100 protein-coding genes (2 of these 100 running past the window's edge) are annotated in these 114,184 nt (G+C 65.7%); 54 read left to right on the top strand and 46 right to left on the bottom strand.

What is annotated here, in order from left to right:
- Nucleotides 1-1,728, bottom strand: the start of a protein-coding gene (locus H3H37_RS15165; protein ID WP_182163913.1) for a DUF4214 domain-containing protein. 2,616 nt of this gene lie to the left of the window's left edge; 1,728 of the gene's 4,344 nt are visible here — the first part of the coding sequence; it begins with the start codon at nt 1,726-1,728; the stop codon falls past the left edge of the window.
- Nucleotides 1,729-1,964: 236 nt separating this feature from the next.
- Here H3H37_RS15165 and moaA point away from each other — a divergent pair, with 236 nt between their 5' ends.
- The 3 genes from moaA (at nt 1,965) to H3H37_RS15150 (ending at nt 5,851) form a co-directional block, all read left to right on the top strand.
- The gene (gene moaA, locus H3H37_RS15160; RefSeq protein ID WP_182163911.1) at nt 1,965-2,939 is read left to right on the top strand and encodes a GTP 3',8-cyclase MoaA; all 975 of its coding nucleotides are present in this window, start codon (nt 1,965-1,967) and stop codon (nt 2,937-2,939) included.
- A gap of 229 nt (nt 2,940-3,168) precedes the next feature.
- The gene (locus tag H3H37_RS15155; RefSeq protein ID WP_229218856.1) at nt 3,169-5,112 is read left to right on the top strand and encodes a type IV pili methyl-accepting chemotaxis transducer N-terminal domain-containing protein; all 1,944 of its coding nucleotides are present in this window, start codon (nt 3,169-3,171) and stop codon (nt 5,110-5,112) included.
- Nucleotides 5,113-5,176: 64 nt separating this feature from the next.
- On the top strand, nt 5,177-5,851 hold the full coding sequence (locus H3H37_RS15150; protein ID WP_182163909.1) for a response regulator: 675 nt from the start codon (nt 5,177-5,179) through the stop codon (nt 5,849-5,851).
- 184 nt (nt 5,852-6,035) lie between these two features.
- Here H3H37_RS15150 and H3H37_RS15145 read toward each other — a convergent pair whose 3' ends face one another.
- Nucleotides 6,036-6,296 (bottom strand): heavy-metal-associated domain-containing protein, encoded by a 261-nt coding sequence (locus H3H37_RS15145; protein ID WP_182163907.1) that lies wholly within the window; start codon nt 6,294-6,296, stop codon nt 6,036-6,038.
- Between the two features lie 290 nt (nt 6,297-6,586).
- Here H3H37_RS15145 and H3H37_RS15140 point away from each other — a divergent pair, with 290 nt between their 5' ends.
- The gene (locus H3H37_RS15140) at nt 6,587-7,786 is read left to right on the top strand and encodes an NnrS family protein (RefSeq protein WP_182163905.1); all 1,200 of its coding nucleotides are present in this window, start codon (nt 6,587-6,589) and stop codon (nt 7,784-7,786) included.
- 47 nt (nt 7,787-7,833) lie between these two features.
- Here the strand turns inward: H3H37_RS15140 and H3H37_RS15135 are convergent, their stop codons facing one another.
- The 6 genes from H3H37_RS15135 to H3H37_RS15110 all read right to left on the bottom strand — a co-directional run bounded on the left by H3H37_RS15135 (nt 7,834) and on the right by H3H37_RS15110 (nt 16,867).
- A complete protein-coding gene (locus tag H3H37_RS15135; protein ID WP_220456449.1) occupies nt 7,834-9,786 on the bottom strand; it encodes a sensor domain-containing diguanylate cyclase in 1,953 nt (650 codons plus the stop codon).
- Between the two features lie 574 nt (nt 9,787-10,360).
- Nucleotides 10,361-12,466, bottom strand: a complete 2,106-nt coding sequence (locus H3H37_RS15130; RefSeq protein WP_182163903.1) for a TonB-dependent receptor plug domain-containing protein — start codon at nt 12,464-12,466, stop codon at nt 10,361-10,363.
- A 74-nt stretch (nt 12,467-12,540) separates the two neighbouring features.
- Nucleotides 12,541-13,350 (bottom strand): citrate synthase family protein, encoded by an 810-nt coding sequence (locus tag H3H37_RS15125; RefSeq protein ID WP_182163901.1) that lies wholly within the window; start codon nt 13,348-13,350, stop codon nt 12,541-12,543.
- The gene (locus H3H37_RS15120) at nt 13,347-14,192 is read right to left on the bottom strand and encodes a citrate synthase family protein (protein WP_182163899.1); all 846 of its coding nucleotides are present in this window, start codon (nt 14,190-14,192) and stop codon (nt 13,347-13,349) included. The genes H3H37_RS15125 and H3H37_RS15120 overlap by 4 nt, the downstream gene beginning before the upstream one ends.
- Complete coding sequence (locus H3H37_RS15115; protein WP_182163897.1) at nt 14,189-14,998, bottom strand: SDR family oxidoreductase; 810 nt, start codon at nt 14,996-14,998, stop codon at nt 14,189-14,191. The genes H3H37_RS15120 and H3H37_RS15115 overlap by 4 nt, the downstream gene beginning before the upstream one ends.
- 3 nt (nt 14,999-15,001) lie before the next feature.
- The gene (locus H3H37_RS15110; protein WP_229218855.1) at nt 15,002-16,867 is read right to left on the bottom strand and encodes a thiamine pyrophosphate-binding protein; all 1,866 of its coding nucleotides are present in this window, start codon (nt 16,865-16,867) and stop codon (nt 15,002-15,004) included.
- Between the two features lie 412 nt (nt 16,868-17,279).
- Between H3H37_RS15110 and H3H37_RS15105 the strand changes: the two genes are divergently transcribed.
- Nucleotides 17,280-18,524, top strand: a complete 1,245-nt coding sequence (locus H3H37_RS15105; RefSeq protein ID WP_182163895.1) for an HD-GYP domain-containing protein — start codon at nt 17,280-17,282, stop codon at nt 18,522-18,524.
- A 13-nt stretch (nt 18,525-18,537) separates the two neighbouring features.
- Here H3H37_RS15105 and H3H37_RS15100 read toward each other — a convergent pair whose 3' ends face one another.
- The 4 genes from H3H37_RS15100 to H3H37_RS15085 all read right to left on the bottom strand — a co-directional run bounded on the left by H3H37_RS15100 (nt 18,538) and on the right by H3H37_RS15085 (nt 26,816).
- Complete coding sequence (locus H3H37_RS15100; protein WP_182163893.1) at nt 18,538-23,052, bottom strand: EAL domain-containing protein; 4,515 nt, start codon at nt 23,050-23,052, stop codon at nt 18,538-18,540.
- A 38-nt stretch (nt 23,053-23,090) separates the two neighbouring features.
- A complete protein-coding gene (locus H3H37_RS15095) occupies nt 23,091-24,218 on the bottom strand; it encodes an ABC transporter substrate-binding protein (RefSeq protein ID WP_229218854.1) in 1,128 nt (375 codons plus the stop codon).
- 126 nt (nt 24,219-24,344) lie between these two features.
- Nucleotides 24,345-25,367 (bottom strand): ABC transporter substrate-binding protein, encoded by a 1,023-nt coding sequence (locus H3H37_RS15090; protein ID WP_311197509.1) that lies wholly within the window; start codon nt 25,365-25,367, stop codon nt 24,345-24,347.
- A gap of 396 nt (nt 25,368-25,763) precedes the next feature.
- Entirely contained in the window at nt 25,764-26,816 is a 1,053-nt protein-coding gene (locus tag H3H37_RS15085) for a YeeE/YedE family protein (RefSeq protein WP_182163889.1), read from the bottom strand.
- A 146-nt stretch (nt 26,817-26,962) separates the two neighbouring features.
- Between H3H37_RS15085 and H3H37_RS15080 the strand changes: the two genes are divergently transcribed.
- The 12 genes from H3H37_RS15080 to H3H37_RS15025 all read left to right on the top strand — a co-directional run bounded on the left by H3H37_RS15080 (nt 26,963) and on the right by H3H37_RS15025 (nt 36,659).
- Nucleotides 26,963-27,946 carry an MBL fold metallo-hydrolase gene (locus H3H37_RS15080; protein ID WP_182163887.1) on the top strand — a complete coding sequence of 328 codons (984 nt, stop codon included), beginning with the start codon at nt 26,963-26,965 and terminating at the stop codon, nt 27,944-27,946.
- Between the two features lie 67 nt (nt 27,947-28,013).
- Entirely contained in the window at nt 28,014-28,379 is a 366-nt protein-coding gene (locus H3H37_RS15075; RefSeq protein ID WP_229218853.1) for an ArsR/SmtB family transcription factor, read from the top strand.
- A 93-nt stretch (nt 28,380-28,472) separates the two neighbouring features.
- Nucleotides 28,473-29,819: a sulfite dehydrogenase gene (soxC, locus tag H3H37_RS15070; protein WP_182163885.1), complete on the top strand. Its 1,347-nt coding sequence runs from the start codon at nt 28,473-28,475 to the stop codon at nt 29,817-29,819.
- A complete protein-coding gene (locus tag H3H37_RS15065; RefSeq protein WP_182163884.1) occupies nt 29,803-30,897 on the top strand; it encodes a c-type cytochrome in 1,095 nt (364 codons plus the stop codon). Before soxC ends, H3H37_RS15065 begins: the two co-directional genes overlap by 17 nt.
- Before the next feature lie 118 nt (nt 30,898-31,015).
- Nucleotides 31,016-31,477, top strand: a complete 462-nt coding sequence (soxY, locus tag H3H37_RS15060) for a thiosulfate oxidation carrier protein SoxY (protein ID WP_182163882.1) — start codon at nt 31,016-31,018, stop codon at nt 31,475-31,477.
- 48 nt (nt 31,478-31,525) lie between these two features.
- The gene (gene soxZ / locus H3H37_RS15055; protein ID WP_182163880.1) at nt 31,526-31,837 is read left to right on the top strand and encodes a thiosulfate oxidation carrier complex protein SoxZ; all 312 of its coding nucleotides are present in this window, start codon (nt 31,526-31,528) and stop codon (nt 31,835-31,837) included.
- Nucleotides 31,838-31,875: 38 nt separating this feature from the next.
- Entirely contained in the window at nt 31,876-32,673 is a 798-nt protein-coding gene (gene soxA / locus H3H37_RS15050; protein WP_182163878.1) for a sulfur oxidation c-type cytochrome SoxA, read from the top strand.
- 10 nt (nt 32,674-32,683) lie between these two features.
- Entirely contained in the window at nt 32,684-33,298 is a 615-nt protein-coding gene (gene soxX / locus H3H37_RS15045) for a sulfur oxidation c-type cytochrome SoxX (protein WP_182163876.1), read from the top strand.
- Between the two features lie 37 nt (nt 33,299-33,335).
- Entirely contained in the window at nt 33,336-35,054 is a 1,719-nt protein-coding gene (soxB, locus tag H3H37_RS15040; protein ID WP_182163874.1) for a thiosulfohydrolase SoxB, read from the top strand.
- Between the two features lie 23 nt (nt 35,055-35,077).
- Nucleotides 35,078-35,680: a rhodanese-like domain-containing protein gene (locus H3H37_RS15035; RefSeq protein ID WP_182163872.1), complete on the top strand. Its 603-nt coding sequence runs from the start codon at nt 35,078-35,080 to the stop codon at nt 35,678-35,680.
- Nucleotides 35,680-36,120, top strand: coding sequence for a thioredoxin family protein (locus H3H37_RS15030; RefSeq protein ID WP_182163870.1), 441 nt, complete (start codon nt 35,680-35,682; stop codon nt 36,118-36,120). The genes H3H37_RS15035 and H3H37_RS15030 overlap by 1 nt, the downstream gene beginning before the upstream one ends.
- A gap of 41 nt (nt 36,121-36,161) precedes the next feature.
- The gene (locus tag H3H37_RS15025) at nt 36,162-36,659 is read left to right on the top strand and encodes a GlcG/HbpS family heme-binding protein (protein ID WP_182163868.1); all 498 of its coding nucleotides are present in this window, start codon (nt 36,162-36,164) and stop codon (nt 36,657-36,659) included.
- Between the two features lies 1 nt (nt 36,660).
- Here H3H37_RS15025 and H3H37_RS15020 read toward each other — a convergent pair whose 3' ends face one another.
- The 4 genes from H3H37_RS15020 to H3H37_RS15005 form a co-directional block, all read right to left on the bottom strand.
- A complete protein-coding gene (locus H3H37_RS15020; protein WP_182163866.1) occupies nt 36,661-37,092 on the bottom strand; it encodes a hemerythrin domain-containing protein in 432 nt (143 codons plus the stop codon).
- 86 nt (nt 37,093-37,178) lie between these two features.
- Nucleotides 37,179-37,460, bottom strand: a complete 282-nt coding sequence (locus H3H37_RS15015; RefSeq protein WP_182163864.1) for a TehB family protein — start codon at nt 37,458-37,460, stop codon at nt 37,179-37,181.
- 123 nt (nt 37,461-37,583) lie between these two features.
- Nucleotides 37,584-37,961 carry a group III truncated hemoglobin gene (locus H3H37_RS15010; protein WP_182163862.1) on the bottom strand — a complete coding sequence of 126 codons (378 nt, stop codon included), beginning with the start codon at nt 37,959-37,961 and terminating at the stop codon, nt 37,584-37,586.
- A 76-nt stretch (nt 37,962-38,037) separates the two neighbouring features.
- Entirely contained in the window at nt 38,038-41,613 is a 3,576-nt protein-coding gene (locus tag H3H37_RS15005) for a CHASE domain-containing protein (RefSeq protein WP_182163860.1), read from the bottom strand.
- A gap of 233 nt (nt 41,614-41,846) precedes the next feature.
- Here H3H37_RS15005 and H3H37_RS25880 point away from each other — a divergent pair, with 233 nt between their 5' ends.
- The 3 genes from H3H37_RS25880 to H3H37_RS14990 are packed head-to-tail and all read left to right on the top strand — an operon-like array spanning nt 41,847 to nt 47,331.
- Nucleotides 41,847-45,305, top strand: coding sequence for a response regulator (locus H3H37_RS25880; RefSeq protein WP_229218852.1), 3,459 nt, complete (start codon nt 41,847-41,849; stop codon nt 45,303-45,305).
- Entirely contained in the window at nt 45,302-46,483 is a 1,182-nt protein-coding gene (locus H3H37_RS14995; RefSeq protein ID WP_182163858.1) for a sensor histidine kinase, read from the top strand. The genes H3H37_RS25880 and H3H37_RS14995 overlap by 4 nt, the downstream gene beginning before the upstream one ends.
- Before the next feature lie 20 nt (nt 46,484-46,503).
- Complete coding sequence (locus tag H3H37_RS14990) at nt 46,504-47,331, top strand: LytR/AlgR family response regulator transcription factor (protein WP_229218865.1); 828 nt, start codon at nt 46,504-46,506, stop codon at nt 47,329-47,331.
- Nucleotides 47,332-47,344: 13 nt separating this feature from the next.
- On the opposite strand, the gene H3H37_RS14985 is transcribed toward H3H37_RS14990, so the two are convergent.
- The 5 genes from H3H37_RS14985 to H3H37_RS14965 form a co-directional block, all read right to left on the bottom strand.
- Entirely contained in the window at nt 47,345-47,566 is a 222-nt protein-coding gene (locus H3H37_RS14985; protein ID WP_182163856.1) for a Tsi2 family anti-toxin, read from the bottom strand.
- 31 nt (nt 47,567-47,597) lie between these two features.
- Nucleotides 47,598-48,044, bottom strand: coding sequence for a Tse2 family ADP-ribosyltransferase toxin (locus tag H3H37_RS14980; RefSeq protein WP_182163855.1), 447 nt, complete (start codon nt 48,042-48,044; stop codon nt 47,598-47,600).
- Between the two features lie 155 nt (nt 48,045-48,199).
- A complete protein-coding gene (purT, locus tag H3H37_RS14975; RefSeq protein ID WP_182163854.1) occupies nt 48,200-49,411 on the bottom strand; it encodes a formate-dependent phosphoribosylglycinamide formyltransferase in 1,212 nt (403 codons plus the stop codon).
- A gap of 93 nt (nt 49,412-49,504) precedes the next feature.
- A complete protein-coding gene (locus H3H37_RS14970; protein WP_182163852.1) occupies nt 49,505-50,254 on the bottom strand; it encodes a DUF481 domain-containing protein in 750 nt (249 codons plus the stop codon).
- Between the two features lie 139 nt (nt 50,255-50,393).
- A complete protein-coding gene (locus H3H37_RS14965; protein ID WP_182163850.1) occupies nt 50,394-51,272 on the bottom strand; it encodes a LysR family transcriptional regulator in 879 nt (292 codons plus the stop codon).
- A gap of 124 nt (nt 51,273-51,396) precedes the next feature.
- Here H3H37_RS14965 and H3H37_RS14960 point away from each other — a divergent pair, with 124 nt between their 5' ends.
- A complete protein-coding gene (locus H3H37_RS14960; protein ID WP_182163848.1) occupies nt 51,397-52,368 on the top strand; it encodes a zinc-binding dehydrogenase in 972 nt (323 codons plus the stop codon).
- On the opposite strand, the gene H3H37_RS14955 is transcribed toward H3H37_RS14960, so the two are convergent.
- Together H3H37_RS14955 and H3H37_RS14950 are read right to left on the bottom strand one after the other, a co-directional pair.
- On the bottom strand, nt 52,369-52,824 hold the full coding sequence (locus H3H37_RS14955) for a DsrE family protein (protein ID WP_182163846.1): 456 nt from the start codon (nt 52,822-52,824) through the stop codon (nt 52,369-52,371).
- A 123-nt stretch (nt 52,825-52,947) separates the two neighbouring features.
- Nucleotides 52,948-53,853 carry a LysR family transcriptional regulator gene (locus H3H37_RS14950; protein ID WP_182163844.1) on the bottom strand — a complete coding sequence of 302 codons (906 nt, stop codon included), beginning with the start codon at nt 53,851-53,853 and terminating at the stop codon, nt 52,948-52,950.
- 132 nt (nt 53,854-53,985) lie between these two features.
- Between H3H37_RS14950 and gcl the strand changes: the two genes are divergently transcribed.
- The 8 genes from gcl (at nt 53,986) to H3H37_RS14910 (ending at nt 63,449) form a co-directional block, all read left to right on the top strand.
- Entirely contained in the window at nt 53,986-55,761 is a 1,776-nt protein-coding gene (gene gcl / locus H3H37_RS14945; protein ID WP_182163842.1) for a glyoxylate carboligase, read from the top strand.
- 32 nt (nt 55,762-55,793) lie between these two features.
- Complete coding sequence (gene hyi, locus H3H37_RS14940; RefSeq protein ID WP_182163840.1) at nt 55,794-56,573, top strand: hydroxypyruvate isomerase; 780 nt, start codon at nt 55,794-55,796, stop codon at nt 56,571-56,573.
- 47 nt (nt 56,574-56,620) lie between these two features.
- Complete coding sequence (locus H3H37_RS14935) at nt 56,621-57,508, top strand: 2-hydroxy-3-oxopropionate reductase (protein WP_182163838.1); 888 nt, start codon at nt 56,621-56,623, stop codon at nt 57,506-57,508.
- Nucleotides 57,509-57,595: 87 nt separating this feature from the next.
- On the top strand, nt 57,596-58,864 hold the full coding sequence (locus tag H3H37_RS14930) for a glycerate kinase type-2 family protein (protein ID WP_182163836.1): 1,269 nt from the start codon (nt 57,596-57,598) through the stop codon (nt 58,862-58,864).
- Between the two features lie 40 nt (nt 58,865-58,904).
- Nucleotides 58,905-60,350 (top strand): pyruvate kinase, encoded by a 1,446-nt coding sequence (pyk, locus tag H3H37_RS14925; RefSeq protein ID WP_182163834.1) that lies wholly within the window; start codon nt 58,905-58,907, stop codon nt 60,348-60,350.
- Nucleotides 60,350-61,177: an urea transporter gene (locus H3H37_RS14920; RefSeq protein ID WP_182163832.1), complete on the top strand. Its 828-nt coding sequence runs from the start codon at nt 60,350-60,352 to the stop codon at nt 61,175-61,177. The genes pyk and H3H37_RS14920 overlap by 1 nt, the downstream gene beginning before the upstream one ends.
- Before the next feature lie 76 nt (nt 61,178-61,253).
- Nucleotides 61,254-61,664: an SRPBCC family protein gene (locus H3H37_RS14915; RefSeq protein ID WP_182163830.1), complete on the top strand. Its 411-nt coding sequence runs from the start codon at nt 61,254-61,256 to the stop codon at nt 61,662-61,664.
- 114 nt (nt 61,665-61,778) lie between these two features.
- Complete coding sequence (locus H3H37_RS14910; RefSeq protein WP_182163828.1) at nt 61,779-63,449, top strand: AMP-binding protein; 1,671 nt, start codon at nt 61,779-61,781, stop codon at nt 63,447-63,449.
- Between the two features lie 24 nt (nt 63,450-63,473).
- Here the strand turns inward: H3H37_RS14910 and H3H37_RS14905 are convergent, their stop codons facing one another.
- From H3H37_RS14905 to H3H37_RS14865, 9 genes are all read right to left on the bottom strand, one after another.
- The gene (locus H3H37_RS14905; RefSeq protein WP_182163826.1) at nt 63,474-63,824 is read right to left on the bottom strand and encodes a DUF3147 family protein; all 351 of its coding nucleotides are present in this window, start codon (nt 63,822-63,824) and stop codon (nt 63,474-63,476) included.
- 64 nt (nt 63,825-63,888) lie between these two features.
- Entirely contained in the window at nt 63,889-64,242 is a 354-nt protein-coding gene (locus H3H37_RS26050) for a 4-oxalocrotonate tautomerase (protein ID WP_182163824.1), read from the bottom strand.
- Nucleotides 64,124-64,903 (bottom strand): class II aldolase/adducin family protein, encoded by a 780-nt coding sequence (locus H3H37_RS14895; protein WP_182163822.1) that lies wholly within the window; start codon nt 64,901-64,903, stop codon nt 64,124-64,126. Before H3H37_RS14895 ends, H3H37_RS26050 begins: the two co-directional genes overlap by 119 nt.
- 2 nt (nt 64,904-64,905) lie before the next feature.
- Nucleotides 64,906-66,225, bottom strand: coding sequence for a guanine deaminase (gene guaD, locus H3H37_RS14890; RefSeq protein WP_182163820.1), 1,320 nt, complete (start codon nt 66,223-66,225; stop codon nt 64,906-64,908).
- A gap of 246 nt (nt 66,226-66,471) precedes the next feature.
- Entirely contained in the window at nt 66,472-67,581 is a 1,110-nt protein-coding gene (gene xdhC, locus H3H37_RS14885) for a xanthine dehydrogenase accessory protein XdhC (protein WP_182163818.1), read from the bottom strand.
- 5 nt (nt 67,582-67,586) lie between these two features.
- Entirely contained in the window at nt 67,587-69,938 is a 2,352-nt protein-coding gene (xdhB, locus tag H3H37_RS14880; RefSeq protein WP_182163816.1) for a xanthine dehydrogenase molybdopterin binding subunit, read from the bottom strand.
- On the bottom strand, nt 69,935-71,428 hold the full coding sequence (gene xdhA, locus H3H37_RS14875; RefSeq protein WP_182163814.1) for a xanthine dehydrogenase small subunit: 1,494 nt from the start codon (nt 71,426-71,428) through the stop codon (nt 69,935-69,937). Before xdhA ends, xdhB begins: the two co-directional genes overlap by 4 nt.
- Before the next feature lie 142 nt (nt 71,429-71,570).
- Nucleotides 71,571-73,328, bottom strand: coding sequence for an allantoate amidohydrolase (locus H3H37_RS14870; RefSeq protein ID WP_182163812.1), 1,758 nt, complete (start codon nt 73,326-73,328; stop codon nt 71,571-71,573).
- A gap of 191 nt (nt 73,329-73,519) precedes the next feature.
- Nucleotides 73,520-74,485 (bottom strand): LysR family transcriptional regulator, encoded by a 966-nt coding sequence (locus tag H3H37_RS14865; protein ID WP_182163810.1) that lies wholly within the window; start codon nt 74,483-74,485, stop codon nt 73,520-73,522.
- A 225-nt stretch (nt 74,486-74,710) separates the two neighbouring features.
- On the opposite strand from H3H37_RS14865, the gene H3H37_RS14860 reads away from it, so the two are divergent.
- The 4 genes from H3H37_RS14860 to H3H37_RS14845 all read left to right on the top strand — a co-directional run bounded on the left by H3H37_RS14860 (nt 74,711) and on the right by H3H37_RS14845 (nt 80,223).
- Nucleotides 74,711-75,952, top strand: coding sequence for a urate hydroxylase PuuD (locus H3H37_RS14860; RefSeq protein ID WP_182163808.1), 1,242 nt, complete (start codon nt 74,711-74,713; stop codon nt 75,950-75,952).
- A 157-nt stretch (nt 75,953-76,109) separates the two neighbouring features.
- Nucleotides 76,110-77,735, top strand: coding sequence for an HAL/PAL/TAL family ammonia-lyase (locus H3H37_RS14855; RefSeq protein WP_182163806.1), 1,626 nt, complete (start codon nt 76,110-76,112; stop codon nt 77,733-77,735).
- 219 nt (nt 77,736-77,954) lie between these two features.
- On the top strand, nt 77,955-79,256 hold the full coding sequence (locus H3H37_RS14850) for an NCS2 family permease (RefSeq protein ID WP_182163804.1): 1,302 nt from the start codon (nt 77,955-77,957) through the stop codon (nt 79,254-79,256).
- A gap of 127 nt (nt 79,257-79,383) precedes the next feature.
- A complete protein-coding gene (locus H3H37_RS14845) occupies nt 79,384-80,223 on the top strand; it encodes an outer envelope protein (protein ID WP_229218850.1) in 840 nt (279 codons plus the stop codon).
- A 92-nt stretch (nt 80,224-80,315) separates the two neighbouring features.
- On the opposite strand, the gene H3H37_RS14840 is transcribed toward H3H37_RS14845, so the two are convergent.
- The 3 genes from H3H37_RS14840 to H3H37_RS14830 form a co-directional block, all read right to left on the bottom strand.
- Nucleotides 80,316-80,885 carry a YIP1 family protein gene (locus H3H37_RS14840; RefSeq protein WP_182163800.1) on the bottom strand — a complete coding sequence of 190 codons (570 nt, stop codon included), beginning with the start codon at nt 80,883-80,885 and terminating at the stop codon, nt 80,316-80,318.
- 200 nt (nt 80,886-81,085) lie between these two features.
- On the bottom strand, nt 81,086-81,610 hold the full coding sequence (locus H3H37_RS14835) for an NAD(P)H-dependent oxidoreductase (protein ID WP_182163798.1): 525 nt from the start codon (nt 81,608-81,610) through the stop codon (nt 81,086-81,088).
- Nucleotides 81,611-81,656: 46 nt separating this feature from the next.
- Nucleotides 81,657-81,962: a DUF1330 domain-containing protein gene (locus H3H37_RS14830; protein WP_182163796.1), complete on the bottom strand. Its 306-nt coding sequence runs from the start codon at nt 81,960-81,962 to the stop codon at nt 81,657-81,659.
- A 119-nt stretch (nt 81,963-82,081) separates the two neighbouring features.
- Between H3H37_RS14830 and H3H37_RS14825 the strand changes: the two genes are divergently transcribed.
- Nucleotides 82,082-83,083: a LysR family transcriptional regulator gene (locus H3H37_RS14825; RefSeq protein ID WP_182163794.1), complete on the top strand. Its 1,002-nt coding sequence runs from the start codon at nt 82,082-82,084 to the stop codon at nt 83,081-83,083.
- Here the strand turns inward: H3H37_RS14825 and H3H37_RS14820 are convergent.
- The 3 genes from H3H37_RS14820 to H3H37_RS14810 all read right to left on the bottom strand — a co-directional run bounded on the left by H3H37_RS14820 (nt 83,080) and on the right by H3H37_RS14810 (nt 86,421).
- Nucleotides 83,080-83,994 carry a LysR family transcriptional regulator gene (locus H3H37_RS14820; RefSeq protein ID WP_182163792.1) on the bottom strand — a complete coding sequence of 305 codons (915 nt, stop codon included), beginning with the start codon at nt 83,992-83,994 and terminating at the stop codon, nt 83,080-83,082. The two genes, H3H37_RS14825 and H3H37_RS14820, sit on opposite strands and share 4 nt — an antisense overlap.
- A gap of 101 nt (nt 83,995-84,095) precedes the next feature.
- On the bottom strand, nt 84,096-85,769 hold the full coding sequence (locus H3H37_RS26145) for a methyl-accepting chemotaxis protein (RefSeq protein ID WP_311197507.1): 1,674 nt from the start codon (nt 85,767-85,769) through the stop codon (nt 84,096-84,098).
- Between the two features lie 181 nt (nt 85,770-85,950).
- On the bottom strand, nt 85,951-86,421 hold the full coding sequence (locus tag H3H37_RS14810) for an Lrp/AsnC family transcriptional regulator (RefSeq protein ID WP_182163790.1): 471 nt from the start codon (nt 86,419-86,421) through the stop codon (nt 85,951-85,953).
- A gap of 127 nt (nt 86,422-86,548) precedes the next feature.
- On the opposite strand from H3H37_RS14810, the gene H3H37_RS14805 reads away from it, so the two are divergent.
- Nucleotides 86,549-86,851 (top strand): hypothetical protein, encoded by a 303-nt coding sequence (locus H3H37_RS14805; protein WP_229218849.1) that lies wholly within the window; start codon nt 86,549-86,551, stop codon nt 86,849-86,851.
- A gap of 30 nt (nt 86,852-86,881) precedes the next feature.
- Here H3H37_RS14805 and H3H37_RS14800 read toward each other — a convergent pair whose 3' ends face one another.
- On the bottom strand, nt 86,882-88,177 hold the full coding sequence (locus tag H3H37_RS14800) for an NCS2 family permease (RefSeq protein WP_182163788.1): 1,296 nt from the start codon (nt 88,175-88,177) through the stop codon (nt 86,882-86,884).
- A 300-nt stretch (nt 88,178-88,477) separates the two neighbouring features.
- Between H3H37_RS14800 and H3H37_RS14795 the strand changes: the two genes are divergently transcribed.
- Nucleotides 88,478-89,455: an MBL fold metallo-hydrolase gene (locus H3H37_RS14795; protein WP_182163786.1), complete on the top strand. Its 978-nt coding sequence runs from the start codon at nt 88,478-88,480 to the stop codon at nt 89,453-89,455.
- Nucleotides 89,456-89,466: 11 nt separating this feature from the next.
- On the opposite strand, the gene H3H37_RS14790 is transcribed toward H3H37_RS14795, so the two are convergent.
- Nucleotides 89,467-89,889 (bottom strand): DoxX family protein, encoded by a 423-nt coding sequence (locus tag H3H37_RS14790; RefSeq protein WP_182163784.1) that lies wholly within the window; start codon nt 89,887-89,889, stop codon nt 89,467-89,469.
- A gap of 125 nt (nt 89,890-90,014) precedes the next feature.
- Here H3H37_RS14790 and H3H37_RS14785 point away from each other — a divergent pair, with 125 nt between their 5' ends.
- Nucleotides 90,015-90,902: a LysR family transcriptional regulator gene (locus H3H37_RS14785; RefSeq protein WP_182163782.1), complete on the top strand. Its 888-nt coding sequence runs from the start codon at nt 90,015-90,017 to the stop codon at nt 90,900-90,902.
- Nucleotides 90,903-90,962: 60 nt separating this feature from the next.
- Complete coding sequence (locus tag H3H37_RS14780) at nt 90,963-91,592, top strand: FABP family protein (protein WP_182163780.1); 630 nt, start codon at nt 90,963-90,965, stop codon at nt 91,590-91,592.
- 33 nt (nt 91,593-91,625) lie between these two features.
- Here the strand turns inward: H3H37_RS14780 and H3H37_RS14775 are convergent, their stop codons facing one another.
- Together H3H37_RS14775 and H3H37_RS14770 are read right to left on the bottom strand one after the other, a co-directional pair.
- Nucleotides 91,626-94,364 (bottom strand): sensor domain-containing diguanylate cyclase, encoded by a 2,739-nt coding sequence (locus H3H37_RS14775; protein ID WP_182163778.1) that lies wholly within the window; start codon nt 94,362-94,364, stop codon nt 91,626-91,628.
- Between the two features lie 81 nt (nt 94,365-94,445).
- Nucleotides 94,446-95,942 (bottom strand): methyl-accepting chemotaxis protein, encoded by a 1,497-nt coding sequence (locus H3H37_RS14770; RefSeq protein WP_182163776.1) that lies wholly within the window; start codon nt 95,940-95,942, stop codon nt 94,446-94,448.
- A gap of 384 nt (nt 95,943-96,326) precedes the next feature.
- Here H3H37_RS14770 and H3H37_RS14765 point away from each other — a divergent pair, with 384 nt between their 5' ends.
- From H3H37_RS14765 to H3H37_RS14745, 5 genes are all read left to right on the top strand, one after another.
- Nucleotides 96,327-97,718: a class I SAM-dependent methyltransferase gene (locus tag H3H37_RS14765; protein WP_182163774.1), complete on the top strand. Its 1,392-nt coding sequence runs from the start codon at nt 96,327-96,329 to the stop codon at nt 97,716-97,718.
- On the top strand, nt 97,715-99,079 hold the full coding sequence (locus H3H37_RS14760; protein WP_182163772.1) for a sensor histidine kinase: 1,365 nt from the start codon (nt 97,715-97,717) through the stop codon (nt 99,077-99,079). The genes H3H37_RS14765 and H3H37_RS14760 overlap by 4 nt, the downstream gene beginning before the upstream one ends.
- Complete coding sequence (locus tag H3H37_RS14755; protein WP_229218848.1) at nt 99,076-100,197, top strand: hybrid sensor histidine kinase/response regulator; 1,122 nt, start codon at nt 99,076-99,078, stop codon at nt 100,195-100,197. Before H3H37_RS14760 ends, H3H37_RS14755 begins: the two co-directional genes overlap by 4 nt.
- Complete coding sequence (locus H3H37_RS14750; protein ID WP_182163770.1) at nt 100,194-101,180, top strand: response regulator; 987 nt, start codon at nt 100,194-100,196, stop codon at nt 101,178-101,180. The genes H3H37_RS14755 and H3H37_RS14750 overlap by 4 nt, the downstream gene beginning before the upstream one ends.
- Nucleotides 101,181-101,285: 105 nt before the next feature.
- A complete protein-coding gene (locus H3H37_RS14745) occupies nt 101,286-101,627 on the top strand; it encodes a hypothetical protein (protein ID WP_182163768.1) in 342 nt (113 codons plus the stop codon).
- 60 nt (nt 101,628-101,687) lie between these two features.
- Here the strand turns inward: H3H37_RS14745 and H3H37_RS14740 are convergent, their stop codons facing one another.
- Both H3H37_RS14740 and H3H37_RS14735 read right to left on the bottom strand, forming a co-directional pair.
- Entirely contained in the window at nt 101,688-103,118 is a 1,431-nt protein-coding gene (locus H3H37_RS14740) for an aldehyde dehydrogenase family protein (RefSeq protein WP_182163766.1), read from the bottom strand.
- Nucleotides 103,119-103,495: 377 nt separating this feature from the next.
- On the bottom strand, nt 103,496-104,131 hold the full coding sequence (locus H3H37_RS14735; protein WP_182163764.1) for a LysE family translocator: 636 nt from the start codon (nt 104,129-104,131) through the stop codon (nt 103,496-103,498).
- Nucleotides 104,132-104,228: 97 nt separating this feature from the next.
- Here H3H37_RS14735 and H3H37_RS14730 point away from each other — a divergent pair, with 97 nt between their 5' ends.
- The 4 genes from H3H37_RS14730 (at nt 104,229) to H3H37_RS14715 (ending at nt 107,022) form a co-directional block, all read left to right on the top strand.
- Entirely contained in the window at nt 104,229-105,176 is a 948-nt protein-coding gene (locus H3H37_RS14730) for a helix-turn-helix transcriptional regulator (protein ID WP_182163762.1), read from the top strand.
- A 43-nt stretch (nt 105,177-105,219) separates the two neighbouring features.
- Nucleotides 105,220-106,026 (top strand): DNA/RNA non-specific endonuclease, encoded by an 807-nt coding sequence (locus tag H3H37_RS14725; RefSeq protein WP_182163760.1) that lies wholly within the window; start codon nt 105,220-105,222, stop codon nt 106,024-106,026.
- Complete coding sequence (locus H3H37_RS14720) at nt 106,026-106,274, top strand: hypothetical protein (RefSeq protein ID WP_182163758.1); 249 nt, start codon at nt 106,026-106,028, stop codon at nt 106,272-106,274. The genes H3H37_RS14725 and H3H37_RS14720 overlap by 1 nt, the downstream gene beginning before the upstream one ends.
- A gap of 208 nt (nt 106,275-106,482) precedes the next feature.
- On the top strand, nt 106,483-107,022 hold the full coding sequence (locus H3H37_RS14715) for a DUF302 domain-containing protein (RefSeq protein WP_311197506.1): 540 nt from the start codon (nt 106,483-106,485) through the stop codon (nt 107,020-107,022).
- Between the two features lie 82 nt (nt 107,023-107,104).
- Here H3H37_RS14715 and H3H37_RS14710 read toward each other — a convergent pair whose 3' ends face one another.
- Together H3H37_RS14710 and H3H37_RS14705 are read right to left on the bottom strand one after the other, a co-directional pair.
- Complete coding sequence (locus H3H37_RS14710; RefSeq protein WP_375540003.1) at nt 107,105-108,088, bottom strand: sensor domain-containing diguanylate cyclase; 984 nt, start codon at nt 108,086-108,088, stop codon at nt 107,105-107,107.
- A gap of 95 nt (nt 108,089-108,183) precedes the next feature.
- Complete coding sequence (locus H3H37_RS14705) at nt 108,184-109,047, bottom strand: sensor histidine kinase (protein WP_182163754.1); 864 nt, start codon at nt 109,045-109,047, stop codon at nt 108,184-108,186.
- Between the two features lie 242 nt (nt 109,048-109,289).
- Here H3H37_RS14705 and queE point away from each other — a divergent pair, with 242 nt between their 5' ends.
- The 7 genes from queE to H3H37_RS14670 all read left to right on the top strand — a co-directional run.
- A complete protein-coding gene (gene queE / locus H3H37_RS14700) occupies nt 109,290-109,925 on the top strand; it encodes a 7-carboxy-7-deazaguanine synthase (protein WP_182163752.1) in 636 nt (211 codons plus the stop codon).
- Between the two features lie 2 nt (nt 109,926-109,927).
- Entirely contained in the window at nt 109,928-110,374 is a 447-nt protein-coding gene (gene queD, locus H3H37_RS14695) for a 6-carboxytetrahydropterin synthase QueD (protein ID WP_182163750.1), read from the top strand.
- Nucleotides 110,367-110,897, top strand: a complete 531-nt coding sequence (gene tadA / locus H3H37_RS14690) for a tRNA adenosine(34) deaminase TadA (RefSeq protein ID WP_182163748.1) — start codon at nt 110,367-110,369, stop codon at nt 110,895-110,897. The genes queD and tadA overlap by 8 nt, the downstream gene beginning before the upstream one ends.
- 94 nt (nt 110,898-110,991) lie before the next feature.
- Complete coding sequence (locus H3H37_RS14685) at nt 110,992-111,816, top strand: esterase/lipase family protein (protein ID WP_229218846.1); 825 nt, start codon at nt 110,992-110,994, stop codon at nt 111,814-111,816.
- Between the two features lie 11 nt (nt 111,817-111,827).
- Nucleotides 111,828-112,772 (top strand): alpha/beta fold hydrolase, encoded by a 945-nt coding sequence (locus H3H37_RS14680; RefSeq protein WP_182163746.1) that lies wholly within the window; start codon nt 111,828-111,830, stop codon nt 112,770-112,772.
- A 12-nt stretch (nt 112,773-112,784) separates the two neighbouring features.
- Complete coding sequence (gene ldcA, locus H3H37_RS14675) at nt 112,785-113,702, top strand: muramoyltetrapeptide carboxypeptidase (RefSeq protein WP_182163744.1); 918 nt, start codon at nt 112,785-112,787, stop codon at nt 113,700-113,702.
- Nucleotides 113,695-114,184: the 5' end (the start) of an NAD(P)/FAD-dependent oxidoreductase gene (locus tag H3H37_RS14670; protein WP_311197504.1), read on the top strand. 788 nt of this gene lie beyond the right edge of the window; only the first 490 of its 1,278 coding nucleotides appear in the window; the start codon lies at nt 113,695-113,697; the stop codon falls past the right edge of the window. The genes ldcA and H3H37_RS14670 overlap by 8 nt, the downstream gene beginning before the upstream one ends.

The following is a 114,184-nucleotide window of genomic DNA, read 5'->3' as shown; positions in this document are numbered from 1 at the left end:
GTCGGCCGCATTGAATTCGTACTCGCCCGGCTTGGCGTCCGGCCACAGGTTGCGGGCGCCGTGCACCTCCAGCGTGCCGCCATTGTCGGGTACCGACACTTCGTAGAACACTTTGGCGTCGTTGGCGCCATCGAGCTGGAACAGGCTGGATAAGGAAACGATGGCGCCCGTGTCCATGGCCGTGAGCACCTTTGGCAGCACCATGGTGTCGGCACTGGTGCCGGAGAAGGTCCAGTGGATGTCGTTCGCCGCGCTCCATTGCTGGCCCACCAGGGCCTGGATGGACAGGACGGCGGCGCCGTCCGCGCCAGGGGACAGGAATTGCAGGCGGGCCAGGTCGGCCGCGCCGATCACCACGTCGCCGGCCGCGTGCTGCTCGGCCGTGGCCAGGTCGGTGGCGCCGTGCAGGTCGAGCGCGCCGCTGCCTGCCGCGTGGAACAGGTAGCGGCTGACGGGGAGCGCATCGGGATTGAAGACGGCGAACAGGGGGGCGACGTCGACCGCGGCCGACAGGCCCAGCTTGTGGCTGACGCCGGCCAGCTGCACCACCGGGCTCGACAGCGACGCGGCCACCGCCACGCCGCCGCCTTCGGCCTGCATCTCGTCCATCGACACTTCGAACTGGGCAGTCCAGTTCTGGCTGGCGTAATTGTCGCCCCACGGGTTGCGCACGATGAACTTGTCGGTGCCGGCGTCGTAGCCGAGCACGGCGAACGCATGCCAGCCGACCAGCTCGATCATGCCGTCGCTGTCATAGGTATGCGGCGCATCCTTGGTGGTCTCGAACACCACGTCGCGGTGCGCGGCCAGCGCGGCCACCAGCATCGCTTTCTTGTCGGCCCAGTCGCTGGCCGTGGTGCTGTAATAGGTGACCCGGGCGTTGCTCATGGCCGGCAGCACGATGCTGGTGATGTTGCCGTCGATATTTTCATAGCTGTTGACGGCCGGATGGCCGACCATGCCCGTTTCGCTCAGCTGGGCATACGCTTTCTCCAGCAGCGGCATCCACAGGGCGACCTCCTGCTGCGCGCCGTTATGGCCATAGACCTGGTGGCCGTAGGCGTCGGTCGGCAGTTGTTGGTTCACGGTGACCCACACCTCGTTGCCATGCAGGTAGAAACGCACGCCATAGGTGCCGTTGCCATTGTCCACGATCATGGACTTGAGCAGGTCGGGATGGTTGTTGACCATCTCGATCATGCTGGCGCACACCACGCAGTCGCCCAGCGCACCCTGGGCCACGTCGACGATGGCTGCCGCCCCCGTGTGGCCGTACAGCGGGCCGCTGACGGTGCGGTATTGGGGCTGGGTCACGCTGCGCTGGTTGTCCGGCACCATGGTCAGGTCGGGCATGTCCGTGCCCAGGAACCATTTGGAGATCAGCTCGTTGAGCTGGGTGACGCTGCTGTCGGCGCGCAGGTTGCCCAGCGTCGCCGAATCCGTACTGCCGCCATGCCAGGCGATATTGGCCGGGTTGCCCAGCACCAGCTGGGTGAAGATGTCGGCCACGTAGCTGGTGGCCGTCACGCCGTTGTTGAGGTGGGCCGCCACCGTTTGCAGCGCCTGGAACTCGGCGGCCGTGAACGTCCCGTCGGCGGCGGTGTCGTTGAGCACCCGCAGGGCTTCGTTGTAGCTGAGCACACCATCGGCGGCGGCAGTGGCCAGGTCGTTGCGCACGCCGTTGTCGGCGAGGGCGGCAATCCAGTCGGTGGTGGCGGATGTGGTCAAACAATGCTCCTTGGATAAACGGCATGCGTGCGGATGTGCACGGTCGGTGGCATGATATTGCCGTCGGTAAATAATATATTATTATGCAACTTATTGCAATGTTGTAAAACAACTTGGCATACCAATTTGATAAAAGACTAGTGCTTATGGACTAGGGCGCCTAAGTCGTCATGGCCATCGGCAAACGGCAAGTGGGCCGCTACAATTTCTCCATTGACCATGAACAGGAGTTTGCGATGTTAAGCGACCGCTTTGGCCGGTCCATCGACTACCTGCGCGTCTCCGTGACGGACCGTTGTGACCTGCGCTGCACGTATTGCATGCCCAAGGATTTCAAGGATTTCGAGGACCCGCCCGACTGGCTGAGCTTTGATGAAATGGAACGGGTGGTGGGCGCCTTCGCCCGGCTCGGTACGCGCCGTGTGCGCCTGACGGGCGGCGAGCCGCTGATGCGGCGCCATCTGCCCCAACTGGCCAGCCGGTTGTCGGCGCTGCCCGGTTTGCAGGACTTGTCGCTGTCGACCAATGCCACCCAGCTGGCGCGCCATGCGGGCGCGCTCAAGGCGGCAGGCGTGAGCCGCATCAACGTCAGCCTCGATTCGCTGGACCGTGACTGCATGGCCCGCATCACGGGCCGCGACAGCCTGCCGCAGATCCTGGCCGGCTTGCAGGCCGCCAAGGAAGTCGGCTTCGCGCCCATCAAGATCAACATGGTGGCCATGCGCGGCGTGAACGACCAGGAAATCGATGCCATGGTGGAGTTCTGCATCGAACACGAATTCGTGTTGCGCCTGATCGAAGTGATGCCCATGGGCGCCACGGGCAAGGATGCGTCCTACCTGGGGCTGGACACGGTGCAGCGCCATTTGCGCGAAAAATTCGGCCTGGTGCCGCAGGCGCTGGAACTGGGCGGCGGCCCGGCCCGCTACCTGGCCACGCCGGACGGACGCAGCAGCATCGGCTTCATCACGCCCCTGTCGCAGCATTTCTGCGCCACCTGCAACCGGGTGCGGCTGGCGGTCGACGGCACGCTGTACCTATGCCTGGGCCAGGAGGAGAAATTCGAATTGCGTCCGCTGCTGCGCGGCGGCGCCAGCGATGCGGAGCTGGAACAGGCGATCCGCGAAGCCATCGAACTGAAACCGCAGCAGCATGATTTTGGCCGCCAGCCGGAAAAGATCATCCGCTTCATGTCGCAGACGGGCGGCTGAGGGGCAGGGAGAGAACGGACGGGGTAACGAGACAAGAGGGCGCGTGTATACTGGATCAACGAAGGCAGACCGGGCTTGATTGCGTTTGCGGGAACCGGGCCATGCCCGGTGCGCGCCGGGACGGCAGCGCCGCCAACAGAGGAGATGGAATGAAACAAACTGTGGACCAGGGCAGGGCCCGGGCGCATTGCGCACCGGGCGCTTGGCCGTGCGCGCGCGAAGGGCAACGATGATGGGTACACCGCACTTGTTCGGAACCTGGCAGAAACTGTCGACCAAGATCGTCGGCGTGCTGCTCAGCTTCCTGGCGGTGGCGCTGATGGTGATCGGCTCCACGCTGTTCCTGTCCTGGCAGCTCGAAGGCAGCGCGGCCGCCATCAACGTGACCGGCAGCTTGCGCATGAACAGCTACCGGCTCAGCTTTGTGGTCAGCGAGCTGACCGACTCCGCGGGCCGCGCCGCCGCCCGCGACGAGGCACATTACCAGCTGGCCGCCATCGAGCAGACCTTGCAGCAGTTGCGCCAGGGTGACCCGCAACGGCCGCTGTTCCTGCCGCCGTCGCCCACCATCCGCGACGCCTTCGCCACCGTCAACCAGCGCTGGCACGACACGGTGCAGCCGGCCGCGCAAGCGCTGCTGGCGCGCGACGATGTGAGCGCGGCCGACGCGCGCGGCTTCCACACCCAGGCCGAACGCTTCGTGGTGCAGGTCAACGGCCTGGTGCAACTGATCGAACAGGACAGCGAACAGCGCACGTTCTGGCTGCGCGCCTCGCAGTTGTTGCTGCTGGGACTGGCCATGGTGGGCACGGTCAGCATCATCTACCTGATGTTCAACCTGATCGTGAACCCCGTCACCAGCCTGCAGGAAGGCATGGACCGCATGCGCGAGCAGGATTTCGAGGTGCGTCTCGCGGTCGACACGCAGGATGAATTCGGCCAGCTGGCGCAAGGCTTCAACCTGATGGCCGACAAGCTGCAAGGCTTGTATGGCAACCTCGAACAACTGGTCAAGACCAAGACGGCGGCGCTGGAAGACCAGAACCGCGAGCTGGCCCTGTTGTACGACAGCGCCGCCTTCCTGCAGCAGCCGCAGCCGGCCGAATCGCTGTGCGACGGCTTCATGAAGCGCATCAGCGACTACTTCCATGCGGACGGCGGCTCGGTGCGCGTGCTCGACCCCATTCGCGGCAACCTGCACATGCTGGTCCACCACGGCATCTCGGACCAGCTGGTGCAGACCGAGCACTGCCTGAAAGTGGGCGACTGCCTGTGCGGCGAAGCCGTGGCCAAGAAGATCGCCGTGGTGCACGACCTGCGCCGCATCGACGATAGCCACACGCTGCAATGCCACCGCGAAGGCTTCGTCACCGTCTCGGTGTTCCACATCTATGCGCAGCGCCAGCACCTGGGCTTCTTTAACCTGCACTTCCGCAAGCCGGTGTCGTTCAACCAGCGCGAGACGGCCCTGCTGGAAACGCTGGGCCAGTTGCTGGGCACGGCCATCGAGAACCAGCGCCTGGCCGCGCGCGAGCGCGAGATGGCCATTTCCGAGGAACGCAACCTGGTGGCCCAGGGCCTGCACGACAGCATCGCCCAGGGCCTGAACTTCCTCAATCTGCAAGTGCAGATGCTGGACCAGTCGGTGCAGGCCAAGCAGTTCGAGGACGTGGCCGAGATCGTGCCGCTGCTGCGCACCGGCGTGGAGGAAAGCTACCAGGACGTGCGCGAACTGCTGCACAATTTCCGCACCCGGCTGGAACAGGGCAACCTGGTGGCGTCGCTGGAGACGACCATCGACAAGTTCCAGCGCCAGAGTGGCATCGAAGCCGTGCTGGTGGCCGACAGCGACGGTGCGCCGTTCCCCCGCGAGCAGCAGCTACAATTGCTGTTCATCGTGCAGGAAGCGTTGTCGAACGTGCGCAAGCACGCGATGGCCAGCCGGGTCGAGGTGCGCTTGCAGGACCAGTACGATTTCGTGCTCAGCATCAGCGACAACGGCGCCGGCTTCGACACGGAATCGCTGCCGGGCAAGGGTGAGAGCCACGTGGGCATCCACATCATGCGCGAGCGCGCGCAGCGCATCCACGCGCAACTCGCCGTCAGCTCCGTGGTCGGTGGCGGCACGACCGTCACGCTGCGGCTGCCGCGCCAGCAACGGCGCGCGGCCTGAGCGCGGGCCGACACCAAGCGACACCAATCAACACACAGCATCAACAAAGAGAGGCATAGCCACAATGGAAGCAAGCAGCAATCCGATCACCGTCCTGCTGGTCGATGACCATACCCTGTTCCGCAGCGGCATACGGCTGCTGTTACAGCGCAACCCGGAATTCGCCGTGGTGGGCGAGGCGGCGGACGGCGTGGAGGGCATCAAGCGGGCACAGCAGCTTAAGCCCCAGGTGATCCTGCTGGACCTGAACATGCCCGGCATGTCCGGCGTGGAAACGCTGCAGCTGCTGCTGCAGGATTGCCCCGACAGTGCGGTCGTGATGCTGACCGTGTCCGAGGATGCGCACGACCTGTCGGTGGCGCTCAAGGCCGGCGCTTCGGGCTACCTGCTGAAGAATATCGATGCCGAATACCTGACGCGGGCCATCCGCCGCGCGGCCGCCGGCGAGACGGTGGTGGCCGAGGCCATGACGGCCAAGCTGGTGGCCCAGCTACACGGCGGCAGCGAGGCGCCCGTGGCGTCCGAGATCGACAAGCTCACGCCGCGCGAAAAGGAAATCCTGGCTTGCCTGGCGCGCGGCGAGAGCAACAAACTGATCGCACGCTCGCTGGACCTGGCTGAAAGCACGGTCAAGATCCACGTGCAGAATGTGTTGAAGAAGCTGAAGTTGAGCAGCCGCGTGCAGGCGGCCGTGTTTGCGGTCGAGCACCGCTTGCTGGGTGCTGGCGGCGAGCGCTGATGCAGGATGGCGGGGACGGCGGAATCGTGTCAAGTTAAGTTGACTCGTCGTATCCGCGAAAGCGGAAACCCATAGAACGCCGGCGTTCTTGTTGGCGCCAGCGTTCTGTGGCGGGAATGCTGGCAACGCCTGGAGGGAATCCAGGCAATGCCTGGATTCCCGCCTGCGCGGGAACGACGTGGCCTTAACCGCCGCAGCAACCGCCGCAGCAGCCGCCGGCTTTTTCCGCCTGCGCACCGGTGCGGGCCGTGTAGCCGGCACGGGCCAGGCTGTTGATCAGGTAAGGCTCCGAGGTGTGGCGCTCGTCGTACTTGAGGCTGGCCTGGCTGTTGAGCAGCGATACGCGCACGTCGCTGACGCCGGTGATGTTGTTGAGCACGAGCGTGACGAGGTCGGCGCAAGCTTCACCGTTCATGCCGTCGATTTTCAAAGTAGCGTTTTGCATGGCGAACTTCCTTCTAAAGAAATCAGGGGACGTCGCGGACGGTGTGGTTGGCCGTGGCGGCGTCGGGAAGTTGTAGCGTAAGGGAACTGGCGCGCCGAGTCGATACGCAAACGGGCGTTGCGGCTGGTAAATTTGTTTTCCTTGATGCATATCATCCGCTTGCGCCCGTGTTCTTCACAAGGTATGCGCCCGCACACACAATGTGCGTGCCAGCCTGAAAAGTGAAGGCTGGGCGCGGGCGGGCTTTCAGGGCCGGCGGCCCGCAACCTTAGCATCAGCGAGTATCCATCATGAGCCTGTTACACATCGACGAACCCCTGCCGGCCAGCACGCCGGCGCCGTGGCATATGGCCCATCCGCTGTGGCGGCTGGGTTTCCGTCCCTTCTACCTGCTGGCGGCCTTGTTCGCCGCGCTCAGCATCCCCTTGTGGATCGCCCAGTACTACGGCTGGCTGCACGCGGCCCATATCGACGTGGGCTGGCATATGCACGAGATGGTGTTCGGCATGGTGACGGCGGTGGTGATCGGTTTCCTGTTCACGGCCGGGCGCAACTGGACCGGCTTGTGGACGCCCGTGCGCGGCCACCTGGCGGCGCTGGCCGGCTTGTGGCTGGCCGGCCGGCTGGCCATGCTGTGGGCGCCCGCGCCGGTGGCGGCCCTGGTCGACTGGCTGTTCCTGCCGCTGGCCACCTGGCCACTGGGGCGCGTGATGCGCCAGTCCAATAACAAGCGCAATTACTTCCTGGTCGGCCTGCTGGCGTTGCTGGCGGTGGCCAACGGCGTGTACCACCTGGCCACGCTGGGCGTGCTGTCGCTGGCGCAAGCCGTGCCGGTGCGGGCCGCGATCCTGGTGGTCGTGGTGATGGAATCGGCCATCGGCACCCGGGTGCTGCCCATGTTCACCCGCAACGGTGCACCCGGCACCGATCCTGCCGTGCATCCCAAGCGCGACCGCGTGTCGCTGGGCCTGCTGGCTGCCACCGGACTGGCCTGGGTGGCCGGTCTGCCGGGCTGGCTGACGGCGCCGCTGGCCCTGGCTGCTGGCGCGCTGGTGCTGGTGCGCCTGGCAGGTTGGCAGCCGCACAAGGTGTGGCATGTGCCACTGCTGTGGGTGCTGCACCTGTCGTATGCCTGGATCGGCGTCGGCTGTTTCCTGCTGGCCGGCGCCGCGCTGGGCTGGCTGCCTACCAGCGCCGCCTTCCACGCACTGACGGTCGGTTCCATGACGGGCCTGATCATCGGCATGATCACCCGCACCACGCTGGGCCACACGGGCCGTCCGCTCAAGGCCGGCCGCGCCGAATTCGCCATGTTCGCCCTGATCCAGAGCGGCGCGCTGGCACGCGTGGCCGCCGCGCTGGCCACCGATGGCGTGCGCGACGCCGCGCTGCTGCTGAGCGCGGGCTGCTGGACGCTGGCGTTCGTCGCCTACGTGGTCGTGTACACGCCTTACCTGAGCAGCGCCCGGGTGGACGGCGCGGCCGGCTGAGGCGCGCCGCCTACTGAGCAGCCCAACTTAGCCGCCCACTGAGCCGCTCACTCCGCGGCGCGCTCCGCCGGTCCCGGTTCCGCTGCGGTGCGCTGCACCGACTGGGCTGTCATGCCCGGGTGGTAGAAGTGGTAGGCGCCGCGGCCGCTGGCCTTGGACACGTACATGGCCGCGTCCGCGTGTTTCATCAGCGTGGCCGCGCTGTCGCCATCGCCCGGATAACAGGCGATGCCGATCGAGGCGCCCACTTCCAGCGTGTGCGGTCCCAGCAGCATGGGCCGGCTCAGGCTGGCCAGCAGCTTTTCCGCCAGGTTGACGTAGGTGATGCCGTCATCGACCTGTTCCAGCAGGATCACGAATTCGTCGCCGCCTATGCGGGCCACGGTGTCCGAGTGGCGCACGGCCTGGCTCAGGCGCTGGGCCACCTGCTGCAACAACTGGTCGCCCACGTCGTGGCCCAGGGTGTCGTTGATGGGTTTGAAGCGATCCAGGTCGATGAACATCACGCCCATGCCACGGCCGTCGCGTTGCGCCACGCTGATGCCCTGGCTGATGCGGTCGAGTAGCAGGGCGCGGTTGGGCAGGCCCGTGAGCGGATCGTGGAAGGCCAGGTGGCGCAGGTGTTCGTCGCCGGCCCGCAATTCCGTCACGTCGTTGGACACGCTCACGTAGCGCAGCGGCTTGCCGTTTTCATCGCGCACCAGCGAAATGCGTATCCACTCCAGGTAAGACTGCCCATCCTTGCGCCGGTTCCAGATCTCGCCGCGCCAGGACCCGGTGCTCGCCAGTTGTTCGAACAGGGCGCGGTAGAAGGCGGCGTCATGCCGGCCCGAGCGCAGCAGCCTTGGCGTATGGCCGATCACCTCGGCCGCCTCGTAGCCGGTGACGTCCGTGAAGGCGGGGTTGACCGACACGATGGTGCCATCGATCTCCGTCACCATGACCGCATCCATCGTGTGCTGGAACACGCTGCCGGCCAGCGACAGTGCGCGGTTGGCGTCGCGCAGGGCCCGCTCGGCCCGGTCGCGCGCGCGCACGCTGCGCAGGATCAGCCAGGCCATGGCGGCCAGCAGCAGCGACATGGCCGCCATGGTCGCGAACGTGGCTTGGCGCTGGCGTTGGGTGCCGGCCAGGATTTCGTCGAGCGGCAGGGCGGCCACGAACGTCAGATGGTAGTCGGGCAGCTTGCGGTAGCCATAGAGCCGGGGCACGCCGTCGAGCACCGCCACCCGTCTGAAACTGCCGCGCGGTGCGGCGTCCGGCGCCAGGTAGGGCGCCGTGGGCAGGCTACGGCCCATGTAGGCTTGCCAGTCGGGCGCGCGGGCCATGATTTCCGCGCTGTCGCGCACCATCAGCACCACGCCCTGGCGGCCCATGGACAGGGTGTCGTAGAAGCGGCTGAACAATTCGGGCGCCACGGAAATGATGATCACGCCGCCGAAACGGCCGTCGCGCAGCAGGGGACGGGTGAACTGCAGCGACCATTTTCCCGACACCCGTCCCAGCACCGGTTTGCTGATGAACAACCGGTTCGCCTGGGCTTGCTGGTGGACCTTGAAGTGTTCGCGGTCAGCCAGGCTGACGCGTTCCTGGATGCGCTGGATGGACGAGTACACCATCACGCCGGTCTTGTCGGCCACCGCCACTTGCAGCGCCACATCGTCCAGGTCGGCCTGGTGGCGCGCGATGTCGGCCGCGAATTCGTCCGGGCGCAAGGTCCAGGTGCGGGCCAGCTCCAGCAGGATCAGGTCGATGCGCTTGATGGTCGACAACGAATTTTCGGCGTACGCCTGGGCCAGCGCCTGCATCTCCACTTCGGCGCTGGCCGTGTCGAGCTGTTCGCGCCGCTCCAGTGCAATGAAGGTGAAACCCCACAGGGCGGCCAGCGACACCAGTATGAACAGTGCCAGTTGCAGCCGCAGTGCGCCGGAGCCGTGGCCGAGCCGGCGCATCTGGTCCTGGCCATGATGGGCGGGGGAGGGCGGAGGTGACACGGTCATGTTGCTCCTTTCAGCGCCGGCACCGGGACGGCGGCAGCGGAGTGTTTCTTCAAGGGTAACTATTATTGCCTTGCGAACATCAATCCTACTGGTGAATTGTGCTGGACACAACAAGTTTTGCTGCGGACCGCGAACTCACGGGCCAGACCGTAGTCGAAATGGTAACAGCAGTGGGCAACTGCGGCCTCCAGGTTGGGAAGCGCGCGCATCCTGGTACAAGCTGGCGCTTGCATGCGAAAAGTCAGGAAAACCATGAATAGCATCATGGCCCGCTTGTTGTTCGTCGCTTCAGTGGCGTGCGACGGCGCGCATGATTGTACTGTACAGTATGACGTAGTGATCTACAGCCAGTGAGGCGATCATGGACCAGCGACCAACACAGACCACGCATCCGGCCAGGCAGGCCGTCCGTGAGATGCTGGAGCGGCGGCGTGCCGAGCAGACGCCGCCACCGCCGCCGGAGCGGGTACGGCAAGAACTGGGTTGGTGGCTGATCCCCGGGAACCGGTCCTGAAGCAGGTCCGGCGGGGCGGGCGTCAGCGTGGAAGGGGCGGCGCGCGCCGCCCCGCGCCGCTTACAGTTTGTAGACGGCCTGCAGCGACAGCGCGCGCGGCGCCATCGGCAAGTCATGGGGCAGCGCAACACCTGGCGCCAGGCTCGGTTCGCGCACGTCGGCGTTGAACAGGTTGCGCACGGTGGCCGTGAAGTTCCACTGTTCGCGGCCATGACGCGTGGACAGGCTCAGGTCCACGGTCTTGTAGTCGGCGATGGGCGCGCGCGTGTCGCCGGCCGCACGGTGGCGATCGGCCACCCAGTTCAGCTGCGTGCTGAGCAGCCAGGCGCCGGCCACCTGCCAGTCGGCACGGCCGAACAGGTGGTGGTGCGGCGCGTAGCCGGCATCGCGGCCGGTGGCCGAGTCGATCGACTTCTGCCACGCGTAATTGCCCAGCAGGTGCAGGTCGCGGTTCACCGTCCAGCTCGATTCAAGTTCCAGGCCGTGGCCGGTCTGGTCGCCCGTGTTGGCGTAGGTGGCGCCCGTGCCGGGCACCGCGTTGGGCACGGTGCGGATGATGTCGCGCATGTCGTAGCGGTAGAACGTGGCGTTCACCTGGGCGTCGGCGCGCGCCTGCCAGGCCAGCGAGGCCTCGGCCGTGCCGTTGGTCTCCGGGCGCAGGTTGGGGTTGCCCAGCGCGACAGGGTTGGTGATGCTGTAGCTTTCGTTGAACGAAGGCGCCCGGAAGGCGCGGCCGTACAGCAGCTTGGCCGTCAGGTCGAAGGTGGCGTCCCACACCAGCGCCAGGCGCGGGTTGGTGGTGCCGCCGGCGTCCGAATAGCGGTCATGGCGCACGCCGGCCGTCAGGTTCCAGTCCTTGGCGAAGTTCCATTCATCCTGCAGGTAGACATAGTCGAGCCGGCGATGCTGGGGGAAGATGAACGGGTTGGTATCGGAAAAATCGATCACGGTCGGCTGCGGGATCGGCAAGCCGTTGGGCGCGTAGGTGAAGTTACGCGTCTCGTGGGTGTGGTACATGTTCAGGTCGTCGTGGCCGACGCCCACGCGCATGCGGTGGCTTTCCACGCCGCTGTAGTCGGCGTAGGCGGCCAGGCGCACCTGGCGTTCGGTGGTGTCCGGGCCGCCCAGCATGCCGTTGGGGAAAGCGCCGCTCGGCAGCACCGTGCCCGGTGGCAGCAACTGGAAATCGACGGGGATCTGCTGCATGTATTGCAGCGTGTTGATGCTGGCGCCCAGGCCCCAGTCGGGACGGAACTGCGGATCGGCCCAGCTCAGGCCGGTGGTGATGCGTTCGCTTTTCTGCTTGCCCACGGGGTCGAGGGCGGAGGCGATGCCGGCCCCGGTGCCCAGGTCGTCGCGCAGCTTGTAGCCGAAGCGCGCTTTCCACTTGTCCATGCCCAGTTCCAGGTTGGCGTCCACCGCCTTGTTGCCCACGTTGACGGGGCCGGGGGCGTAGCTGGCATGGGTGCCGAACAGCTTGTCGTTGCGGGTTTGGGCGTCGGCATCGATGATGCTCTTGAAGCCATCGGTCTGGCCCAGGCGCACATAAGCCGCCACGTCCACCGGACCGGCCTTGCCGCCGTGCTGGATCCAGGTGTCATAAGTGTGGAAGGCGCCGGCGCGGGCGCCGATTTCCGTACCCTGGGTCTCGGCCGGCCCCTTGGTGATGATGTTGATCACGCCGGAGAACGCGTCCGAACCGTACAGGGCCGAGCCGGGGCCGCGGATGATCTCGATACGGGCGATGTGTTCGACCGGGTAGCCGCCCCACAGGTTGCCCTTGTTGCCCTGGTAAATGGTGGTGATGGGCACGCCATTCTGCATCACCAGCAACTGGGGCAGGTAGGCGCTGAAGATGCCGCGCACCACGTACAGCGGTGAATAGTTGTTGGCACTGCGGGCCACGTGGATGCCGGGCACCGTTTCCAGCACCTGGTCGAGGTCGGTCGCGCCCATGGCGGCGATGTCGGCCGCCGTGATCACGGAGGCCACGGCCGGTGCGCGGCGCAAGGCCTGCACATTGCCGGTGGCGATACTGACGCTGTCGTTGTCGCCGTACACCAGCGTTAATTCCTCTTCCTCGCTCGATGGTTGTGCGTGGGCCATGGCAACGGGGACGGTGAGGGCGGCTGCCAGGCAGAAACGGTACGCATGCGACGACTTCAAAATCGTGTCTCCTGTGGTGGTGATTTTTTGCATTGTAGCGTGCCCCAAACGGCAAATGTTCAAAATATGCACCGTCAGTTGCCTGCGCCGGGCCACGCGCGGCGCGGCAGTCCCGCATACGCAACGCCGTCGCAGGGGGTGGCGAACAGCGCGCCCTCGGGCTTTTCGGCCGCTTCCACCAAGCAAGGCGGCATGCCTGCGAGGAATGTGGGGATGCGCAACAGCTGGTATTCGCGTGGCGACAGCCCCATGTCGGCGATCAGGGCCGCATGCAGCGAAGCGTAGTTCATACGCAACTGAGGGTAGTGTGGAAGCAACACTTTCTCCACGTCGAACGCCAGTTTGACGTGCGGCCCGTCGTCCAGCCCATGCTCCCGGGCCAGTTCCATGATCCACGGCAACCTCTCATCGGTGGCGTGGATGGGGCGCCCGTAGCCGTACACGCGCCGCGCGCGGGCCTCGGCCAGCACCAGCGGCGCCAGTTCGGCGCCGCCGTCCACGGCCTGGCGCGTCGATTGCAGGAAGGTGATGGCGCGCATGCCGGCCTGGCCGCCGTACACGGTCGCCTCCGACACGGCCAGGGCCGCCACGATGCCCAGGTTGGCGCTGCTGCGGGCATTGCCGGCCAGCGCCGCGACCCGGTTGTTCCACAGGCGCGCGTCCGGATAGCTGGTGCAGACCCAGATCGCGTGCAGCATGGCCACCTGGGCCGGCGTCAGGCGCCGGCCGGTGATGCCGAACACGTACAGATCCACCCAGTCCAGTTCGCGCAAGTCGCGGTGCAGGTCGTGGCCACGGAAGATGGCGTGGCTGCCCGGATAGCAGGCGCCGACCTTGGTATCGAGGCGGCCGGCGTGGCGGCGCAGCAGGTCCGGGCCGTTCATGCCGCCACCTCGCCGGCTTGCTCCGGGGTGGCCAGGTGCACCGGATAGAAGGGGAAGCGCTTGAAGCCGCCATGCTTCTGTTCCAGCGCGTGGGCCGCCGCGCCTGGCAGGCGCAGCAGCAGGTACAGCATTTCGCCTTCGTCCGGGGTCAGGCCCAGGTCGCACAGCGCGGCGGCGGCCACGCCGCTGATGGCCAGCGGCAGGCCGGCCAGCGCGGGCAGATGATCGAGCTGTTGCAGCAGCCAGCCCGTGTAGCCGTGGCCGTTGTCGCCGCCCACCGTGACCAGCGTGGCCAGCAACTGGCGCACCACGGTCGGGGTGGAGCTGCCGTGCGGGTCGAAGCCGGGCAGGCGTGCGCTCTGCGGCCACGGGTCGATGGGCGCTTCGGCCTGGGTTTGCTGGTGGCGGCGCCATGCGGCCAGGTCGGGGCCGCAGGTTTGCCACAGCACCATCGCGTCGTACACGTCGCGCGCGCCGCCGTGGCGGCCGGCGCCCACCGACAGCGCCGCGATCAGGCTGGCGGCGGCCGTGGAACCGCCGACCGCGCCGCACATGGCCGCGTGCACGGAAGCGTCGCGCGGGCCGGGATTGGCCAGCGCCACGGCCAGCGCTTCCAGCATGGCCAGCGCTGACGGCGCCGGCTGCTCGTCGCGCAGCAGCAGGTACAGCATCTCGACCCAGCGCGCGCGGCCGACCAGTTGGCCGAACACGTCGTAGCCACGGCATAGCGCGTTGCGGGTGGCGAAGGGATTGTCTGGTTCCGGCGTCTCGTGCCAGATGCGGGTGTGGATCAGGTCGGCCGCGTCGGGCCGCGGCGCGGTGGTCGTGGTGGAGGCGATCATAGGAGGCTCATGCCTCCGTCGACGATGACTTCCTCGCCCACCATATAAGAGGCATCGCTGCTGGCCAGGAACAGGGCGGCCTTGGCCACCTCGTCGGCGCTGCCGAAGCGGCCGCTGGGCGACTTGGCCGCGATGGCTTGCTTCTTGGCGGCGGCGACGGTGTCGGGCAGGCCGAGGCGGTCGAACATGGGCGTGTCGATCGGGCCGGGGCTGATGGCGTTGACGCGGATGCCGCGCCCGATCAGCTCCAGTCCGAGCGACTTGACCAGCGAGCGCAGGCCGGCCTTGGCCGCGCCGTACACGCTGAAGTTGGGTGAGCCGAGCCGGTTGGTGATGGAGGTGGTCACGATCACGCTGGCCGGGCCGTCGAACAGGGGCAAGGCCTTCTGGATGGTGAAGAACACGCCTTTCAGGTTGACGCCGATCTGGGCGTCGAAGCTGGCCTCGTCGACCTGCTCGATGGGCGCGGGGCTGGCCACGCCGGCGTTGATGAACAACACGTCCAGCCGGCCGTAGCGCTGTTTGACGGCGGCCATCACGGCCTCAATCTCGTCCACGCTGCCCGCGTCGCTGCGCAGCACCAGGGCCTGGCCGTCGAGCGCGGCGCCGGCCTGCTCCAGGCCTTCGGGGCTGCGGCCGGTGACGGCCACTTGCGCGCCGTGGGCCTGGAACAGCCGGGCACTGGCCAGGCCGATGCCGCTGGTGCCGCCCGTGATCAGGGCCACCTTGCCGGCCAGCTTGCCGTGCACGGCGCCGCCGGCCGCCGCGTGGGCGTCGGCGTGCAGGAATGGTTCCGCCTTGCCCATCGCTTACACCCCTTCCTGCAGCACGCGCAGGCGGCTGTTCATCGGCGGCACTTCCTCGGGGTCGATATGGACGTCGAGCAGCGTGGGGCCCGGGTAGTTGCAGATCGCCTTGATGTCGAGCGCCGCCATGTCCTCCGGCGAGTGGATGGTGTGGGCGCGGCCGCCCAGCGATCGGGCCAGCATGGCGAAATCGGTGGGCGGCAGCGCGTAGCCGATCTGCTCGGCCCCGCCCAGGCGCTGCCCATGCTTGACCATGCCCAGCGCGCGGTCGTTCAGCACCACGAACACCACGCACAATTGTTCGGCCACGGCCACCGAGATTTCCTGGCCGCTCATCAGCATGCTGCCATCGCCCGTGATGCAGACCACGGGCGCGTTCTGGTTGCCGGCCGCCGTGCCCACGGCCGCGCCGATGGCCCAGGCCATGGGCGCGAAATGGGTGGTCAGGCGCAGCCAGCCGCCGTTGGTGGCGCGCAGGTCGTGCGCTTCCTGGCGGGCCTTGCCGCCGCCGGCCATGCGGCGGTCACGCGGTTGCAGATAATGGGTGGCCCAGGCCACGCTGTTGCCGGCGTCGGCCAGGTAGCGCGTGGTGGGCGGGAACAAACGGCCCAGGTCATACATCAGGCGCTGCGGCTTGATCGGCGTGGCGTCGCTGTGGAAGGCTTCGGGCGAGGCCAGCAGCGATTCCGGGTCCCAGGTCAGCGCCGCCAGTTCGCGCGCGGCCAGGCGCCGTTCCACCGCCACATCGGCCTGGCGGTTGGCGTGGATGCGCTCGACCAGGCAGTCGAAGATGGAGCGCAGGTTGCCGCGCATGTGGAAGCGGGCCATGGGCGTGCGGGCCAGGTGTTCTTCCGATTCGTCGATGTGCACCAGGCGCTCGTTGAGCAGGCTGTCGTTCCAGCCGCCCGTGTTCCATTCGCCCATGCTGGCGCCCACGGCCAGGATCAGGTCCACGGACGGGTCGCGCAGCGCCGCCTCGGCCGAGGCATGGCCGGCGAAGCCGAAGACACCACGGTACAGCGGGTGCTGGGGGCTGACCAGTCCCTTGCCGTCGGGCGTGGTGACGAACGTGGCGCCTTTCAGGGCCGCGAACTGCAGGATGGGGTGGATGGCGTCGCCGCAATCGCCGCCGATCAGCAGCACAACGTTGCGGCAGGCCGCCATCATGGTGCGCAGGGTTTCCACGGCCTGGCTGTCGACCAGCGCGGACGGGCGCAGCAGGGCTGGCAGGTCATAGGCCGGGGCGCTTTGCATGCTGGGCGCGCGGAACACATCGACCGGCACGCTCAGGTGCACCGGGCCGCGTGGCGCGCGGGTCGCATGTTGCAGTGCGGTAAGCAGTTTCCACTCCAATTGCAGCGGATGCGAGACCAGGGAATTGTAACGCGTGCAGGGACGCAGCATGCCCATCACGTCGATACCGGTGCAGGTCGATTCCTGCAAGGTGTGCTTGCCGAACGAGGGCAGGGCCGGCTGGCCGGTGATCACCAGCATGGGTACGCCGTTGGCGTAGGAGGTGGCCACGGCCGTGATCAGGTTGGTGGCGCCGGGGCCGGAGGTGGCCACGCACACGCCGATCTTGCCCGTCTCGCGGGCATAGCCGTCGGCCATGAAGGCGGCGCCCGCTTCGTGGCGTGCGACGATGTGGCTCAGGCGGCCGCCGCGCCTTTGGTTACGGGCGATGGCGTTGTACAGCGGCTCGATGGCGCCGCCGGGAATGCCGAACACATAGTCGATTTCCAGTTGTTCCAGGTAGGCCACCAGCAGGTCGGCCATGTCCATCGGTTCGGTGGTGCGCAGGGGGGCGGCGGGGAGGGCGCGGACGGCGGGGACGGTCTTTTGTTGCTCAAACTCAACTGCGTCAAACATGTAAAGCTCCTTTGAATAGGCGATATCGGCTATCCGGGTGAGCCGACATGAAATAGCGATACAGCAACTACATTTGTTTCGAAGTAACGAATAATTCCAGAGCGCAATGATAGCGTAAAAACAAAGGATTTGTGACATTCCGTGAGAATTTAGGAGAATTATTCTAGTTGAAGTCTTGAAAAAACCGGTTTTTCATAGTGCGGTGCAGCATTCTGCCGTTTGTGGCGGAATTGCAACTAATTCTTCGCGTCATCGGTACCAAATACCAAATTCATCAGTTTTTCTTTTAACAATGATATATATCTTGTTAAATCGTTTAAACAAATTTTCAAAATCAAATTTAACAAATCAAGCATTTTTGGGGTTAAAATCCATGCGTCAAGGCGTTGCAGAGGCATGTGAGGAGGCCCAGATGTTGCGGAAAATATCCGTCGAGAACGTGAAAACAGGCATGTTCATCCACCAGATGTGCGGGGCGTGGATCGACATCCCGTTCTGGACCAAATCGTTCCTGGTGAGCTCGGAACAACTGCGGATACGCGTGCAGGCGAGCGGCGTGCGCGACCTCATCATCGATACGGACCGCGGCGACGACCTGGCCGACGATGTGCCTGCAGCGCCAATGGCTGCTGCACCGGCTCCGGCTCCGGCTCCGGCTCCGGCAGCGGCGCCTGCGTCCGCGCGCGCACCGCTGCGGGCGCTGGAGATCGCCCCGGCCTCGGTCGCGCAAGAGTTTGGCCGCGCCGCCAGGGTGATCGCCAAATCCAAGCTGGCGGTCAGCTCGATGTTCAGCGAGGCGCGCATGGGGCAGCTCAGCAGCGTGGAAGGGGCGAGCGCGCTGGTGGAGGAGATCTCCGCTTCCGTCTTGCGCAATCCGCAAGCGCTGGTGGCGCTGTCGCGCCTGAAAACGTCGGATGACTACACCTATATGCACTCGGTTGCCGTGTGCGCGATGATGATCGCGCTGGCCCGGCAGCTCGGGCTGTCGGACCAGGAAGTGCAGGCCTGTGGTGAAGCGGGCCTGCTGCACGACATTGGCAAGATGGCCATCCCGCCGGCGATACTGAACAAGCCCGGCCGGCTGACCGATGATGAATTCACCAGCGTGCGCGCCCACCCCCGGGCCGGCTACGAGATGCTGGCCTCGGTGGGCGGCATCTCGCCCACCGTGCTGGACGTGTGCCTGCACCACCATGAGAAGTTTGATGGCAGCGGCTATCCGTCACGCCTGACCCGCGATGCGATCAGCCTGTACGCCAGGATGGGGGCCGTCTGCGATGTTTACGATGCGATCACCTCGAACCGGCCCTACAAGGCAGGCTGGTGTCCGGCGGAGTCGTTGCGGCGCATGGCCGAGTGGAGCAAGGAAGGCCATTTCGACCCGGCCATTTTCACCGCCTTTGTCAAATGCGTCGGCATTTACCCGATCGGCACGTTGCTGAAACTGGCGTCGGGGCGGCTGGCGGTGGTTGTCGATATCAGCAAATCGCTGCTTCGGCCGGTGGTGAAAGTGCTGTTCTCCACTCGCTCGATGACCTATCTGCCGCCACAGGTCATCGACTTGTCGCTGATGCCGGAGTCCGAAGCGGTGGTGTCGCGCGAGGACGCCAGCCAGTGGGGGCTGGTCGACATCGAGCGCTACTGGAGCCAGGCCTGAGCCGGGACGCACATCAAACGCGCACGGTGCCGGCCTCGTGCTGGCGGATCAGCGCCGCGAACTGGGCCGCCGGAATGGCGGGACTCAGGTGATAGCCCTGCAGCAGGTCGCAATGGCGTGCCTGCAGGAAGTGCAACTGGGCCGCCGTCTCCACACCCTCGGCCACCACTTCCAGCCGCAGGCTGTGGGCCAGCGCGATGATGGCGGTGACGATGGCCGCGTCGTCCGCGTCCTGCGGCACGTCGCGCACGAATGAGCGGTCGATCTTGATGATGTCGACCGGGAAGCGCTTGAGGTAGGACAGCGACGAGTAGCCGGTGCCGAAATCGTCGATCGACAGGCGCACGCCCAGCGAGCGCAGACGGTGCAGCGCCGTCAGCGTGTCCTGCGCGTTTTCCATCAGCGTGCTTTCGGTGATCTCCAGTTCCAGCAGGTGGGGCGCCAGGCCGGTGTCGGCCAGGACCGCTTCCACCGAGCGCGAAAAGTCCTTTTGCAGCAACTGGCGCACCGACAGGTTGACGGCCACGCGCAGCGGCGGCAGGCCTTCGTTGTGCCAGGCCTTGAGCTGGGCGCAGGCCGTGCGCAGCACCCAGTCGCCGAGCGGCTTGATGATGCCCGTTTCCTCGGCCAGCGGGATGAACTCGGCCGGCGAGACCATGCCGCGCGTCGGGTGGCGCCAGCGCACCAGCGCCTCCATGGCCACGATCTGGCCGGTGGCGAAGCTGGACTGGGGCTGGTAAAACACTTCCAGCTGGTCCAGTTCCAGCGCGCGCCGCAGATCGCTCTCCAGCCGCACGTGCTCGGAGATCGATTGCTCCATCGACGCTTCGTAGAACTGGAAGCCGGTGTTGGTCTTCTTGGCGCGGTACATGGCGCTGTCGGCATGCTTGACCAGCGTGGCGACGTCGGCGCCGTCGTGCGGATACATGGCGATGCCCACGCTGCTGGTGACGAAGATGTCATGGCCGTCGATCTGGAACGGCGTGGCCAGCATGCGGCAGATGTTGTGGGCGGCGGCGGCGGCCGCGCCTGGACCATCGAGGTCGCTCAGCACCACGGTGAATTCATCGCCGCCCAGCCGCGCCACGGTGTCCACGTTGCGCACGCTATGGCGCACGCGCTGGGCCACGGCTTGCAGCAGGCGGTCGCCCACGTCGTGGCCCAGGTTGTCGTTGACGTACTTGAAGCGGTCCAGGTCCATGAACAGCACGGCCACCTGGCCGCCGGCCGCGCCGGCCGCGCCGGCCGCCTCGATGCTCTGGCCCAGCAGGTCGAAGAACAGGGTGCGGTTGGGCAGACCGGTCAACAGGTCGTTGAAGGCCAGGTGGCGGATGCGCTTCTCGGCCCGGTTGCCTTCGATGATGCGGCGCACGCGCTGCGACAGCACGGCGTAGTGGATCGGTTTGGGAATGTAGTCGCTGGCGCCGGCCGCGAACGCGCGCTCGACGGAGGAATTGTCCTGCAGGGCGGTGATCATCAGCACCGGGATGCCGCTGCCGCCCGGCAGTTCCTGCATGCGGGCGCAGGCCGTGAAGCCGTCCATCACGGGCATCACGGCGTCCATCAGGATCACGTCGGGCTGGAAGCGCTTGAGCATGGCCAGCGCCTGGGCGCCGTCGGCCGCTTCCTCGACCCGGAAACCGTCGCGCTGCAAGGTATAACGCAGCGTGCTGCGGGTGCTGCGGTCGTCGTCCACCACCAGCACTTGCGGCATGTCCTCGTCGCTGAGGGCGCCGTCGGCCGTGGCGCTGCCCAACTGGGCGTGCAGGAATTCGGCCACGTCGTGGTAGCTGGCGCGCAGCTGCGGCAGCAGCGGCTCGATCTCGGCCACCTTGTGGGCAATCGCCAGTTGCTCGGCCTGCGACGCCAGTTGCGCCAGTTCGGTCGCGCCCAGGTTGCCCGACGAGCCTTTGAGCGCATGGGCGCGGGCCCGGGCTGTTTCGATGTCGCCGCCAAGGACGGCCTGTTCCAGCTCGTCCAGGCTGGTGGGCGCATCCTCCAGGAAGGGGTTGATGGCGTGCGGCAGGGTGGCGCCCAGGATGTCGCGCAGCTTGTCGAACACCTCCCGGTCGACCGGGCTGGCGGGCGCGTGCTCGGCGGCGGCAGTGCGCTCGCGTTCGGCGTCGGTAGCGGCGCCCGATGGCGCTGGCGACGTGCCGTGGCTGGCCGCGTCGGCGCCGTGCGGCAGCCATTTCTCCAGCTTGTGGCGCAGTTCGATCAGGGTGATGGGCTTGGCCAGGTAATCGTCCATGCCGGCGGCCAGGCATTTCTCGGCGTCGCCGCGCTGGGTGTTGGCCGTCATCGCCACCAGCGGCGTGCGCCGGCCTTGGGCTTCCTCGGCCAGCCGGATGTGGGCCGTCGCTTCGTAGCCATCCATTTCCGGCATGCTGCAATCCATCAGGATCAGGTCGTACTGGCTGCGCTGGGCCGCCTGCACGGCTTCGCGGCCGTTGGCGGCGAACTCGCACACGCAGCCGTTCATGGCCAGCATGCCGGCCGCCACCATCTGGTTGGTGCGGTTGTCTTCGGCCACCAGCACGCGGAACTGGCGCGCCGGCGGGGTGCCGGCGTGCGTCAGTTGCTGCGGCTCGGGCGCCGGGCGGCCCGCCAGCAACGTGCGCAGTGCGGCCAGCAGGCGTTCCTGGCGCAGTGGCTTGCCCAACGTGGCGTGGCCGCCGATGGTGGTGCCGCCGGCGGCCGGACCAAAGCGGTCCAGCACCAGCAGTTGCGCGCCCAGGCCGGTGGCGTCGATGCGGCCAGCCAGGTCGGCGCCTTCATCGTCGGTGGCGGCCATGTCGAGGATCACGGCGCGGTAATGCTGGCCGGCTGCCGCCGCCGCTTTCAGTTCGCTGAGCGCGGCGCCGCCCGAGCCGGTGACCTGGCAGCGCACGCCGTGGCGTTCGAGCGCCTGGCGCAGGAAGGTGCGTACCAGTTCGCTGCCGTCCACCACCAGCACCGGCATGCCGGCCAGCGTGGTGTCGGCCGGGGTGGCCGGTTGGATGGCGGCCGGCTGGCAGCGCACGGTGAACACGAAGGTGGTGCCGGCGCCGGGCACGCTGGTGACGCCGATCTGGCCGCCCAGCAGGCCGACCAGTTGTTTGCAGATGGCCAGGCCCAGGCCCGTGCCGCCGTAGCGGCGCGTGGTCGACGGGTCGGGCTGCACATAGGATTCGAACAGGTGGCGCTGCACTTCCTGGCTCATGCCGATGCCGCTGTCGCGCACTTCGAAGCGCAGGCCGCTCATCGCGGCCGATTGGCCCGATGCATCGGGGTTGCCCGTCTCGCCCACGTCGGCACAGGTGACGCTGAGCGCCACTTCGCCGTGTTCCGTGAACTTGACGGCGTTGCCCAGCAGGTTGATCAGGATCTGGCGCAGTCGCAGCGCGTCGCCCGTGATGCGGGCCGGCACGGCCGCGTCGAGCAGGTAGGCGATTTCCACGCCTTTCTGCTGGGCCGGACGGGCCACCAGTTCCACCACTTCCTCCAGCAGCGTGCGCAGGTCGAAGTCCACTTCCTCCAGCGCCAGCTTGCCGGCCTCCATCTTGGAGTAGTCGAGGATGTTGTTGATCAGGTCGATCAGCGTGCGCGACGAGTTCCACGCCACGTCCACGCATTCCTGCTGGCGCTGATTGAGGCGCATTTCCTTGAGCATGTCGAGCATGCCGACCACGCCATTGAGCGGGGTGCGCACTTCATGGCTGACGGTGGCGGCGAATTGCGCCTTCATCTGCGCCATGTTGACGGCCGCGTCGCGCGATTCCATCAGTTCCGCTTCGCGCTGTTCCAGCACGTTCATCATCTTGTTGAAGGCTTGCCCCATCTCGATCAGGTCGCGCGGGCCGGCCGGTTTGGCGCGCATGCCCGATTCACCGGCTTCGGCGCGCCGCATCAGTGTGGACAGGGCGTTGAGCGGGTTGATCATGTGACGCGTGAGCAGGCGCACCAGCAGCAGCAGGATCACGGCGAACGACAGGCTGATGGCGAGGTTGCCCAGCAACAGCGACAGCGTCAGCCGCTGCAGCGTGCCTTTGCCAAACTGCACGTGCACGTAGCCGAGCAACTGGGGCTGGCGTTCCTGCAGCTCGAACGGCGAGGCCTCGGCCTGGCCGCCGAACACGGGGGCGGCGAACAGCCACGCGTCCTGGCTTTCGCTGACCAGGCCGGCGTGGGCCAGGCTGGTGCCCTGGCGCGCGGCCGCGTCGAGCGTCGCTTCGCCCTGCACCTTGGACAGCAGCACCTTGTGCCTGGCGTCGCTGATCTGCACGCCCACCACGTCGGGGAAGGCGAGCGTGGCGCTGACCACGTCGCGCGCGTTCTCGGGCGAGTGGAACAGCAGCGCCAGCGTACTCTGGCGCGCCAGGTTTTCCGCCACGCGCTGACCCTGGCCGATGAAGTGCTCACGCATGCGCGAGCGCGCTTCCCACGAGTTCATGAACGACGAGAACAACGCCAGCACCAGGATGGCGGCTGATACGATGACGGTCAGTTGATGCTGGAAACCGGTGCGGCGTAAGTAGTGACGAAACATATTAACCGTGGTCTGGGGTCAAATGGGATGCTAACGTTTCACGGCTGGGGGTAGACGTAGTCGAAACTGCGCTGCTGGCGCGACCCCAGGTTCAGGCCGATGTGGCTGGCCGTGCGCACATTGATGGCCGTCTGCAGTTCGCGCAGCGGCGTCAGGCTGCGCCGCTTGTTGTCGCCCGCGATCACGCCCAGCGCCGAACCGCCGAGCGTGCGGCCCAGTTCCACGTTGTTGGGCACCATGGCGAACAAAGCGCCTTTCTTCACATGCAGCACGTTGCTCGAAAACAAGGGCACGCCGCTGTTCCACGATTCGCGCAGCACCAGCGGCAGGATGGTGCCTTCCTCGACGGTGGTGGTGTCATGCGGCAGCCAGACGGCATCGTGGTGGTTGTCGGCGGCCGCGATCAGTTGCGGGTAGAGTTGGGCCGCGCGTGCCAGGTCGCCGGCCACGTGGGTCGACAATTCCAGTCCCTGGGCCTTGGCCGCCTCGCGGGCCAGCTTGATCAGCCATTCCGACTTCTGCGGGTTGTAGACCACGATCACGCGCTTCAGGTCCGGCAGCAGGGCGCGCAGGCGGGCGAACAGCAGGGCCGGATCGGGCGTCATGCTGATGCCGGCCACGTTGTCGGCTTCCGACAGCAGCAGCACGCCGCCGGCCAGCACGGTGATTTCCTTGTCCAGCCCGGCCGTGGCGTTCAAGCCCTGGCGGCCCAGCGCGATCACGACACGGGTGCCGTTGCGTTTGAGCGTGGCGTTCAGGTCGGCCGTGTCCACCCGCGGGTCCACCGGGTAGCTGCGCACGTGCAGCTTGGTGCGCTCCTCGATGCCCTGGATCATGCTGACGAAGGCAGAGCGGAACGGCTCCTCCACGTTTGGATACAGCACGGCGATGGTGCCGCCCTTGCCGATCGACGCTTGCAATTCGGGCCGGCGCAACTGGTCTTCCAGCTGGGCCAGGGTGACGGGGCGGTAGGGCGCAGGTACGTTGCCCGACTCGATGCGGTCCATCAGCGCGCCCACGTCGGAACGCGCATGGGTGCCGGGCAGGTCGACGATCGAGGGCTGGTCGCCGCGCTGGGCGCTGGCCGGGACCGTCGCGCCGACGCCGGCCAGGGCCAACAGTAAGGCGATGCAGGCGCGCACGCGGCGGCCGGCGGGGAGGTTCATGGTATTCATTCAGCTGTCAGTTGCCGTCCCTTGCGACTTGGGACCTAGGTACGCCGTAGTATATATGCTGAAGCGAGTTAAACTAAAGGAAATTTGTTGCCAAAAAACATGGGTAACTTGATATCCTTAAGGTTCGGGGAATATTGCATCAAAACTACGCTGTTGACTAGTGGAAATATTTAACCCCATGTGGCTGGCGCTGCGGGTGTTGAGCGCCGTGCGCACCGCCCGTAACGGCGCCACGCCGCGCCGTGCGGTGTCGCCGTTCAGGCGCGCCAGGGCCAGCGTGGCCAGGTCGCGGCCCAGTTCAAAATTGTTCGGATAGAGGGCGAACAGCGCGCCTTTGCGCACGTGCAGGATGCTGCTCGAAAAGATGGCGATGTTGCGATTCCACGACTCCCGCAGCAACATCGGCATGATGACGCCCTCGTCCACGGTGAGCGGATCGGGCGGCAGCCAGAACGCATCGCGCCGGCCGTCGGCGCTGGCCAGCGCCGATTCGTAGCGGCGCACGGCGCCGGCCAGGTCGGTGGCTTCCAGCGTCAGCAACTCCAGCCCCTGGGCGCGGGCCGTCTCACGGGCCAGCTTCATCAGCGGTTCATTGGTGTGCGGGTTGTAGACGACGATCACGCGGCGCACGCCGGGCATCAGGTTCTTGAGGTGGGTGAACAGCAGCGCCGGGTCGGGCGTGAGGCTGATGCCGTTTAACTTGTCGGCCTCGGGCACGGAACTGACGCCGCCCACCACCATGCCCAGCGGCAGGTCGAGTCCGCTGGCCGTCTTCAAGCCTTGCCGGCCAAGCGCGATGACCACCCGGCAGCCGCTGTTTTTCAGCGTGGCCTGCAACTCGGCGGGATCAGCGCTGGCGGCCACCGGGTAGCCGTGCACGCGCGATTGGGTCTGGTCTTCGATGCCTTCGAGGATCTCGGTGAACACCTTGCGGTAGGGTTCGCCGATGTCGGGGTAGAGCACGGCCAGCGTGCCGGCCGCCACGCGAGGGCGCCGCGCCGTATCGGCGGCCTGGGCCAGTTGTTCGCCATGGAGACTGCGGGTGCCCCCGTTATCGGGCACCGTGTCGGCGTGGACGGCCGGGGTCGCCAGCGTGGCCAGCGCGAATGCGCCGGCCAGCAGCCGGCCGGCCGCAGGCACGCAGGGCGGCGGCACAACCGAAGGGCTGTGCGGAGGTATTGGTTTCCCCGCTGGACGCTGGCGCTTCAATGTTGACAAGCGGAGCGGGGAGAGAACTGGAAACGTGGCATCGTGTCTGGTAAGGCAGGGCGGTCCGGCGCGCGGACCTGTTAATCACAGTCAACCAATTGCTATTGGAGCAAGTGTATCGCGTCCCGCAGGTTTTGCGCTAGAACTTGAGTGCGCTGGAGGGATTCCGTGGCTAATTATGCCATTGAGCAAGAAATGGCCGGTGATTTTTGCGCTGCCGATGAGAAGCTAAGGCGTGAGGCTAAGGCGGGATGTGAATGTGTGGGGTGTGCGGCCCAGGTGCGGGGGCAAGCCGTGCCGCACAGTCGTGCCGCACAGCTGTGTCGCTCAGGCGTGTTGCCGGTCCAGCAGGTAATCGGTGAGACCGGCCGCGCCCCAGATGGCGAACAACGTGATCCAGGCCGTGAGCGCGAACACGGCCGCGCCCGACACGCCGGCGCCCACCGCGCAACCGCCGGCCAGCATGCCGCCGAGGCCCATGCAAGCCGCGCCCAGCAGGTAGCGGCGCATGCTGAGGCCGTCCTTGAAGCCTTCCAGCTTCAGTTCCCGTCCTTTGAGGCCGCCCAGGAAGGCGCCCAGCGCCACGCCGGGCACCAGGCCGATGTCGAAATTCCATGGCTTGCCCGGCGGCGACAGCACCAGCATCAGCATGTCGGCCGCCGGCCCCGTGAAACTCAGGCTTTTGACAGGCACCAGTTCGAACGCCTGGGCCGACACCTGGTAGTTGAACAGCCACGCGCAGGCGACCATGGCGCCGCAGGCAGCACCGGCCAGCGCCGGCCACGGGCCCAGCCGGGCGCGCCACGCGAACGCCAGCCCGCCGGCCAGCCATGCCAGGCCGAAGGCGAGGCCGATGCCGTGGCTGGCGTGGAACCACAACAACAGGTCACGCGCGTCGCCGCCATCGATGGTCCACCAGTCGCTGATGGCCAGGCGCAACGGTGCCAGCACGCCGCCCAGCGACGCCTGCGCCACCACCGCGAACACCAGCCCCGACAGCAGCGAGCGCAAGTTGCCGGTGCCGGCCAGGATCAGCAAGCGGCTGGCGCAACCGCGCGCCAGGATCATGCCGCAGCCAAACAGCAGGCCGCCCACCAACGCGCCGGACAGCGTGCCGCGCGTGGCCAGTTGGCGGGCCGCGCGCACGTCGAGCACGCCGGCCAGGATGAACAGCTGGGTGAGGGTGATGGCCGCGCCGAACGCCAGCAGCCAGATGGCCAGCTTGCCGCCCAGCTGGCCCTGGCAGGTCTCGATCACGGCCGAGCGCAGGCAGAAGCGCGAACGCTGGGCCAGGTAGCCAAAGCACAGGCCGATCAGCAGGCCGCCCAGGGCCAGGGTCTGGTTTTCGCCCACCGTTTCCATCAGCGTCAGCAAGTTCATGGTCGCACCGGCTTTTTTGTTGTCTGCGCCAATTAAACCATATATGCTTCTATAGGCATATACGCAAATGGTGCTATATTGACGCCGTAGCGCATTTGATGCCAAACAGCAACTCGTTGCGGCGGCGCTGAAAACAGGGAGACGGTATGCGGATCTGGAACAAGGGATGGTGCACTCTGCTGGCGTTGACGATGCTGGTGCTGCGGCCGGTCGCGGCCGCGCCGGCGGCGCTCAAGCTGGAGGCGATCCCCGTGTCGCCCCATGTCTACTATTTCCATGGCCAGGCTGGCGTGGCGGGGGCCGAGAACCAGGGCTTCATGTCCAACGCCGGCTTCGTCGTGACCAACGACGGGGTGCTGGTGTTCGATACGCTGGGTAGTCCGGCGCTGGGCGAGGCCATGCTGGCCGCCATCGCGCGCGTCACGCGCCAGCCCGTGCGGCGCATCATCATCAGCCACTACCATGCCGACCATTTCTATGGCTTGCAGGCGTTCAAGGCGCGCGGCGGTGCAAAAGTCGAGGTGTGGGCGCACGAGAATGGCAAGCAGTACCTGGCGTCGGACCTGGCGCGCGAACGGCTGGCGCAGCGCCGTGTGGCGCTGGCGCCGTGGGTCAATGCCCAGACCCGGCTGGTGCCGGCCGACCGCTGGCTCCACTTTGCGCAGGGCAGCGAGATCGCCTTCGAAATGGGTGGTCTGCACTTGCGCCTGATCGACACCAGCGGCGCCCATTCCGAGGGCGACATCATGCTGGCCGTGGACGAGGACCACATGCTGTTCGCCGGCGACCTGTTCTTCACGGGCCGCATCCCCTTCGTGGGCGACGCCGACAGCAAGGTGTGGCTGACGGCGCTCGACCACATGCTGACGCTGCACCCGCAAGTGGTGGTGCCCGGCCACGGCGAGATGTCGCGCGCGCCGCTGGACGACATCCGCCTGACCCAGGATTATTTGTTGTTTCTCCGCGACAAGATGGGCGCGGCCGTGGCCGACATGGTGCCGTTCGAGGAAGCCTATGCGCAAACGGACTGGGGCCGCTTCGCCGCCTATCCTGCGTTTGAAGCCGCCAACCGCCTCAATGCCTATGACACGTACATCCTGATGGAGCGCGAAAGCTTGCAGGCGAAATAGGGCGCGCGCTTGCGTTTCCGCTGCGAATCTGGTTATATGCGCATATAGGCATATAGTGAATTGTGAAATGAAAGAAAATTTAGGCCGGGAAGCCATGGGCGAAGTGTTTGAGGAAGTGTCGAACTACTTCTTCCTGCTGTCGGAACCGACGCGGCTCAAGATCCTGCACGCCCTGTGTGGCGGCGAACGCCCGGTGGGCGAGATCGTGACGGAAATCGAATCGACCCAGGCCAATGTGTCGCGCCAGCTGAACATGCTGTACCGGGCCAGGATACTGGGCAGGCGCAAGGAAGGTACGCAAGTCTATTACCGGATAGATGACCAGGCTACGATCGACCTGTGCCGCACCGTCTGCGGACAAATGGCCAGCCGGATCGAGAGTCGCGCGTCCGCCGGCCAGGTGGCGGGCACGTTCATGGTCGGCGACGACTGAGGGGAAAGCCGCGCAGGCGGCGGCTTTCTTGTAAGTAATATATGCCTAAATGGTCATATAACTATATTGTTGTAGCAAGGAGAGAGACACCTCATGGCGAATGAACCCACGCAGCGGGGCCGCATCCTGCGCGCGCCCGAACATTTCGTCGATGGCCAGCTGGCCGCCGACATCACGGCCTCAGGCTTGAACGAGGAACGCCGCGGCTTCCTGCGGCGCAGCTTCCTGGCTGCCGGCGCGGCCCTGGCCGGCGGCCAGGCGCTGGCCCAGCCGGCCGGCGATCCCAACATCCTGAACCTGCCCGAACATGCGCGCACGCTGGGCAAGCCGGTGGCCAGCAATCCGTATGGCATGCCGTCCAAGTTCGAGACCAATCTGCTGCGCCGGGAATCGCCGGGCCTGACGCGGGTGGGCGCGGCCTCCGTCGCCTTCACGCCGCTGCAAGGCCTGTTCGGCATCATCACGCCCAGCGGCCTGCATTTCGAGCGCCACCACCAGGGCTGGTACGACATCGATCCGTCCAAGCACCGCCTGATGATCAACGGCATGGTCAAGACGCCCAAGGTCTACACCATGGACGACCTGATGCGCATGCCGTCCGTGTCGCGCATGCACTTCATCGAATGCGGCGCCAACACGGCCATGGAGTGGGGCAATGTGGCCGTGCCCACCGTCCAGTATTCGCACGGCATGCTCAGCTGCAGCGAATTCACGGGCGTGCCCTTGTCCGTGCTGCTGGAGGAATGCGGCTACGACAAGAAGAACGCCCGCGTGATCCTGGCCGAAGGCGGCGACGGTTCGGCCATGACGCGCACCATCTCGCTCGACCGCGCGCTGGACGACGTGATCGTGGCCTGGGGCATGAACGGCGAGATGCTGCGTCCCGAGAATGGCTATCCGCTGCGGCTGGTGGTGCCGGGTGTGCAGGGGGTGTCGTGGGTCAAGTGGCTGCGCCGGATCGAAGTGGGCGACCAGCCTTACGCGACCAAGGACGAAGCGGTCCACTACATTGACGCCATGCCGGACGGGAACTTCCGCCAGTACACCTCGATCCAGGAATGCAAATCCGTGATCACCACGCCGTCGGCCGGGCAGACCCTGCTCGACAAGGGCTTCTACAACGTGACGGGCCTGGCCTGGTCGGGACGGGGCCGGATCAAGCGGGTCGACGTGTCCGTGGACGGCGGGCGCAACTGGCGCACGGCGCGGCTGGAATCGCCGGTGCTGCCCAAGTGCCTGACGCGCTTTAACATCGACTGGGTGTGGGACGGTTCGCCAGCCGTGCTGCAGTCGCGCGCGATCGACGAGACGGGCTACGTGCAACCCAAGATCAACGAGCTGCGCGCCGTGCGCGGTACCAAATCCATCTATCACAACAATGCGATCCAGTCCTGGCAAGTCGCACAATCCGGCGAGGTGTCCAATGTCCAGGTTTATTAAATCCGCTCTCGTGTTTGCGCTCGCCATGGCGGGGGCGGGCTGGCAGGCGCAGGCAGCACCGGCGTCCGCCGTGACCTCCACGCCGACCGGACTTGGCCGTCCCGCCACCACGGCGGAGGTGGCGGCCTGGGACATCGACGTGCGTCCCGACTTCAAGGGCTTGCCCAAGGGTTCGGGCACCGTGGCTGCCGGCCAGGTGATCTGGGAAGGACGCTGCGCCAGCTGCCACGGCACCTTCGGTGAATCGAACGAAGTGTTCACGCCCATCGTGGGCGGCACCACGCCCGACGACATCAAGACCGGCCACGTGGCCGCGCTGAAGACCGGCCGCCAGCCGCAAAAAACCACGCTGATGAAAGTGGCCACCGTCTCGACGCTGTGGGACTACATCAACCGCGCCATGCCGTGGACGGCGCCCAAGTCGCTCAAGACGGACGAGGTGTATGCGGTGCTGGCCTACATCCTGAACATGGGCGAGATCGTGCCGGACGACTTCACGCTGTCGGACCAGAACATCGCCGAGGTGCAGAAGCGCATGCCGAACCGGAACGGCATGGAAACCAACCACGGCATGTGGGACATCAAGGGCAAGCCCGATGTGCACAGCGTGGCCTGCATGAAGAACTGCCCGGTCGAACCGGGTGTGCGTTCTACCTTGCCTGAGCCATCGCGCAATGCGCACGGTAATATCGCGCTGCAGAACCGCACCTTCGGCCCCGTGCGCGGCGCCGACACCACCAAGCCCGCGCCGACGGCGCCGGTCGGCAGTGCCGCGCCAGCCGCCGCAACGGCTGCCGCTGCTGCGGCGCCGGTGGCCGCCGAAAGTGCAGGCCTGAAGCTGGCCAAACAGAATGCTTGCGTGGCCTGCCACGGCATCACCAACAAGATCGTCGGTCCCGCGTTCAGCGACGTGGCGGCCCGCTATCGCGGCGATGCCGGCGCGCCCGCCGCGCTGGCGGCCAAGGTGCGCGCTGGCACCGGCGGCACCTGGGGCGCCATCCCCATGCCGGCCCAGGCCAGCCTGAAGGATGATGAACTCCAGACCCTGGTGGCCTGGGTGCTGGGCGGCGCCAAATAAGTGCCGGGTAAGGACGTAAGATAGTAGCCAATTGCAAGCAAAAAGGCAGCGGCAAGACTGCGCCAACCGTGGGCCTGGCCACTAGCCAGCCCTGTATTTTTCGATAGGAGAGAGAGTGATGAATCAAAGTCGACGCGACATGCTGCGGATTTCGTCCGTGCTGGGCATGGCATTTACGGCGGGCCTGCTCAAGCCGTCCGACGTCTTCGCGGCTGAATGGAGCCAGAAGGTGTTTGACGCCAAGAGCCTGGAAGATGTGCTCAAGGCGCTCGGTGGCGACAAGTTCGCCGTCAGCCCGGACGTAACCGTGAGCGGCCCGGATATCGCCGAGAACGGCGCCGTGGTGCCGGTATCGATCGCGTCCAAGGCTGCCAACACCGAATACATGGCCATCCTGGTGGACAAGAACCCGAGCGCCATGTCGGCAGGTTTCGCCATCCCGGCCGGTACCGAGGCCGCCATCAGCACCCGCGTGAAGATGGGCGCCACCTCCAACGTGCACGCGCTGGTCAAGGCGGACGGCAAGTGGCTGGTCGCCAGCAAGGAAATCAAGGTCACGCTGGGCGGTTGCGGCGGTTGATCCGCGCGCCGGCGAGTCTCTTAAACACATCACAGTAAAGGAAAGATCATGGGTGATCCGATGCGTATTCGCGCCGCTTCCGCGGGCGACACGGTGGAAGTGAAGATTTTGATGCGTCACGATATGGAAACGGGCCAGCGCAAGGACGCGGCGGGCAAGGTCATCCCTGCCCACCACATCAAGACGCTGGTGGTCAAGTGCAAGGACAAGGTGGTGCTGGACGCGCAGTTTGGCCCCTCCGTGTCGAAAGACCCGTTCCTGTCGTTTAAGTTCAAGGGCGGCGCCAAGGGTGATAAAGTCAGCGTGACCTGGGTGGACAACACCGGCGACACGCGCACCGACGAAGGCGTCATCAGCTGACCAAGTACCACGCCAGGCAAGCAAACAGAGGAGACACCATGAAAAGACAAGCTTGTTTGATCCTGTCGGCGCTGGCGGCCTTGCCGGCGTGGGCGCAAACGTCGGCAACAGACGAAATCGCCAAGTACCGGCAGATGCTGGCCGACGGTAATCCTGCCGAGCTGTGGGAAATGCGCGGCGAGGAACTGTGGAAGAAGAAGGCGGGCCCCAAACAGGCTTCGCTGGAGACGTGCGACATGGGCCAGGGCCCGGGCGTGCTGAAAGGTGCCTACGCTTCGCTGCCGCGCTTCTTCAAGGACACCGGCAAGGTGATGGACGCCGAACAGCGCCTCGCTTACTGCCGCATGACGATCCAGGGCCTGACCCAGGCCGAGGCGCTGGCGAATCCGTTCGCTTCGCCCGGCAAACCGTCCGACATCGAAGCCATCATGAGCTATGTGGCGGCCGAATCGCGCGGCATGCCGATGACCGTCTCCACCGCGCATCCGCTGGAAAAGCAGGCCTATGAAGTCGGCAAGAAGCTGTTCTTCTACCGTGGCGGCGCGCACGATTTCGCATGCGCCACCTGCCACGGCACGGACGGCCAGCGCATCCGGCTGCAGGAACTGCCGAACATCCTGAACAAGGCCAACGCGCAGGCGGCCTACACCACGTGGCCGGCCTACCGCGTGTCGCAGGGCGAAGTGCGCACCATGCAGCACCGGCTGATGGATTGCTTCCGCCAGCAGCGCTTCCCCGAGCCCGTGTACGCATCGGACGCGGTGACGGCGCTCACCATGTATCTGGCCAAGAGCGCGGAAGGCGGCAAGTTCGACGCGCCCGCGCTGAAACGTTAAGGAGACGCAGATGCGACAAATCGACAAGGCAGTGATGGCACTGATGGCGGCCGCCTGCGCCACGGCGGCGGCGGCCGGCCCCGACTACGCGAAGATGGCGCACGACATGCTGTCGTCCGACTTCCGCTCCAAGGGCCCGGCCACGGTCGAACGCGTGGTGCAGCAGGACGAGGTGCAGAAGATCTGCAGCGAACAGCCGGCCGCGCGTAGCAAGAAGGTGGACGCGAAGATCGAGGCGAGCCAGCTCAAGACCATCGTCTATCCGGCCGACGGCGTCTGGCTGGGCAAGTGGGAAGAGGGCGAGAAGATCGCCCAGAACGGACGCGGCATGCAGTCGTCGGACGCGGTGGGCAGCGTCAACGGTGGCAATTGCTATGCGTGCCATCAGTTGCGCAAGGATGAAATCTCGTTCGGCAATATCGGCCCGTCGCTGTACCAGTACGGCAAGCTGCGCGGCACAAGTCCCGAGATCGTGCGCTACACCTGGGGCAAAATTTTTAACTCGCAGGCCTTCCGCGCCTGCTCCAGCATGCCGCGCTTCGGCCACAACGGCATCCTGACCGAAGCCCAGATCCGCGACGTGATGGCGTTGTTGCTGGACCCCGCATCGCCCGTCAATCAGTGAAACACGGCGATCGCATAAGATTGATAAGGAAAACGATATGAGTCTGAGTCGGCGAGAATTCATGCAGGTGATGGGCATCGCGGCGGCCGGCGGCATGCTGCTCGATGCCAAGGGCGCGCTGGCAGCGCCATCGGCCGGCGCGCTGTACGATGTGCCACGTTATGGCAATGTGCACCTGCTGCACTTCACGGACTGCCACGCGCAACTGACGCCCGTGTACTTCCGCGAACCGAACGTGAACCTGGGCGTGGGCCAGGCCGTGGGCCGCATGCCGCACCTGGTGGGCGAGCAGCTGCTGCGCCAGACCGGCATGAAACCGGGCACGCCGGAGGCGCACGCCTTCACCTACCTCAATTTCGAGCAGGCGGCGGCCACCTACGGCAAGGTGGGCGGCTTCGCGCACCTGTCCACGCTGGTCAAGCGCATGCGCGCCAGCCGTCCCGGCGCCTTGCTGCTGGACGGCGGCGACACCTGGCAAGGCTCGGCCACGGCCTTGTGGACCAATGGCCAGGATATGGTGGACGCCTGCCTGGAACTGGGCGTGGACGTGATGACGGCGCACTGGGAGATGACGCTGGGCGACAAGCGCGTCAAGGAGATCGTCGAGCGCGACTTCAATGGCAAGGTCGATTTCGTGGCGCAGAACATCCAGACCACGGACTTCGGTGACCCGGTGTTCAAGCCCTACGTGATGAAGGAGATGAACGGCGTGCAGGTGGCCATCATCGGCCAGGCCTTCCCGTACACGCCGATCGCCAACCCGCGCTACATGGTGCCGGAATGGAGCTTCGGCATCCAGGAAGAGAACATGCAGAAGATGGTCGACGAGTGCCGCGCCAAGGGCGCCAAGGTGGTCGTCGTGCTGTCCCACAACGGCATGGACGTGGACCTGAAGATGGCCTCGCGCGTGCGCGGCATCGACGCCATCATGGGCGGCCACACGCACGACGGCATGCCGGCGCCCGTCATCGTCGCCAACGGCGGCGGCAAGACGCTGGTGACGAATGCCGGCAGCAACAGCAAATTCCTCGGCGTGCTTGATTTCGACGTGCGCAATGGCGCCATCCAGGGCTTCCGCTACAAGCTGCTGCCGGTGTTCTCCAACTTCCTGCCGGCCGACCGCGACATGGCGGCGCTGGTGAAGAAGATCCGCGCGCCCTACGAGGCCAAGCTCAATGAAAAGCTGGCCATGACCCAGGGCACGCTGTACCGGCGCGGCAATTTCAACGGCACCTTCGACCAGTTGATCGTTGATGCGCTGATCGACGTGAAGGGCGCCGACCTGGCGTTCTCGCCCGGCTTCCGCTGGGGCACTTCGCTGCTGCCGGACAGTCCGATCCTGATGGAACACCTGATGGACCAGACGGCGACCACCTATTCCTACAGCACGCTGACGGAGATGACGGGCGCCACCATCAAGAACATCATGGAGGACGTGGCCGACAACCTGTTCAATCCCGACCCTTACTACCAGCAGGGCGGCGACATGGTGCGGGTGGGCGGCATGCAGTACGCGATCGAGCCGAACGCGCGCATGGGTGCGCGCATCCAGGACATGCGTCTGAACGGCAAACTGATCGAGGCCGACAAGACCTACAAGGTGGCCGGCTGGGCGCCTGTGGCCGAAGGTGCGACCGGTGAGCCGGTGTGGGAGGTGGTGGGCAAGTGGCTGCGCGACAAGAAGACCGTCGCGCCGCGCAAACTCAACACGCCGCGCCTGATCGGCATGGACGGCAATCCGGGCATCGCCCTGTGAGGGTCTTCACGATGGAGAAAGACATGCAATCGAGATCCCGCCTCCTGTGCGCCGCGCTCTGGCTGGCGCTGGCCGGCGCGGCGGGCCACGCCGGCGCATTCAACGCGGCGGACGTGCCCGAAGCCAAGCGCGCCGACGGCGCGCAGTACCTGGACGCCAAGGAAGCCTACGCCCTCAAGCAGCAGTTGGGCGCGAAGTCCTACATGGTCGACGTGCGCACCCGCTACGAGGTGGCCTATCTGGGCATGCCCACCGTGGCCGACGCCAACATCCCTTACCTTGAGCATCCCGACGACGCGGGCTGGGACGCCAAGGCCGGCCGCTGGGCCATGTCCGTCAACAACGACTTCGGCCCGGAGCTGGCGCGCCGCATGACGGCCAAAGGGCTGGGCAAGGACGACACGGTGATCCTGATGTGCCGTTCTGGCGACCGTAGCGGCCGGGCCGCCAACCTGCTGATGCAGCTCGGTTACCATAAGGTCTACACGGTGGTGGACGGTTTCGAGGGCGACCTGGCCAAGGATGGTCCGCACGCCGGGCAGCGCGTGGTCAACGGCTGGAAGAACGCCGGCCTGCCGTGGACCTACAAGCTGGAACCGTCCAAGCTGTACTACCCGCAGTTCTGATGGAACTGCTGAAGCCAGCACAGGACTTGCGCGCCGACGGCGCCGAGGCGGCGGCACGCGGCATGCCCGTGGTGCTGCTGTTCTCGCTGCCCGACTGCGGCTTTTGCCTGGTCGTGCGGCGCAACTACCTGCTGCCGCTGGAACGGGACCTGCCGCTGGCGCGGCGGCCCGTGGTGCGGGAAGTGCAACTGGTCGACACGGCGCCGTTGCGTGGTTTCGACGGCGTCACCACCTCCGGCAAGGCGCTGGCGGCGCGCTACCGCGCGCGTTTCGCGCCCACCGTAGTGCTGGTGGACGCCAGCGGCGCGCTGCTGGCCGCGCCCATCGTGGGCGGCGATACCACCGGCCTGTATGGCGGTTATCTGGATAACGCGCTGGCCGAAGCAGTTGGGCGGCTGGCGTCTCACGCAGGCGGCAAACGTCAGGGAGAGCGACCATGAAACAGCAAGGCAAAGTGGTAAGGAAGGCAGGAACACGGACCATGGCTGCGGCGGCAATGCTGCTCGCGGCACTGGGGGTGATGGGGACGCAGCACGCGCAAGCGGCCGACACCACCTACGCCGTCAAGCTGATGACGTCGGAGACGGCGCTCAAGGCGGCGCAGGCCGCGCTCAAGAAATGCCGCGACGGCGGCTACCAGGTGGCCGTGGCGGTGCTCGACCGCAGCGGCGTGCCGCAAGTGATGCTGCGTGACCGTTACGCTGGCATGCATACCCCCGACGCGGCGACCGGCAAGGCCTGGACCGCCATCAGCTTCAAGACCAGCAGCCTGGCGCTGGCCGAGAGCACGCAGGCCAACAAGGATTCCAGCGGCATCCGCAATATCGGCCACGTGCTGGCCGTGGGCGGCGGCATCCTGGTGGAAGCGGGCGGGGTGACGTTCGGCGGCATCGGCGTGTCCGGTGCGCCCAACGGTGCGGCCGACGAGGGCTGCGCCCGGGCCGGCCTGGCAGCCATCACGGAAGACCTGGAATTTTGAATCAAGCCGCCAGCGGCACCGCGCTGGCCGCTTCGATAGCCGGATAGAACTCGCGGTCTTCGCGCTTCATGCGCTCATACAGCGTCTTGAGCACCTGGTTGGCCTCGGCGCGGAACACCTCCGGCTGCTGTTCGAGCAGGCGCGGCGTGTTCCACTTGGCCGCGAACGCCAGGTAGCTGGCCGCGATGCCTTCCATTTCGCCCTGGTACTGGCGGCTCAGGCGCGCCAGTTCCGCGTCGCCGCTCGCTTCCAGCGATGGGTAGAGCACCCGGTCCTCCACGGCCAGGTGCAGCTTGATCACGCCACTCATGGACACGATGCGCGCCGCGATGGCCGGTGCGGCGCTGACTATTCCCGACTGCACCAGTTTGCGCAGGGTGGCGATGTCGCTCAGGATGTCGATATGCTGGTGCTTGAATTTGTCGATGTTCATGGTCTGCTTTCGAGGTGGTTGTTGTTTGAAGATTTATGTCACATGCATCTTTAATGGCGCAAAATGAGAAGAGTTTCAGCGTTGGCCTAGCGGTGGAAATCGACCTGGAACTTCACGGGGCCGATCACTTCCACTTCATGTTCGATCCGGGGTTCGACCACGCCGGGTTGCTGTGGCGTCAGGATGTGTTCCTCCGCTTGCGCGGCGGGGTCGGTGATGCGGTAGCGCAGGCTGCCTTCGAGCACGGTGATGCGGCCCCAGACGCCGGCGGCCGTGGTGTGGCCGCGCCGCAGGGCTTCCGGTACAGTGCTGTCCGTGAAGACGGGGGAGCTGCGGTAGTGGACTACATGGTCGGGCAAGGTTTTCATGGTGATCTCCTTTGTTTGCCGCTGGGATGACCCATTATGGCAGGTTGCTCTTAAACAGGTATTGGCAATACTACTTATAAGCCGAAAAAAAGACATGGCGGGTTGGCTATGCCTCGTCATGCGTTATTGCGCCACGACTTTGCCGTAGTAGCCGTACTGCAGGCTGGAAGCGATGCGGCGCGCGACGATCAGGAATTCGTCGGCCACCTCGGGCGCGAACAGGCGCTGGACGGTGGCCATGAACAGGTCCAGCCAGCGCCGGAAGTGCTGCGGTTCCACGCCGGACAATTGCATATGGGTGCCGAACACGTTGCCCTGGAAGCTCTTATGACCGAGCATCACCGTGCACCAGAACTCCACCATGCGGGCCAGGTGGGGCTCCCACTGGTCGCCGATGGCGGCGTTGAAGATGGGCGCCAGTTCCGGGTCGGCCCGCACGTCGTCATAGAAGGTGTGGACCAGGGTGGCGATGGCGGCGGGGTTTAGTTGCAGGGTGGTCATGATCTTGAATGATGAGCGCTTCTAAAGATATATATCACATACTACATTAAATCGCGAGCCGCCACAACCGCCACGTTCACCGGGCCAGGGCCTGGCGCCGCGAGCCGGGCAGATTGCGCACGATGGCGCGCAGCATCTGCTCCACGTCCACCGGCTTGGCGATGAAGTCGTTCATACCGCAGGCAATGCATTGTTCACGTTCGGACAGCAGCACGCCGGCCGTCATGGCCAGCACCGGCAGGTCCAGTGCCAGTTCGCCACGGATGCGGCGGGTCGCCTCGAAACCGTCCATTTCCGGCATCTGCACGTCCATCAGCACCATGTCGTAGCGGCTGCTGTCGGCACGCAGTGCGTCCAGCGCCATCACGCCATTTTCCACCGTATCCACATGGGCGCCCGCGTGTTCGAGCATGCTGCGCGCGACGATCTGGTTGAGCGGATTGTCCTCCACCAGCAGCAGCTTGATGCCGTCCAGCCGCTGCTGCACCTTGTCGGCGGGAGCGCTGGCCATGGCCGCGTGCACCTGCTGGAGCGCACCCGACAAGCGCTCCGGCGTGACCGGCTTGAGCAGCACGGCGTCGCCGCCGTGCGAGACGTCCGTCTGTAGCAGCTTGCCCTGGCCGTATGCGCTCACCATCAGCAGCACCGGGGTGCCCGGCGCGGCGGCGCGCAGGCGCGCGATGGCGGTGTCGGCCTCTGCCCCCGGCAGTTGCCAGTCGAGCAGCACGGCGCCGTAGCGGGTGTCGGCGCGGCGCAGTTGGACTTCGGCCGCCTCCACGCTGGCCACGCCATCGGCGCCGCCGTGCCAGGCGCGGATGGTCTGGCACAGGTAGTCGCGGCTCACCGCATGGTCGTCCACCACCAGCAGCGGCGCGTTGGCGGCGGGGCGCGCGGTGCCTTCGTCGGCCACGGCCAGCGGCACGGTCAGCACGAATTCGCTGCCATGGCCCGGCTCCGTGTGGGCCGTGATGGCGCCGCCCATCAGCGTGGCCAGCCGGCGCGAGATAGCCAGCCCCAGCCCGGTGCCGCCGAAGCGGCGCGTCATGGAGGCGTCGGCCTGCGAGAACGGCGCGAACATGCGTTGCAGCAGGGCCGGTTCCATGCCGATGCCGGTGTCGCGCACCACGAAGCGCAACTGGGCCTGTCCGCCATCGCGCCCGGCCAGTTCCACCAGCACCGAGACCGTGCCCGCTTCCGTGAACTTGATGGCGTTGCCCACCAGGTTGATGAGGATCTGCTGCAGCCGCGGCGCATCGCCCATCAACTGCAACGGCACCTGGGGCGTGACGCCGATGGCCAGCTCCAGGTCTTTGTCGCTGGCGTTGACGGTCATGATGGTGGCCATCGCTTCGAGCAGGGTGGCCAGCTGGAACGGGGCCGGCGCCAGTTCCAATCGGCCCGCCTCGATTTTGGAGAAGTCCAGCACGTCGTTCAGGATGCTGAGCAGCGATTTGCCCGACTGGGTGATCATGTCCAGGTATTTGCGCTGGTCAGGCGACAGCTCCGTGTTGTGCAGCAGGTGGGTCATGCCCAGCACGGCGTTGAGCGGGGTGCGGATCTCGTGGCTCATGTTGGCCACGAACTCGGTCTTGGCGCGGCTGGCCGCCTCGGCCTGTTCCTTGGCCGCCAGCAGCGAACTCTCCGAGCGGCGCAGGGCCGCCGTCATGTCCTCGGCCAGCGCCACCGCGTATTCGCGGCGCGCGGTCAGGGCCCGCACCACGCCGAAGAACAGCAGGCTGATGACGGTGCCGGCCAGCAGCACGATATGGCTTTTCTGGCGGTCGATGGCGTCCTCGAAGGCGGGCAGCGAGGTGAAACGCAACGTCCACGCGTGGTCGGCCACGGTCAGGGAACTGGTGCGCAGGAACGGGTTGGGGTAGAGCCGCGTCTGTTCCAGCGTGCGGCCGCCGCTGGTGTACAGCCGGGCGCTGGCGTCGGTCGAGGTGCCGTCGTAGATGTCGAGTTGCACGGCCGTGTAGTCAGTGCCCAGTACGTCCTGCATCAGGTCGAGCGTGCGGAACGGGCTGTAGGTGTAGCCTTGCAGGGCCGCCACGCGCTGTTCCGGCGTGGCCACCGGCATGTCCGGGTAATACACGGGCAAATACATGAGGAAGCCGGCCTGCACATGCTCGTCCGATTCCTGCACCAGCGTCACCTTGCCCGTCAGCGTGGGCCGGCCGCTGCGCGCCGCCGCCTGCATGGCGTGGCGCCGGGTCGGTTCGGACATCATGTCGTAGCCGAAGGCGCGCAGATTGCGGCCGGTGAACGGCTCCAGATACAGCACCGGCGCGAAGCCGTCGCGTTCCGTCGGCGGCCACACGCGGAACTGGGGGTAGCCAGAGGCCTGCACGCTGTGTTCTAGCGCCAGCAGTTCGGCCGGACGCACATAGCGCGCGTAACCGAGGCCCTGCAGGCCGGGGAAATTGCGGTCGATGGCGATGCCGTCCACGTAATCGTGCCATTGCTGGCGCGTGACGTTGGGCGCCACCTTGAACAGGGCCTGCGTGCTGCGCAAGGCCGTTTCGTACAGCGTCATGCGCTTGACGATGCGCTGCTGGATGCTGGTGCAGCTCACGTCGAAGTGTTCGCGCGCGCGGCGCTCGGTGCTGGCGCCCACCAGTTGCCAGACCGTGACCGTGAGCGCCACGCCCACGAACAGCGTCAGCCACTGGGTGGCGATGCGCCCGTGCAGGGGCTTGGCCAGGCGCTGGCGCTCGCGCGCGTCCGCGCACAGCACCATGCCCAGCAGGCTGCACACGACGACATAGCTCTCCAGCGTGATCAGGGCGTCGTTCAGGGTGCCGGTGGCGAACGGTCCCTGGCCGTTGGTGGTGGCCAGTACCGCTGCGCTGGCCGTCGCCAGGCACACCAGGCTGGTGCCGCGCAGGCCGTGGCGCCAGGCCGACCAGGCGATGCAGGGCAGCACCAGGTAGGCCAGCCATTGGGTTTCGCTGTCGGCCTGGTAGTGGCGCCCGAACACCAGCAGCAGCACCGCGCACAGGATCGCCAGCGACAGGCCCAGTTCCAGCACCAGCCCGTTGCCCCAGCGCTGGCCGCGCGCGTGGCGCCAGGCCATCAGGGTGGGTGTGACCACCAGCACGCCGGCCGTGTCGCCCACCCACCAGGTGCTCACCACGGTCCATTGGGCGCTGGCCGGCACCAGGTGCGACAGCACCAGCGCGCTGCTGCCGATGCAGGCGCTGACCAGGCACATGACCATGGCGATGACGGCGAATTTATAGACGTTGTGGAGCTGGTTGAGCGGACGGGCGCCGTCCGTGTAGCGCTGCATCAGGGCCGTGCCGACCAGTGTTTCGAGCGAGTTGCCGATGGCGATGGCCAGCGACACCGCGACCACCTTGCCATCGAGCGGCAGGCCGTTGGCCTGGAACGCGACCAGGTTGGCGGCGAAGGCGCCCACCAGGATGCCCGGCCACAGGCGGTAACCGAACAGCAGCAGGGCGGCGAAGGCGATGCCGGAAGGGGGCCAGACGGGCGTGGCGTTGCTGTGGGCGAAGGCCAGCAGCAGGCCCAGTCGCGCCGCGCCGTAGTAGAGCAATGCCAGCAGCACGATGGGCAACAATGCCGCCAGCACCGGGGAACGAAAGGGCGCTGCGCTGGCCTGCTGCCTGGTGTCCACGCTGTCACTCATTGTATGGGGGGCTCCGTTGTTGCAAGCTGGGAAATAACTATAGCGTAAAACGGGGGCCTTGCGCCACAAATCCGACCCGGTGCGCGGCCGTGGCCCGACTGGCGGGCCCAGCGTATCGCTCACGCCACAAGCGGCACTATGGTTTTTCGCGGCGCGCCGTGTGATACTAGGATTTCATTGTTGTTGTGACGACCACATCGCTTATGCCGCTTAACCGTTTTTTACCTTCCACCTTGAAATTCAGGCTCAGTACGCTGGTCGTGTTGCTGGTCCTGGCCGCCACCGTGACGGTGACGGTGGTGGCCTTGCTGCTGGCGGAACGCGACATGAAGTCCGTGATTGGTAACCAGCAGTATGCATTGCTGTCCGGCGCGGCCGCCCACATCGACGAACACCTGGCCGGCAAGCTGGCCTTGCTGGCGGCGTTGGCCGAGTCCGTGCCCGAGGCGGCGCACCGCGACCAGCGCCAGTTGCATCAATTCCTGGCCGAGCGCCCCACCAGCCGCGAAGCGTTCAACAGCATCGAAGTCTACGCCGCCGACGGCACGCTGGTCGACACGTTTGACACCGACATGCCGCTGCAACCATTCAACGCCCGCGGCCAGCCGTATTTCGACCGTACCGTGGCCGGCCACCATGGCGTGATTTCGGCGCCGTTCTTCAGCCATATCGTCGGTGCGCCCACGGTGTTGGTGACGGCCCCCGTGTACGACCGCAACGGCAAGCTGGCCTTGGTGCTGGCCGGCGGCATCAACCTGCTGCGCTATGCGCCGTTCCAGTCGCTCAGCGCGCTCAAGCCGGGCAGCACCGGCTTCACCTTCATCATGACGGCGCAGGGCGTACTGCTGAGCCACCCGAGCAAGGCGCGCATCCTGAAGAACATCAATGAGCGGCCGGGCCGCAACCGGGCCACGGAAATGGCGCTGTCCGGCTTCGAGGGCTGGACCGAGTCCGAGAACAAGGATGGCGTGAAAGGCATCTATTCGTACAAGCGGCTGCACCAGACCGACTGGATTGTGGCGGCCCGTTTCCCCAGCAATGAAGCGCTGGCGCCGCTGCGCCAGATGCGCTACGAGGCGGCCGGCGCGGCGGCCTTGTTCGCGGTGCTGGCCGGGCTGCTGTCATGGGTGGGCATCGAACGGCTGTTGCGGCCACTGGAGCATTTGCGGCGCAATATCAGCCGCATCAAGCATAGCCGCGCCGGCATCCAGGTGCTGCAGCTGAACCGCAACGACGAGATCGGGGAACTGAGCGGCGCGTTCTACCGGCTCATGGCCGAGCGCGAAGTGGCCCAGCAGCGCACGCGCGACAGCGAAACGCTGATCCGCAACATCCTGGAACGGGCGCCAGACGCCTTCGTCAGCTGCAACAGCCAGGGCATCGTCACGGAATGGAACGCCAAGGCCGAAAGCACCTTCGGCTGGACCCGCGAGGAAGCCATCGGCGCCGATATTGCCCAGCTGCTGGTGCCCGAACGGCTGCGCCAGCATCACGTGGCCGGCATGCGCGCGTTCGCCGCCACCGGCGCCGGCCCCATCGTCAACAACCGCGTGCGGGTGCCGGCCATGCGGCGCGACGGCAGCGAAGTGCCGGTCGAGCTGTCGGTGGGCGTGGTGCGCGACGGCGACAGCTATATGGCCACCGCCTTCCTGCACGACGTGTCGGCCCGCATCGCCTACGAGGAGCAGATCGCGGCCGGCGAGAAACGGGCCCGCATCATCGCCGACAACCTGCCGGTGTTGATCGCCTACCTGGACCGGGATGGGCGCTACCAGTTCACCAACAGCCATTACCAGCGCCAGTGGGGCATCGATCCGCAGTCCATGCTGGGCAAGCGGGTTGAGGACATTTCCATCGGCACGGCCGAACCCTGGCGCGCCGAACTGGCGCGGGCACTGAACGGCGAGCGTATCCACTACGAGCGGGAGATGGCCCACGGCGGCCGCATCCTGCACTTCATGGTCGACCTGGTGCCCGACGTGGCGCCGGACGGCGCGGTGGCCGGCACCTACCTGATGGCCACCGACATCACGGCCCGCAAGACTTCCGAGTTGCAGCAGGCCGCCAGCGAGAAGCGGGCGGCGGCGGCCAGCCGGGCCAAGAGCGAATTCGTGGCCAACATGAGCCACGAGATCCGTACGCCGATGAACGCCGTGCTGGGTGTGGCCTACCTGCTGGGCAATACGGAACTGAGCTCGGTGCAGAAGAAATACCTGGACATGATCCTCGCCTCGGGCAAGGCGCTGCTGGGCATCCTGAACGACGTGCTCGATTTTTCCAAGATCGAAGCGGGCCGCATGGAACTGGCGCCCATGGCGTTCCAGCTCAACGACGTGCTGAATGCGATCGCCACCGTGATGACGCTGAACGCCGGCGAGAAGAATATCGAGCTGGCCATCGGCGTCGATCCCGACGTGCCGCCGTCGCTGGTGGGCGATGCCATGCGCCTGCAGCAGATCTTGATCAACCTGGTGGCCAACGCCGTCAAGTTCACGGAGCAGGGTGAGGTGTCGCTGCTGGTGGAAGTGGCCGCGCGCGAAGGCGACAGCGCCAGCCTGCGCTTTGTCGTGTGCGACACCGGCATCGGCATGGACGCGGTCCAGCAAAGCCGCTTGTTCTCGGCCTTCAGCCAGGCCGATGCCTCCACCACGCGCCGCTTCGGCGGCACGGGCCTGGGCCTGGCCATTTGCCGCCGCCTCGTCGAACTGATGGGCGGGACCATCACGGTGGACAGCACGGTCGGCTGCGGCAGCCGCTTCGCCGTCACGGTGCCGCTGCAATTGGCGCCCGAGCAGGCTGCGCCGGCCATGCCGATCGGCCCCCTCAAACTATTGGTGGTGGACGACAACGACACCAGCCGCGACTACCTGTGCAAGACCATCCACGCCTGGAAATGGGATGCCGACAGCGCCCGCTCCGGTCCGGAGGCCGTGGCCAAGCTGCGCGCAAGCCTGGACGGCGGCGCCCGCTACGACGCCGTGCTGACCGACTGGCAGATGCCGGACATGGACGGCCTGGCCACCATGCAGGCGCTGCGCGCCGCCTTGCCGGAGGGCGAGCTGCCGGTAGTGATCATGGTCAGCGCGTTCGGCCGCGACAAGCTGATGGCGGCCGGCGAGGCGCGCGATGCCAGCGCCATCCTGATCAAGCCGGTGACGGCGTCCAGCCTGTTCGACACCTTGCATGAGGCGCTGGCCCACCGCGCCGGCGAGACCACGCGGGCCAGCGCGCCCGATGCGGCGGCCCAGCGGCTGGCCGGCCTGCGGCTGCTGCTGGTGGAGGACCACCCGCTGAACCAGATCGTGGCGCGCGGCATGCTTGAATTCGCGGGCGCCCAGGTCAACGTGGCCGACAACGGCCAGGTCGCGCTCGACATGCTGCGCGCCCAGCCCGACGGCTACGACGCCGTGCTGATGGACGTGCAGATGCCGGTGATGGATGGTTTCGAGGCGACCCGCGCGATCCGCGCCGAATTGCGGCTGGACGTGCCGGTGCTGGCCATGACGGCCGGCGTGATGCAGGCCGAGCAGGAACAATGCATCCTGGCCGGCATGAACGATTTCATCGCCAAGCCGATCGACGTGGAGCAGATGTTCAGCGTGATCCTGCGCCAGCTTCCCGCTGCCCGCGGGGGATTGCTGGGCGCGGCCATGGTCGCCGGGCAGGGTGGTCGCGGGGAATTGCCGGCATGACGCACGCAATCGGCCCGGCGCGGGACGCGCCGGTGCAGCATCCGTTGGAGATGATCGCGCTGTTCCGGCGCTGGCCGTCCTCGCCGCTGCGCAATGTCGTCTATACGGGCATCTGGAACCTGGGTCTGGCCGTGTGCCTGACGGGCGCCAACCTCGCGTTCGGCCGCCGCGGCGCCACGTTCGCCGATTACTGGTGGCCGATGCTGCTGATCTGTAACCTGATCGGCTACCTGATCCATCTGGGTACGCTGGCCGGCGACCGGCTATTGGGCGGATGGCCACGCCGCGCGCGCGGATTGCCCCAACTGGCTTACCGCCTGGCCATCACGGGCGGCTGCGCCTTGCTCGGCTACGCGCTGGGTTTCACACTGTTGGGCGGCGGCGATCCGCTGCACCTGCTGGTGAGCCGCCAGGCTTTGACGCAGGTGTTGCCGCTGGCCGTCTTCATCGCCTTGTTCATGCTGGTGGTGCATTTGTCAGGCGAACGGCGCATCGCCGCTGAGACCCACGCCGCGCGCCAGCGCGAGCAACTGGAGGCGAGCGCGCGCCAGTTGGCCGAGGCCCGGCTGCGCGCGTTGCAGGCCCAGATCGAGCCGCACTTCCTGTACAACACCCTGGCCAACGTGGTGAGCCTGATCGCGCCGCAGCCCGCCCAGGCGACGCACATGCTGGAACGCTTCATCGACTACCTGCGCGCCAGCCTCGCCGCCAGCCGCGAGGAAGCGGTGACGCTGGGTGCGGACGCCAACTTGATCGCGGCCTATCTCGACGTGCTGGCGGTGCGCATGGGCGAGCGGCTGCGCTACCGCATCGACGTGCCGGACGATTTGCGGGCGGTCGTGATCGCGCCCATGCTGCTGCAGCCGCTGGTGGAAAACGCTGTCGCCCATGGACTGGAGCCGAAGGTGGAAGGCGGCGAGATCGTGCTCGCGGCCATGGCGCGGGACGGCCGCCTGTGCGTGGAAGTGCGCGACACGGGTGTGGGCCTGAGCGACACCGGGCCGGTATCCGTCAAGCGTGGCGGCGGGGTGGGGCTGGGTAATCTGCGCGAACGGCTGCGCACTTTGTATGGCGATGCGGCTCGGGTAGAATTGTTGGAAAATCAACCTTGCGGCATGACCGTGCGTCTGCTGCTGCCATTGAACGGGAGCCCGCCATCAACCACCCCCGCGCCATAATCGCTGACGACGAAGCGCACCTGCGCGACCATTTGCAGACCCAGCTGGCCAGCGCGTGGCCGGAGCTGCGCATCGTGGCCAAGGCGGCCAATGGCCTCGATGCCTTGCGTCTGATCGACGAGGAAGCGCCCAACGTGGTGTTCCTCGATATCCGCATGCCGGGCATGACGGGGCTGGACGTGGCGGCCCGGCTGGCCTCAGGCGAGAAGCCGCCGCGCATCGTGTTCGTGACGGCCTACGACCAGTACGCGGTGGATGCGTTTGAACATTCGGCCGTCGATTACCTGCTCAAGCCGGCCAGCCAGGAACGGCTGGTCAGGACGGTGGCGAAACTGAAGGCCGCGCTGGGGGCGCAACCGGATCAGGCCCGCGGCATGGTCGGTGGCGGTGCGCAGGCGCCCATTTCCGGCGACATGTCGGCGGCCGCCTTGCAGGCCTTGTTGCAGCAGCTGGCCGGGCAACTGGGCGTGCCAGCGGTCACGCCTTCGGCACCGGCACAACTGTCGGCTCCGGCCCCGGCGCCCAGCCTGCAATGGATACGGGCCGCGCACGGCGACGAGACGCGCCTGATCCCCATCGAGGATGTGATCTACTTCCAGAGCAATGACAAATACACGAGCGTGTTCCTGGCCGACGGCGAGAGCCTGATCCGCACGCCATTGAGCAAACTGCGCGAGCAGCTCGACGAGCAGCAGTTCTGGCAGATCCACCGCAGCGTGATCGTGGCCGCGCGCCATGTGGCCGGCACGCGCCAGGATTTTCGCGGCCGGCTGATGGTGCAGCTGAGAGGCCGGCCGGAACAGTTGGTGGTCAGCCGCAATTACGTGGATCTGTTCCGGCAGATGTGACGGCCCTGCGGCACTAGTCGAGCAGGCTGTCGTAGGGGGGGAGGTTGTCGCTTTGTCCCTGCACTTCCGTGTAGTGGCGCTTGAGGTCCATTTGCGCCTTGGCGTAGGCCATCAACTCCTCCTCCAGGTATGAAACGTCGTCCTCATCGCCCGCGTTGATCTGCGTTTCCAGTTCCCTGGTCCTGGCGGCGATGGCGCGGATGGCCATGATGACGGTGTGGGCGCTGATACTCATGCTGTTCTCCTGACTGGCGTGTTAGCCTGACTTACTTGTGTGCGTTTTCCACGGACCTGGCGATGGCGGCGCGTGCCAGGTTGTCCAGCGCCCCCTTGAGCGCGGCCACGAACATCGGCTTTTGCACCTCGATCTGGTAATGCTCGGCCGCGAAGAAGTCATTGTAGCCAGTGGACACGATCTTGAGGTTGGGATCGACCTCGGTATCCTTCGGTATGTTGAAGTAACGCCAGCTCTTGCCCTTGAAGCAGTGGCTGCGGTCGAACAGCGAAGTGCCGCCGCCCGGTTGCACCATGCCGTCGCGCACCGTCACGTCGGGCTCACGGATGCGCGTGCCGCCGCCCGGTTTGGGCAGGGTCTTTTGTTCGAACAGCGGGTATAGGATGCCGGGACGGGCGCTGCCGTCGGGGAAGGTCGCCCCCTCGGGAAAGTCGTCGCTGTGCAGCGCGCGCCAGAGATCAACGGGACAGACAGGCATGGCAAGCCTCCTTTGCGATCAAATGGAAAATAGCAAAACTGCAGTCTTGTTTACTATGCAAGCTCAGGCAGTATTGGCCGATTTGATGCAAATGGCAAGTTCCAAGGCGGTAGTCACCGCCACGCGGGCGGGGCGCCCGCCTGTCCCGGATGCGCTTACTTCGCCAGCACGGGTTTGACGCGCGACGCCGCTTCCTTGGCGCGGGTGCGCGCCGTTTCCACGTCGTCCGCCGTGGCCAGCGCCACGCCCATGCGGCGGCGCGCGAACGACTCCGGCTTGCCGAACAGGCGGATATCGCTGCCCGGCACGCGCAGCGCGTCGGCCACGCCTTCGAAGGCGATAGCCTTGGCTTCATGCTGGCCGTAGATCACGGCGGAGGCGCCCGGCGCGCGCAGCGCCACGTTGACCGGCAGGCCGAGAATGGCCTTGGCGTGCAGTTCGAATTCGCTCTGCACCTGGCTGGCCATGGTGACCATGCCCGTGTCGTGCGGACGGGGGCTCACTTCCGAGAACCACACCATGTCGTTTTTCACGAACAGTTCCACGCCGAACACGCCCATGCCGCCCAGGTTGGCCGTGACCTTGTGGGCGATGTCGCGCGCGCGTTCCAGCGCCACCGGGTCCATGCGGCAGGGCTGCCACGATTCCACGTAGTCGCCATGGACTTGCAGGTGGCCGATCGGTTCGCAGAAGCTGGTCTCGATCTGGCCGTCGGCGCCCAGCGAGCGCACGGTCAGCAGCGTGATCTCGTAGTCGAAGTCGATGAAGCCTTCCACGATCACGCGGCCGGCGTCGACCCGGCTACCGGCGGCGGCGTAGTCCCAGGCCGCCTTGACTTCGGCGGCGCTGTCGATCTTCGACTGGCCTTTGCCGGACGAGGACATGACGGGCTTGATCACGCACGGGAAGCCGATCTGGGCGCAGGCGGCCTCCAGCTCGGCCAGGCTGCTGGCGAAGCGGTAGGGCGAGGTGGCCAGGCCCAGCGTTTCGGCCGCCAGGCAGCGGATGCCTTCGCGGTTCATGGTCAGCTGCGCGGCGCGGGCCGTGGGGATGCAGGTGATCTTGCCCGCTTGCTCCAGCGCGGCCAGCGTGTCGGTGGCGATGGCTTCGATTTCGGGCACGATCAGGTCGGGTTGCTCCTGTTCGATCAGGGCGGCCAGCGCGGCGCCATCGGCCATGTTGATCACGTGCGCGCGGTGCGCCACCTGGTGGCCTGGCGCGTTCGGGTAGCGGTCGACGGCGATCACTTCCACGCCCAGGCGCTGCAGCGCGATGATCACTTCCTTGCCCAACTCGCCGGAGCCGAGCAGCATGACCTTGGTGGCCGATGGGGAGAGTGGGGTGCCGAAAATGCGTGGAGTGGTCATGGGGTCATCCGAAATGATTGGTTGCGGAATGATAGCAAATTATGCGGGGGCTTATGCGCGGAATTACGCGCCGATGCGCGGAGATGGCCGTGTTCAGAACGAATAGACCAGCGTGACCGAGGTCTGCGTGTCCGTGTTCTTCTTGTCGGCCGGGACGTCGGTGTCGTTGCGCACGCTGAAGGCGGCCTTCATCTGCATGGTGCTGTTGATCTTGGTGCGCAGCGCCGATTCGGCCAGCGAGTGCACGTTCGAGGTGCCCCGTTCCACGCTCAGGTTCTGGGTGAACACGGCGGCATCGCTGACCTGCCATTTGAGCGCGGCCGCGCCACGGATGGTGAAACCTTTCTCCACCTCGCCGCCGGCGCGCCGGCCGCTGAAGTAACCGGGACCGATTTCGACGTCGACCGACTTGTCCTCGTCCGTGTACCAGCGCGAGCCGTGACCGACGCCAAACGTCGAATAGCTGCTGTAGGCGCCGAAGCGGTCGCCCACGTGGGAGCCCAGCACGAACATCTTTTCGCCTTCTTCCAGCAGCTTGTAGGCCGCCTTGGCCGACAGCGAATAGCGTTCGGCAGAGCGCTCGCGCACGGTCTGGCCGGCGGCGTTATGGGTTTCGTCTTCCTTGAAGTAGGCGCTGGCGACGTATTCGTTGCTCCAGTCTTCCAGCTCCTGTTTGGCGTCGATCTTGCCGGTGATGGAGGCGCCGACGGTATTGCCCGAGGTGGCGATGGCGCCCAGTTCGGCGGAGGTGTTCCAGGTGCGTTCAGGGGCGGTGCGGGCGAGGGCGCCGCCGTGGATGGTGGCCAGCGCCAGTGCCAGCGCTGAGAGGGGAATAGCTTTCATGGTCGTTTGTGTGGGCCCGCAAGCGCGGCTTGGCGCTTGCCTGTGACCCGGTCGTTGATGCTGAGGAGGCGGCATTGTAACCGCAGGCGGCGCCGCGTGGCGCCCCGAACGCGACGCGCTGGCGATGATTAAGGTTCGGCTAAGTGTTCAGGTGTGCCCACAATGCGCGCGCGACCGGGCCATGGGCCGTATCGCGCCGGCGGGTGGCGTAGTGTTCAAGCGTGGTGGCCGGCAGATGTTCGCCCTCCAGCGACAGCAGGCGGCCGGCTGCAATGTCGTCGCGCACCAGGTGCAGTGGCATGTGTCCCCACGCCATGCCCTGGAGGATCAGCTCCCGCTTCATCGCCTGGTCCGGCACGCTGCAGGTGCGCGCGCCGTCGAGCAGGTGGTAGTTCGCTTCCCCGGGGCGGGAGCTGGAATCCCGGATGACGCATTGCATCGCGCCCCGCAGCTGTTGTGGTCCCGGCGGCCCGCCACCCAAGCCGCGCAGAAATGCCGGCGCCGCCACAGGCAGCAGCTTGACCGTGTACAGCGGCAGCGATTCATAGCGCGGCGAAGGCTGGTCGCGGTGATGCAGTATCAGGTCGCACTCGCCGCGCGCGAGGCGTTCCCATGGCCCGCTGATCGCCTCCGCAAACAGCGTCATTCGGGTGCCGGGGCGGGCAGCGAAGAATGGCGCCAGCAAGGCCATGGTGGCCGGCAGCGGGCACAAGTCGCCGATCACGATGCGCAGTTCCGGCTCCTCGCCATTGGCCAGTTGCATCGCGCCGCGCCGCAGCTCGGCGTATTCGCGCAGGAACAACTGGGCGCGGGGAAGAAAGCTGGCGCCTTCCGGTGTCAGTACCACGCGATAGCCGCCACGATCCAGCAGCACCAGTCCCAGTTGCTGTTCCAGCGCCTTCACCGCCGCATGCACGGTCGGATGGGTGCGGTGCAAGCGCTCGGCGGCGGCCGCAAAGCTGCCTTGTTCGGCCAGTGCGACGAAGCATTGCAGCTGCAGGATGGTGGGCTCGGACATACGGAAGCTCAGGATGGAAGCAAGTTAAGAGAAGTCTACAGTGTTTGTCGAATTTTCGTGATTTTTATTTCAACATTTTCCTCTTAAGCTGGCGGCTCGATCAACAACTGCAGGAGCAGAAACGATGAAAGCGATAGTGCGCAAAGCGTATGGTGGACCAGAAATGCTGGTGCTGCGTGAGGTGGATGACCCGGTTCCTGGTTCGGACGACGTACTGATCACGGTCCGCGCGTTCGGCTTGAATCGGGCGGAACTCTATATGCGACGCGGTGAATGGGGAGATGCCGCGGCGATCAGCGGCATCGAATGCGTGGGCGTGGTGAAGGAGGACCCCTGTGGCTTGCTGGCGCCGGGGCAGGCCGTGATGGCCTGCATGGGCGGCATGGGGCGGACGATCAACGGCAGCTACGCGGAATATGTCGCCGTCCGGCGCGAGAATGTTGTTCCGGTCGACAGTGTGCTCGACTGGGCGACCTTGGCGTTGCTGCCGGAAGCCTATGCCGTGGCGTGGACTTGCCTGCACGGGAATCTGGCCCTGCGGCCGGGCCAACGGTTGCTGGTGCGGGGCGGCACGTCCAGCCTGGGCACGGCGGCCATCGATCTGGCGGTGCAATCGGGGGCGCGGGTGAGCGCGACGACGCGCCAGTCGTCCCATCAGGCGGCATTGCGGGAGATGGGCGTGGAACAGGTGATCGTGGCGGAAGGCGCGCTGTGCGAATCCGGCTGGGACGGCGAGCCATTCGACGCGGTGCTCGATCTGCTGGGGAACAGCACGGTGCTCGATTCAATGCGGGTGACGCGGCCCGGAGGCAGGGTGTGCCTGGCCGGTTTCCTGGGCGGGATGGCGCCCATGGAGAGCTTCAATCCGCTAAGCCAGATGCGCAGTGGCGTGCATTTGAGCTTCTTCGGCAGCTTCGAATTTGGCGGTGCGAACTACCCCTTGGGCGCCGTGCCGATGCAGGCGATGGTGCGGATGGTGGAGGCGGGACGTTTGCGTCCGCGCGCGGGGAAGGTGTTCGGGCTGGACCAGTTGCCCGAGGCGCACGCGCTCATGGAGCGCAACGCGGCCTGCGGCAAGCTGGTCGTGGTGGTGTGATCAGGAACGGATGTAGGCGTAGCCTTCGGCCTGGCGGCGGACGATTTCTCCGACGCCGGCCGGCACATAGGCCACGCGCGCCTGCATGTCTTCCGGCGTCAGATGGGCGCCGCGCATGGTGTTCTGGCACACCAGCACCGACACCTTCGCATCGATCGCTTCCTGCACGCGGTTGCCCACCTCGGACTCGATCTTCACCATGCCGATGCCAGGCCCGAAGATGACGACTTCGATCGTCACATTGGCCGCGCCCAGATCCTGCTGAAGGTTCTTGATGTTATTGAGGGTCTGGTTCCACTTTTTTGGGTCGTCGTCGCTGACCTGGAACAGGGCCTTGTAGGCGGTCGATTTGGCTGGAGCCGGGGTGGCCGCCGTGGCACTGGCGGCGAGGGCGCCCGCTGCCGTCGCCAGCGAGCCGACCAGCATGGTCCGGCGCGAGCTAGTTGTCTTTTTCATAGGTGTCTCCGTGAATCTTGAGCGGGTTGCCACTGAGTGTGGAAGTCATGCGAGAGACTACTGCCCTTTGCCCGCCGCCGCAAGGGGCGGAACCGGTCGCACTGGCCAACATGCCGCTTCCTGTCACTTTAGCCAATAATCGGGGCGCGCGTAGACTTCTTTCAGCATGTCGATGAAGAACCGCACCTTGGCCGGCAGGTGCCGCTGCTGGGGGTAGACGGCCATGATGTCGTACTGGGGCAGGGCGTAGTCGTCCAGCACCGTGATCAGTTCACCCGAGGCCAGTTGCGCCTGGATTTCCCACGATGAGCGCCACGCCAGCCCCAGGCCTTCCGTCGCCCAGCGGTGCAGCAGTTCGCCGTCGTTGCAATTCAGGTTGCCGTCGGCCCTTACCGTGACCTGCTTGCCCTGGTCCTGGAAATACCAGCCCCGTTGCTGGCCGCCCTGCAGGTTGAAGGCCAGGCAGTTGTGGTTCGCGAGGTCATCGAGCGTGCGGGGGATGCCGTGGCGCTCGAAGTATTCGGGCGTGCCGCACACCACGCGGCGGTTGCTGGCCAGTTTGACGGCGACGAAGCTGGGGTCGATCACGCCGCCGATGCGGATGCCGACGTCGTAACCATCGCGCACCAGGTCCACCACGCGGTCCGTCAGGTTGAACGAGATCTGCACGTCCGGGTGGGCGCGCACGAAGCCTGCCGCGTGCGGCGCCACGTGCTTGCGCCCGAACGCGGCCGGCGCGGATACGGTCAGGTGGCCGGTGGCGCGGTGGCGGCCTTCAGACACCATGCGGTCCGCGTGCCCCAGGTCGGCCAGCAGCTTGCGGCAATGATCGAGATACAGCGTGCCTTGCTCGGTCAGCGTCAGGTGCCGCGTGGTGCGGTGCATCAGCTTCACGCCGAGGCGCTTTTCCAGCGCGTCGATGCGGCGGCCCAGCATCACAGGCGTGATGTGCTGGCCCAGCGCGGCGCGCACCAGGCTGCCCTTTTCGGCCACTTCCACGAAGGCTTCGATTTGGGTGAGTTTGTCCATATCCACATTATTCCACAGTTATTCGATATTTCCAGTATCGAATAAAGCGAGAGTTTGTCTTCTTATCACCGCCGCTTTTTGCCGGTAGCATCCATTCATCAGTCAATCCTTACACATACAAGGGAGTACAGCATGGCACGCATGACGGCAGCGCAGGCAGCAGCAATCGTTTTGGAAAAGGAAGGCGTGAACCAGGTATTCGGCGTACCGGGTGCCGCAATCAACCCATTCTACGCGGCGTTGAAGAAGCAGGGCAGCGCGAAGCACATCCTGGCGCGCCACGTGGAAGGCGCCTCGCACATGGCCGAGGGCTACACCCGCGCCAAGGCCGGCAACATCGGCGTGTGCATCGGCACCTCCGGCCCGGCCGGCACGGACATGATCACGGGTCTGTATTCGGCCCAAGCCGATTCCATACCCATCCTCTGCATTACCGGCCAGGCTCCGCGTGCCCGCCTGTACAAGGAGGATTTCCAGGCCGTCGATATCGAATCGATCGCCAAGCCGGTGACCAAGTGGGCCGTGACCGTGCGCGAGCCGGCGCTGGTGCCGATGGTGTTCCAGCAGGCCTTCCACATCATGCGTTCCGGCCGTCCCGGCCCCGTGCTGATCGACCTGCCGTTTGACGTGCAGATGGCCGAGATTGAATTCGACCCGGACACCTACCAGTCGCTGGAAGCCTATAAGCCCAAGGCCACCCGCGCCCAGATCGAGAAAGCGCTGGCCATGCTGAATGAAGCGGACTGCCCGCTGATCACGGCCGGCGGCGGCGTGATCAACGCCAACGCCTCCGACCTGCTGGTGCAGTTCGCGGAGCTGACCGGCATCCCGGTGATCCCCACGTTGATGGCCTGGGGCGCCATTCCCGACGACCACCGCCTGATGGTGGGCATGGTCGGTCTGCAGACCAGCCACCGCTACGGCAACGCGACCCTGCTCGCCTCCGATTTTGTGTTCGGCATCGGCAACCGCTGGGCCAACCGCCATACCGGCTCGATCGAGGTCTACACCAAGGATCGCAAGTTTGTCCACATCGATATCGAACCGACCCAGATCGGCCGCGTGTTCGGCCCGGACTTCGGCATCGTGTCCGACGCCGGCGCCGCGCTCAAGCTGATGATCGAGGTGGCGACCGAATGGAAGGCAGCTGGCAAGCTGAAAGACCGTTCCGCCTGGGTGGCCCAGTGCCAGGACCGCAAGCGCACCATGCAGCGCAAGACCCACTTTGAACAGGTGCCGGTCAAGCCGCAGCGCGTCTACGAGGAGATGAACAAGGCGTTCGGTCGCGACACTTGCTACGTCAGCACCATCGGCCTGTCGCAGATCGCCGCCGCGCAGTTCCTGCACGTGTACAACGCACGCCACTGGATCAACTGCGGCCAGGCCGGTCCGCTGGGCTGGACCATCCCGGCGGCGCTGGGTGTGGCCGCGGCCGACCCGCAGCGCAAGGTGGTGGCCATCTCGGGCGACTACGACTTCCAGTTCATGATCGAAGAGCTGGCCGTGGGCGCGCAGTTCAAGCTGCCTTACCTGCATGTGGTGGTGAATAACTCCTACCTTGGCCTGATCCGCCAGTCGCAGCGCGGCTTCGATATGGATTACTGCGTGCAGCTGGCGTTCGAGAACATCAATTCGCCGGAACTGAACGGCTACGGCGTCGATCACGTGGCCGTGGTGGAAGGCCTGGGCTGCAAGGCGATCCGCGTCACCAATGCCGACGACCTGCCGGCCGCGTTCACCCAGGCCCGCGACTGGATGGAGGAATTCAAGGTGCCGGTGGTGGTCGAAGTGATCCTGGAGCGCGTGACCAATATCGCCATGGGCGTGGACATCAACAACATCAACGAGTTTGAGGAGCTGGCGCTGAAGGCATCGGATGCACCCACCGCCATCGCGCTGCTCGACTGAAGCATCACCTACCGGATACGAAAGGAAGTGAAATGACGAAGCTCGCCGCCAATCTGACGATGCTGTTTAACGAAGTCCCGTTCCTGGACCGCTTTGAGGCGGCTGCCAAGGCCGGATTCGAAGCTGTGGAATTCCTGTTCCCCTATGCCTTCGAGGCGAAAGATCTGGCCCAGCGCCTGCAGGAGAACAAGCTGGAACTGGTATTGCACAACCTCCCGGCCGGTAACTGGGAAGCCGGCGAGCGCGGCATCGCCTGCCACCCGGACCGGGTAGAGGAATTCCGCGCCGGTGTCCACACGGCCATCAGCTACGCCAAACAGCTGGGCGTGAAGCAGCTTAACTGCCTGGTCGGCATCGTCCCGCCCGGCGTCAGCCAGGAGGCGGCGCATCGCACCGTGGTGGCCAACCTCACGTTCGCCGCCGCCGCGCTGAAGGAGGAGGGTATCCGCCTGCTGATCGAACCGATCAACACCTTCGATATTCCCGGCTTCTTCCTGTCGCGCACCAGCCAGGCCGCCAGCATCATCGGGGAAACCGGGTCGGACAACCTGTTCATCCAGTACGACATCTACCACATGCAGCGCATGGAGGGTGAGCTGGCGAACACGATCAAGGCCAACCTGCCGCTGATCCGCCATGTGCAACTGGCCGACAACCCTGGCCGCAACGAACCGGGCACGGGCGAGATCAACTACCGCTTCCTGTTTGGCCATCTGTCCGCGCTTGGCTACGACGGCTGGATCGGCTGCGAATACAAGCCGCGCACCACCACCCTGGAAGGACTGGGCTGGCGCGCTGCCCATGGACTGTAACGGCAGGTCACAACGTCACATACATCACACTAGCAAAGGAAATCATCATGTCTCGAGTTGGATTTATTGGTCTGGGTATCATGGGCGCACCGATGGCGCAACACCTGCTGAACGGCGGCCACAAGCTGTTCCTGCACGATATCAAGAACCCGCCGTTCGCCCTGATCGAAGGCGGCGCCACGGTCTGCACCTCGGCCGCCGAAGTGGCCATGCGGTCGGACATCATCATCATCATGGTGCCCGATACGCCGCACGTTGAAGCCGCATTGTTCGGTGAAAAAGGCGTGGCTGAAGGCCTGCGTCCGCGCACCATCGTGGTCGATATGAGCTCGATCTCGCCCATCGAAACCAAGAAGTTCGCCAAGAAGATCAACGCGCTCGATTGCGAATACCTGGATGCGCCCGTGTCGGGCGGCGAAGTGGGCGCCAAAGCGGCCTCGCTGACCATCATGGTGGGCGGCTCGGAAGAAGCCTTCCAGACCGTCAAGCCGCTGTTCGAACTGATGGGCAAGAACATCACGCTGGTGGGCGGCAACGGCGATGGCCAGACCACCAAGGTGGCCAACCAGATCATCGTGGCGCTCAACATCCAGGCCGTGGCCGAGGCTTTGCTGTTCGCCTCCAAGGCCGGCGCCGATCCGGCCAAGGTGCGCCAGGCGCTGATGGGCGGCTTCGCCAACTCGCGCATCCTGGAAGTGCACGGTGAGCGCATGGTCAAGCGCACCTTCAACCCCGGCTTCCGCATTGAGCTGCACCAGAAGGACCTGAACCTGGCGCTGCAGGGCGCGAAGACGATGGGCGTGTCGCTGCCGAATACGGCCATGGCCCAGGAGCTGATGAACGCCTGCGCCGCCAATGGTCTGGGCGGCATGGACCACTCGGCCCTGTGCCGCGCCATCGAGATCATGTCCAATCACCAGATCGCGGAAGCCTGATCGCGCCCTGGCCCTGTTACCTTGCATGCGGCGGCCCGCAACTCCCTGCGCCTGACGGTCGCCGCATTTTTTTAGAAAGCACACCGGATGAGTACCTTGAATCCACGTCAATTCCTCCTGGACCTGTATGGCAGCGCGGTGGACGCTGTGAGCGCGGCCAAGTGCCTGCCCGACTACTTGCCCGAACCGCCCGTCAACGGCCGCACGCTGGTGATCGGCGCCGGCAAGGGCGCGGCCGCCATGGCCCGCGCCGTCGAGCAGCACTGGAAGGGCGACCTTTCCGGCCTGGTGGTCACGCGCTACGAACACGGCGTCGATTGCCAGCGCATTGAAGTGATCGAGGCCGCCCATCCGGTGCCCGACGAAGCCGGCCGGCGCGCCGCCAGCCGCATGATGGAGATGGTGCGCGGCCTGAGCGAGAACGACCTGGTGCTGTGCCTGATCTCGGGTGGCGGCTCGTCGCTCCTCGCGCTGCCCGCCCCCGGCATCACGCTGGAGCAGAAGCAGGCCGTCAACCGCGCTTTGCTCAAGAGCGGCGCCACGATTTCGGAGATGAACTGCGTGCGCAAGCACCTGTCGGCCATCAAGGGCGGCCGGCTGGCGCTGGCCTGCGCGCCGGCGCGCGTGGTCACGCTGCTGATTTCGGACGTGCCCGGCGACGACCCCGGCGTGATCGCCAGCGGTCCCACCTTGCCCGATCCGACCACCTGCGCCGACGCGCTGGCGGTGTTGCGCAAGTACGGCATCGACACTCCCGGCAGCGTGCGCGAGCACCTGGAGACGGGCGCCGGCGAGACGCCCAAGCCCGATGATCCGCGCTTCGCCCGCAATGAGCACCACGTGATCGCCATCGCCCAGGATGCGCTGGAGGCGGCGGCCAGCCATGCGCGCGCGGCCGGTATCACGCCCTACATCCTGTCCGACGGGATTGAAGGCGAAGCGCGCGACGTGGCCCTGGTCCACGCGGCCATGGCCAAACAGGTGGCCACGCGCGGCCAGCCGTTCCAGCGCCCGTGCGTGATCATTTCGGGCGGCGAGACGACGGTGACGGTGCGCGGTTCCGGGCGCGGCGGGCGCAATGCGGAATTCCTGCTCAGCCTCGCGGTGGCGCTCGATGGCCATCCCGGCATCCATGCCGTCGCCTGCGATACGGACGGTATCGACGGCTCGGAAGACAACGCCGGCGCCCTGTACGCCCCGGATTCGTTGGCGCGCGCGGCCGAAAAGGACCTGCGCGCCCGCACCCTGCTGGAGAACAACGACGGTTACGGCTTCTTCAGCGCACTCGATGACCTGGTGGTGAGCGGCCCGACCCGGACCAACGTCAACGACTTCCGCGCCGTGCTGGTGCTGTAAGCCCGGCCGCGAACACACTACAACGAATAACGGAGACAACATGCGACGTCAACGCCAGGCCAAGATCGTGGCCACGCTCGGCCCAGCCACCAGTACCAAAGAGGCAATCAAAGCCCTGTTCGACGCGGGAGCGGACGTGTTCCGCTTCAATTTCAGCCACGGCAGCCACGCCGACCACCAGGCCCGCTGCGACATCGTGCGCCAGATCGAGCGCGAAGCAGGGCGGCCCATCGCCATCCTGGCCGACCTGCAAGGTCCCAAACTGCGTGTCGGCCAGTTCGCCGCCGGCAAGGTGACGCTGGCCGAAGGCGCCGAATTCACGCTCGACCGCGACCCCGCGCCCGGCGACGGCACGCGCGTCTGCCTGCCGCACCCGGAACTGTTCGAGGTGATCGACGCCGGCCAGTCGCTGTTGCTGGACGATGGCAAGCTGCGGCTGGCCGTGTTAGGCCGCAGCGCCGACAAGCGCGCGATCCGCACCCGCGTCGTCACCGGCGGCGTGCTGTCGGACCGCAAGGGCGTCAATGTGCCCGACGTGGTGCTGCCGATTCCCGCGCTGACCCAGAAGGACTTGCGCGACCTGGACTTCGCGCTTGACATGGGCGCGGACTGGGTGGCGCTGTCGTTCGTGCAGCGGCCGGAAGACCTGCACCAGGCCCGCGCCATCATCGGCAACCGCGCCGCCTTGCTGGCCAAGCTGGAAAAGCCGGCCGCGCTGGACGGGCTGGACGCGATCGTGGCCGCCTCGGACGCCGTGATGGTGGCGCGCGGTGATCTGGGCGTGGAATTGCCGCCCGAGCGCGTGCCGGGCGTGCAGAAGCGCATCCTGCGCACCTGCCGCCAGCACGGCAAGCCTATCGTGATCGCGACCCAGATGCTGGAATCGATGATCTCCTCGCCGGTGCCCACCCGCGCCGAGGCCTCCGATGTGGCCAGCGCCATCTACGACGGCGCCGACGCCGTGATGCTGTCCGCCGAATCGGCCAGCGGCGCCTATCCTACGGCTGCCGTCAGCATCATGGACCGCATCATCCGCGAAGTGGAGAAGGACCCCCTGTACCGCCAGATGATCGCCGCGCAGAACCAGGCGCCGCTGCCCAACAGCGGCGACGCGATCTGCTCGGCCCTGCGCGACGTGACCGGCATCCTGGGCGCGGTGGCCACGGTGACCTACACCAGCTCCGGCCACACCAGCTTGCGGGCGGCGCGCGAGCGGCCGATGGCGCCCATCCTCAGCATCACGCCCAACCTGTCCACGGCGCGGCGGCTGGCGCTGGCCTGGGGCGTGCACACCACCGTCAGTCCCGACGTGCGCAACGAGGCACGCATGGTGGCGGCGGCCTGCCAGGCCGCACTGGCGGAAGGTTTCGCCAAGCCGGGCGACCAGATCGCCATTACGGCGGGCGTGCCGTTCGGCCAGCCGGGCAGCACCAACCTGTTGCGCATCGCCCAGATCTGGCCCACGCAGGACGCGGCCGCGGCTTGATGCGCGGGCCGCTCGCCGGTATCGGCCAGATATATTTCCAGTCCTCGCCGCTGTTCGGGGCGCTGCTCCTGGGCTGCCTGTATCTGACGGCGCCGGCCCTGGCGGCCGGTTGCCTGCTGGGCGTGGGCGCCGCCAGCGGCACCGCATGGTTGCTGAACTTCCCGCAGGCCGGGCGCGATGCCGGCTTGTACGGCTTCAATGGCGCGCTGGCCGGCGTTGGCTTGTGTGTTACATGGCAGTTCAATGTGGCGCTGCTGTGCTGGATCGTCCTTGCCGGTATCGCGACGGCCTTGCTGTCCCGGGCCATGGCGCGTCTCGGATGGCCGCCGCTGACCTTCCTGTTCGTGCTCGTCATGTGGCTGTCCAAGGCCGCCGGACCGGCGCTTGGTCTGGAACTGCACGGGGCGCGGGCAGCGGCAGGATGCGGCATGGCGCCGTTCGCGTATGTCTTCTGCGCGATCGGGCAGGCCAGTTTCATCGGGATGGGCGCACTCGGGTTGTTGCTGTGGGCGGCGTTGGCGCGCGGGCGTTGGCCTTGGGGCGCGTGGACCCTGGGCGGTGCGGCGCTGGCTTGGTGCGTGCTGTCGCTTGCGCCGCTGGTCGCCCCGGCGGCGCCACTGGGGGCCGTCGCCACCGGCGCGGGTGTCAACAGCACGCTGACGGTGCTTGGATTGTCGGTGCACGAGCGGCACTGGGGCTGGCGCTGCGCCGGCGGTGTCGCCAGCATCGCCTTGTGTGCCGTGGGCGCTGCCCTGCGACTGGATTTCTACACGCTGCCGTTCGTGCTGTCGGTCTGGCTGGTGCTGGGCCTCACCCGTGCAAAATGATGTTGCTTAATTAATGTTGTCGTGACAATATCCTCACACCCGTCCGGGCCTGACCGTACTGATTGAGAGGAGAGTTATGTGGACACATGAAGAGAGCATCGAAACCACCGCAACGCCGGCCCAGGTATGGCAGTTGTTCGCCGATGTCCCTGGTTGGAAGCAGTGGAATGCCGGCATCGAGCGCATCGCCATCCATGGCCCGTTCACGCAGGGCACCACGTTCGACATGCAGCCGCCGGGCTCCGAGCCGTTCACCAGCACCCTGCTGGCGGTGGAGGAAAACGCCGGCTTCACGGACGAAACCGTGATCGACGGCACGCGGGTGGTGGTCCATCACCGCATCGCTGCGCTGGGGCCGGGCCGCACCCGGGTCTCGTATAGCACGGAGATCAGCGGGCCAGCCGCCGCCGAATTCGGCCCCATGGTCACGGGCGACTTCCCCGACGTGCTGCAGGCGTTGAAGCGCCGGCTGGAGCAGGGCGCCTGAGGACGGGCACTTGATATGGTGCTGTTGCTTTGGCAATTTTTTCATGGCAGCATCACCATATAGTGCCGCGTTCCAGCGGCCGTCATGCCGACCCAGGCCGGAGGAGCGAATACCATGAAAGCCACGCGCACCAAGACGCTGCTCGATTACGCTTATGCCCATGAGCAGGCCACGCCGGGCAAGGTCTATCTGACCCAGCCCATCGGCGGCGGCCAGGTGATCGACTACACGTGGGCGCAATGCATGGAGCAGGCCCGCCGCATGGCTGCCCATCTGCGTTCGCTCGGCCTGCCGCCGGCCAGCCACATCGCCATCCTGTCGAAGAATTGCGCCCACTGCTTCATCGCCGAACTGGCGATCTGGATGGCCGGATGCGCCACCGTCGAAATCTTCCCCACCGAGGAGCCGGACACCATACGCTTCGTGCTCGAACACAGCGACAGCAAGCTGCTCTTCGTCGGCAAGCTCGATAACTGGAGCCACCAGGCTGGAGGCGTGCCCGCCACCATGCCGCGCATCGCGTTTCCGCTGGCGCCGGCCAACGCGGGCGAGAGCTGGGATGCGCTGGTGGCGGCCCAGTCGCCATTGCCGGGCAAGCCTGCGCGCGACGGCGACGAGCTGGCCATGCTGGTGTACACGTCCGGCTCCACCGGCCAGCCCAAGGGCGTGATGCATTGCTTTGCCAACGTCACGCGGGCCGCTGAAATCATGGCCGAGACCATCGATTGCGGTCCGGACGACCGCTATCTCTCCTATCTGCCGCTGGCCCACGTGGTCGAACGCTCGTACATCGAGTGCTGCAGCATGGTGGCGGGCTGCCATGTGTATTTTGCCGAAAGCCTGGAGACCTTCGTCGACGATATCAAGCGCGCGCGGCCCACGTTATTCCTGTCCGTGCCTCGCCTGTGGCTCAAGTTCCAGCTGGGTGTGTTCGAAAAAATCCCGCCCAAGTTGCTCGATTTCCTGCTTGGTATTCCGCTGGTGGGCAAACTGATGGGGCACAAGGTGTTGTCCGGCCTGGGCCTGAACCATGTGCGGCTGGCCGGCAGCGGTTCGGCGCCCACACCGCCGGAGCTGATCGCGTGGTACCGGCGCCTGGGCCTGAACTTGATGGAGGGGTATGGCATGAGCGAGGATTTCGCGCTGTCGCACATCTCCACGGCTGAACACAATGCGCCCGGCTATGTCGGCATTCCGTTCGATGGTGTGGAAGTGCGCATCAATGACGATCATGAAGTACTGATCAAATCGCCGGGCCGCATGGTGGGCTACTACAAGCGCCCCGAGCTGGACGCCGAGAGTTTCACGGCCGACGGCTTTTTCCGCACCGGCGACCAGGGCGAGCGGCGCCCGGACGGCCTGCTCAAGCTGACGGGCCGGCTCAAGGAAGTGTTCAAGACGGCCAAGGGCAAATACGTGGCACCGGCGCCGATCGAAAACCTGATCAACGCCCATCCCCTGGTGGAGCAATCGATGGTCACCGGCGTAGGCCAGCCGGCGGCCTATGCGCTGGTGGTGCTGACCGAGCACCTGCGTGGCCAGCTGGGCGACCCGGCTGAGCGCATGCGCGTGGAGCAGGAATTGCTGACGATGCTCAAGGACGTAAATGCCCAGTTGCCGAGCTATGAGCGGCTGCAGATGCTGGTGGTGGCGCATGATCCCTGGTCAATCGAGAACGGTTGCCTGACGCCGACCATGAAAATCAAGCGCAGGCAGATCGAGGCGCAGGCTTCCGAGCGCATGGCGGCATGGTATGGCGAGCAGCGCGCGGTGGTGTGGGGATGAAGGCTGGCGCGTCGCCAGCCGCGCTTACAGCAGATCGATGCCGAAGCGGCGCATCAGCAGCGCGAAGGCGCCGAAGCAGGCGATCGTGATGCCGGCGCAGGCGAGCAGCGTGGGCCAGAAACCGATGCGCGGCAGCAGGGCGGGAAACGCCAGGAACATCGGCAGCGTGGGCACCACGTACCAGAAGGTGTACCACGCATGGTTGGCGATCTTCTGCTCCGGTTGATGCTCGACGTGCAGCCAGATCAGGGCGAGAAAGGTCACCATCGGCAGAGCGGCCACCAACCCGCCGAGTTTGTCGCTGCGTTTGGCGAACTCTGAAACGGCCACCACCACGGCCGACGTCATCAGGTATTTAAAAACCAGCCAGGTCATTTCGCTCCTCGTCAATTGGCGTCAAAGCGAGATTATAGACCCGGCCCGTCGGTATGACCCCGGCTCAGGACCGGTCCGACCACAGGATGCCGGCGGTGGCCCAGTCTTCCTTCTTCAACTCGTGGATGATGATGTCGACCGATTCGGGCGTGGCGCCCAGCGTTTTCACGGTCGCTTCGGTGACGGCCTTGACGAACGCGCGCTTCTGTTCCGGCGTGCGCCCCTCGAAAACCTGGACGTTAATGGTGGGCATAGTGTCTCCTCGTCGTTGATACGGCCAATTGATGCAGCCAGTTGATTCAGCCACGGTAGCCCGGGCTGAGTTGATCGAGCTTGCGCAGGAGCGCAGGCCATTCCAGTGTGCCTTCCAGCGCGCCGCCAGCCTCCAGGTCGCGTTGGGCCTGGGCGCAGATGGCATGTGGCGGCGTGTGCAACGGCGCGCCGCCCGCCTGGGCCTTGAGCTGGAAACCGCAAGCCTTGTCCAGCGTTTCCATCCGCACGAAGGCTTCTGCGACCGTGCGGCCGCACACGAGCGAGCCATGGTTACGCAACAGCAGTGCGGGAAATGCGCCCAGCCGTTCCACCAACCGCGCCGCTTCGGGCATGGTCAGCACCAGCCCCTCGTAGTCGTGGTAAGCCAGTTGCTGGTAGAAGCGCAGCGCGTGGGATGACAGCGGCAGCAAGCCTTCTTCCTGGGCGCCCACGGCGATGGCGTTGGCGTTATGCAGGTGCATGACGCAGCCGAGTTCTGGCCGCGCGCCATGTACGGCGGCATGCAGCGCGAAACCGGCGCGGTTGACGGGATGGCCCGAACGGCAGACGATATTTCCCGCGTGGTCGACTTTGACCAGGTTGGAGGCGCGCACCTCATCGAAGCGCAGGCCGAAAGGATTGATCAGGTAATGGCCGGGCTGGTCCGGGATGGCGGCGGTGATGTGGGTGTAGATCACGTCGTCCCAGCCGTACAGCGCGCACAGGCGGTAGCAGGCGGCCAGGTCGATCCGGATTTGCCATTCGGCCGCGCTGGTCACGCCGGGCGTGGGCAGCGCGGCCCTGCCTTCGTTGCAGAGCCGGTCCATGATTAGTCCTCGCGTTGATGCACACGGTTGCCGGCCGCGTAGGTGGCGGCCACGGTGCGGTCGTCGCCCAGCAGCGCGATCGCGAACAGCAGTTCTTCCAGGCTCTCGGTGCGCTCCGTGCGGCGCGCCAGCAGCGGCGTGGCCTTCGGATCGAGCACCACGAAGTCCGCCTCCGTGCCCGGTGCGAAATTGCCGATCGTACCTTCCAGCTGCATGCTGCGGGCGCCGCCCAGCGTGGCCAGGTAGAACATGCGCATCGCTTGCAGGTAGGTGCCGCCCATGCGTGCGACTTTGTAGGCTTCGTTCATCGTCTGCAGCATGGAGAACGACGTGCCGCCGCCGACGTCGGTGGCCAGCGACAGCGGAACTTGCGCCGCGTCGGCGCGTTCGAAGTCGAACAGGCCGCTGCCGAGGAACAGGTTGGACGTGGGGCAGATCGAGATGGCGGATTTGGTGTCGGCCATGCGGGCGCGGTCGGCGTCGTCCAGCCAGATGCAGTGCGCATACATGGAACGCGGGCGCAGCATGCCGTAGTGGTCGTACACGTCCATGTAGCTGCGGGCGTTGGGGAATAGCGATTTGACCCAAGCCACTTCGTCCGTGTTTTCCGCCACGTGGGTTTGCAGGAAGGTGTCCGGATAGGCCTTGGCCAAGGCGCCCGCCATTTCGAGCTGGGCTTCCGTGGAGGTGGGCGCGAAGCGGGGCGTGATCGCGTACAGCTGGCGGCCATTGTTATGCCAGCGCTTGATCAGTTCTTCGCTTTCGCGTACGCCCGATTCCGCCGTGTCGCGCAGGAAGTCGGGGCAATGGCGGTCCATCAGCACCTTGCCGGCCACCATGCGCAGGTTGCGCTTCTGGCTCTCGCCGAAGAAGGCATCCACCGATTGCGGGTGCACGGTGCAGTAGACCATGGCGGTGGTGGTGCCGCAGCGGGTCAGTTCATCGAGGAAGAAGCTGGCCACGCTGGTGGCGTGCGCCGGGTCGGCGAATTTGCGCTCGGTGGGGAAGGTGTACTTTTCCAGCCAGGGCAGCAGGCCCGGTGCGGGCGAGGCGATCATGTCCGTCTGCGGGTAATGTACGTGGGTGTCGATGAAGCCGGGAGTGATCAGCTTCCCACGATAGTCGTGCACGGGCGTCCCCTCGGGCAGCAGGTGCACCAGTTGGGCGTAGTCGCCTGCCATGTGGACCTTGCCGTCGTTGACGATCAACAGGCCGTCCTCGTGCCAGTGGTGGGCGTTGGCGTGGTAGGCCGGATCGTCGTTAAAGTGCAGCAGGCCGGCGCGGTAGGCCTGGAAGGTGCCGGACGTGGGTGTGCTTGCCATGATAATTCCTTGAAACTGTCGATGCTTGAATGCGTTGAGAATTCGTTGCCCGTCGTTCCCGCGCAGGCGGGAATCCATGGGCCGCTGGTATCGGGACGGCGTATGGGTTCCCGCGTTCGCGGGAACGACGGCGATGGTAAAGCGGAAGCTAGCGCGGCGGCTAGTGGGATATACAGCGATGCGACGCTCCCGCCCCGGCGCTGCCGGAGAGTGAGAGCGCCTGCTGGGCGGGCGACATGGAAAGAATCAGGCGATGCATGGGTTGTCCTGGGTTGGCTTACTGGCCGGCGCTGTGTTGGTGTCCGCTGGCAAGACATGGGCTTGGGCATGCGCTGCCGCCTCCCATACTTGCATCAGTTGCGCGGCGACGGAAACGGCGATGACGGCGGGCGCCTTGTCGCGGATGCCGGGCAGGCCGATCGGGCAAGTCATCTCTGCCATGCGCTCGGCCGGGATGCCACGCTCGCACAGGCGTCGTTCGAATTGTACACGCTTGGTGGCCGATCCGATCAGGCCGAACCACGTGAAGTCCGTGCGGCGCAGGATATGTTCGGATAGTTGCTGGTCCAGCGCGTGGCTGTGCGTGAGTACGAGGAAGCTGGCGCCAGCCGGCGCTTCTTCGATGACGGCTTCCGGCGTGTCGGTCGCCTCGATGCGCGTATTGGCCGGAAGGGCGGACGGGAACATGTCCTCGCGTTCGTCGATCCACACCACCTGGCATGGCAGCTCCGCGAGCGCGCGCACGATGGCTGCGCCCACGTGGCCGGCGCCGAACAGGTACAGGCGCGGGCGGTACGGCAGGCAGGCGTCAACCAGCCACTGGCGGCCCTCGTCGTCCAGCCTCAGCGTGCATTCGGCGCCGTGGCCGGAGCCGGGCAGGGGTAGCAGGGCGGGGCCGTTGCCGGACAGGCGCAGGCCGGCCGCGTCGTACATGCTGGCCGCCTCCGTGGAGCCAAGTGGCAGCAGGCGCCAGCTATCGCGTCCTTCCCCTTTGCGCCGCACCAGCGTGGCGAAATGCGCGTCCGCCTCCGGCATGACGCGTTCGAACGCCAGATGCACAACGCCACCGCAGCACTGGCCCAGGCTGGGACCGAGCGGGAAACGTTCGAGCCGCCGCTGCGCCGCCAACGAACCGGCCGGCATGGCCAGCATCTCGCGGGCGATGTCGGTGGCGCGCATTTCCAGGTGGCCGCCGCCGATGGTGTCGTAGGCGCCAGCCCGGGTGACGAGCATCTTGGCGCCCGCCTCGCGTGGCGCCGAGCCGGCCACCTGCGCCACCGTCACTAGCACGCGCGGCTCGGCCAGCGCGGCGGCGGCCACCAGCGCGTCGGTCGGGGAGGACAGATCGTTGGCCATGTCGTTCAGCCTTGCGCCAGTTCCTGCACGGCGCTGATGGCGTTCAGGATCGCTTCGCTGGTGGCCGGTGCGCGCAGCGGCGGGTTGAACTTGTGGTTCGCCACGCTGGAGCAGGCATCGCGGATGGCCAGGAACACGGAGAACGGCAGCAGCAGCGGCGGTTCGCCAACCGCCTTGGAACGGTGGATGCTGTCGGTCACGTTGCGGTTCTTGAACAGGCGGATATCGAAGTTCTCCGGGCAGTCCGACACGCCGGGGATCTTGTAGGTGGACGGCGCGTGCGTCATCAGCTTGCCGCTGGCGTTCCACCACAGTTCCTCGGTGGTGAGCCAGCCCATGCCCTGCACGAAGGCGCCTTCCACCTGGCCCACGTCGATCGCCGGGTTGAGCGACTGGCCCGCGTCGTACAGCGCGTTCACTTTCAGCAGCTTCCATTCCCCGGTCAGCGTATCGACCACCACTTCCGACACGGAGGCGCCGTAGGCATAGTACGAGAACGGGTTGCCGCTCATGGTTTTCGGGTCCCAGTGCAGACCCGGCGTGGCGTAGAAGCCGTCCGACCACAGCTGGACGCGTGCCATGTAGGCTTTTTGCACCAGTTCAGGGAAGGGCACGGCGCTGCCGTTGACGACGATCTGGCCTGCCTCGAAGCGCACATCCTCCACCGCGCCGCCGTGCAGCTTGACGGCGAATTCGGCCAGGCGCTTGCGGATTGTGTGCGCGGCATCCTGCGCGGCCTTGCCGTTCAGGTCCGCGCCCGTGGAAGCGGCCGTGGCGGAGGTGTTGGCCACTTTGCTGGTGTTGGTGGCGCTGGCGCGCACCAGGTCCAGGGAAATGCCCAGTTCATGCGCCACCACCTGGCATACCTTGGTGTTGATGCCCTGGCCCATTTCCGTGCCGCCGTGGTTGACCAGCACCGAACCGTCCGTGTACACGTGCACCAGCGCGCCGGCCTGGTTGAAATGGGTGACGTTGAAGGCGATGCCGAACTTGACCGGGGTCAGTGCCAGGCCGCGTTTGAGCACGGGGCTGGTGGCATTGAAGGCGTTGATCTCGTCGCGGCGCTTGCGGTAGTCGCTCTCGCTGACCAGTTGTTCCACCAGTTCGTGGATCACGTTGTCGACGATCTTCTGGCCGTACTGCGTGACGTTGCGGCCTTCCTCGTCGTTGCGGCCGTAGAAGTTGATCTTGCGGACGTCCAGCGCATCCATGCCCAGGTTGCGCGCGATCTCGTCGACGATGTATTCGATGGCGATGGCGCCCTGCGGGCCGCCGAAACCACGGAAGGCGGTGTTGGACTGGGTGTTGGTCTTGCCGCACATGGCGCGGATGTCGACGTCACCCAGGTAGTAGGTGTTGTCGAAGTGGCAGACGGCGCGCGTGGCCACCGGGGCCGACAGGTCGGCCGAGAAACCGGCGCGCGACACCATCTGCACCTTGGCGGCGCTGATGCGGCCATCGTCGCCGTAGCCGATCTCGTATTCGTAGTAGAAGCAGTGGCGTTTGCCGGTCACCATCATGTCGTCGTCGCGGTCGGCGCGCAGCTTGACGGGACGCTTGGTGCGCGCGGCTGAGATGGCAGCGCAGGCGGCCCACAGCGCCGACTGCGATTCCTTGCCGCCGAACGCACCGCCCATGCGGCGGCATTCGACAACGATGTCGTGCGAATGGCGGTGCAGGGCGTGCGCCACCACGTGCTGCATTTCGGTCGGGTGCTGGGTCGAGCAGTAGACGTGCATGCCGTCGCCTTCCTTCGGCACGGCGTAGGCGATCTGGCCTTCCAGGTAGAACTGCTCCTGGCCGCCCACCTGCAGCTCGCCCTTGAGACGGTGCTTCGAGCGTTCGAAGGCCGCCTGCGCGTCGCCGCGCGCCAGGTGCATGGGCGGCACCACGAACGATTGCGCATCGCGCGCCGCCTGCGGGGTCAGGATGGCTGGCAGTTCCTCGTATTCGATCACGGCCTTGCGGGCGGCGCGGCGCGCCTGCTCGTGGCTCTTGGCGACGACGATGAAGATGGGCTGGCCGATATACTGCACCAGTCCCGGCGACAGGATAGGGTCGTCGTGGATGATGGGGCCGCAGTCGTTGGTGCCCGGGATATCCTTGTGGGTGTACACGGCCACCACGCCGGGCATGCGGCGCACCGGCTCAAGATCCATCGAAAGGATATTGGCGTGTGCCTTGGACGACAGCCCCAGCGCGGCGTGCAGCGTGCCTTGCGCTTCTGGGATATCGTCGGTGTAAGTGGCTTCGCCCAGCACGTGCAGCACGGCCGATTCATGCTTGTGGGACTTGCCCACTTCGGCCCAGGCCATCGGTACTTGCTGGGTCAGGAAAGCTTCCGTTTTGCTGTTCATGCTGCGGCGCCTCCTTCAGCGTAGTTGAATGCGTTGATCGACTGGATGGGCATGGCGCCGTCGGGGCGCGTCTCCAGCCAGAAGCGGCGCAGCAGGTTCTGGGCCGTCTTCATGCGGTAGTCGGCGCTGGCGCGCATGTCCGTCAGCGGGGTGTAGTCCTTGGCCAGGGCAGCCATCGCCAGAAGCAGGTTCTGCTCATTCCACGGCTTGCCGTTCAGGGCTGCTTCGGCTTGCGGCGCCCGGCGCGAGGTGGCGGCCATGCCGCCGTAGGCGATGTGGGCGTCGCCGACGATACCGGCGTCGTCCAGCGTGATGGCGTAGGCGCCGCACACGGCGGAGATATCCTGGTCGTAGCGCTTGGCCAGCTTGTAGGTGCGGAACTGGACGCCTTGGCGCGGCAGCGGAATGCGCACCGCCTCCACGAACTCGCCCGGCTGCCAGTCCTTCTTCATGTAATCGAGGTAGAACTTCTCCAGCGGCAGTACGCGCTGTCCCTGGGCGCTGCGCAGCACGATTTCTGCGCCCAGCGCGATCATCCACGGCGCCGAGTCGCCGATGGGCGAGCCATTGGCGACGCTGCCGCCCAGCGTGCCCGTGTTGCGGATAGGCTGGGAGGCGAAGCGCTGCCACATTTCCGTCAGCTCGTCCTTGTAGTGTTCGCAGACGGCGCCGTAAGCGTCGTTCAGGTTCACGGCCGCGCCGATGTGCAGCATGCCGTCGCGCGTTTCGATGTCGTGCAGTTCCTTGACCATGCGGACATAGATCATGTCGCCCAGGTCGCGCATCTGCTTGGTGACCCACAGGCCCACGTCGGTGGAACCGGCCACGATGGTGGCGTTGGGCTTGTCGGCCCGCAGCGCGGCCAGTTCGGCCAGCGTGCGCGGGGCGTAGAAAGTCTGGCCGTCGTGGCTGTAGCTGAACATGGCGTCACGTTGGAGGGCTTGCAGCGCCGTCTTGAGCGCGGCGCGGTCGAACTGCACGGCGGGCAGTTCGCCCATGCGGCGCGCGGCGTCGATGATGGGACGGTAGCCGGTGCAGCGGCACAGGTTACCGGACAGGGTTTCGTCGATGGTCTTGCGGCAGGGCGCTTCGGTCTGGCCTTCCTGCTTCAGGTACAGGCTCCACAGGGACATGGCGAAGCCGGGCGTGCAGAAGCCGCACTGGGAGCCGTGGCATTCGACCAGCGCTTCCTGCACCGGATGCAGTGCGCCGTCGGCTTGCTGCAGGTCTTCCACGGTGAAGACGGCCTTGCCGTCGAGCGTGGGGACGAACTGGATGCAGGAGTTCACCGACTGCATGGCCACTTCGCCATTGGGCTGAAGCTCGGCCACCACGACGGTGCAGGCGCCGCAATCGCCTTCGGCGCAGCCTTCCTTGGTGCCGGTGCAGTGCAGGTCTTCCCGCAGGTGCTGGAGCAGGGTACGGGTCGGTGCGCCTTGCGCGACGGTGTGGACTTCGCCGCGATAGAAAAATCGGATAGGTTCTGACATGGATGCTCCGCGCTGTTGAACTGATGCTGTTTGCACAGGTTAGCAGCCAGCGGCCCCCTCACCAATATCGGGGCCGCCATGGCTACTATGTTCAATAAATTATAGAAATCTGCTTTTGTATCGTTTGCGTCTGATAAAACGATCAGGATTTCGGCTCGAAATAGCGCAGGAAGTCCAGGAAGATCTGGGCCGAGACTTCGGCATCGTCGGCAGTCATGGTTTCCAGCGGATTGTGGCTGATGCCGCCGTTGCCGCAGCGCGTGAACAGCATGGCCACGTCGGTCATGCGGGCCAGCGCCATCGCGTCGTGGCCGGCGCCCGACGGCAGCTCGAACACGTCCACGCCGGACCGTTGGGTGGCGGCGGCGAACTGGCGCACGAGCCATGGCGCGCACGGCGCCGCCGGGGCGGACATGATCTTCGTGACCTTGATTTCCACCTGGCGGCGGGCGCAGATGGCCTCGGCCTGGTTCAGGATGTCGGCCACGGCCGCATCGCGGGTGGCGTCGTCGGCGGCGCGGATGTCGAGCGACAGCTTGCACGCGCCCGGAATCACGTTGACGGAACCGTCGGGCACCTGCAACTGGCCCACGGTGCCCACCAGCGACGGCGCCTGGCTGGCGCGCTGCTCGACGAACAGCACGATTTCGGCGGCGGCGGCGGCGGCGTCCTTGCGCATGGTCATGGGCGTGGTGCCGGCGTGGCTGGCCAGGCCGGTCAGCTCGACCTGGTAGCGGCAACTGCCGGCGATGGAACTGACCACGCCCACCGGCAGGTCGCGGTTCAGCAGCACCGGGCCTTGTTCGATATGGACTTCGACGAAGGCCAGCACGTCTTCCGGCTTGCGGCCGATGCTGGGGATCCTGCTCACATCGTGACCGGCTTCGGTCAGCGCTTCGCGCATGGTGATGCCCTGGGCGTCCTGCTTGTCCAGCAGCGCCATGTCGAACTGGCCGATGATGGCATTACTGCCGAGGAAAGTGCTTTGATAGCGCACGCCTTCCTCTTCCGAGAAACCGATGATCTCCAGGTGGAAGGGCAGGCGTTCGCCGCGTTCATGCATGTATTTGACGACGGCGACCGGCAGCAGGATGCCTTCGCGGCCATCGTATTTCCCGCCGTTGCGCACCGTGTCGTAGTGCGAGCCGGTCATCAGGGTCTTGGCGTTGGGGCGTTCCGACAGGTAGCGGCCCACCACGTTGCCGACCGGGTCGATATGGACTTCCATGCCCGCTTCCTTCATCCACTCGGCCAGTTGGGCGGCCGTTTTGCGGTGGGCAGGCGTCATGTAGGCGCAGGTCAGGTTGTCTGGATCGTCGCTCCAGGCGCCGATGATCTCGGACCAGGCCATAATGGTCGGGCCGAAGTGGAACGAGAGGTCCATCAACTGGTTCAGGCGCATGGCGGCGATGCGGCCGATCTGGCGCAGGCATTCGGCCAGTTCATCGTCGCGCTGGGCGCGCAGGCGGCGCGTGAAGTGGGCGATGATTTCCTGGCGCGTCAGGCCGTTGCCGGTCGGGCCCTTCACCGCGAGGATGAAGGGGAAGCCGAAGCGGGCGTTGTATTCCGCGTTGAGGCGGTGCAGCGTGGCCAGTTCCTCGGCGCTGCATTGGGTCAGGCCGGCCTTGGCCTGTTCACCGGTCGACTCGGCCGTCAGCGTGCCGGCCAGTGCGGCCTTGCCGGCCAGCTCCGGGTGGGCGCGCACCAGGCCCAGTTGTTCGTCCACGGTGGCCTGGCGCACCACCTGTTCCAGCGCCTGTTTGAGGGCGGTGACGGTGGCGTAGGGACGGCTGGCGGCGGCGCGTTCCGGGATCCAGGGCGAATGTTCGTACAGACCGTGCAGCAGCCGGGTGAATTCCTCGGCGCTGCAGTGGTTCAGGTGTTCGAGAGTGATCGTCATTGTTGTGCAGGCGGCCCCACCAGCCTGTCTCCTCAGCTATCGTGACCGGCGCATGGGACCTGGCGCCGGCCTTGGTATATGAAGAATAGTATAGGCACGGCGGGGCTGATATATAAGCAACTGAACATAAGGAGGTTCAGTATGCGGATATGGCAAGTGTTGCCTGCCTGCCACGGGACGTCGCTTGCGGGTCAGCCCCTGGGGTCTGATCCTTTGGCCGCATTGCCGCTTAGGGCGGCGGCGGCCTGCGTGATCTGGTCGCGCAGCCATTTGTGCTCGGGGGCCTGGTGCACGCGCTCGTGCCATAGCTGGTAGAAGCGCATCGGCGGGAAGCGCAGCGGCACGGTGTACACCTTGATCGGCAGGTTGCGCTCGTAGAAGCGCAGGTATTGGCGGCCCGTGGTCAGCACCAGGTCCGTTTGCGTGAGCATGTGCGGGATCAGGCTGAAATAGGCCGATTCCACCATCACGTTGCGTTCCAGCCCGTGCTCGGCCAGGAAACTGTCGATCACGCCGTGGAAGCCGGGCAGCGTGGGCGAGGGCGCCACGTGGGGCAGGCTCAGATAGTCGTCCACCGTCATCTCGTTGGCGTCGGTGCGCTTGGCGTAGGGCGAATCGGCGCGCAGGGCGCACACGATGGGGTCTTCGAACAGGCGTGACAGGTGCAGATGCTCGGGTGGCTCCTGCCAGTTGCCGATGATGAGGTCCAGATCACCGTCCGACAGCATGCGGATCGAGTCCACTTCCGCCCCCAGGCTCTGGATGATGATGCGGCTTTTCGGCGACTCGCGTCGCAAGCGCGCCACAACCGTCGGCAAAAATTGAATGTCGAGGTAGTCCGGCGCGCCGATGCGGAAGGTGCGGCTTTCCTCCATCGAGACGAACGGGGTTTTCTGCAAAAACAGCTGCCCCACCTCGTCCAGGATGCGCTTGGCCGGCTTCTTCAAACTCTCGCCGTGCTGGGTCGGCACCATGCCCCGGCCGCCCCGCACCAGCAGCGGATCGCCCGTCAATTCACGCAGTTTGCGCAGCGAGGCGGAGATGGAGGGCTGCGGCTGGTCCAGCTTGAGCGCCACGCGCGAGACGTTCTTTTCGCACAGCAGCAGGTACAGGATGCGGATCAGGTGCAGGTCTAAATGATCGGGTAATTGGGCCATGACTTTATCTGTGTATAACTTTGTTCCTATTTTTAATATACGTCGATTCCAATGTGAAAGGCCAGAATTAGTTTTATCGTTCAGCCCATACCACGCACCGCAGTGTGTGGTCTTCAAACCGGTCGCAGCGGAGCTCTCAACAGTTCGCGGCCAACAGGGACCAAGTCCCAATCGTCTGGAGCGCCCGCGGTGGCAGACGAGCTTAAATCCAATCAAGAGGAAGACATGGAACTGCTCGCATATGGCGTGGACTGGCTCAATCTATTGGTGCGTTGGCTGCACCTGATCACGGGGATCGCCTGGATAGGCGCGTCCTTCTACTTCGTCTGGCTCGACAACAGCATCCGTCCGCCCAAGCCCGGTTCCGACCTGGCCAAGAAGGGTGTGTCGGGCGAACTGTGGGCCGTGCACGGTGGCGGCTTCTACAACCCGCAGAAATACCTGGTGTCGCCGGCCGAACTGCCGTCGGACCTGCACTGGTTCAAATGGGAAGCGTATGCCACCTGGCTGTCGGGCTTCTCGCTGCTGTTCATCGTCTACTACTTCAACGCCTCGGCCATGATGATCGATAAATCCGTGGCCGATCTGAGCCAGGGCCAGGCCATCGCCGTCGGCCTGGGCAGCCTGCTGTTCGGCTGGATCGTGTACGACGCCCTGTGCCGCTCGCCGCTGGGCAAGCGCGAAGGCTTGCTGGCCGTCGTCATGTACGTGTTCATCGTCGCCATGGCCTATGTGCTGACCCACTTCCTCAGCGGCCGCGCCGCCTACATCCACGTGGGCGCCATGATCGGCACCATGATGGTCGGGAACGTGCTGATGCTGATCATCCCCGGCCAGCGCAAGCTGGTGCAGGCCATGGAGCGCGGCGAGTCGCCCGATCCTATCCATGGCAAGAAGGCCAAGCAGCGCTCCGTGCACAACAACTACTTCACGCTGCCTGTGCTGCTGATCATGATCAGCAACCACTACGCCATGACCTACAGCCACGCCTACAGCTGGGCGCTGCTGGGCGCCATCATCGCCGCCGGCGTGTTGATCCGCCACTTCTTCAACCTGCGCCACCACGGCCGCACCGCCTGGGGCTTCCCGGCCGCCGGCTGCGCCATCCTGCTGGCCGTCGCCATCGTGATCGCACCCCGTCCCGCCGCACAGGCTGCGCAGATCGCCCAAGGCGGCGTGAGCGGCGATGAACATGCGGCCGCCGTGGCGGCGCCGGAGTTCGGCCGTGTGCAAGCCATCATCAACCAGCGCTGCGTGAGCTGCCACTCGGCCACGCCGACCCAGCCCGGCTTCGCCACCGCGCCGGCCGGCATCATGCTCAACACCCCTGAGCTGATCCACCAGAACGCGGCCAAGGTCAACCAGCAAGCCGTGGTGCTAAAGGCTATGCCGATCGGGAACATGACCAACATCACGCCGGAAGAACGCGCCGAACTCGGCGCCTGGTTCGCGGCCGGCGCCAACTGAGCGCCCGAAGACAAGGTAACCGCTAAGAGAGGACGTCGCTCCCGCGCAGGCGGGAGCCCATAGGCCGCGTGACTAGTGGCTCAGTATGGATTCCCGCTTTCGCGGGAATGACGAAGTTGCGGATATTCGACGCACCCAATAAATCAAGAGAACGAACATGACAACGACAACCATCAACGGATTCAACCTGACGGCGGCCCAAGTGGTGGCCGTGGCCCGCGACCACAGCATCGAAGTGAACCTGGCCGCGTCCTCGCGCGCGGCCCTGAAGGAAAGCCGCGATTACATCGAATCGACCTGGATGCACGATGAAGCGCCGATGATGTACAGCTTTAACACCGGCGTGGGCATGCTCAAGGACACCCGCGTCAAGGTGCAGGACATCAACCTGTTCCAGACCCAGCTGATCAAGGCCCACGCGGCCGGCATGGGCGAACCGTTCCCCGAGGAGGTCAGCCGCGCCACCATGCTGTTGCGCGCCAACGCCTTCGCCAGCAACTACTCGGCGCCGCGCGTGGAAGTGGTGGACCGCCTGCTGGCCTTCGTCAACGCCGGCATCCACCCCATCATGCCGCAAAAGGGTTCCGTGGGAGCATCCGGTGACCTGGCGCCGCTGTCCTACCTGGCCGCCGCCATCTGCGGCTTCGAACAGGCCGAGGTGATGTACCGAGGCGAACGCATGCCCGCGCCGGATGCGATCCGCGCCTCCGGCGTCGGCCCGGTGGAATTCGAACTGAAGGCCAAGGATGCGTCGGCCCTGATCAACGGTTGCACCGTGTCGCTGGCCGTGGCCCTGCTGGCGGCCGAGGATGCGCGCAACCTGCTGTCGGACGCCTGCCTGTCGCTGGGCCTGACGCTGGAAGCGATGCGGGCTGAGATGTCGGCCTTCGATCCGCGCATCCACACGGCCCGCCCGCACGCCGGCCAGATCAAGACGGCGGCTATCGTGCGCAACCTGCTGGAAGGCTCCACCCGCACCACGCATGAAGCACGCGCCGTGCAGTTCCCCGAGGAGCTACGCCGCACCGACATTCCCTACACGGCCCGCATCCAGGACGTGTACTCGCTGCGCTGCGCGCCGCAGGTGTACGGCCCCGTGTTCGATGCGCTGGACTACATCGACACCATCATCGACAAGGAAGTCAACTCGGCCACCGACAATCCGCTGATCTTCAGCAAGGACGAAGGCGGTTTCGAGATCATCTCGGGTGGCAACTTCCACGGCCAGTACCTGGCGCAGGCCATGGACCTGCTGGCGATGGCCGTGGCCGACCTGGGCAGCATCGTCGAGCGCCGGGTGGCGCGCCTGATCGACCCCACGCTGTCGTGGGGCTTGCCGCGCAACCTGATGTCGGGCGTGCGCGGCGTGAACACCGGCTACCCGGTGGTGCAGTGTTCACTGAGTTCCTTGGTGATGGAAAACCGCACCTTGTGCATGCCGGGCAGCGTTGACTCGATTCCGGCCAAGGGCAACAGCGAAGACCACGTGTCCAACTCCACCTGGTGCGCGCGCAAGGCCGCCGTTGTGGTGTCGAACACACAGTACATCGTCGGCGTGGAGATGTTGTTGGCGGCCCAGGCGCTGACCATGACCGAGCACCTGCTGCCCGGTTTCGTGCTGGGCAAGGGCACGGCCGCGGCATACGCCTCGGTGCGCAGCCAGATCCCGGCCTGCCTCGATGGCGACCGCTGGTTCCACGACGACATCGACATGGCGCGCTCCTTCGTCACCACGGGCTCGGTGCGCAAGGCCGTCGAAGCACAGATCGGACAATTCGTATAAACCGGCAGGCTAAGCAATCAGAGGAGGGCGCGTAGGGGCGGGCGCCGCACACCATGCGGCGTGCCCCGGCTGTTATGGGAAATAGCAGATAGCAAGTATGCCGTCACCCGTACATGGCGTGGCGGCAGCTGGGATAAGGTCACACAAGATCATCGCCGGTTGTTCCCTTGTTTAATCGGCATGGCGCAAGTAGTACTAAAACAGAACATGGAGACAAAAATGTTGTTACTCGAGAAATTCTTCAAACTGAAGGAAAACGGGACGGACGTGCGTACCGAACTGGTCGCCGGCCTCACCACTTTCCTGACCATGGCGTATATCATCTTCGTCAATCCCTCCATCCTCGGCGACGCAGGCATGCCCAAAGGCGCCGTGTTCGTCGCCACCTGTGTCGCGGCCGCACTGGGCTGCCTGGTCATGGGCCTGTATGCGAACTATCCGATCGCACTGGCGCCGGGGATGGGGCTGAACGCTTACTTTGCCTATGTCGTCGTCAAAGGCATGGGCATGCCGTGGCAAATGGCGCTGGGCGCCGTGTTCATCTCGGGTTGCCTGTTCCTGTTTGTGAGCATATTCAAGCTGCGCGAGATGATCGTGAACGGGATACCGCATTCGATCCGCACCGCGATCACGGTCGGCATCGGCCTGTTCCTCGGCCTGATCTCGCTGAAAAGCGCCGGCATCGTGGTGGCCAATCCCGCCACCCTGGTCGGCGTGGGCAACCTGCACTCGGCGCCCGTGATCCTGGCCATCTTCGGTTTCTTCCTGATCGTCGCGCTGGACAAGCTGCAAGTGAAGGGCGCCATCCTGATCGGCATCCTGGCCGTGACGGTACTGAGCTTCTTCTTCGGCGGTAACCAGTTCAACGGCGTCGTCTCGGCGCCGCCAACGCTGGAACCGACCTTCTTCAAGCTGGATGTGATGGGCGCCGTTTCCGTGGGCTTGTTGAACGTGGTGCTGGTGTTCTTCCTGGTGGAGCTGTTCGACGCCACCGGCACCCTGATGGGCGTGGCCAACCGTGCCGGCCTGCTGGTGAACGGCAAAATGGAACGCCTGAATAAAGCGCTGCTGGCCGATAGCTGCGCCATCGTGGCCGGTTCCATGCTGGGCACGTCGAGCACCACGGCCTATATCGAAAGCGCGGCCGGCGTGCAAGCCGGCGGCCGCACGGGCCTGACGGCCGTCGCCGTCGCCGTGCTGTTCCTGGCGGCCCTGTTCATCTCGCCACTGGCGGGCGTGGTGCCGGCTTATGCCACCGCACCGGCTCTGCTGTACGTGGCTTGCCTGATGCTGCGCGAACTGGTCGACATCGACTGGAGCGACACCACCGAAAGCGTGCCAGCGGCCATCGCGGCGCTGACCATGCCGTTCACGTACTCGATCGCCCTGGGCGTGGCCTTCGGCTTCATCTCCTATGCGATCCTGAAGCTGCTGACCGGCCGGGTGCGCGAAGTGCGTCCCGTGATCTGGGCGATCGCCTGCGTGTTCACCTTCAAGTTCGTCTACCTCGGCGCAGGCTGAGGCGGCGCAACGATTTTTCCCCCTGCGGTACTGCCGTGCCGGCGCCAGCGATGGCGCCGGCGGGGCGAGCCGCGTCCATCGCAACCGTAACATCATGACAAAAACGACAATGAGACAGCTGCCAAAAATGATTTCCCTCGCCTGCCTGTGCCTGGCCGGCACCGCCGCCCACGCCGCCAACTGGAGCGACACCTCCATCAGCTGGCGCACCGGCAACGACTACCGCGAACCGTTCAATCCCAAGGACATCAAGAAGAACATCTTCGCCCTGACCAGCGTCAGCGGTTATAACTACGGCACTAATTTCTTCAACGTGGACTTGCTCCTGTCGGACAAGAACGACCCGGCCTCGCTAACCCAGACCTCGGGCGCGCAGGAAGCCTACGTGCTGTACCGTCACACGCTGGACCTGGCCAAGGTGAGCGGCACCAGCATGAAGTTCGGCCCCGTCAACAGCGTGGGCCTGACGGCCGGTTTCGACATCAACACCAAGAACGACGTCGGCTACAACTCGCGCAAGCGCATGCTGGTGCTGGGCCCCACGCTGATGTGGGACGTGCCGGGCCACCTGAACACCAGCCTGTTGCTGCTCAACGAAAGCAACGCCCCCAGCGGCGCCTTCCCGCCGATCTCCACCGTTACCGGCCGCTACACCTACAAGACGCACGCAATGCTGGCTGCTGACTGGGGCATCCCCGTCACGTCGCTGGTGTCGTTCGAAGGCTTTGCCAACTTCATCGCCGCCAAGGGCAAGGACGAAGTGGGCAATGACACGGGTGCGGAGACCAACATCGACATGCAGCTGATGCTGGACGCCGGCGCCGCCATGGGCCACGCCAAGAACGTGTTCAAGGTCGGCATCGAGTACCAATACTGGCACAACAAGTTCGGTAACACCTCGGCCACCACGGGCGGCCAGGGCAATACCGCCAAAACGCCGATGCTGCGCGCCGAGTACCACTTCTAAGGGCGCAAACAAAAACCGGGGTCAGGTCATGAAATTGCGCAAGTTGCGCGATTTCATGACCTGACCCCGGTTTTTTTATGGTGCTGATTCGCTCAGGCCATCAGGCTCAGTTTGACGAATACGCACAGCAGTGTCCAGACCAGGGCGCCGACGGCGTAAGCCTGGGAGCACACTTCCTGCGCTTCCATTTCATTCGAGATCTTCAGGATGGTGGTGCTGCCCTGGAACAGCAACATCAGCGCCGCCAGCAGGCCAAGCACCAGCAGCGATACCGTCAGCAGCAGGCTGGGAATGGCCAGTGCCAGTGCCGACAGCCACATGGGCACGGCCGAGATGGCCGACAGCATCAGCGTGTCACGGAATTCCACGCGCACCTGGTGCGCTTCGGCGATGGTCTTGATGGCCTGCGCCATCAGCGGCACGGTGCACAGTTCGGCCGCCAGGAACAGCGCGGCGATCAACTGGAAGCGCTGCGGCGAGGCCGACATCCAATACACTTCCGGATGGTGGGCGCCGGCGTAGATCAGCATGGCAGGCGGGATCAGCGACAACGGCAATACCAGCGACAACAGGGTCTTCCACACAGCTGGGTGGACAGTGCTTAACTTGTCCCACGCACCATGCGCCGAGAACGGCATTTTCAGATAGTCCAACGTGCTCATATCGCATCTCCTCGAGTTGATTTGGCTTGTGACCGGCAGGGATGATAGTGGCACCCCTGTTGAGGAAACTATATCACGTTGTGAGGTATTGGAAAGCGTTTTACCATCGCCAGATCAAGTTTGATGCGGATCGGTAGCGAGCACAACCGTCGTCAGATCAAGCTTGCCTTTCAGGCCAGACCGCGCGGCCGCCTGCAAGATCAGGCGCGCAAGCGCTCTGCGAACGCTTGCTGGAAGCCGGCCAGCGCTTCTTCGCTTGCGCCCATGGCGCTATGGAATGCCAATGGCGGCGTGTATTCCATGCCCACGTACAGCGCGCTGGCTTTCATCGGGGTGAGGACTTGTTCCACCGTGCTCTCGATCAGCCCCTGCTCGGAGTACAGATGCGCGGTGGCGCCGGTCGTGGTGACCACCAGCATCTGTTTTCCCTTGAGCGAGGTGCCGTCGGGGCCAAATGCCCAGCCATGGGTCCAAACCTGATTCAGATACGCTTTGAGCATGGGCGTCAGGTTGAACCAGTGGATAGGGAACAGCAGGACGATACGGTCGGCCCCGTCGCTCGCCTCCTGCTCGGCAGCGACGTCGAAAGCCTGCGGATTGTGCCCGTAGAGCGATTCCAGGTTGCGCACCGTGACGTTGGGTTGCTGCGCCGCCGTGCGCTGCAAGGCCTTGATGGCATGCGATTGTTCCGGATAGGGATGGGAAACGATCACCAGGGTTTTCATGGATGTCCTTTTTAATAGTGGGATGGGAGTCAGGTGGTTGGGACGCTTAACCGGCGAGGGCGCAACCTTCGACCAGGTAGCCGTCGCTGGTGGCGGAGGCCAGCCGGTAACCGAGGATGGCCTGGTACGCGCCCGAGGCATGCCAGGCTTGGGCTTGTTCGACCGACGGGAACTGCAGGATGATGACCCGGCCTTGCGGCGGCTGGCCTTCGACCGCTTGCAGCGCGCCGCCGGCCACGAGGAGCTTGCCGCCGTAGGGCGCATAGGTTTGCGCGACCTGCGCCTGGTACGGCTGCATGCCGTGCTGGTCGTGGACGTCGACGGTAAAAATGAAATAGGCTGCTTGCTGCATGTTGGCTCCCGTGGTGGATGGATGAGCCGTATTGTGGTGTGGATTACTCTTAACTAAAATATCTGGTGGAGTTGAGTCATACGTAACCTGAGGTTGATAGTCGCGGAGAGGAGCCGGATATGGAAGTGTCGCAGCGGGTCCGGGCCATTCTGTCGTTCGTGCAGGTTGCCGATGCCGGCAGCTTCGCGGCGGCCGGCCGTGCGCTGGGTATCAGTTCGGCGGCGGTAAGCAAGAACGTGGCTGCGCTGGAACGCGGCCTGGGTGTGCGGCTGATGAACCGCACCACGCGCACGCTGAGCCTGACCGAGGAGGGCGCCGTGTTCCTGCGCCAGGCCAGGGTAGGATTGGATGCGTTGGATGCCGCCGTGGACGTGTTGGCCGAGCACCGGGCCCAGGTCGCAGGCCGGGTGCGGATATCGACCAGTGCAGCGCTGGGCCGCGATCAGCTGATGCGGGCCTTGCCCGGCTTGATGACGCGCTATCCCGAGTTGTCGGTGGAGGTGGATTTCGATGACCGCGTGGTCGATCTGGTGCGCGATGGCTACGACCTGGCGATACGCGGCGGCCAGATCGCCGATTCGGCGTTGATTTCGCGCCCCATCTGCAAGTTCAAGCTGGTGCTGGTGGCAGCGCCGTCCTATCTCGCGCGTGCCGGCGTGCCGCGTGTGCCGGACGACCTGGCCGGCCACAAGCTGCTGGTGCGCCGCTTCCTGGGGGGCAAGGTGCCGCCCTGGAGTTTCAGGGGCGCCGACGGCAGCGTCTCATCGTTGGAGCTGGATGGGGCCGCGCTGGTGCTGTCGGCGCCCGAATCGCTGGCGCAGGCGGCCGCCGATGGACTGGGCATCGCCCAGGTGGGGCTGCATCATGCGTGGCCTTATTTGCAGAGCGGTCAACTGCGGGTGGTGATGCCGGAGCGGCACGTCGCCGGCGCCTATGAGATGGTGATGGTGTACCCGCACCGTGCGTTGGTGGCGTCGCGGGTACGGGCCACCATCGACTACCTGCTGGAGGCATTCGCCCGCGATGAGGCGCTGCATGTGCCGTTGTCCGCGCTGGCCTCGTACGCGGCCAAGCCAGCGTCGGGCGCGCCGCCGCGCTCGCGTTCGCGCGTGCGCGGCTAAGGAAAACGTGCAGCGTCCCCATCCTTGAACCGGAGCGCGTCGATCACCAGTGCCAGTGCGCGCGAGCTGTTGCGGCGGCTCGGGTAGTAGGCGTGCAACGGTTCGAACGCGGGGCACCAGTCGCGCATCACGCTGACCAGGCGGCCCGTGCGCAGGTGTTCCGCCACCATGCTCTCGGGCAGGAAGGCCAGGCCGATGCCGTCGAGCGCGGCGTCGCACATGGGGTAGACGCTGGTGAAGATGGCCTGGCCCCGCACCCGCGCCTCGACCGGCCGGCCTTGGTCGAGCAGCTCCCAGGCGTAGACGGCGCCGCTGGTGGGCATGCGCAGCGCGATGCAGTTGTGGCGCAGGAGCTCGTGCAGCGTTGTTGGCACGGGCCGGTGCGCAAAATAGGCCGGTGAGCCGACGATCACCATTGGCACCTCGGCGGTCAGGCGCACGGCGATCATGTCCTTGTCCACCTGGTCGCCATGGCGCACGCCGATGTCATACCGTTCGGCGGCGATATCGACCAGCCGGTAGTCGGCACTGATTTCCACATGCAGGTCCGGATAGTCGCGCAGCAGCGGCGCGATGCGCGGCCACAGCACGGTGTCGGCCACGTAGTCGATGGCGGTGATGCGCACGGTGCCGGCCGGCTTGTCGCCCAGGTCGCTGACGGCGGCAATTTCCGCTTCGATCTCCTCCAGGCGCGGCGCGACGTTTTGCAGCAGCCGTTCGCCGGCCTCGGTGGGCGAGACGCTGCGCGTGGTGCGCGTCAGCAGGCGCACGCCGAGCCGGCTTTCCAGCGAGCGGATGATATGGCTGAGGGCCGATTGCGTCAGTCCCAGCTTGGCGGCGGCGCGGGTGAAGCTGCGTTCCCTGGCCACAGCCAGGAACACCAGGATGTCGTTGATATTGTCGCGCGCCATGTGGCCCTGTCCTCCCGGGAAGCTGGCGGGAAGGGGCATACCGCGTGCCGCCATCGTCCCGCCTTGTGATCAAGGGGGACGATGATACAGGGTTTGGCGGGTCACGCCAGCCGGCGCACGCGTCCCGGCTGCGCCCGCGTCTGCGTTTGCGCCGGTATGTGCGCCTGGGCCGGCCCACGGCGCGCCGCTTCGCCGGGCAGTTTGAAGATGCTCACCAGTTCCGCCAGCTGGCTGGCCTGATCCTGCATCGAGGCGGCGGCGGCGGCCGCCTGTTCCACCAGCGCCGCGTTCTGCTGGGTGACGCCGTCGATATCCATGATGGCCGAATTGACCTGTTCGATGCCCGAGGTCTGCTCCTGGCTGGCGGCCATGATCTCGCCCATGATGTCGGTCACGTGCTGGACGCTGTCAACGATGGCCGTCATCGTCACGCCGGCGTCGGCCACCAGCGTGCTGCCCAGTTGGACCTGGGCCACGGAGTCATTGATCAGGGCCTTGATCTCGTGCGCGGCCGAGGCGCTGCGCTGGGCCAGGCTGCGCACTTCGGACGCCACCACGGCAAAGCCGCGGCCCTGTTCCCCGGCGCGCGCCGCTTCCACCGCCGCGTTCAGGGCCAGGATGTTGGTCTGGAAGGCGATGCCGTCGATCACGCCGATGATGTCGCTGATCTTGGCCGAGGCGACGTTAATGGCAGTCATGGTCTGCACCACGCGCCCGACCACGGCGCCGCCTTCGGTGGCCACGGTCGAAGCCTTGATGGCCAGGTCGTTGGCCGTGTGCGCGTTGTCGGCGTTCTGTTTGACGGTGCCCGTCAGTTCCTCGATCGAGGCCGCCGTTTCCTCCAGCGCGCCGGCCTGCTGTTCCGTACGGTGCGACAGTTCCTGGTTGCCGCCGGCGATTTCGGCCGAACTGGTGGCGATCTGCTCGGTGCCGTTGCGAACCTGGCTGACCAGCGCGGCCAGTTTGTCGCGCATGGTTTCGAGCGCGCTCAGCAGGCTGTCCCCGGCATGGGCGCGGTGCGCGATCTGCACCGACAGGTCGCCGTCGGCGATGCTGGCGGCGATGCGGCTCGCTTCGCGCGGCTCGCAGCCGAGTTCACGCAGCAAGCCCCGCACCAGCAGCCAGGCGCCGATGCTGCCCAGGCCCAGCGCGGCCACGCCCATCAACAGCAGTTGGGTGCGGGCGCTGCCGTAGGCCGCGTTCGAGAGTGCCGATTCCTGCGCCATGTGCTCGGACTGGAGCTTGACCAGCGTTTGCAGCGCCTGCACGAACTCCTGTTCCGACAGGCGGATGGTGGCGTTGAGCATGCTCTTCGCCTCCGTCAGGCTGCCCGCGTTCAGCAGCTGGAACATTTCCTTCTGGTTGGCCTGGTCGGCCTGGCTGGCCTTGACGATGTCGTCCAGTGCGCGCTTGTCGGCCGGCGCGTGCAGGCTGGCCTGGAAGCTGGTCAGCAGCGCCGCGTTGCGTTCGCGGATGGGGCGGATCTGGGCCGCCACGGCGTTTTCACCCTGGTATTCGGCGGCGATGATGGCGCTGCGCAGCAACTGGTGGATCAGGGCTACGTTGTATTTGACTTCGTTCGCCTGGGTCACGTTGCGGTACTGGTCCTGCAGGATGTTGTCCACCCGCTGCTGCATGCCGGCCATGGCCAGCAAGGCTACACCTATCATGGCCACCAGCAGCACCATGGTCAGGGCGAAGCCCATCGTCAGTCGCAATCCTATGTTGAGCTTGCCTATCGCTGCGGCGCAGCGCAGGTAGAAGTCCTTGGCCATGCGTGTCTCTCCCCCGGTGGAACGGTCTGTGCCGTATTGAAATCTATGTTTCTAGAAAAACATTGTGTTCCACTGGTGATGTTGGCCGCTTGTCATTTACCGACAATCATTTATCATTTCGCGACTCGGGCCTTCCAGAGGGGCGGAGTGTTGTATGGCCGCGCCACTGTCGCCGCCGCACTCACGGGACCACCGAATAGCTGCGCTTCAGGCAGCGCAACACGAAGGTCGAGCGGCTGTGGCGCAGGCCGGGCAGCTTGTACAGCTTGCGGCGCAGGAATTCCTCGTACCCGGCCGTGCCAGCTACGGCCACCTTGATCAGGTAGTCATATTCGCCCGTCAGCAGGTAGGCTTCCATCACTTCCGGCAAATCGGCCAGGGCCTGGCCAAATTTCTCGAAGATCTCATCATCGTGGCGGTCCAGCGTCACTTCGATGATGACGGTATCGGGATAGCCCAACGATTGCTGGCTGAGCAGGGCCGTGTAGCCTTCGATGACACCGTGTTCCTCCAGCGCGCGCACCCGGTTCCAGCAGGGCGTGGTGGACAGGCCGACTTTCTCGGCCAGCTTGGTGTTGCTCAGGCGCCCGTCCAGGCGCAGTTCGCGCAGGATGCGGCGGTCGATGTCGTCCAGTTCGTGATGGTGTTCCATGCGCTTTTCTTTCATAAGATGAAGATTCCTTGAAAAGTATAATTCAACAGAGAATTCTTCTTCATAACATGCAAAGATCAGCAAACAATGGGAGCCTATTCCCGGTTGTGGCCGGTATAGTTCTTCCATGATGACCGACACCAACCACCACCAAAAAACGTTCCGATTCTGTATCGAAGCCGAAGGCGCCATCGGCACGCTGGAGGGCGCGCTGGCCATCGTGCGCCGGCTGGGCCTGGAGTTGCGCAGCCTGCGCACGACAGGCGGGCTGGCGGGGCTGGAAGTGTCGATGCGGCTCGCATCGGCGGAAGAGGATGCGCTGGTGTTGTGCCGCCAGCGCCTGCATAACGTGATCGGCATCCTGCCGATCCGGGAGTCTCCGGCACTGGTGGCCGTGGACAACGCGTCCCAGGCCCGGCGGCTGGCTTGAGCCGCGCCGGGACCAGGATCAGGGGGCGACTTACTTCAGATAGGCGTACTTGAACAGGAAGATACCTGCGATCAGCCACACGATGGGCTTGACCTTGCGTGCCTGGCCCGTGGCCAGCTTGAGCGCCGCATAGGTGATGAAACCAAACGCGATGCCATGGGCGATCGAATAGGTGAACGGGATCAGCAAGGCCGTGATGGCGGCCGGCACGCTCTCGGTGCTGTCGCTCCAATCCACATCCGTCAGGTCGCGCAGCATCAGGCAGGCCACGTACAGCAGTGCAGGCGCGGTCGCATAGGCCGGCACCACACCGGCGATGGGGGCGATGAACAGGCTGGCCAGGAACAAGGCCGCGACCACCAGCGCAGTCAGGCCGGTGCGGCCGCCCGCTTGCACGCCGGCGGCGCTTTCGATGTAGGCAGTGGTGCTCGACGTGCCCAGCATGGAACCGGCCACGATGGCGCAACTGTCGGCCAGCAGCGCCTTGTTCAGCCGTTCCATCTTGCCGCCCACCAGCAGGCCGGCGCGGCTGGCCACGCCCATCAGGGTGCCAGTGGCGTCGAACAGTTCAACCAGGAAGAACACCAGCACCACATTGAGCAGGCCGACCGAGAACGCGCCCTGCAGGTCCAGCTTCAACAGTGTCGGCGCGATGGAAGGCGGCATCGATACCAGGCCGTGGAAGGTGTTCCCGCCGAAGAAGAAGCTCATCACGGTCACGGCCACGATGCCGATCAGGATGGCGCCCGTCACCTTCAGGCGGTCGAGCGTGACGATCAGCATGAAGCCGCAGATCGCCATGATGGTCGATGGCTGGTGCAGGTCGCCCACGCCCACCAGCGTGGCCGGATTGGCCACCACGATGCCGGCGCTTTTCAGCGCGATCAGCGCCAGGAACAGGCCCAGGCCGACCGTGATGGCGGTGCGCAGCGAATGCGGGATGCCGTTGACGATCTGTTCCCGTATACCCAGCAGGCTGACCAGCACGAACAGGCAGCCCGAAATGAACACGGCGCCCAGCGCCGCCTGCCATGAAATGCCCATGCCCAGCACCACGGCGTAGGCGAAATAGGCGTTCAAGCCCATGCCCGGCGCCATGGCGATCGGGTAATTGGCGTACAGGCCCATGATGATGGTGCCCAGCGCCGCGGCAAAGCAGGTGGCCACGAACACGGCTTCCTTGGGCACGCCGGCGTCGCCAAGGATGGAGGGGTTGACGAAGATGATGTAGGCCATGGTGAGGAAGGTCGTCACGCCGGCCACCACTTCGGTGCGCACGCTGGTGCCGCTCTCTTTCAGCCTGAAATAGCTTTGCAGGAAATTCACAATATTCTCCGTATCTTGATCGGTCGGGGCCGCGCCGGGCGGGGAGGGCCGAGAGCATAGCACGTTGCGGCGGCCTCAAAAATGGCTGATTGACAAGCCCATGACGGCGCGGCGGGAAATGTGGGCGCGAATCGGGGCCGCGAATCGGGGCCGCGAATCGCTGGCCGCGCCTGCCCGGCTTTTGCTACACTTTCCCCAACGCGGACGAGGCATGTGCACCTGCATGCGCCCGCACCATGCAGGCGGAACAATGATGAAGCAACAGCGGCACGAATGGGCTGGTCGGGCGGGAGGCAGGGCATGAAGGCGAGGATCTGGGGCGCGCGCGGTTCACTTCCGGTGGCGCTGAACCATGCCCAGGTGCGCGCCAAGCTGGTGGCCGCGCTGGAGTGCGCCATCGGGCGCGGGCTCGACACGCCGGCCAAGATCGCCGCTTACGTGGACCACGAGCTGCCATTCGACGTGCGCGGCACCTACGGCGGCAATTCCAGCTGCGTGGAGGTGGAAGTGTGGGACCCGGACACCAGCCGCCAGCACGTGATCCTGGACCTGGGTTCGGGCGCGCGGGCGCTGGCCGGCGCCAAGCTGGCCCGCTACGGGCGCGACCATCCGCAGACCTACCACGTGTTCATGTCCCACCTGCACTGGGACCACATCATGGGCTTCCCCTTCTTCACGCCCGCCTACATCCCCGGCAACCGCATCATCATCTATGGCTGCCATGCGGAGCTGGAACAGGCGTTCCGGCGCCAGCAGGACCCGATCAGCTTCCCGGTGCGGATGGAGCAGATGGCAGCCCACATTGAATTTCGCGTGCTGGCGCCCGGCAAACCGGTCGACATCGACGGCTTGCGGGTCACGGCCATGCTGCAGCTGCATGGCGGTGACTCGTACGGCTACCGGCTCGAACATGGCGGCCGCGCGCTGGTCTACAGCACCGATTCCGAGCACCGGCTGGATGACATGGCCCAGCGCCTGGCGTTCGTGGAATTCTTCCGCGACGCCGACCTCGTGATCTTCGACGCCATGTACTCGCTGGCCGAGGCCATCTCCGTCAAGGCCGACTGGGGCCATTCAAGCAATGTGGTGGGGGTGGAGCTGTGCCAGCTGGCCGGGGTGCACAAACTGTGTTTGTTCCACCACGAGCCCGTGCAGGGCGACACCCAGATCGCCCGGGTGCTGGAAGAGACGCGGCGCTACGCCGAAGTGACTGGCGAAGCGCCGCTGGAGGTGGTGTCGGCTTACGACGGCATGGAAATCGATCTTGGCGCGCCGTGATCTGGCTGTGATCAGGCCGTGCGGCGGACCAGTCGTGCACCCAGGCGGGCATCCAGGCTGAGGCTACCGGCGCCGTAGGCGGCGATTTGCAGCAGGCCGCCGGCCATCGCGATATTTTTCAGCAGGTGGATCAGCTGGTTCTGGTCGGCGATCGCGTGGTGGAAGATCAGGCCCGTCACCAGCGAGAATCCGGCCAGCACCAGCGCCGTGGCGCGCGTCTGCAGGCCGGCCACCAGCAGCAGGCCGCCGCCCAGTTCCACGGCGATGGCGCCGATCAGGCCCAGCGTGGGGAAAGGCAGGCCCGTGGAGGCGATGTAACCGATGGTGGCCGCCGGCGCGGCGATCTTGCCCAGGCCGCTGAACAGGAAAATGGTGGCCATCAGCAGGCGGCTCAGCAGGGGCAGGGTGGTGGTGTTGGCGTTGGTGGTGTTCATGGCGATCTCCTTGGTGGTTGCAGGTGATGGAGCGCGATGTGCGATCCGATGACTGTATATTAGGCGCTGGACTGGTATCGCGGAAGCCTATATATTTAGATGGAATCCATCTACCGGAGCGATACATGCTGGACGCCATGTCCCTCGACCAACTGCGCACCTTCATCGCCGCCGCCGACGAAGGCAGCTTTTCCGCCGCGGGCCGCAAGCTGCGGCGGGCACAATCCGTCGTCAGCCAGACGCTGGCCAACCTGGAGCAGCAAGTCGGCTTCCCCCTGTTCGACCGCAGCGGACGCTATCCGCGCCTGACGGAAGCGGGCCGCGCGTTGCTCGACGATGCACGCGCCACGGCCAGCAGCATGGATAGCTTCAAGGCGCGCGCCCGCACGCTGGCCGAAGGGCTGGAGCCGGAGCTGGCGGTGGCGGTCGATGTCATGTTCCCCATCGCCGCGCTGACGGCGGCCGTGGGCTCCTTCCACCAGCAATTCCCGCGCACGCCGCTGCGGCTGTACGTGGAGGCGCTGGGGGCCGTGGTGCAGCCGGTGCTCGATGGCCGCTGCCGGCTCGGCATCGTTGGCTCCTTTCCCGACGTGCCGTCCGAGTGCGCAACCGAATACCTGCTGGAGGTGCCGGCGCTGCTGGTCGCGGCGCCCGGCCATGCGATGGCGCAGGTCGCGGGCCCGGTGCCGGTCGAGGAGGCGGCGCGCCACGTGCAACTGGTGCTGACGGACCGTTCCAGCCTCACGCACGGACGCGACTTCAACGTGATGTCGCCGCAGGTGTGGCGGCTGGCCGACCTGGGCGCCAAGCTGGCCTTCCTGCGCGCGGGCCTGGGCTGGGGCAGCATGCCATGCCACATGGTCGAGGATGACCTGGCGCGCGGCACGCTGCGGCCGGTGGAGGTCGAGGGCGGCCCCGCGTTCGGCGCGGCGTTCTCCATGCGCGCCTTGTACCGCAAGGACGCGCCGCCCGGCCCGGCCGGACGCTGGTTCCTGGAACGGCTACGGCAATGAAAGCATGCTTGCTCTACAATATCTCGCAGCGACCAGCCAACCAACTGAAAGGCACGAGGCATGAGTGAATTTTCGCAGGATATCTACACCGAACCGTCCAACATCGACATCCGCACGCTGGAGAACCTGGGGCCGCTGCGCCCCTTGGCGGGCGTGTGGGAAGGCCAGCGCGGGCTGGACATCAAGCCCAAGGCCGACGGCCCGCGCAAGCAGGCGTTCGTGGAGCGCATCGAGCTGCAGCCCATCGATCCCGTCACCAACGGTCCGCAATTGTTTTATGGCCTGCGCTACTTGATCCTGATCACCAAGCCAGAACAGGTCAAGACTTATCACGAGCAGGTGGGCTACTGGCTGTGGGAACCGGCCACCGGCACCGTGATCCAGACGCTGGCGATCCCGCGCGGCCAGATTGCCATGGCGTCCGGCCAGGCGGCGCCCGATGCCCGGAGCTTCGAACTGGTGGCGCGCCGCGAACAGGACAGCTATGGCATCTGCTCCAATCCCTTCCTCGAATATGGCTTCAAGACCACGGAATACCGCATCAAGGTCACCATCCACGATGACGGCACCTGGGGCTACGAGGAAGACACGGTGATGCAGATCCGCGGCCAGGAGGAACCATTCCACCACATGGACAAGAACCTGCTGGTCAAGGTGGCCGAGCCCACCCCCAATCCGCTGGCGCGCTAGCCGGTCGTCGGTTGCCGGCTGCCGGTTGCCGCGCTAGGCCGGCTGGGCCACCACGTGGCAGTCGCGCCCGCGCCGCTTGGCCGCGTACAGCGCGCCGTCGGCGCGCGCCACCAGTTCCGCCGGGGTCTGCTCGCCGCCCAGGTGCAGGGCCACGCCCACGCTGGTGGTCACGCTCAGCGGCTGGCCCGCCACCGTGAAGTCGGCGCGGATGGCCTCGACGATCTTGGCCGCCAGCCGGCCCGCCTCGTCCGGGTCGGTGACCTGTTCGAAGATGATGACGAATTCGTCGCCCGCCAGCCGCGCCACGGTGTCGGTGGCGCGCACGTTGCCGACCAGCCGGGCTGCGAACTCCTTGAGCACGGTGTCGCCGCCGCCGTGGCCCATGCTGTCGTTGATGGCCTTGAAGTTGTCGACGTCCAGGTAGGCCAGCGCCATGGGCTGGCGGTTGCGGCGCGCGCGGCCGATCGCCAGTTGCAGCAGTTCCTCGAACATCAGCCGGTTCGGGATGCCAGTCAGGGTGTCGATGCGGGCCAGGTGAATCAGCCGCTCCTCGATTTCCTTCATGCGCGTAGTGTCATGTGTGAGCGAATACACGCCGGCCACGCTGCCGTCGGCCCGCACTTCCGGCACGAAGGTCGTTTCCAGCGTGTGCATGCTGCCCTTGATGCGCGCTTTCAGTTCGTAGGTGACGTGGTGGCCCTGGTAGGCACGCTCCAGGTGTTCTTCGGCGTTGCGGTAGTGTTCGCGGCCGATGATGTCGGCCAATGGGCTGCCTAGCTTGCTCACCGGGTCGATCCCGAACCAGTCGTGGAAGGTCGCGTTCAGGAACTGGATGCGGCGTTCGTGGTCGGCGTAGGAGATCAGTACAGGCAGGTTGTCGGTCAATAGCTTGAGGCGCTTTTCGCTGGCGGCCTGGGTCAGTTCCGCGTTCTTGCGTTCCGTGATGTCGAGCGCCATCAGGTAGAAGCCAGCCACGCTGCCATCGGCGCGCAGGTCGGGAATCATGTCCACCATGAGCTGGATGGCGCGGCCGGTTTCATTGCCTTCGCGCTCGTAGTGCACGCGCTCACCCCGCAGGGCCGCCTCGTAATAGGGCCGCAGGCGTTCACGGAACGCTTCGCCGAAGGTGTCGCCAAAGGTGCGGCCCAGCAGCGCGTTCGGGTCGATGCCCATCAGTTGCCGGAAATGCTCGTTGGTGAAGCGGTAGCGCAGCTTGTCGTCCACGTAGGCGATCATGGCCGGCATGTTATCGGCGATCATGCGCGAACGTCGTTCGCTGGCGGCGATCTGCTGCTCGTACAACAGGCGCTCGGTGATGTCATGCAGGAAGGCGGTGGCATAGTAATCGCTGCCATGGCGCAGCGCCCGCACCGACAGCTCGACCGGTACTTCGTGGCCACCGCGGTGGCGCGCCGTCAGCCGCACGCGCGAGTTGAGCACCGGCCCGGTGCCTCCCTGGGCGAAGCGCGCCATCCCAGCCCGGTGGTCGGCCCGGAAGGCCGGCGGGATAATCAACTCCGCCACGTCCTGCCCCACGGCTTCGGTGCGGCTCCAGCCGAAACTCTTTTCAGCCTGCGCATTCCACTCCGTGACGATGCCGTTGGCGTCGCAACTGATGAAGGCGTCCGGCGCCTGCTCCAGGATGTTGCGGATCAGCGATTCGCTCTCGCGCGTGGATTCCAGCGCCGCCTCGCGCTCGGCCATCAGCACGTGGAAGGCGGAACTGAGCTCCCCGATCTCGTCGCGCCGGCGCCGCTGCAGCACGTCGATGCCAGCCTTGCCGCTGCGGATATCGGCGATATGGCGGCGCAAGCGGCCCAGCGGACGCAGCAGGACCAGGATGGCGACCCAGCCTATCGCGCCGGCCAGCGCGGCGAACAGGGTCGAGGCCAGCACGGCGTGGCGCCGCATCACGATCATGGGCGCGAACGCTTCCTCGGTCGGGAAGCGGGCGCCCAGGATCCAGTCGGCCGCCGGGATGCGCTTGTAGGAGTAGATGCCTTCGCTGCCATCCTTGTTGGCGGCGTTGGTCCAGCCTTCGAAACCCTGCAGCGCCATTTGCGTGGCGCGGTTCACGCCGGGGCGGGCGTTGATGTGTTGCAGCAGGCGCGAGCGGTTGGGGTGATTGACCAGGATGCCCTTGCTGGTCATGATGTACATGAAGCCGGTCTTGCCGGGCCGTTGTGCGCTGACCGGGGCCAGGAAGGAGGCGTTGGCCAGGTCGATGCTGCCGGCCAGTACCATCGCCACGGCGCCCGTTTCATCGAGCACGGGCTGGGTGATGAGCACCACGGGCAGGTCGGTCACGGTGCTTTTGAACGGCTCGGAGATGATGCTGCCGCGCGAGGCGAGCGCCTGCTCGAAGAAGCGCTTGGCGGTTTCCGTCAGCGGCAGGGTGGCGATGCCGCTGCGCGCCGTGTGGCGCAATACGCCCTTGCGGTCGTAGGTGACCAGGTTGAGGAACGCGGCGCGCACCGTGGGATGCTGGTCGATGAACTGGCGCATGCGCTCCGGGTGATCGCTGAGGTCGGGCGGCATGGCGTCGGCCAGGCTGGCCAGCAACGTGCGCTTGGCCTCAAGCTGGGAGTCGATATTGGCGGCGGCGGCCGACAGCAAGGCGAATTGCTGGTCGCCGATCACCGCCTCCATGTCGCGCTCGGCCAGCAGCAGCGCCAGCGAGGTGACGATCACCGTGGCCGCCAGCACAAGCGCCACCACCACAGCCGTCATGCGGAATTTAAGGCTGCGGATGAGTGGGACGTTGGCGAGCATGGGAGACCGGTGGTGGTTTACAGCATGAGTATTGCACACGCAGGCCCGCGCGTCCAAGCGGCGGGCCGCCGCCGGGGTAGCTTAGAACTCCATCCACTGGTCCTCATCGGCGCCGTTGGCGACTTTGCGCGTCGCCTGGCCCGGCACGTGCGGCGCCGCGGGCACGGGTGCGGGGATGCGCTTGGGGCGCTTGCGGTCCATGGCAGCGACGTTGGTTGCGGCACTGGCCGCGACACTTGCCGTGGCGCCGCCCCCCGGGCTGGCCATTCGATTAGCCTTGGTGCGCTGGCGGGCGTCGGCGCCGTCCAGCCGGAACTGGTCGACGGCATGCGACAACTGGCGCGCCCGTTCCTGCATCGAGGCCGCCGCCGCCGAGGCTTGTTCCACCAGGGCCGCGTTCTGCTGCGTGCCCTGGTCCATCTGGCTCACGGCGGCGTTGATATGTTCGATGCCGGCCAGTTGTTCGCGGCTGCCGCTGGCGATGTCGGCCATGATGTCGGTCACGCTGCGCACGCTGGCCACGATTTCGCCCATGGTGTGGCCGGCCGCATCGACCAGACGGGCGCCCGCGTCCACCTGGTCCACGGAGTCGCCGATCAGGGCCTTGATTTCGCGCGCCGCCGCCGCCGAGCGTTGCGCCAGGTTGCGCACCTCGTTGGCCACCACGGCGAAACCGCGCCCCTGTTCGCCCGCGCGGGCCGCTTCCACAGCGGCGTTCAGGGCCAGGATATTGGTCTGGAAGGCGATGCTGTCGATCACGGCGATGATGTCCACGATCTTGCGCGCCGAGGCATTGATGGAGGCCATGGTGTCGACCACCTGCGCCACCACGGCGCCGCCCTGGCCGGCCACGTCCGAGGCCGAGCGGGCCAGCGTGTTGGCCTGCTGGGCGTGGTCGGCGTTGCGCTTGACGGTGGAGGTCAGTTGCTCCATGGCCGATGCCGTCTCCTCCAGCGCGCCGGCCTGGCGCTCCGTGCGTTCCGACAGGTCGAGGTTGCCGGCCGCGATTTCGGCCGAGGCGGTGGCGATGTCGTCCGTGCCGCCGCGCACTTCGCGCACGATGCCGATCAGGCTCGCGTTCATCTCCTTGAGGGCGGCCGACAACTGGCCGATCTCGTCGGTGCTGCGGATTTCAATATGCGAGCTGAGATCGCCGCCGGCCACCGTGCGCGCCACCTTGACGGCATGGTTGATCGGCCCCACGATGCCGCGCGTGATGATCCACGCCGTCAGCAGGCTCAGGATGCCGCCGGCCACGCCCAGCACGATCATCACGGTGCTGGCCAGGCGCGCGCTGTGCGCGGCGTCGCGCGCGGCCACGGCTTGCTGGCTGGTGGTGTCGGCTTGCAGCAGTTGGTCCAGCGCGCGCGCCTTGCCGGCCGCGTCGTCCTTGGCATGCTGGAGCAGGGCGATCTGCTGCTGGCGTTCGTCGGCCGCGCGGTCAATCTCCGACGCGGTCGAACGCAGCGCCGAGGCGCCCAGGGTGACCACCACGGCCAGCATGACTGCGGTGAGGGAAAAGGCGATCGTCAGCCGGTGGCCGATCTTGATGTTGGCGAGTGGGTTTGCGAGTGTCATAGGCCGTCTTCTTTTTCTCAGTGCCTGGCGCGCATTGCGATCGCGCGTCCGGGGTCGGTTGATCGGGCCCGGCGTCTCCTCCGGGTTGCGGGCAGTGTAGCAGCGACCGCTTTGTTAATCGAGAAATATTTCTTATTAGAATTGCCGCACTAAAAGATAGAAATACAACATGTCTGGCGAGAATGAAATGTTGCTGATTATTTCACTGGCATGTACACTCGACGCGCATTGCATGGCAATGCATGCCCAGGATGCGTGAAACAAGTGACACAAACCAGTGACACAAAAGAGCGGCGGGTGGCCGGTGGCGTTGCCGGTGCCGGCCTGGCTTTAACCCCACCGGTATGCCATTGCGGCCCGCCGGCCATTTGAAGACGCCGAACCGTGTATTCACAATCGCAAATCGATCCTTTGGTCAGTTTCCGCAATGCGCACGGCGAGGCCGTGCGGGGCACCCTGATCAACGTGCAGCGCATGGCGCTGGTGATGGAAATCTACAATCCAGATTTCATCATGCAAGTAAGTGAAGTGCTGTCCGAGCTCACCGTGCGCATCGGCACCCGGGTCGCGTACTGCGGGCGGGCGCTGGTGGTCAGCGTGGTCAACACGGGCCTGACGGCTGTGGTGTCGCTGACGCTGGTGGACGAGTGGTGCGAGCTGGGCGACCTGACGCTGGTGCCGGGCGCCGTGGGCGCGGAGGCGGCCGGCTTCGTGCGCGAGTGGAGCGACCGCTACCGCATCGGCCGTGACTACCAGGCCGTGGTCAACGAAATGCGCGCCTTCCTGTCGGACGTGTCGCGCTGGGTGGACCAGGTGGACCTGGCCGGCAACCTGCCCAAGGTGGACGGCATGCTGCGCGAGGACCTGTTCTACGAGCTGGCCAGCCCGTTCATGGACAAGACGCTGTCCTACCTGGAGCGGCTGGAGAACGAGGCTGCCATTATCGAGCCGGAATTGGCGCCGGCCCACCGCGCGTTCTGCCAGTCGGCCTTGCATCCGCTGATCCTGCGCGCGCCGTTCGTGTTCCGCACCTACACCAAGCCGCTTGGTTATGCGGGCGACTACCAGATGGTGAACCAGATCCTCGACGATCCGCGCCAGGGCCCGAATACCTATTTCCAGATCGTCAACACGGCCTTCCTGCAAGCGGCCGTGGCGGCTGCGCACCGCAACCGCATCGATATCCTGGTCGACTTCCTGAAGGGCCTGGCGGACGAGGCGCGCCAGCTGGGACGTCCGATACGCATCCTCAACATCGGTTGCGGCCCGGCCGTGGAGATCCAGCGCTTCCTTGACAGCTATCCGGAGCCGCACCTGCTGCAATTCGAACTGCTCGATTTCAGTGCCGAGACGCTGGACTGGACGCGCGGCCAGCTCTCCAAGAGGGCGGCCCGCAGCGCGCGGCCGGTGGAGATCAACTACGTGCAGGATTCGGTGCACAACCTGCTTAAGCGCCGGGCCGGCCCGACCACCGAGCGCACCTGCGAATTCGACGCCGTCTACTGCGCCGGCCTGTTCGACTACCTGTCCGACAAGGTCTGCGCCCGCCTGATGGCGCACTTCGCCAGCCGCCTGCGGCCCGGCGGCAAGCTGCTGGTGACCAATGTGCACTCCGATAACCCCGGCAAGTTCGGCATGGAGCATCTGCTGGAATGGCATCTGATCTACCGCGACGAAGCGGGCCTGGAAAAGCTGCTGCCTCCTCAATCGCGCGAACGCAAGATCTACGTGGACGCCACCGGCGTCAACCTGTTCGCGGAAGTGCGCATCGCATGACGGCCCGTCTGCCGGACGGTGTGGTGCTGGCGCCCGAGGAGAGCTACGAGACGGCCTTGCGCCATTTCCGGCTGGAGTTCAGCCGGGCCGGCCTGCGCACGGGCATCGTGCTGGTGTTGCTGGGCGTGGGCCTCGACCACGCCATGTATCCGGAATGGCAAGCCACGTTCGCGGGCTGGCGCCTGCTGGCGTCCGCGCTGATGGCCGCCGTGCTGTGCGGCATGCGCACCGACTGGGGCAAGCACAATATCCAGTGGCTCACCTTCGGCTGGCTGCTGGTGCCGCAGATCATGATCGCCGCCATGATCGCCGCCACCGAGGGCGCGGCGTCGATTTACTACGCCGGGCTGACGCTGGCCATCTACTCCTCGGGCATCGTGCTGGCGTTCGGGCTGTGGCAGAACATCGTGTTCGGCGGCGTCAGCTACCTGCTGTACGCGGCCGCCTGCGCGCGCCATCCCGTCAGCTTCGAACTGCATGGGCCGTTCGTCGTCAATTCCATGTTCCTGCTGATGTCGGCCACCATCAGCGCCGTGTTCACGGTCTACAACGAGCGTGCGCGCTACCTGCTGTTCAAGCTCAAGGCCCAGGTGGCGGAGAAGAACCGCGAACTGGAACTGACCAACAAGAGCCTGGCCGAGATCAAGGGCCAGATGCTGCAACAGGAAAAAATGGCGGCGCTCGGCACGCTGGCGGCCGGCCTGATGCATGAAGTGAACAACCCGGTCAACTTCTGCCTGATGGCGATCGACCTGGCGGCCGAGGACCCGGTCTCCCGCAGCAGCCCGCTGCTGACCGAATGCCTGGCCGACGCCAAGCAGGGCATGCAGCGCGTGCAGCACATCGTGTCGGACCTGAAGACGTTCGCTTACCGCAAGAACGGCGACAATCTGCTGAGCGCCCATTTCCTGTTCGAACGGGCCCTGGGCGCGGCGATCCGCTTGATCGGCCACGAGCTCAAGGATGTCAAGGTGGTGCGTGAGCTGCCGCCCGACACCCTGGTGCGCGGCGACGAGGCGGCCATTATCGGCGTGCTGATCAACCTGTTCAGCAATGCCGTGCTGGCCATGCGCAAGGCGGGCAAGCGTCCGCACGAATTGACCATCACGGCCGTGTGGGAAGGCCAGCGCTTGCTGGTGACCGTGCGCGACAATGGCCCCGGCATCCCGGACGAACAACTGGCGCGCGTGTTCGAGCCGTTCTTCACCACGCGCGAAGTGGGGCAGGGCCTGGGCCTGGGCCTGAGCATCAGCTACCGTGTGATCGAACGCCATGGCGGCGTGCTGCTGGCCGAAAGCGTGGTGGGCGAGTGGACCAAGATGATCTTTGACCTGCCGCGCGCGGAAACGGAGAAACGATGATGCGCCCCGCGACCCATCCGGCCGCCGCCATCCTGTACGTGGACGACGAGGAACTGGCCTGTAAGTATTTCGAACGCGCCATGGCCGACGACTACGAGGTGGTGACGGCCGGCGGCGTCGACCAGGCCATGGCCATTCTGTCCACGCCCGGCCATGGCATCGGTGTGCTGGTGACGGATTACCGCATGCCGGGCCGGGTCGGCAGCATTTTGCTGCGCTACGTGAACCAGCATTTCCCGCACATGGTGTGCCTGATGGTAACCGCCTACGCGGACAAGGAAGTACTGCTCGACAGCATCAATGGCGCCGAAGTGTTCCGCGTGCTGGAAAAGCCGCTCGACCTGTACCAGTTGCGGCTGGCCTTGCGCCAGGCCAGCGAGCGCGCGCGCGAACGGCAGTCTCGGCGCGACAACCTGCTGGCCATCGAGGAAACCCTGGCCTTCCTGGCGCACGAGCTCAATACGCCGCTGGCCACCATCGGCAATTTCGCCCGCGGCATCGCGCGCCGCGCGGCGGGCGGCGACCCGGCCCAGCAACTGGAGGAAATCGGCCAGGCGGCCGCGCTGATGCAGGATAACGCCCGCTATTGCCTGTCCGTGCTCAGCAGCTTTGTCGAATCGGTCAAGCTGGCCAATGGCTCGCTGCCCGAGGCGGCGCCACGCAGCGGACAGAGCGCGGCGCAGTTGTTGTCGACGCTGCTCGACGCCTATCCGCTCACGACGTCGCAGCGCCAGATGATACGCACCGATGTGCAGCAGGACTTCAACGTCATGGCGCTGCCCAATTGCGTGGCGCTGGTGCTGTCGTCCATCATGAGCAACGCCCTGCGCGCGCTCGATCGCCAGCCCGACGCGGCGCTGCGCTTCACGGTGCTGGTCGATGGGACGCCGCAGATCAGCATCAGCGACAACGGCCCCGGCATCCCACCCGATATCCTGGCGAGGCTGCTGGTCGATCCCGTCACCACCCATGCCCACAATGGCGGCAATGGCTGGGGTTTGATATTCTGCCAGCGCATCATGCAATCGTTCGGCGGCAATATCATGGTGCAATCGAAACCAGGACGCTACACCACCGTCACTTTGAATTTCCCAGCAATCGAAAAGGAACTTGTATGAGCGATCCCGCAGCGCAGGCACCGACCATTCTGTATGTCGACGATGAAGCGACCGCCCTCAAATATTTCCAGCGTGCCCTGGGCGCGCTGGCCAACGTCATCACGGCCGAGTCGGTCGAGGAGGGCAAGCGGTTGCTCGATGCGCATTCGGACACGCTGGCCGTGCTGGTATCCGATCAGCGCATGCCCGGCGCCAACGGTAATGAATTGCTGTTCTACGCCTGGGACAAGCATCCCCATGTGGTGCGCATCCTGACCACCGCGTATTCCGAGCTGGAACAGACGGTCGAAGCCGTCAACCAGGGCCAGATCCACCGCTACATCCAGAAGCCGTGGGATATTTCCGCGCTGCGCATGGAACTCAAGCAGGCGCTGGACATGGCCCAGCTGCGCAAGGACCACAACCAGCTGCTGCGGGAAAAGCTGCTGGTGCGGCAGCGGCAGACGCTGGCCAACCGGGTCGCCATGCTGTACACGCTGTGCGCCGGCCTGAGCGACCGGGGCGCCCACGTGGCCGTGGAAGCGAGCCTGGCAGCCGCCATGTGCGCGGGCCTTGAAGGGATGGAGCCGGACTGGCTGATGTTCGATTTCTCCGACCTGACGGGATCGGAAGTGATGCGTTGCGCCACACTGGGCGATGCCGTGCGTGTCCAGCTGGCCCGCATCGAGCAACGCTGCCCGAGCAACGAGCCGGAGCAGGTCCTGCTGCTGCTGGCGGAATTCTTCGGTCCCACCTTCGAGGCGACCGGCCCGTCGCGCGGCATGTTCGTGCAGCCGGCCACGCTGATGGAATTCCTGTCGCTGCCGACCCAAGCCGCGCCGTCGGCCACCCACGCCGCGTGGCTGGCTTGCCTGCTGTGGCTGGGCCGCCGTGGTCACGCCATGCAGCTCTCGGCCGATGGCGCCGTGCTGCGCTGCCAGATCGTCGCGGCCGACCCCACCTTCGGCGCGCCGCAACTGGCCGCCTGGATCGACCAGCTGTGATTTGACCGGCTGAGCTACCCGCGCCGGCGCGCCCTGCGGTGCGCCGGCGCGCGTGACGATCGCTTAGCATGGTGGCTTCCCGGTCGATTGCGAGGGAGGTGCGTCATGCCCAAAGGAGCGAATGCCAAGCGGGAGCGCGAATACAAGGAGCTGGAACACAAGTTCCAGCAGGAAGGCCGTTACCCGGGCCGTGAGGAGGAAGTGGCGGCCCGCATCGTCAACAAGCAGCGCGCCGCGTCCGGCGAAACGGAGGCCGAGCAGGCCCACCGCGCGACGGCGCCCGAGCGCAGCCTGCCCATCGTCAATTACGAGGAACTGACGGCCGAGCAGGTGCAGCGGCAGCTCGACGGCTTATCGCCGTCCGAGCTGCGGCGCGTGCGCACGCACGAGGCGCGGCACAAGAAACGCAAGGGGGTGCTGGAGGCACTCGACGCGCGGCTACGCTGACGCCGGCGCGGTCGCCAGGGGCAGACCCTGGGGGCTGACCCTGCTGACGACCGATTGCTCTCAAACGCCGCAGTAGGTCGTTTTCACGGTGGTGAAGAACTCGGCGGCGTACGTGCCCTGTTCGCGCGAACCGTAGCTGGAACCCTTGGTGCCGCCGAACGGCACGTGGTAGTCCACGCCTGCCGTCGGCACGTTCAGCATCACCATGCCGGCTTGCGCGTGTCGCTTGAAGTGGGTCGCGTGCTTGAGCGAGGTGGTGCAGATGCCGCTCGACAGGCCGAATTCCGTGTCGTTGGCGAGGGCCAGCGCGTGTTCATAGCTGTCGGCAGGGATCACACTGGCCACCGGGCCGAAGATTTCCTCGCGGCTGATGCGCATGTCGTTGCTGCAATCGGTGAACAGCGCGGGACGCAGGAAGAAGCCGGGCGTGGCGCAGGACACGCGTTCGCCGCCGAAGGCCAGCGTGGCGCCTTCATCCTGGCCGATGCGGATGTACTCCAGGTCTTGTTCCAGCTGGCTGGCGTCCACCACGGGACCGATGTCGGTGCCGGCCGCCAGCGCGTCGCCGATGGTCAGCGCGGCCAGTTTTTCCTTCACCGCGGCCACGAAGGCAGGGTAGATGCCTTTTTCCACGATCAGGCGGCTCGACGCGGTGCAACGCTGGCCGGTCGAGTAGAACGACCCTTGCACGGCGCAGTTGACGGCCGTGGCCAGGTCGGCATCATTCAGCACCACCAGCGGATTCTTGCCGCCCATCTCGATCTGCACCTTGGCCATGCGCGTCATGGCCGCCTGCGCGACTTTGCCACCGGTGGCCACGGAGCCGGTGAAGCTGATCGCGTTCACGCGGCGGTCATTCAGGAAGGCCTGGCCGACCACGCTGCCGCGTCCCATCACGAGGTTGAACACGCCCGGCGGCAGGCCGGCGCGGCTGATGATCTCGGCCAGCGCCCAAGCACTGCCCGGCACCAGTTCGGCCGGCTTGAGCAGCACGCAGTTGCCATAGGCCAGGGCCGGGGCGATTTTCCAGGCCGGGATGGCGATCGGGAAGTTCCAGGGCGCGATGATGCCGACCACACCGACCGGCTCACGCGTGATTTCCACGTCCAGGTTGGGGCGCACGGACGGCAGCTTGTCGCCGCGCAAGCGCAGGCATTCCTGGGCAAAGAATTTGAAAATGGCGCCGGCGCGGGCCGCTTCGCCTATGCCTTCGGGCTTGGTCTTGCCTTCCTCGCGCGACAGCAGGGTGCCCAGCTCTTCCTTGCGGGCCAGGATTTCGCTACCGATCTTGTCGAGCGCGTCGGCGCGCAGTTGGACGTTGGACAAGGCCCAGCCCGGCGCGGCGGCGGCCGCTGCCGCGATCGCCAGTTGCGCCTGTTGCGCATCGGCCTGGGCGTAGTGGCCAATCACGTCGTCCGTGTTGGAGGGATTGATGTTGGCAGCAGAGCTCGCTCCTTCGACCCATGCGTCGTTGATATAGTTGTGTTTCATGGTAGTCCGCTTCTCGTCAATAAAGTGGGGGTGCCCGCATTATCCTCTTTTCTTGCCGTTACGCCACTGGCAAGATTGCTGATTATTTTTGGGGCGGTGGTCGCCTTTTGTCTGGCCGACTGTTGTTGTTTGGAACAAACCGAGAGATTTCGTGACAGTTCCGGCCGAAAGCGCGCTACACTGAACGCTACTGTCTTGCCATACCGCCAATATGGCTTTCTTGATTGCAACTAGGAAAGCCTGGTATCGAATAACAAGAAAAACAAAGGCTGACCCGGTTACCGTGGCCGGAGTCACCTGCACTCCCAATAATAAAAAAAGTTGGGCCGGTCGCGAATCTTCGCGTCCGGCCCTTTTTTATTGGCAATGCGAGGCGCTCAAACCATGCGCCACGCCTGGTAAGCACTCAGCAAGGCGGTGGCCAGCAGCAGCATGCCCATGACGCGGGCCACCACCACCGCCGCGCCCGGATGACGTTCGAACCAGCCGCTGGCGCCGCTGGCCGCGAAGGCGAGGGCGCCATACACGGCCGCCTGGGTCAACGCCGTGATCGCGCCCAGCACGCCCGATTGCACCCACAGCGGCCCTTGCCCGGGTCGCAGGAACTGGGGGAAGATGGCCAGCATGAACAGGTAGGCCTTGGGATTGAGTAAGCTGGTGATCATGGCGCGCCGGAAAATCATGCTTTCCGACGCGCGCTGCTGTTCAGGCGTGGGCAACAGGACGCTGTTGGCGCCCAACAAGGTCCAGCCCAGCCAGGCGATATACAGCGCGCCGCCCAGCAGCATGGCGCGGAACAGGCCCGGCCACCATTGCAGGACCACGGCCACGCCCAGCGCGCCCATGCACAAGTGGCAGAATCCGCCGGCGATGATGCCGCCCACGGCCGCCATGCCGCTGCGCCTGCCTCCCAGCAGGGAACTGCCCATGACGAACGCCATGTCCAGTCCCGGCAGCAGCACCACGCCGAAGACCACCAGAAAATACAGCCATAGAGTATTGGTTTGCGACATTTTCCCGCTCCTGAGATGAGCCGTTCGCAACGGCGATGGACTAATGTAATCCGTATATAGGGCAGATTCCGCCCTGATAATCTGCTATCGTTGCGAGATGTACCATCCCACCACCCGCGTATTGGCAGTACTGGAACTGCTGCAAAGCCACGGCCGGATCAGCGGCGCCGAGATGGCGCGCCGGCTTGAGGTGGACGGCCGCACGCTGCGCCGCTACATCGTGATGCTGGAACAGATAGGCATCCCGATCACGAGCGAGCGTGGCCGCCACGGCGGCTATGCCTTGATGGCTGGTTTCAAGTTGCCGCCCATGATGTTCACGGATGACGAGGCGCTGGCCCTGTCGTTGGGCTTGCTGGCGGCCCGCAGCCTCGGTTTGGCCGAGGCCGCGCCGGCCGTGGCCAGCGCCCAGGCCAAATTGGCGCGCATCATGCCCGACGGGCTCAAGCAACGGGTGAGCGCACTGGATGAGACGGTACGGCTGGATCTGGCGGCCGGCAGCGCGCCGCGCGATAACGATGCGTTGGTGGTGCTGAGCGCCGCGGCCCAGCGTGGCCAGCGCGTGCATGTGCGCTACCGGGCCGGCGGCGAGGACACGGCACGTGACGTCGATGCGTATGGCCTCGCGTATTACCTTGGCAACTGGTATGCCGTGGGGTGGTGCCACTTGCGCAGCGACATGCGCACGTTCAGGCTGGACCGCATTATCGATGCCAGGCCTGTGCCGGGCAACTTCGTCCGGCCAACCGGTTTTGATGCGCTGGCCCACCTGCGGCTATCTGTCGCATCGCTGCCGCGCGCATTCCCGGCCACGGTGCTGTTGAAGACCGATATCGGGACGGCAAGGCGGGCGTTGATGGAAACCATCGGCGTGTTTGAGCAGTGCGCCGGCGGCGTGCTGCTGCACAACCAGTCCGACGACCTGGCCTGGCTGGCGCGCCAGTTGGCTTCCGTACCGTTCGAGGTCGAGATCCTCGATCCACCCCGCTTGCGCACGGAACTGGCCGCGCACGCCAGGCGTTTGTTGCAAATGGCGACAGTCTGATAGAGTGCGGCACTGAACTTTTTCGCACTTTCAAGAAGGAACCATGCATCACCCCAGTTTGCTCCAGAAAACCCTGGCCGCCGCCGTTTTTGCGTGCGGTTCCCTTGTCTCCAGTCTGGCATTGGCCGGGGCCTGCCCGGCCCACTACGTCGATGGCCGTATGCCCGAAATCCGCAACGAGAAGATGAGCACGGCCACGCGTGAGTTGTGCTACGGCGTGTTTGGCGTCATGCATTCCGGCCTCACACGCACGCCGCTGTGGTCGGCTGAGCATTTGACCGCCGACAACATCTCGGCCGCCCAAAGCCTGTCGCGCGAAAACTCGTTCCATGCGGAGACGCAACTGCCGGCCGGTCAGCGGGCCGAGCTGTCCGACTACGCGCGCAGCGGGTTCGACCGTGGCCACATGTCGCCCAACGGCGACATGCCGGACCGCGAGACCCAGCATGAAAGCTTCACGCTGGCCAACATGGTGCCGCAAAACGGCGACAATAACCGTCATGTGTGGGCCGGCATCGAAGGCGCGGTGCGCAAGATGGCGAAGAAGGAGGGCGACCTGTACGTGATCACGGGCCCGGCCTTCCTCGGTGGTAACCTGCAAAAGATCGGCAACGTACTCGTGCCCAGCCACTTGTACAAGCTGGTCTACAGCCCGCGCCAGCGCGCCGGGGCGGCTTATTTCATCGCCAACGCATCCACCAGCGAGTATGAGACGCTGAGTATCGCGGAACTGGAGCGTCGGGTGGGGATCAACTTGCTGCCGTCGCTGTCGGCCAGCGAGAAGGAGCGGATGCTGCGCCTGCCCAAGGTGAAGCCGCGCAAAGATAAACGTGACGACTGGAGCTTGTGATGACGAAATTTGTCCCTTACGCCAATGAAGCCGACGTGCTGCACATCGGCCACCTGAGCATCGAAAACCGGTTGGACCGTATCACCCTGAGTGGTGATGTCGACCTGACGGCCGACCAGGCCGGCCTGCGCGATGCGCGCGCCTTGCTCAAGGTGCTGACCGACGTGGTGGCCCGGCTGGAGGCGCAGGATTTGCCCTCTACCTTGCCGCCACCGGACGTGAAGACGGTCGCCAATCCGTTTGGCTGATCACGCCCCGCACGGTTCGGAACATGGGCGGTCTTTGTCCCGGTTGAAGGTCAGCCGGGACCATGGGACCGGCCGCGTTCAGCATCGCGCCGTGGCGGCCGATCGCAGAGAACGGCCGGCAGGTCTTCTCCTGAGTGCCGCAAGTGCTTTAGTATCACCCTTTTGTGTTTGAGTCGGAGGAGCTGTGCGGGGGTTTTCGTTACTGACGGTGGTCGTACTGTGTGCCGGCCTGGCGGGTTGCGGCACGTTGCGCACCATGGGCAAGCTGGAGGACGGCGCCGGAGCGCAGGCGTCGAAGATCTGGGATCGCTGGATCGAAGCGGATGGCGATATCGCCGCCGCCACCACCTGGGAGCGCAAGGTGCGGCCGGGCGTCTCGGTGCAGGATGTGGAAGACGCGCTGGCGAGCGTGGCGCTGGAGGATGGCGTCAAGCAGGTCGGCGTGTTGCCGCTGTCGGAAGAGTTGCGGGCCCGCACGGGCCAGCCGCAGCGCTTCCTCAAGGTCTACTCGTATTGCAGTCCCGAGATCGCCCGCAAGATGGTGGACTTCAGCCCCCATATGGCCGCCTATCTGCCTTGCCGCATCACCTTGCTGGAAAAGGAAGACGGGCTGTGGCTGTACACCCTCAATATGGACATGCTGATCCACATGGGACGCAAGCTGCCGCCGGACCTGCGGGAGTCGGCGCTCAAGATGCGGGCCACCATCGACAAGATGCTGGAACGCGGCGCGCGCGGCGAGTTCTGAATACGGCGCCACATCGGACGGTGGCGCCGCACCCGGGTTGCCGCCGCCCGACACAAGGAAGACTACCCATCCATCCGGCTGATCAGGCCCGGTTCGCGGCTTGATCCAGCTCCTGCAACGGCAGGCTGATGCGGTTACGGCCCATGTGCTTGGCGCGGTACAGCGCCGAGTCGGCCGTCGCCACTAACTGGCTGGGATCGGTGTCCACGGAGGGCAGGGCGGTGGCCGCGCCGATGCTGACCGTCACCACGTGGGCATCGCTGCCAAGGTTGGGCAAGTGCAATTGCTCGACCCGGCAGCGGATGCGCTCGGCAACGATGGCCGCGCCCTTCAGCGCCTGGTTGGGCAAGATCACGGCGAATTCCTCGCCGCCGTAGCGGGCCACGAGGTCGTTGGCCCGCATTTCGCTGGCCACGGCGTTGGCGATGCGTTGCAGGCATTCGTCGCCGCCCAGGTGGCCGTAGGCATCGTTGTACTGCTTGAAGTTGTCGACATCGACCATCAGCAGCGACAGCGGCTGCTGCTGGCGCAACGCCCGCTGCCACTCGGCCGCCAGGGTGTCGTCGAAACAGCGGCGGTTGGCCAGGCTGGTCAGGCCATCGCGTGTGGCCAGTTGTTCCAGGGCTACCTGGGCCCGTTTTTCATCCGTCATGTCGCGCAGCGTTTCGACCACCGCCACCAGCCGGCCTTCGGCGTCGTAGATGGGGCTGGCGTCCACGGCCAGGTAGCGGCGCTTGCCCACGCGCGGCATCTCGCACCAGTTTTCCGCGCACAGGTTGTCGCCGCCGTCGCTGCGGTGGGCGTGCTGGTCATACAGTGAGCGCACTTCGCCGGTGCGGCCCTGGATCACCAGGTCCGCCAGCGTCGGCCGGCGCTCGCTGTAGAAACTGCGCCAGTGGTCGGCCGTGCCCAGCACTTCGTAGGCCGGCACGCCCGTCAACCGTTCGCAGGCGCGGTTCCAGATCAGCACTTTGCCGCTGGCATCGATCACGAAGGTGGGGATGACCAGCAATTCCATCAGCTTGAGCGCGAAGCCGTGCTGCGGTTCGGCTTGCGGGAATTCCATGACCTGCTGGATTTTCTGAAGGTTGTTCATGGGCGATCCTTGTGCGGGTAATGCCTGGAGTGTGGTCATGGCGGCCGGCTCGTGGAAAAGGGTTGTCATTTTGCTTCGGGAATCAGTTGTTCGGCTTGATGCGCTGGGACATCGAGCGGGAAGGACATGGACAGGGCCGTACCCTGGCCGGGCCGGCTGTCTACATGGAACTGGCCGCCGGCACGGGCAACCCGGTCGGCGATGCCGCTCAGGCCATTGCCGTCACGGGCCGGGCGGGCGGGCAGGCCGACGCCGTTGTCGCTGACCGTCAGCGTCAGGCGGCTGGGTTGGTGGCACAGTGCGATCTCGACCTGGGTGGCGTTGGCGTGACGGGCGATATTGCTGAGCGATTCCTGCAGGACCCGGTACAGCGCCGCGTCCACTTTGGCGCCCGGCGCCACGCTGTAGACCTGCTGGTCGGCGTCCAGCCGGCAAGCGATGCCGCTCAGGCGCGAGAACTGGATGACCTGGCTTTCGACGGCGCTGCGCAGGCCGTGCGCCAGCGCTGCGGGCCGCAGGTCATGGATGATGGCGCGCAGCGAGCTCAGGCTGGCGGTGATGTGGGCTTCGATCTGGTGCAACTGGGCCTGCAAGCGGGGCTGTCCGCGGCTCAGGATGGCGAGATCCATCTTCAAGGCCAGCAGGTTCTGCCCCAGGTCGTCATGGATATCGCGCGCGATGCGTTGGCGCTCCGCTTCCAGCAGACCATCCTGCTGTGCCAGCAACTGGCCGACGCGGGTGCGCTGTTCCAGCGCCGATTGCTCGGCCCAGGCGCGGGCCCGTTCTTCGGTCGCCAACGCTTGTTGCAACCGTTCCATCACGGCGCGCAGACGGCGCTGGCGCCACAGCAGGGCCAGCGCGATGACGGTCAGCATCAAGGCGCCGGCCGTGATCAGGTCTACATGCAGGGACTGAGCAGTGTATTTCATGGGTGCAGGGCTCCATACGGATATCACAGCGGGGATTTGGCTGGTGCACTGTGACAACATATCGCGGCTGCGCCGGCCGGGCGTTGTGAAAAGTCAAATTCTTGCGGAGGGGAAAGCGAAAAAGCCTGGGCGGCCCGCCTGGATCGCCATCAACTACCTGTCCGCCCTCAGCCTCGCTTATAATGGAGGGTTGTCAACCGGAGTTTGCGCGCCGTACGCAGCCGGTCAGTCGAGGAAACGTTGTGACTTACAGCATCAAAGAAATGTTTTACACCCTGCAGGGCGAAGGCGCCCATGCGGGGCGGCCCGCCGTATTCTGCCGCTTTTCGGGCTGCAACCTGTGGACGGGCCGCGAAAGCGACCGTGCCAGCGCCATCTGCCAGTTCTGCGACACGGATTTCGTGGGCACGGACGGTGAGGGCGGCGGCAAATTCGCCTCCGCCGGGGAACTGGCAGCGGCCATCCATGCGCACTGGCCGGCCGATTACCCCAGCCACAAGTATGTCGTGTTCACGGGCGGCGAACCGTTGCTGCAACTGGATGCGCCGTTGATCGACGCCATGCACGCGGCCGGCTTCGAGATTGCCATCGAAACCAACGGCACCATCCCCGTGCCGCCGGGCGTGGACTGGATCTGCGTGAGCCCCAAGATGGGCTCGCAACTGGCGGTCGAGCGCGGCAACGAAATCAAGGTGGTGATTCCGCAGACGGACCAGGACCTGGCCGCGTACGAAGGACTGGCGTTCGACCATTTCTTCGTGCAGCCCATGGACGGCCCGCTGGCGGAATTCAACACCAAGCTCGCGATCGATACCTGCAAGCGCCGCCCCAAGTGGAAACTGAGCCTGCAAACCCATAAACTCTTACAAATACCATAACAATGCTGACTATTACCCGCAAGCTCGAATTCGACGCAGGCCATCGTATCCCCGACCACAAGAGCCAGTGCCGCAACCTGCACGGCCACCGCTACACGCTGGAAATCACGCTGACGGGCCAGATCATCTCCGTGGAGGGCAATTCCGACAACGGCATGATCATGGACTTCTCGGACATCAAGGCGCTGGCCAAGGAACACCTGGTCGACGTGTGGGACCATTCCTTCCTCGTCTACGAGAAAGACACGGCCGTCCGTGAATTCCTGGCCACGCTGCCCAACCACAAGACGGTGGTGATCGACCGCATCCCGACGGTCGAGAACCTGGCCCAGGTGGCGTTCGACATCCTCAAGGCCGCCTACAAGGACCGCTTCGGCACCGGCCTGCACCTGCACAAGCTGGTGCTGCACGAAACCCCGAACTGCTGGGCAGAGATCACCGATGCCTGAAACGACGGTCGCCGTGGCACATGAGGCCACGCCCGAGGAGCTGGACTTCATGCGCCAGGCCCTGGCGCAGGCCCAGTTCGCGTGGGACGAGGGCGAGGTGCCGGTGGGCGCCGTGGTGGTCAAGGACGGTGTCGTGATCGCGCGCGGCTACAACCGCCCGATCGGCCGCCACGATCCCACCGCGCACGCGGAGATCGTGGCCTTGCGGGCCGCGGCGGAAGCGCTGGGCAATTACCGCCTGCCCGGCTGCGAACTGTACGTGACCCTGGAACCGTGCGTGATGTGCTCGGGCGCCATGATGCATGCGCGCCTGGCGCGCGTGGTGTATGGCGCGGCCGATCCCAAGACGGGCGCGGGCGGCTCTGTGGTCAACCTGTACGACCAGTCCCAGCTCAACCATCACACCGGCATCGTCGGCGGCGTGCTGGCCGACGAGTGTGGCGACATGCTCAAACGCTTCTTCGCGGCGCGCCGCGCCGCTGCGGCCGAGGCCCGCAAAGCGGCCAGCGCCAACGCCGGCTGACTTGCCTCAAGCGTGCGCGCGCGCCGTTCAACGGTGCGCCATTTCATGCTCCCAGTAAAAATGGTATGCTCAAATCATATCGCCGGGAGCACAGATGGGACACCGCAAGACCGCACCGCAAGCTTTGGAAAACGACAACGCACCGGGCATGTTGAGAATGGCGCTGGAGATGCGCGCGCCATGGGAACTGGGCGCCGCCCTGGCGGCCTATCCCTTCATGCGCATGGCGCCGGAGGGCGACGGTCACCCGGTCATGGTCTTCCCCGGCCTGGCCGCCGGCGATTTCACCACGCTTGTCATCCGCCACTTCCTCACTGATCGCGGCTTCTCCGTCCACGCCTGGGAGCAGGGCTTGAATTTTGGTCCGAGGCCCGGCGTGCTGGAAGCCTGCATGGACAAGATCCGTCAACTGCGGGCCGACACGGGCCGCACCGTCAGCCTGGTTGGCTGGAGCCTGGGCGGCGTGTATGCGCGCGAGCTGGCCAAGATGCTGCCCGATGACGTGCGCACTGTGGTGACACTTGGTTCGCCCTTCACCGGCAGTCACAAGGCCACTAACGCCTGGCGCGTGTACCAGCTGGTCTCGGGCGAAAAGGAGATCGACGCCGAGCGTTTCGCCGCGCTGCGCGAGCGCCCGCCCATGCCGACCACCTCCATCTTCAGCCGCACCGACGGCGTGGTGGCGTGGCATTGCAGCATGGAGGAGGAGACGGCCAGTTCCGAGAACATCGAAGTGCATGCCAGCCATGTGGGCATGGGCGCCAATCCGTCGGCGTTGTACGCCATCGCCGACCGGCTGGCGCAGCCCGAGGGGCAGTGGAAGCGCTTCGACCATCAAGGCCACACCGGCCTGAAAAAGCTGCTGTACCTGGACCCGCAACGCACACCGCTGTTCCAGTCCCTGTTCGGCTTTTATTGAAGGGAGGCGCCGTGGCTACTGCGCTCGCAAATGGCATCACCATCGCCTACGAAACCCATGGCGACCCGCACGATCCGCCCGTGTTGCTGGTGATGGGACTGGGCATGCAGCTCACCAGCTGGCCGCTGGATTTTGTCGAAGGACTGGTGGAGCAGGGCTATTACGTGATTCGCTTCGACAACCGCGACAGCGGCTTGTCGAGCAAGCTGCGCCAGCACGGCGCCCCCAGTATGCTGCTGACCTGGCTGAAGACGCTGGTGCGCTGGCCCGTCAAATCCCCGTACACGCTGCACGACATGGCTGACGACGCGCGCGGCCTGCTGGACTTCCTGGGCGTGCCCAAGGCGCATGTGGTGGGCGCCTCAATGGGAGGCATGATCGCCCAGATCTTCGCCGCCTGCCATGCCGAGCGTACCCTGAGCCTCACGTCCATCATGTCGAGCAGCGGCCGGCACGGTTTGCCGGGCCCTACGCCGGTGGCGCGCAAGGCCATCATGCGCATGCCTGCCGATCCGCGCGACCGCGCCCAGGTCGTGGAGCGCATGGTGCAAACGCTGCGCACCATTGGCAGCCCGGCCTATCCCACGCCGGAGAAGCTGCTGCGGACGAAGATCGAACAGGCGCTGGACCGCAACGTCTGCCCCGATGGCATCGCCCGGCAGATGCTGGCCATCGTCGCTTGCGGCGACCGCACGCCGCTGCTTTCATCCATCAGCTGCCCGGCGCTGGTGATCCACGGCGCGGCCGACCCGCTGGTGCCGCTGGCCTGCGGCGAGGATACGGCGATGGCCATCCCCAACGCGTCGATGCACGTCATCGAAGGCATGGGGCACGACCTGCCACCACAGCTGATCGAACGGCTGATCGCCTTGATCGACGCCCACCTGCACGGTAAGATGGAGCCCAATGTCGAGCGCCCGTCCACCCGGCGGGCCGGCAGCGACACCCACTACTGATCGGGACTATTTTTGAGCACTAAGAACATCGGCATCGCCATCGCCGCGCCGGGCGGTTACGCGCCCGACGACGCCGCGCTGGAGATGGGCATCGCGCGCCTGCGCGCCCAAGGCGTCACGGTCCACAACTATTACGATGCATCGCGCAAGCACCTGCGTTTCGCCGACACGGATGCGGGCCGGCTGGCGCAGCTCAACGCGGCCGCCGCCGATCCCGATGTGCAGATCGTGGTCGCGTTGCGGGGCCAGTACGGCATCAGCCGCATCCTTCCGCAGATCGATTTCCAGGCCATGGCCGACAGCGGCAAGCTGTTCGTCGGCTACAGCGATTTCACCGCCTTCCACATGGGATTATGGAAGCACACGGGCCGCGTCAGCTTCGCCGGCCCCATGATGTGCGACGATTTCATCCGCGCCGAGCCGGTCGAGTACACGCTCAAGCAGTTCTGGGATTGCATACACGGTCCGTCGCACCGGGTACGCGGCACGGCGCCGCACAACCCGCAGGTGGACGTGCGCGGGCGCCTGTGGGGCGGCAACCTGGCCATGCTGGTGCACCTGCTGGGCACACCGTGGTTCGCACCCATCGAAGGCGGCATCGTCTTCCTGGAGGATGTCAACGAACATCCGTACCGGGTCGAGCGCATGGTGCTGCAACTGCTGTACGCCGGTGCGTTCGAAGGGCAGCAGGCGCTGGTGCTGGGCGACTTCTCCGGCTACAAGCTCAATCCCGCCGACAATGGCTACGACTTCGACACCATGCTCGCCTTCCTGCGGGAGCGCTTGCCCATCCCGGTGCTGACCGGGCTGCCGTTTGGTCATATCAAGGAGCGCTGCACGCTGCCGTATGGCGGCATGGGCCACCTGGTGTCCAATGCGGAGGGCTTCGACCTCACCATCGTCGATTATCCGACGCTGCCCCGTGACTGAGCGGCTGTCCGGCGAAAACTACTACCGCGCCACGGCGGATACGCCGGTCTGGCCCGCATTGGCGGGCAGTACGTCCGCCGCCGTCTGCGTGATCGGCGCCGGTTTCGCCGGCTTGTCCACCGCCTTGTCGCTGCTGGAGCGCGGTGAAAAGCATGTCGTCGTGCTGGAGGCCGAGACCGTGGGCCACGGCGCTTCGGGCCGCAACGGCGGGTTTGTCTTCGGCGGCTATTCGCTCGGGGAGCGCGGCCTGCTCGATGCCGCCGGCGACGGGCGCGGCGTCCAGCTTTACCGGCTGACGCTGGATGCGGTCGACCATATTCGTGGCCGCATCGAACGCTATCGCATCGATTGCGACGCCACGCATGGCGGCATCTACCTTGCCAACTGGTTCGACGACGACCGCATTCTGGACGCGCAGCAGCGCTTCATGGCCGACAAGCTGGGCGTGGAGTGGCAGCGTATCAGCCGCGCGGAGTTCGCTC

The sequence above is a fragment of the Rugamonas brunnea genome, assembly GCF_014042345.1.
GTDB lineage: Bacteria > Pseudomonadota > Gammaproteobacteria > Burkholderiales > Burkholderiaceae_D > Rugamonas > Rugamonas brunnea.
This window is presented reverse-complemented; position numbering and strand designations above follow the sequence as displayed.

Excerpts from the sequence above, each read along its gene's own strand:
- H3H37_RS14840 (WP_182163800.1), bottom strand. The coding sequence starts at position 80,885 with ATGAGCACGTTGGACTATCTGAAAATGCCGTTCTCGGCGCATGGTGCG.
- H3H37_RS14835 (WP_182163798.1), bottom strand. The coding sequence starts at position 81,610 with ATGAAAACCCTGGTGATCGTTTCCCATCCCTATCCGGAACAATCGCAT.
- H3H37_RS14935 (WP_182163838.1), top strand. The coding sequence starts at position 56,621 with ATGTCTCGAGTTGGATTTATTGGTCTGGGTATCATGGGCGCACCGATG.
- H3H37_RS14735 (WP_182163764.1), bottom strand. The coding sequence starts at position 104,131 with ATGTCGCAAACCAATACTCTATGGCTGTATTTTCTGGTGGTCTTCGGC.
- H3H37_RS15005 (WP_182163860.1), bottom strand. The coding sequence starts at position 41,613 with ATGAGTGACAGCGTGGACACCAGGCAGCAGGCCAGCGCAGCGCCCTTT.
- H3H37_RS15125 (WP_182163901.1), bottom strand. The coding sequence starts at position 13,350 with ATGAACGGCCCGGACCTGCTGCGCCGCCACGCCGGCCGCCTCGATACC.
- pyk (WP_182163834.1), top strand. The coding sequence starts at position 58,905 with ATGCGACGTCAACGCCAGGCCAAGATCGTGGCCACGCTCGGCCCAGCC.
- H3H37_RS15080 (WP_182163887.1), top strand. The coding sequence starts at position 26,963 with ATGCGGATCTGGAACAAGGGATGGTGCACTCTGCTGGCGTTGACGATG.
- H3H37_RS26050 (WP_182163824.1), bottom strand. The coding sequence starts at position 64,242 with ATGCCATCTGCGCCCAGGCCCAACGCGACCTGGAGGCTGGCGGCGCGC.
- H3H37_RS15145 (WP_182163907.1), bottom strand. The coding sequence starts at position 6,296 with ATGCAAAACGCTACTTTGAAAATCGACGGCATGAACGGTGAAGCTTGC.
- H3H37_RS15110 (WP_229218855.1), bottom strand. The coding sequence starts at position 16,867 with ATGTTTGACGCAGTTGAGTTTGAGCAACAAAAGACCGTCCCCGCCGTC.
- H3H37_RS14720 (WP_182163758.1), top strand. The coding sequence starts at position 106,026 with ATGACGAAATTTGTCCCTTACGCCAATGAAGCCGACGTGCTGCACATC.
- H3H37_RS15035 (WP_182163872.1), top strand. The coding sequence starts at position 35,078 with ATGCAATCGAGATCCCGCCTCCTGTGCGCCGCGCTCTGGCTGGCGCTG.
- H3H37_RS14930 (WP_182163836.1), top strand. The coding sequence starts at position 57,596 with ATGAGTACCTTGAATCCACGTCAATTCCTCCTGGACCTGTATGGCAGC.
- H3H37_RS15105 (WP_182163895.1), top strand. The coding sequence starts at position 17,280 with ATGTTGCGGAAAATATCCGTCGAGAACGTGAAAACAGGCATGTTCATC.
- H3H37_RS14860 (WP_182163808.1), top strand. The coding sequence starts at position 74,711 with ATGGAACTGCTCGCATATGGCGTGGACTGGCTCAATCTATTGGTGCGT.
- H3H37_RS14790 (WP_182163784.1), bottom strand. The coding sequence starts at position 89,889 with ATGAACACCACCAACGCCAACACCACCACCCTGCCCCTGCTGAGCCGC.
- H3H37_RS15015 (WP_182163864.1), bottom strand. The coding sequence starts at position 37,460 with ATGAAAACCTTGCCCGACCATGTAGTCCACTACCGCAGCTCCCCCGTC.
- H3H37_RS14780 (WP_182163780.1), top strand. The coding sequence starts at position 90,963 with ATGAGTGAATTTTCGCAGGATATCTACACCGAACCGTCCAACATCGAC.
- H3H37_RS14995 (WP_182163858.1), top strand. The coding sequence starts at position 45,302 with ATGACGCACGCAATCGGCCCGGCGCGGGACGCGCCGGTGCAGCATCCG.
- guaD (WP_182163820.1), bottom strand. The coding sequence starts at position 66,225 with ATGGCAAGCACACCCACGTCCGGCACCTTCCAGGCCTACCGCGCCGGC.
- H3H37_RS15150 (WP_182163909.1), top strand. The coding sequence starts at position 5,177 with ATGGAAGCAAGCAGCAATCCGATCACCGTCCTGCTGGTCGATGACCAT.
- soxC (WP_182163885.1), top strand. The coding sequence starts at position 28,473 with ATGGCGAATGAACCCACGCAGCGGGGCCGCATCCTGCGCGCGCCCGAA.
- xdhC (WP_182163818.1), bottom strand. The coding sequence starts at position 67,581 with ATGGCCAACGATCTGTCCTCCCCGACCGACGCGCTGGTGGCCGCCGCC.
- H3H37_RS14820 (WP_182163792.1), bottom strand. The coding sequence starts at position 83,994 with ATGGCGCGCGACAATATCAACGACATCCTGGTGTTCCTGGCTGTGGCC.
- H3H37_RS14845 (WP_229218850.1), top strand. The coding sequence starts at position 79,384 with ATGATTTCCCTCGCCTGCCTGTGCCTGGCCGGCACCGCCGCCCACGCC.
- H3H37_RS14870 (WP_182163812.1), bottom strand. The coding sequence starts at position 73,328 with ATGACGATCACTCTCGAACACCTGAACCACTGCAGCGCCGAGGAATTC.
- moaA (WP_182163911.1), top strand. The coding sequence starts at position 1,965 with ATGTTAAGCGACCGCTTTGGCCGGTCCATCGACTACCTGCGCGTCTCC.
- queD (WP_182163750.1), top strand. The coding sequence starts at position 109,928 with ATGCTGACTATTACCCGCAAGCTCGAATTCGACGCAGGCCATCGTATC.
- H3H37_RS14770 (WP_182163776.1), bottom strand. The coding sequence starts at position 95,942 with ATGACACTCGCAAACCCACTCGCCAACATCAAGATCGGCCACCGGCTG.
- H3H37_RS14760 (WP_182163772.1), top strand. The coding sequence starts at position 97,715 with ATGACGGCCCGTCTGCCGGACGGTGTGGTGCTGGCGCCCGAGGAGAGC.
- H3H37_RS15030 (WP_182163870.1), top strand. The coding sequence starts at position 35,680 with ATGGAACTGCTGAAGCCAGCACAGGACTTGCGCGCCGACGGCGCCGAG.
- xdhA (WP_182163814.1), bottom strand. The coding sequence starts at position 71,428 with ATGTCAGAACCTATCCGATTTTTCTATCGCGGCGAAGTCCACACCGTC.
- H3H37_RS14980 (WP_182163855.1), bottom strand. The coding sequence starts at position 48,044 with ATGCCTGTCTGTCCCGTTGATCTCTGGCGCGCGCTGCACAGCGACGAC.
- H3H37_RS15010 (WP_182163862.1), bottom strand. The coding sequence starts at position 37,961 with ATGACCACCCTGCAACTAAACCCCGCCGCCATCGCCACCCTGGTCCAC.
- H3H37_RS14920 (WP_182163832.1), top strand. The coding sequence starts at position 60,350 with ATGCGCGGGCCGCTCGCCGGTATCGGCCAGATATATTTCCAGTCCTCG.
- H3H37_RS14705 (WP_182163754.1), bottom strand. The coding sequence starts at position 109,047 with ATGAAATACACTGCTCAGTCCCTGCATGTAGACCTGATCACGGCCGGC.
- gcl (WP_182163842.1), top strand. The coding sequence starts at position 53,986 with ATGGCACGCATGACGGCAGCGCAGGCAGCAGCAATCGTTTTGGAAAAG.
- H3H37_RS15120 (WP_182163899.1), bottom strand. The coding sequence starts at position 14,192 with ATGATCGCCTCCACCACGACCACCGCGCCGCGGCCCGACGCGGCCGAC.
- H3H37_RS14750 (WP_182163770.1), top strand. The coding sequence starts at position 100,194 with ATGAGCGATCCCGCAGCGCAGGCACCGACCATTCTGTATGTCGACGAT.
- H3H37_RS15085 (WP_182163889.1), bottom strand. The coding sequence starts at position 26,816 with ATGAACTTGCTGACGCTGATGGAAACGGTGGGCGAAAACCAGACCCTG.
- H3H37_RS14745 (WP_182163768.1), top strand. The coding sequence starts at position 101,286 with ATGCCCAAAGGAGCGAATGCCAAGCGGGAGCGCGAATACAAGGAGCTG.
- H3H37_RS14685 (WP_229218846.1), top strand. The coding sequence starts at position 110,992 with ATGGGACACCGCAAGACCGCACCGCAAGCTTTGGAAAACGACAACGCA.
- H3H37_RS15065 (WP_182163884.1), top strand. The coding sequence starts at position 29,803 with ATGTCCAGGTTTATTAAATCCGCTCTCGTGTTTGCGCTCGCCATGGCG.
- H3H37_RS14725 (WP_182163760.1), top strand. The coding sequence starts at position 105,220 with ATGCATCACCCCAGTTTGCTCCAGAAAACCCTGGCCGCCGCCGTTTTT.
- H3H37_RS15025 (WP_182163868.1), top strand. The coding sequence starts at position 36,162 with ATGGCTGCGGCGGCAATGCTGCTCGCGGCACTGGGGGTGATGGGGACG.
- H3H37_RS14710 (WP_375540003.1), bottom strand. The coding sequence starts at position 108,088 with ATGGAATTCCCGCAAGCCGAACCGCAGCACGGCTTCGCGCTCAAGCTG.
- H3H37_RS15135 (WP_220456449.1), bottom strand. The coding sequence starts at position 9,786 with ATGACCGTGTCACCTCCGCCCTCCCCCGCCCATCATGGCCAGGACCAG.
- H3H37_RS15095 (WP_229218854.1), bottom strand. The coding sequence starts at position 24,218 with ATGAACCTCCCCGCCGGCCGCCGCGTGCGCGCCTGCATCGCCTTACTG.
- H3H37_RS14965 (WP_182163850.1), bottom strand. The coding sequence starts at position 51,272 with ATGTCCGAGCCCACCATCCTGCAGCTGCAATGCTTCGTCGCACTGGCC.
- H3H37_RS15140 (WP_182163905.1), top strand. The coding sequence starts at position 6,587 with ATGAGCCTGTTACACATCGACGAACCCCTGCCGGCCAGCACGCCGGCG.
- H3H37_RS14740 (WP_182163766.1), bottom strand. The coding sequence starts at position 103,118 with ATGAAACACAACTATATCAACGACGCATGGGTCGAAGGAGCGAGCTCT.
- H3H37_RS14850 (WP_182163804.1), top strand. The coding sequence starts at position 77,955 with ATGTTGTTACTCGAGAAATTCTTCAAACTGAAGGAAAACGGGACGGAC.
- soxY (WP_182163882.1), top strand. The coding sequence starts at position 31,016 with ATGAATCAAAGTCGACGCGACATGCTGCGGATTTCGTCCGTGCTGGGC.
- H3H37_RS14825 (WP_182163794.1), top strand. The coding sequence starts at position 82,082 with ATGGAAGTGTCGCAGCGGGTCCGGGCCATTCTGTCGTTCGTGCAGGTT.
- H3H37_RS14950 (WP_182163844.1), bottom strand. The coding sequence starts at position 53,853 with ATGGACAAACTCACCCAAATCGAAGCCTTCGTGGAAGTGGCCGAAAAG.
- H3H37_RS14805 (WP_229218849.1), top strand. The coding sequence starts at position 86,549 with ATGATGACCGACACCAACCACCACCAAAAAACGTTCCGATTCTGTATC.
- H3H37_RS14955 (WP_182163846.1), bottom strand. The coding sequence starts at position 52,824 with ATGAAAAAGACAACTAGCTCGCGCCGGACCATGCTGGTCGGCTCGCTG.
- H3H37_RS15115 (WP_182163897.1), bottom strand. The coding sequence starts at position 14,998 with ATGGGCAAGGCGGAACCATTCCTGCACGCCGACGCCCACGCGGCGGCC.
- H3H37_RS15075 (WP_229218853.1), top strand. The coding sequence starts at position 28,014 with ATGAAAGAAAATTTAGGCCGGGAAGCCATGGGCGAAGTGTTTGAGGAA.
- H3H37_RS14915 (WP_182163830.1), top strand. The coding sequence starts at position 61,254 with ATGTGGACACATGAAGAGAGCATCGAAACCACCGCAACGCCGGCCCAG.
- H3H37_RS14795 (WP_182163786.1), top strand. The coding sequence starts at position 88,478 with ATGAAGGCGAGGATCTGGGGCGCGCGCGGTTCACTTCCGGTGGCGCTG.
- H3H37_RS14895 (WP_182163822.1), bottom strand. The coding sequence starts at position 64,903 with ATGGACCGGCTCTGCAACGAAGGCAGGGCCGCGCTGCCCACGCCCGGC.
- H3H37_RS14970 (WP_182163852.1), bottom strand. The coding sequence starts at position 50,254 with ATGAAAGCTATTCCCCTCTCAGCGCTGGCACTGGCGCTGGCCACCATC.
- H3H37_RS14785 (WP_182163782.1), top strand. The coding sequence starts at position 90,015 with ATGCTGGACGCCATGTCCCTCGACCAACTGCGCACCTTCATCGCCGCC.
- H3H37_RS14730 (WP_182163762.1), top strand. The coding sequence starts at position 104,229 with ATGTACCATCCCACCACCCGCGTATTGGCAGTACTGGAACTGCTGCAA.
- soxA (WP_182163878.1), top strand. The coding sequence starts at position 31,876 with ATGAAAAGACAAGCTTGTTTGATCCTGTCGGCGCTGGCGGCCTTGCCG.
- purT (WP_182163854.1), bottom strand. The coding sequence starts at position 49,411 with ATGACCACTCCACGCATTTTCGGCACCCCACTCTCCCCATCGGCCACC.
- H3H37_RS14985 (WP_182163856.1), bottom strand. The coding sequence starts at position 47,566 with ATGAGTATCAGCGCCCACACCGTCATCATGGCCATCCGCGCCATCGCC.
- H3H37_RS15155 (WP_229218856.1), top strand. The coding sequence starts at position 3,169 with ATGATGGGTACACCGCACTTGTTCGGAACCTGGCAGAAACTGTCGACC.
- H3H37_RS14905 (WP_182163826.1), bottom strand. The coding sequence starts at position 63,824 with ATGACCTGGCTGGTTTTTAAATACCTGATGACGTCGGCCGTGGTGGTG.
- H3H37_RS14755 (WP_229218848.1), top strand. The coding sequence starts at position 99,076 with ATGATGCGCCCCGCGACCCATCCGGCCGCCGCCATCCTGTACGTGGAC.
- xdhB (WP_182163816.1), bottom strand. The coding sequence starts at position 69,938 with ATGAACAGCAAAACGGAAGCTTTCCTGACCCAGCAAGTACCGATGGCC.
- soxB (WP_182163874.1), top strand. The coding sequence starts at position 33,336 with ATGAGTCTGAGTCGGCGAGAATTCATGCAGGTGATGGGCATCGCGGCG.
- tadA (WP_182163748.1), top strand. The coding sequence starts at position 110,367 with ATGCCTGAAACGACGGTCGCCGTGGCACATGAGGCCACGCCCGAGGAG.
- H3H37_RS26145 (WP_311197507.1), bottom strand. The coding sequence starts at position 85,769 with ATGGCCAAGGACTTCTACCTGCGCTGCGCCGCAGCGATAGGCAAGCTC.
- soxZ (WP_182163880.1), top strand. The coding sequence starts at position 31,526 with ATGGGTGATCCGATGCGTATTCGCGCCGCTTCCGCGGGCGACACGGTG.
- hyi (WP_182163840.1), top strand. The coding sequence starts at position 55,794 with ATGACGAAGCTCGCCGCCAATCTGACGATGCTGTTTAACGAAGTCCCG.
- soxX (WP_182163876.1), top strand. The coding sequence starts at position 32,684 with ATGCGACAAATCGACAAGGCAGTGATGGCACTGATGGCGGCCGCCTGC.
- H3H37_RS14910 (WP_182163828.1), top strand. The coding sequence starts at position 61,779 with ATGAAAGCCACGCGCACCAAGACGCTGCTCGATTACGCTTATGCCCAT.
- H3H37_RS14855 (WP_182163806.1), top strand. The coding sequence starts at position 76,110 with ATGACAACGACAACCATCAACGGATTCAACCTGACGGCGGCCCAAGTG.
- H3H37_RS15020 (WP_182163866.1), bottom strand. The coding sequence starts at position 37,092 with ATGAACATCGACAAATTCAAGCACCAGCATATCGACATCCTGAGCGAC.
- H3H37_RS14830 (WP_182163796.1), bottom strand. The coding sequence starts at position 81,962 with ATGCAGCAAGCAGCCTATTTCATTTTTACCGTCGACGTCCACGACCAG.
- H3H37_RS14865 (WP_182163810.1), bottom strand. The coding sequence starts at position 74,485 with ATGGCCCAATTACCCGATCATTTAGACCTGCACCTGATCCGCATCCTG.
- H3H37_RS14960 (WP_182163848.1), top strand. The coding sequence starts at position 51,397 with ATGAAAGCGATAGTGCGCAAAGCGTATGGTGGACCAGAAATGCTGGTG.
- H3H37_RS14775 (WP_182163778.1), bottom strand. The coding sequence starts at position 94,364 with ATGCTCGCCAACGTCCCACTCATCCGCAGCCTTAAATTCCGCATGACG.
- H3H37_RS15100 (WP_182163893.1), bottom strand. The coding sequence starts at position 23,052 with ATGTTTCGTCACTACTTACGCCGCACCGGTTTCCAGCATCAACTGACC.
- H3H37_RS14810 (WP_182163790.1), bottom strand. The coding sequence starts at position 86,421 with ATGGAACACCATCACGAACTGGACGACATCGACCGCCGCATCCTGCGC.